88 protein-coding genes and 1 pseudogene are annotated in these 95181 nt (G+C 68.7%); 51 read left to right on the top strand and 38 right to left on the bottom strand.

The genetic code is table 11. The features are described from left to right. Positions 1 to 20 precede the first annotated feature (20 nt). Entirely contained in the window at positions 21 to 581 is a 561-nt protein-coding gene (locus ABD255_RS03615; RefSeq protein ID WP_344209674.1) for a hemerythrin domain-containing protein, read from the bottom strand. A gap of 406 nt (positions 582 to 987) precedes the next feature. Between ABD255_RS03615 and ABD255_RS03610 the strand changes: the two genes are divergently transcribed. The 5 genes from ABD255_RS03610 (at position 988) to ABD255_RS03590 (ending at position 4605) form a co-directional block, all read left to right on the top strand. Continuing rightward, on the top strand, positions 988 to 1686 hold the full coding sequence (locus ABD255_RS03610) for a GAF and ANTAR domain-containing protein (protein ID WP_344209671.1): 699 nt from the start codon (positions 988 to 990) through the stop codon (positions 1684 to 1686). Positions 1687 to 1799: 113 nt separating this feature from the next. Continuing rightward, on the top strand, positions 1800 to 2654 hold the full coding sequence (locus ABD255_RS03605; RefSeq protein ID WP_344209669.1) for a DUF4397 domain-containing protein: 855 nt from the start codon (positions 1800 to 1802) through the stop codon (positions 2652 to 2654). After that, complete coding sequence (locus tag ABD255_RS03600; RefSeq protein WP_344209666.1) at positions 2651 to 3322, top strand: class F sortase; 672 nt, start codon at positions 2651 to 2653, stop codon at positions 3320 to 3322. The genes ABD255_RS03605 and ABD255_RS03600 overlap by 4 nt, the downstream gene beginning before the upstream one ends. 37 nt (positions 3323 to 3359) lie before the next feature. After that, positions 3360 to 3935, top strand: a complete 576-nt coding sequence (locus tag ABD255_RS03595) for a sigma-70 family RNA polymerase sigma factor (protein ID WP_344209664.1) — start codon at positions 3360 to 3362, stop codon at positions 3933 to 3935. Beyond that, positions 3916 to 4605: an anti-sigma factor domain-containing protein gene (locus tag ABD255_RS03590; RefSeq protein ID WP_344209662.1), complete on the top strand. Its 690-nt coding sequence runs from the start codon at positions 3916 to 3918 to the stop codon at positions 4603 to 4605. Before ABD255_RS03595 ends, ABD255_RS03590 begins: the two co-directional genes overlap by 20 nt. On the opposite strand, the gene ABD255_RS03585 is transcribed toward ABD255_RS03590, so the two are convergent. Together ABD255_RS03585 and ABD255_RS03580 are read right to left on the bottom strand one after the other, a co-directional pair. Continuing rightward, positions 4606 to 6135 (bottom strand): LCP family protein, encoded by a 1530-nt coding sequence (locus ABD255_RS03585; protein ID WP_344209659.1) that lies wholly within the window; start codon positions 6133 to 6135, stop codon positions 4606 to 4608. It lies immediately after the preceding gene. A gap of 76 nt (positions 6136 to 6211) precedes the next feature. Beyond that, the gene (locus tag ABD255_RS03580) at positions 6212 to 7087 is read right to left on the bottom strand and encodes a helix-turn-helix domain-containing protein (RefSeq protein ID WP_344209657.1); all 876 of its coding nucleotides are present in this window, start codon (positions 7085 to 7087) and stop codon (positions 6212 to 6214) included. Between the two features lie 155 nt (positions 7088 to 7242). On the opposite strand from ABD255_RS03580, the gene ABD255_RS03575 reads away from it, so the two are divergent. Beyond that, positions 7243 to 8073 carry an SAM-dependent methyltransferase gene (locus ABD255_RS03575; RefSeq protein WP_344209655.1) on the top strand — a complete coding sequence of 277 codons (831 nt, stop codon included), beginning with the start codon at positions 7243 to 7245 and terminating at the stop codon, positions 8071 to 8073. Positions 8074 to 8079: 6 nt separating this feature from the next. Here ABD255_RS03575 and ABD255_RS03570 read toward each other — a convergent pair whose 3' ends face one another. Continuing rightward, complete coding sequence (locus ABD255_RS03570) at positions 8080 to 8634, bottom strand: helix-turn-helix domain-containing protein (protein ID WP_344209653.1); 555 nt, start codon at positions 8632 to 8634, stop codon at positions 8080 to 8082. A gap of 69 nt (positions 8635 to 8703) precedes the next feature. Here ABD255_RS03570 and ABD255_RS03565 point away from each other — a divergent pair, with 69 nt between their 5' ends. Both ABD255_RS03565 and ABD255_RS03560 read left to right on the top strand, forming a co-directional pair. After that, positions 8704 to 9390 (top strand): AzlC family ABC transporter permease, encoded by a 687-nt coding sequence (locus ABD255_RS03565; protein WP_344209651.1) that lies wholly within the window; start codon positions 8704 to 8706, stop codon positions 9388 to 9390. Beyond that, complete coding sequence (locus ABD255_RS03560) at positions 9387 to 9704, top strand: AzlD domain-containing protein (protein WP_344209649.1); 318 nt, start codon at positions 9387 to 9389, stop codon at positions 9702 to 9704. The genes ABD255_RS03565 and ABD255_RS03560 overlap by 4 nt, the downstream gene beginning before the upstream one ends. Positions 9705 to 9776: 72 nt before the next feature. On the opposite strand, the gene ABD255_RS03555 is transcribed toward ABD255_RS03560, so the two are convergent. Then, on the bottom strand, positions 9777 to 11852 hold the full coding sequence (locus ABD255_RS03555) for a spermine/spermidine synthase domain-containing protein (RefSeq protein WP_344209647.1): 2076 nt from the start codon (positions 11850 to 11852) through the stop codon (positions 9777 to 9779). 100 nt (positions 11853 to 11952) lie between these two features. After that, positions 11953 to 12825, bottom strand: coding sequence for a S1 family peptidase (locus tag ABD255_RS03550; protein WP_344209644.1), 873 nt, complete (start codon positions 12823 to 12825; stop codon positions 11953 to 11955). A 406-nt stretch (positions 12826 to 13231) separates the two neighbouring features. Between ABD255_RS03550 and ABD255_RS03545 the strand changes: the two genes are divergently transcribed. Both ABD255_RS03545 and ABD255_RS03540 read left to right on the top strand, forming a co-directional pair. Continuing rightward, on the top strand, positions 13232 to 14710 hold the full coding sequence (locus ABD255_RS03545) for an LCP family protein (protein WP_344209642.1): 1479 nt from the start codon (positions 13232 to 13234) through the stop codon (positions 14708 to 14710). Positions 14711 to 14717: 7 nt separating this feature from the next. Further along, positions 14718 to 15743 carry a glycosyltransferase family 2 protein gene (locus ABD255_RS03540; protein WP_344209640.1) on the top strand — a complete coding sequence of 342 codons (1026 nt, stop codon included), beginning with the start codon at positions 14718 to 14720 and terminating at the stop codon, positions 15741 to 15743. A gap of 10 nt (positions 15744 to 15753) precedes the next feature. Here the strand turns inward: ABD255_RS03540 and ABD255_RS03535 are convergent, their stop codons facing one another. Genes ABD255_RS03535 through ABD255_RS03515 form a run of 5 tightly spaced genes read right to left on the bottom strand, consistent with a single transcriptional unit; the run spans position 15754 to position 20013 of the window. Further along, entirely contained in the window at positions 15754 to 16515 is a 762-nt protein-coding gene (locus ABD255_RS03535) for an ABC transporter ATP-binding protein (RefSeq protein WP_344209638.1), read from the bottom strand. Beyond that, positions 16508 to 17398, bottom strand: a complete 891-nt coding sequence (locus ABD255_RS03530; protein WP_344209636.1) for an ABC transporter permease — start codon at positions 17396 to 17398, stop codon at positions 16508 to 16510. Before ABD255_RS03530 ends, ABD255_RS03535 begins: the two co-directional genes overlap by 8 nt. 58 nt (positions 17399 to 17456) lie before the next feature. Continuing rightward, positions 17457 to 18164 (bottom strand): tyrosine-protein phosphatase, encoded by a 708-nt coding sequence (locus ABD255_RS03525; protein WP_344209634.1) that lies wholly within the window; start codon positions 18162 to 18164, stop codon positions 17457 to 17459. Positions 18165 to 18175: 11 nt separating this feature from the next. Continuing rightward, complete coding sequence (locus ABD255_RS03520; protein WP_344209632.1) at positions 18176 to 19270, bottom strand: iron-containing alcohol dehydrogenase family protein; 1095 nt, start codon at positions 19268 to 19270, stop codon at positions 18176 to 18178. Positions 19271 to 19275: 5 nt separating this feature from the next. Beyond that, a complete protein-coding gene (locus ABD255_RS03515) occupies positions 19276 to 20013 on the bottom strand; it encodes a phosphocholine cytidylyltransferase family protein (RefSeq protein WP_344209630.1) in 738 nt (245 codons plus the stop codon). A 117-nt stretch (positions 20014 to 20130) separates the two neighbouring features. On the opposite strand from ABD255_RS03515, the gene galE reads away from it, so the two are divergent. Next, a complete protein-coding gene (gene galE / locus ABD255_RS03510) occupies positions 20131 to 21084 on the top strand; it encodes a UDP-glucose 4-epimerase GalE (protein WP_344209628.1) in 954 nt (317 codons plus the stop codon). 45 nt (positions 21085 to 21129) lie between these two features. On the opposite strand, the gene ABD255_RS03505 is transcribed toward galE, so the two are convergent. Further along, a complete protein-coding gene (locus ABD255_RS03505) occupies positions 21130 to 23319 on the bottom strand; it encodes an MMPL family transporter (RefSeq protein ID WP_344209626.1) in 2190 nt (729 codons plus the stop codon). Between the two features lie 164 nt (positions 23320 to 23483). Between ABD255_RS03505 and ABD255_RS03500 the strand changes: the two genes are divergently transcribed. Both ABD255_RS03500 and ABD255_RS03495 read left to right on the top strand, forming a co-directional pair. Beyond that, positions 23484 to 24632: a sensor histidine kinase gene (locus ABD255_RS03500; RefSeq protein ID WP_344209624.1), complete on the top strand. Its 1149-nt coding sequence runs from the start codon at positions 23484 to 23486 to the stop codon at positions 24630 to 24632. Further along, positions 24629 to 25285: a response regulator gene (locus ABD255_RS03495; protein ID WP_344209622.1), complete on the top strand. Its 657-nt coding sequence runs from the start codon at positions 24629 to 24631 to the stop codon at positions 25283 to 25285. Before ABD255_RS03500 ends, ABD255_RS03495 begins: the two co-directional genes overlap by 4 nt. Positions 25286 to 25323: 38 nt before the next feature. Here ABD255_RS03495 and ABD255_RS03490 read toward each other — a convergent pair whose 3' ends face one another. From ABD255_RS03490 to ABD255_RS03470, 5 genes are all read right to left on the bottom strand, one after another. Then, positions 25324 to 28491, bottom strand: a complete 3168-nt coding sequence (locus ABD255_RS03490) for a glycosyl hydrolase family 95 catalytic domain-containing protein (protein WP_344209620.1) — start codon at positions 28489 to 28491, stop codon at positions 25324 to 25326. A 99-nt stretch (positions 28492 to 28590) separates the two neighbouring features. Beyond that, positions 28591 to 28998, bottom strand: a complete 408-nt coding sequence (locus ABD255_RS03485; protein WP_344209618.1) for an RpiB/LacA/LacB family sugar-phosphate isomerase — start codon at positions 28996 to 28998, stop codon at positions 28591 to 28593. A 77-nt stretch (positions 28999 to 29075) separates the two neighbouring features. After that, the gene (locus ABD255_RS03480; RefSeq protein WP_344209616.1) at positions 29076 to 29861 is read right to left on the bottom strand and encodes an SDR family NAD(P)-dependent oxidoreductase; all 786 of its coding nucleotides are present in this window, start codon (positions 29859 to 29861) and stop codon (positions 29076 to 29078) included. Next, the gene (locus tag ABD255_RS03475; RefSeq protein ID WP_344209614.1) at positions 29861 to 30568 is read right to left on the bottom strand and encodes a TIGR03089 family protein; all 708 of its coding nucleotides are present in this window, start codon (positions 30566 to 30568) and stop codon (positions 29861 to 29863) included. Before ABD255_RS03475 ends, ABD255_RS03480 begins: the two co-directional genes overlap by 1 nt. Positions 30569 to 30577: 9 nt before the next feature. Beyond that, positions 30578 to 31471, bottom strand: a complete 894-nt coding sequence (locus ABD255_RS03470) for a LysR family transcriptional regulator (RefSeq protein WP_344209613.1) — start codon at positions 31469 to 31471, stop codon at positions 30578 to 30580. 70 nt (positions 31472 to 31541) lie between these two features. Between ABD255_RS03470 and ABD255_RS03465 the strand changes: the two genes are divergently transcribed. From ABD255_RS03465 to ABD255_RS03440, 6 genes and pseudogenes are all read left to right on the top strand, one after another. Further along, positions 31542 to 32381 carry an SDR family NAD(P)-dependent oxidoreductase gene (locus tag ABD255_RS03465; protein ID WP_344209611.1) on the top strand — a complete coding sequence of 280 codons (840 nt, stop codon included), beginning with the start codon at positions 31542 to 31544 and terminating at the stop codon, positions 32379 to 32381. A gap of 21 nt (positions 32382 to 32402) precedes the next feature. Next, the gene (locus ABD255_RS03460) at positions 32403 to 33740 is read left to right on the top strand and encodes a hemolysin family protein (RefSeq protein WP_344209609.1); all 1338 of its coding nucleotides are present in this window, start codon (positions 32403 to 32405) and stop codon (positions 33738 to 33740) included. Beyond that, on the top strand, positions 33737 to 34813 hold the full coding sequence (locus ABD255_RS03455) for a hemolysin family protein (protein WP_344209607.1): 1077 nt from the start codon (positions 33737 to 33739) through the stop codon (positions 34811 to 34813). Before ABD255_RS03460 ends, ABD255_RS03455 begins: the two co-directional genes overlap by 4 nt. A gap of 45 nt (positions 34814 to 34858) precedes the next feature. After that, positions 34859 to 35986: an NAD(+)/NADH kinase gene (locus ABD255_RS03450; RefSeq protein ID WP_344209605.1), complete on the top strand. Its 1128-nt coding sequence runs from the start codon at positions 34859 to 34861 to the stop codon at positions 35984 to 35986. Continuing rightward, positions 35967 to 37289, top strand: coding sequence for an alpha-amylase family protein (locus ABD255_RS03445; RefSeq protein ID WP_425554373.1), 1323 nt, complete (start codon positions 35967 to 35969; stop codon positions 37287 to 37289). Before ABD255_RS03450 ends, ABD255_RS03445 begins: the two co-directional genes overlap by 20 nt. A gap of 23 nt (positions 37290 to 37312) precedes the next feature. After that, a pseudogene (locus tag ABD255_RS03440) lies at positions 37313 to 38371 on the top strand (mannose-1-phosphate guanylyltransferase); the annotation flags it as partial. Here the strand turns inward: ABD255_RS03440 and ABD255_RS03435 are convergent. From ABD255_RS03435 to cofD, 5 genes are all read right to left on the bottom strand, one after another. Next, positions 38306 to 39277 carry a class I SAM-dependent methyltransferase gene (locus tag ABD255_RS03435; RefSeq protein WP_344209603.1) on the bottom strand — a complete coding sequence of 324 codons (972 nt, stop codon included), beginning with the start codon at positions 39275 to 39277 and terminating at the stop codon, positions 38306 to 38308. The pseudogene ABD255_RS03440 and the gene ABD255_RS03435 overlap by 66 nt on opposite strands. After that, a complete protein-coding gene (locus ABD255_RS03430; RefSeq protein ID WP_344209601.1) occupies positions 39274 to 40464 on the bottom strand; it encodes a hypothetical protein in 1191 nt (396 codons plus the stop codon). Before ABD255_RS03430 ends, ABD255_RS03435 begins: the two co-directional genes overlap by 4 nt. 6 nt (positions 40465 to 40470) lie before the next feature. After that, complete coding sequence (locus ABD255_RS03425) at positions 40471 to 41193, bottom strand: thioredoxin-like domain-containing protein (RefSeq protein WP_344209599.1); 723 nt, start codon at positions 41191 to 41193, stop codon at positions 40471 to 40473. A gap of 87 nt (positions 41194 to 41280) precedes the next feature. Beyond that, positions 41281 to 42255 (bottom strand): coenzyme F420-0:L-glutamate ligase, encoded by a 975-nt coding sequence (locus tag ABD255_RS03420; RefSeq protein WP_344209597.1) that lies wholly within the window; start codon positions 42253 to 42255, stop codon positions 41281 to 41283. Beyond that, a complete protein-coding gene (cofD, locus tag ABD255_RS03415; protein ID WP_344209595.1) occupies positions 42252 to 43229 on the bottom strand; it encodes a 2-phospho-L-lactate transferase in 978 nt (325 codons plus the stop codon). Before cofD ends, ABD255_RS03420 begins: the two co-directional genes overlap by 4 nt. A gap of 110 nt (positions 43230 to 43339) precedes the next feature. Between cofD and ABD255_RS03410 the strand changes: the two genes are divergently transcribed. The 4 genes from ABD255_RS03410 (at position 43340) to ABD255_RS03395 (ending at position 49722) form a co-directional block, all read left to right on the top strand. Next, positions 43340 to 44560 carry a hypothetical protein gene (locus ABD255_RS03410; protein ID WP_344209593.1) on the top strand — a complete coding sequence of 407 codons (1221 nt, stop codon included), beginning with the start codon at positions 43340 to 43342 and terminating at the stop codon, positions 44558 to 44560. A 288-nt stretch (positions 44561 to 44848) separates the two neighbouring features. Then, positions 44849 to 45100, top strand: a complete 252-nt coding sequence (locus ABD255_RS03405) for a WhiB family transcriptional regulator (protein ID WP_020389877.1) — start codon at positions 44849 to 44851, stop codon at positions 45098 to 45100. A gap of 234 nt (positions 45101 to 45334) precedes the next feature. Then, complete coding sequence (locus ABD255_RS03400) at positions 45335 to 48247, top strand: glycosyltransferase family 2 protein (RefSeq protein WP_344209591.1); 2913 nt, start codon at positions 45335 to 45337, stop codon at positions 48245 to 48247. Then, complete coding sequence (locus ABD255_RS03395) at positions 48244 to 49722, top strand: DUF5719 family protein (RefSeq protein WP_344209589.1); 1479 nt, start codon at positions 48244 to 48246, stop codon at positions 49720 to 49722. Before ABD255_RS03400 ends, ABD255_RS03395 begins: the two co-directional genes overlap by 4 nt. A 12-nt stretch (positions 49723 to 49734) precedes the next feature. On the opposite strand, the gene ABD255_RS03390 is transcribed toward ABD255_RS03395, so the two are convergent. Further along, positions 49735 to 50181, bottom strand: a complete 447-nt coding sequence (locus ABD255_RS03390; RefSeq protein WP_344209587.1) for a metallopeptidase family protein — start codon at positions 50179 to 50181, stop codon at positions 49735 to 49737. A gap of 31 nt (positions 50182 to 50212) precedes the next feature. Here ABD255_RS03390 and ABD255_RS03385 point away from each other — a divergent pair, with 31 nt between their 5' ends. The 8 genes from ABD255_RS03385 (at position 50213) to ABD255_RS03350 (ending at position 57391) form a co-directional block, all read left to right on the top strand. Next, entirely contained in the window at positions 50213 to 50587 is a 375-nt protein-coding gene (locus ABD255_RS03385) for a DUF3499 domain-containing protein (RefSeq protein WP_344209585.1), read from the top strand. A gap of 91 nt (positions 50588 to 50678) precedes the next feature. Then, positions 50679 to 51755 carry a Gfo/Idh/MocA family protein gene (locus ABD255_RS03380; RefSeq protein WP_344209583.1) on the top strand — a complete coding sequence of 359 codons (1077 nt, stop codon included), beginning with the start codon at positions 50679 to 50681 and terminating at the stop codon, positions 51753 to 51755. Further along, the gene (locus tag ABD255_RS03375; protein WP_344209581.1) at positions 51748 to 52491 is read left to right on the top strand and encodes a ThuA domain-containing protein; all 744 of its coding nucleotides are present in this window, start codon (positions 51748 to 51750) and stop codon (positions 52489 to 52491) included. Before ABD255_RS03380 ends, ABD255_RS03375 begins: the two co-directional genes overlap by 8 nt. Positions 52492 to 52528: 37 nt before the next feature. Then, entirely contained in the window at positions 52529 to 53938 is a 1410-nt protein-coding gene (locus tag ABD255_RS03370; RefSeq protein ID WP_344209579.1) for a phosphomannomutase/phosphoglucomutase, read from the top strand. Beyond that, a complete protein-coding gene (locus tag ABD255_RS03365; protein ID WP_425554372.1) occupies positions 53935 to 54162 on the top strand; it encodes a Trm112 family protein in 228 nt (75 codons plus the stop codon). The genes ABD255_RS03370 and ABD255_RS03365 overlap by 4 nt, the downstream gene beginning before the upstream one ends. Beyond that, positions 54159 to 55238: an SIS domain-containing protein gene (locus ABD255_RS03360; RefSeq protein WP_344209577.1), complete on the top strand. Its 1080-nt coding sequence runs from the start codon at positions 54159 to 54161 to the stop codon at positions 55236 to 55238. Before ABD255_RS03365 ends, ABD255_RS03360 begins: the two co-directional genes overlap by 4 nt. After that, positions 55232 to 56398: a mannose-6-phosphate isomerase, class I gene (gene manA / locus ABD255_RS03355; protein ID WP_344209575.1), complete on the top strand. Its 1167-nt coding sequence runs from the start codon at positions 55232 to 55234 to the stop codon at positions 56396 to 56398. Before ABD255_RS03360 ends, manA begins: the two co-directional genes overlap by 7 nt. Before the next feature lie 33 nt (positions 56399 to 56431). Continuing rightward, positions 56432 to 57391: a cation diffusion facilitator family transporter gene (locus ABD255_RS03350; protein WP_344209573.1), complete on the top strand. Its 960-nt coding sequence runs from the start codon at positions 56432 to 56434 to the stop codon at positions 57389 to 57391. A gap of 51 nt (positions 57392 to 57442) precedes the next feature. On the opposite strand, the gene ABD255_RS03345 is transcribed toward ABD255_RS03350, so the two are convergent. Continuing rightward, positions 57443 to 57811: a MerR family transcriptional regulator gene (locus ABD255_RS03345; RefSeq protein WP_344209571.1), complete on the bottom strand. Its 369-nt coding sequence runs from the start codon at positions 57809 to 57811 to the stop codon at positions 57443 to 57445. Between the two features lie 115 nt (positions 57812 to 57926). Here ABD255_RS03345 and ahcY point away from each other — a divergent pair, with 115 nt between their 5' ends. After that, positions 57927 to 59375, top strand: a complete 1449-nt coding sequence (ahcY, locus tag ABD255_RS03340; protein ID WP_344209569.1) for an adenosylhomocysteinase — start codon at positions 57927 to 57929, stop codon at positions 59373 to 59375. Positions 59376 to 59528: 153 nt separating this feature from the next. On the opposite strand, the gene ABD255_RS03335 is transcribed toward ahcY, so the two are convergent. Next, complete coding sequence (locus tag ABD255_RS03335) at positions 59529 to 60473, bottom strand: RDD family protein (RefSeq protein WP_344209567.1); 945 nt, start codon at positions 60471 to 60473, stop codon at positions 59529 to 59531. Between the two features lie 73 nt (positions 60474 to 60546). Between ABD255_RS03335 and ABD255_RS03330 the strand changes: the two genes are divergently transcribed. The 8 genes from ABD255_RS03330 to ABD255_RS03295 all read left to right on the top strand — a co-directional run bounded on the left by ABD255_RS03330 (position 60547) and on the right by ABD255_RS03295 (position 68590). Continuing rightward, entirely contained in the window at positions 60547 to 61545 is a 999-nt protein-coding gene (locus ABD255_RS03330) for a stage II sporulation protein M (RefSeq protein WP_344209565.1), read from the top strand. 19 nt (positions 61546 to 61564) lie between these two features. Further along, positions 61565 to 62332, top strand: coding sequence for a DUF1206 domain-containing protein (locus ABD255_RS03325; protein ID WP_344209563.1), 768 nt, complete (start codon positions 61565 to 61567; stop codon positions 62330 to 62332). 128 nt (positions 62333 to 62460) lie between these two features. Next, positions 62461 to 64257 carry an ABC transporter substrate-binding protein gene (locus ABD255_RS03320; RefSeq protein WP_344209560.1) on the top strand — a complete coding sequence of 599 codons (1797 nt, stop codon included), beginning with the start codon at positions 62461 to 62463 and terminating at the stop codon, positions 64255 to 64257. Further along, positions 64254 to 65282, top strand: a complete 1029-nt coding sequence (locus ABD255_RS03315) for an ABC transporter permease (RefSeq protein WP_344209559.1) — start codon at positions 64254 to 64256, stop codon at positions 65280 to 65282. The genes ABD255_RS03320 and ABD255_RS03315 overlap by 4 nt, the downstream gene beginning before the upstream one ends. Then, a complete protein-coding gene (locus tag ABD255_RS03310) occupies positions 65279 to 66160 on the top strand; it encodes an ABC transporter permease (RefSeq protein WP_344209556.1) in 882 nt (293 codons plus the stop codon). The genes ABD255_RS03315 and ABD255_RS03310 overlap by 4 nt, the downstream gene beginning before the upstream one ends. Then, positions 66160 to 67119: an ABC transporter ATP-binding protein gene (locus tag ABD255_RS03305; RefSeq protein WP_344209554.1), complete on the top strand. Its 960-nt coding sequence runs from the start codon at positions 66160 to 66162 to the stop codon at positions 67117 to 67119. Before ABD255_RS03310 ends, ABD255_RS03305 begins: the two co-directional genes overlap by 1 nt. Then, positions 67113 to 68057, top strand: a complete 945-nt coding sequence (locus ABD255_RS03300; protein WP_344209552.1) for an ABC transporter ATP-binding protein — start codon at positions 67113 to 67115, stop codon at positions 68055 to 68057. Before ABD255_RS03305 ends, ABD255_RS03300 begins: the two co-directional genes overlap by 7 nt. Continuing rightward, entirely contained in the window at positions 68054 to 68590 is a 537-nt protein-coding gene (locus tag ABD255_RS03295) for an MOSC domain-containing protein (RefSeq protein ID WP_344209550.1), read from the top strand. Before ABD255_RS03300 ends, ABD255_RS03295 begins: the two co-directional genes overlap by 4 nt. Here ABD255_RS03295 and ABD255_RS03290 read toward each other — a convergent pair. From ABD255_RS03290 to ABD255_RS03270, 5 genes are read right to left on the bottom strand one after another with little or no spacing between them, the layout of a single operon-like run. After that, entirely contained in the window at positions 68587 to 69879 is a 1293-nt protein-coding gene (locus tag ABD255_RS03290) for a DUF58 domain-containing protein (RefSeq protein WP_344209549.1), read from the bottom strand. The two genes, ABD255_RS03295 and ABD255_RS03290, sit on opposite strands and share 4 nt — an antisense overlap. Further along, the gene (locus ABD255_RS03285) at positions 69879 to 70853 is read right to left on the bottom strand and encodes an AAA family ATPase (protein ID WP_344209547.1); all 975 of its coding nucleotides are present in this window, start codon (positions 70851 to 70853) and stop codon (positions 69879 to 69881) included. Before ABD255_RS03285 ends, ABD255_RS03290 begins: the two co-directional genes overlap by 1 nt. Then, a complete protein-coding gene (locus tag ABD255_RS03280) occupies positions 70850 to 71998 on the bottom strand; it encodes a DUF4350 domain-containing protein (protein ID WP_344209545.1) in 1149 nt (382 codons plus the stop codon). The genes ABD255_RS03285 and ABD255_RS03280 overlap by 4 nt, the downstream gene beginning before the upstream one ends. Next, a complete protein-coding gene (locus tag ABD255_RS03275) occupies positions 71995 to 72642 on the bottom strand; it encodes a DUF4129 domain-containing protein (protein ID WP_344209543.1) in 648 nt (215 codons plus the stop codon). Before ABD255_RS03275 ends, ABD255_RS03280 begins: the two co-directional genes overlap by 4 nt. Continuing rightward, complete coding sequence (locus ABD255_RS03270; RefSeq protein ID WP_344209541.1) at positions 72636 to 73670, bottom strand: hypothetical protein; 1035 nt, start codon at positions 73668 to 73670, stop codon at positions 72636 to 72638. The genes ABD255_RS03275 and ABD255_RS03270 overlap by 7 nt, the downstream gene beginning before the upstream one ends. A 216-nt stretch (positions 73671 to 73886) precedes the next feature. Here ABD255_RS03270 and mtrA point away from each other — a divergent pair, with 216 nt between their 5' ends. From mtrA to hpf, 5 genes are all read left to right on the top strand, one after another. Further along, a complete protein-coding gene (gene mtrA, locus ABD255_RS03265; protein WP_077013824.1) occupies positions 73887 to 74564 on the top strand; it encodes an MtrAB system response regulator MtrA in 678 nt (225 codons plus the stop codon). A gap of 200 nt (positions 74565 to 74764) precedes the next feature. After that, complete coding sequence (mtrB, locus tag ABD255_RS03260) at positions 74765 to 76291, top strand: MtrAB system histidine kinase MtrB (RefSeq protein ID WP_425554370.1); 1527 nt, start codon at positions 74765 to 74767, stop codon at positions 76289 to 76291. After that, positions 76291 to 78072: an LpqB family beta-propeller domain-containing protein gene (locus tag ABD255_RS03255; protein ID WP_344209539.1), complete on the top strand. Its 1782-nt coding sequence runs from the start codon at positions 76291 to 76293 to the stop codon at positions 78070 to 78072. The genes mtrB and ABD255_RS03255 overlap by 1 nt, the downstream gene beginning before the upstream one ends. Further along, positions 78072 to 78764, top strand: a complete 693-nt coding sequence (locus tag ABD255_RS03250) for a ComF family protein (protein WP_344209537.1) — start codon at positions 78072 to 78074, stop codon at positions 78762 to 78764. Before ABD255_RS03255 ends, ABD255_RS03250 begins: the two co-directional genes overlap by 1 nt. Positions 78765 to 78979: 215 nt before the next feature. Continuing rightward, positions 78980 to 79606 carry a ribosome hibernation-promoting factor, HPF/YfiA family gene (gene hpf / locus ABD255_RS03245; protein ID WP_344209535.1) on the top strand — a complete coding sequence of 209 codons (627 nt, stop codon included), beginning with the start codon at positions 78980 to 78982 and terminating at the stop codon, positions 79604 to 79606. Between the two features lie 72 nt (positions 79607 to 79678). Here the strand turns inward: hpf and ABD255_RS03240 are convergent, their stop codons facing one another. Further along, complete coding sequence (locus ABD255_RS03240; protein WP_344209533.1) at positions 79679 to 80479, bottom strand: S1 family peptidase; 801 nt, start codon at positions 80477 to 80479, stop codon at positions 79679 to 79681. 162 nt (positions 80480 to 80641) lie between these two features. Between ABD255_RS03240 and ABD255_RS03235 the strand changes: the two genes are divergently transcribed. After that, positions 80642 to 81853 (top strand): winged helix-turn-helix domain-containing protein, encoded by a 1212-nt coding sequence (locus ABD255_RS03235; RefSeq protein WP_344209531.1) that lies wholly within the window; start codon positions 80642 to 80644, stop codon positions 81851 to 81853. Between the two features lie 172 nt (positions 81854 to 82025). Continuing rightward, positions 82026 to 84950 carry a preprotein translocase subunit SecA gene (gene secA / locus ABD255_RS03230; protein ID WP_344209529.1) on the top strand — a complete coding sequence of 975 codons (2925 nt, stop codon included), beginning with the start codon at positions 82026 to 82028 and terminating at the stop codon, positions 84948 to 84950. A 53-nt stretch (positions 84951 to 85003) separates the two neighbouring features. On the opposite strand, the gene melA is transcribed toward secA, so the two are convergent. The 7 genes from melA to ABD255_RS03195 all read right to left on the bottom strand — a co-directional run bounded on the left by melA (position 85004) and on the right by ABD255_RS03195 (position 91058). Beyond that, on the bottom strand, positions 85004 to 86302 hold the full coding sequence (gene melA, locus ABD255_RS03225; RefSeq protein ID WP_344209527.1) for an alpha-glucosidase/alpha-galactosidase: 1299 nt from the start codon (positions 86300 to 86302) through the stop codon (positions 85004 to 85006). Then, positions 86299 to 87225: a carbohydrate kinase family protein gene (locus ABD255_RS03220; RefSeq protein WP_344209525.1), complete on the bottom strand. Its 927-nt coding sequence runs from the start codon at positions 87223 to 87225 to the stop codon at positions 86299 to 86301. Before ABD255_RS03220 ends, melA begins: the two co-directional genes overlap by 4 nt. 5 nt (positions 87226 to 87230) lie before the next feature. Next, entirely contained in the window at positions 87231 to 88049 is an 819-nt protein-coding gene (locus tag ABD255_RS03215; RefSeq protein ID WP_344209523.1) for a carbohydrate ABC transporter permease, read from the bottom strand. Beyond that, complete coding sequence (locus tag ABD255_RS03210; RefSeq protein ID WP_344209521.1) at positions 88046 to 88873, bottom strand: carbohydrate ABC transporter permease; 828 nt, start codon at positions 88871 to 88873, stop codon at positions 88046 to 88048. Before ABD255_RS03210 ends, ABD255_RS03215 begins: the two co-directional genes overlap by 4 nt. Before the next feature lie 62 nt (positions 88874 to 88935). Beyond that, complete coding sequence (locus ABD255_RS03205; protein WP_344210525.1) at positions 88936 to 89952, bottom strand: extracellular solute-binding protein; 1017 nt, start codon at positions 89950 to 89952, stop codon at positions 88936 to 88938. Between the two features lie 12 nt (positions 89953 to 89964). Next, the gene (locus tag ABD255_RS03200; protein WP_344209519.1) at positions 89965 to 90216 is read right to left on the bottom strand and encodes a twin-arginine translocation signal domain-containing protein; all 252 of its coding nucleotides are present in this window, start codon (positions 90214 to 90216) and stop codon (positions 89965 to 89967) included. A gap of 35 nt (positions 90217 to 90251) precedes the next feature. After that, positions 90252 to 91058 carry an endo alpha-1,4 polygalactosaminidase gene (locus tag ABD255_RS03195; protein ID WP_344209518.1) on the bottom strand — a complete coding sequence of 269 codons (807 nt, stop codon included), beginning with the start codon at positions 91056 to 91058 and terminating at the stop codon, positions 90252 to 90254. Positions 91059 to 91335: 277 nt separating this feature from the next. Here ABD255_RS03195 and ABD255_RS03190 point away from each other — a divergent pair, with 277 nt between their 5' ends. The 4 genes from ABD255_RS03190 to ABD255_RS03175 all read left to right on the top strand — a co-directional run. Beyond that, positions 91336 to 92376 (top strand): LacI family DNA-binding transcriptional regulator, encoded by a 1041-nt coding sequence (locus ABD255_RS03190; RefSeq protein ID WP_344209516.1) that lies wholly within the window; start codon positions 91336 to 91338, stop codon positions 92374 to 92376. Continuing rightward, positions 92373 to 93665 carry an extracellular solute-binding protein gene (locus ABD255_RS03185; RefSeq protein WP_344209514.1) on the top strand — a complete coding sequence of 431 codons (1293 nt, stop codon included), beginning with the start codon at positions 92373 to 92375 and terminating at the stop codon, positions 93663 to 93665. Before ABD255_RS03190 ends, ABD255_RS03185 begins: the two co-directional genes overlap by 4 nt. Continuing rightward, the gene (locus ABD255_RS03180; RefSeq protein WP_344209512.1) at positions 93662 to 94561 is read left to right on the top strand and encodes a carbohydrate ABC transporter permease; all 900 of its coding nucleotides are present in this window, start codon (positions 93662 to 93664) and stop codon (positions 94559 to 94561) included. The genes ABD255_RS03185 and ABD255_RS03180 overlap by 4 nt, the downstream gene beginning before the upstream one ends. Beyond that, on the top strand, positions 94561 to 95181 hold a 621-nt coding region (locus ABD255_RS03175), incomplete at its 3' end, for a carbohydrate ABC transporter permease (RefSeq protein ID WP_344209510.1). The genes ABD255_RS03180 and ABD255_RS03175, both read left to right, overlap by 1 nt.

Raw genomic sequence — 95181 nt, 5'->3', positions numbered from 1 at the left:
CCCGCTCAGCCGTGGAGGAGTTATTCGCTCTTCGCCTCTTGGCGGAGCTTCTTCTGCAGGGCTTCCTTGCTCATCCCCGACGTACCGCCGATGTCGGCGTTGGCTGCCTGCTGTTGTAGCTGGCCCTTGGTGATGTCCGCGGGCTGCTCGCCCAGGTGCTTCTCCCGGCTGTTGATGAAGGCTTCGCCCAGTTCGAGCCTGCGCTCGTCGCTCAGGCGTTCGCGCATCCCGGGAAGAACCTTGGTTTCTTCTTCCTCGACATGGTGGCTGACCGCGTCGACAAGTTCCTCGAGTACCTTGTCGAACTCCGCCGAGGTGGGATCGGCGGCTGCCAGCTTGGCCAGTAGCTCGTCGGCCTCGACGTGCTCCTCCTGGCTGTGCGCCACCTCTTCGGATTCGCCGGCCTCGTCGGCCGCTGCCGGGTAGACCTCCGCTTCCTCGGCCCGACTGTGGGCGGTGAGCAGAGTCGTCAGTACGGGGACCAGATTCGGCCGCTTCTCCGGCTCGTCCTTCAGTTGGTCGAACAGCTCCTCCACCTGACGGTGGTCGTTCATGATCAGGTCTACGACATCTCCGGACACGACTTTCTCCTTTCGGAACCGCACGATGGGCGCCCAGTACCCCGGTTCACACGCCGGAATCGTCAACCCTCGAAGCCTTTTGGAACCTGCCGCACGCTGAGCAGAGAGATCGCGCCGAGAAGCGAAGTCGCGGAGCTGTTCCCTGGCGCCCGAGGCAGGCGCATGATTGGAAGCGGCCGCGCGCGCTGATAGGGCACAACACGCGCGGCCTGGTGGTCGCTTCGCCCGCGGGCTAGAAGACCACGTTCACCCCCGATACCCCACAGCTCCACTCGTACACGTCAGCGGCGCTCGGCCGGGCCTGCGGGACTGAGGGGCGTTGGGAAGCGCCGCGGTGGGGCATGATTTGCGCAGGGAACACGCCGGCCGGCGGGGTGTTCACACTGATCCTCTTGGGGAGCCGCAGATGCCGACCATTGACCCCTCTGGCGCCGCGGGAGCGTTCGCCCGGTTGGCGGTCGAGTTGCATGACGCGGCCGGTGTCGAGGAGACGGTGGACACCGTTGTCCAGTTCGCCCTGCAGGCCCTGAACTGCACCTACGCCGGGGTGGCTTTCCACACCCGGGGCTCGCGCGCCGAAGTCGCGGCGGTGACCGATCCGGTCGTGGCCGAGGTCTTCGATCTGCAGATCGACAGCCAGGACGGTCCGTTGGTGGAGTCGATGCGCGACCGCACGACCGTGCTCATCCGCGACACCCGCACCGACGACCGGTGGCCGCAGTGGGCCGCCAAGGTGGCCGGGCTCGGGGTGCGCAGTGTGCTGGACGTCCCCCTCGCCGTCGGCTCCGGCCCGTCGCCGTCGGTCGGCGTACTCGGGCTCTACAGTCCGGAGCCGGACGCCTTCGATGCCGATGACGAGGCGATCGCCCACATCCTCGCCCGGCACGCCTCGGTCGCCGTCGCCTCGGCGCGGCACGAGGAGACGATGGCGCGGGCGGTCGACGCCCGCAAGCTGGTCGGGCAGGCGATGGGCATCCTGATGGAGCGCTTCGACGTCGACGACGACCGCGCCTTCGCCATCCTGCGGCGCTACTCCCAAGACACCAACACCAAGCTCCGCGACGTGGCGCAACACCTGATCGACACCCGCAAACTGCCCAGCTGAACCGCTCACGCCCGGAGTGGCCGCTGTCCGCAGAAAAAAAGTTGAGTCCTGGTGCATCCGTGGGTGCGGCTTCGGCGGAAGAGGAGATAAAGCACCCGACCCAGGAGGTAGACATGTCCCACCGCCGTTCCGCAGCCGCAGCCACCGGCCTCATCGCCTTGGCAGCTGCATCCTCCCCCCTGATCGCCGCAGCGCCGGCCGCTGCCACCGCGGAGCGGAGTACGGCCGATGCGACCGTCTCCGTGTTGCACGGCGTCCCTGGCGCGACCGTCGACGTCTACGCGGGCGGCAAGGCACTGCTGACGAACTTCAAACCAGGAACACTGACTGACCCGCTCAAGCTGCCGGCGGGCGAGTACGACCTCAAGGTAGTGGCAGCGGGCGCCGGCGCCAGTGGCAAGGCGGTCATCCAGGCCAACGACGTCACTGTGCCCGGTGGCGCCAACATCACCGTGGTCGCGCACCTGGACGCGAGCGGCAAGCCCAAGCTCACGCCGTTCGTCAACGACGTCTCCAAGCTGGGCGCGGGCAAGGCCCGGCTGACAGTCCGGCACACCGCGGCAGCCCCGGCGGTGGACATCAGGGCCGCCGGTACGCCGGTCTTCAAGGGCCTCACCAACCCCAAGGAAGCCAAGGCCGACCTGCCGGCCGGCACGGTGAAGGCCGACGTCGCACTGGCCGGTACTTCGACCGTCGCGATCGGCCCGGCGGACGTTCCGCTCAAGGAAGGCGCCAACACGATCGTCTACGCGTGGGGCAGCGCCAGCGCCAAGAACCTGAAGCTGGCCGTGCAGACCATCAGCGGCCTGCACAGCAACCCCAGCGGCGTTCCGGGTGGAACGGGTGGTCAGGTCGCCATGCAGGAATCCGTGCCCAGCTGGGCCGCGGGCCTGATGCTGCTGGCCGCGCTCGGACTGGCGGGGTCCGCCGGTCGGCTGGCGGTCAGCAGGGTCCGCGCGGACAAGTGAACCATCGCAAGACCGTAGTGGTTCTGGTCGTCTCGCTGGTCGCCCTCGTGGCCGTACCGATCTTCTGGTACGGCCGCGAGGCCGGCGAGCAACCAGCCTCGGTGCCAGAGCCCGCGCAGACGGTGCCCACGCGCTCCACAGCGACCCCGCCCACAACACCGTCGGCAACCGCGCCATCAGTCAAGACACGCGCAGCTGATCTCCCAACGGTCGCAGCCGAGGCACAGCCGCTGGAGTTGATCGTAGGCAAGGCACAGCTCCGGATGCCGGTAGTACCCACTGGAGTTGCTGCCGACGGCCAGATGGAGCTACCGCCGAACCCCGCGCGCATCGGCTGGTACCGCTTCGGCCCCGGCCCTGCGTCTACTACCGGCTCGGTAGTTCTCGGCGGGCACCTCGACAGCCGCGAGTACGGCGTGGGCCCGCTGGCGCGACTGTCGCGAACCAGACCGGGAGACCCGATCGAGCTTCGCCTGTCGGACGGCAGGACCTTGCAGTACCGGACGGAGGCGGTGCGTGATGTCGACAAGCAGACGCTCGCCCTGGCCGTCGTCTTCGACCGCAGTGGACTCCGCCGTCTTCAGATCGTCACCTGCGGCGGCGAGTACCTCCCCGACCGAGGCGGCTACCAGGAGAACCTGGTCGTCACCGCAGTACCCGTTGAGTAGCGGCAGAACGGCGGTCAGCCCGGATAGAGTGCCCGAGGTGAGGGTCGTCGAGTCCGGAGAACTGTCTGCTGCCGAAGTGGCCGCAGGGTTCGCCGCAGGTCGGGAGGACTCGCTGGCCGAGGCCTACCGCCGTTGGTCGTCGCTGGTGTTCAGCGTCGCCCTGAAGACGCTGGGCGACCGCGCCGACGCGGAGGACGTCACCCAGCAGGTCTTCGTCTCCGCCTGGCGCGGCCGGTCCACTTTCGACCCGGCCGCCGGCTCCTTGTCCGCCTGGCTGGTGGGAATCACCAAGCACCGGATCGCCGACCGCCTGGCCGCCCGAGGCAGGGACCAGCGCACGCTGACGGCCGTCGGTGGCGTCCGGGAAGAGGCCCGGGTAGCTCCGGCCGATGACCGGGTGGTCGACCGGCTGGTGATCGCCGACGAACTCAACAAGCTCGATGACCCCCGGCGAACCATCCTCGGACTGGTCTTCTACGAAGATCAGACGTACGCAGAGATCGCTGAGCGGCTGGATCTGCCGCTCGGTACCGTGAAGAGCCATGTACGCCGGGGACTCCTGCACCTCCGCGATCGGTTGAAGGAGGTGACCCATGGAACACCTGGAGCCTGAAGTGCTGGCCCAGCACGCACTGGACGACGCCCCGCTCAGCGCTGACCAAGAGGGTCATTTGGCCGGCTGCGAGACCTGCCGGACAGAGGTCGAGGAGCTCCGCCAACTGGCCGACCTCGGCCGTCACCTGGAGCCCGGCGACCGGCTGGAGGCCGCGCCGCCGCAGGTGTGGGACCGGGTGGTCGAGGAGCTCGGCCTGCGCGACGCACCGGAGTACGAGCCGAAGTCGGTACGGCGACGGCTGGTGCTGGTCGGCACGCTCGCAGCGGCCGTGGGCCTGATCGCCGGAGTCCTGGGCACCAGGATCATCGGTGGCGAGGACACAGTGCCGCAGCAGCCGCCAGTGGCCACGACCAGGCTGGATCCGCTGGAGGGCAAGAGCGGTGACGGTGTTGCCGACCTGATCCGCAGCGGAGCCGAGACGGAGCTGCGGGTTGGCGTGAACGGTCTGCCGCAGCCGCAGGGCTTCTACGAGCTCTGGCTGATCAACACCGACGGCAAGCGGATGGTGTCGCTGGGCATCCTCGATCCGAGCAACGGCGGCACGTTCGTCGTACCGCCGAATCTGACGTCGCAGGGCTACCGGATCGTCGACGTGTCGCTGGAGCCTGACGACGGGGTGCCGGAGCACTCCCGCAACAGCGTCATCCGCGGGACCCTGCCCACCTGATCAGGGTGTCTCCTGCGGGTGGTACTCACAGGCGTCGGCGAGATCGGCGGTCGGCTTCGCGGTCGGCTTGGGAGTAGTAGTGGCGGTGGTGGTCTTCCGCGGCTTGGTGGGAGTGGTCGCGGGCTTGGCGGCCAGCGCGGTGGCGACTACCGCGCGAAGGCCGTCGTAGTCCGGGTGCGGGTAGGCGAACTTGAGCTTGTGCCCGTCCAGCGGGACCTCCGACACCTTGCCCGTCTTCACCTTCCGGCCCAGCTCCACGAGGGCCGCCAGCAGGTCCTGCGGGATGTCGGTGCGCAGCATGTTCTTGCCGACCATCGCCAGCTCCCGGTAGCTGCTCAGCAGGTTCGCCGGGGTCGCCGTCTCGGCGATCGCGTGGATGGCGCAGCGCTGCCGGGCACTGCGGGCGTCGTCCGGGTTGGCGATGCCGTAGCGGCCGCGGGCGTACCAGAGCGCTTCCTTGCCCATCAGGTGCTTGTTCTGCGCGGGTTTGAGGTAGTAGTTCGGCGGCCGCTTCTCGTCGTCGCTGCCGCCGACTGGGATCGGGTAGTTGATGTTGACCCGGATGCCGCCGAGGGCGTCGACCAGTTGGGTGAAGCCCGCCAGGTTGATCTGGACGTAGTAGTCCAGCTTCAGGCCGGTCGCCTCGCCGACGGTGAGCTTGAGGATGTCGGCCCCCACGTTGTCGGACGGGCCGACGATGTTCGGGTGCTGCTCCGGCACGTTCTTGTAGATGGCGTCGAGCATCCACTCGAGCCGGTCCTCCATCCTGATCCCGTCCTTGCCGAAACCGTCGGGGTACTCCTCGTGCAGCTTGGTGCCGGCCGGGAACGGCATGAACATCAGCTTGCGCGGCAGGGAGATCAGCGAGACGTTGCCGGTCGCCGTGTCGATGCTCGCCACGATCACGGTGTCGGTCCGTGCTCCTTTGCGCCCGTCGGCGTCGTCGGCCCCGAGCAGGAGCAGGTTGAGCCGAGGCTTGCCGGCCCACGGATCCTTCTTGTTCTTGATGATCGGCACGGTCGCGCTCTTGCTCTCCTTGTTGGAGAACACCGTCTGCAGCAGGTCCCGCTGGGTCCGGGCCGTCTGCATGCCCATCGCGGTCGGCACCGCCACGGCGAAGCTCAGCACCCCGACCAGTACTGCGCCGCCGAACCGGCTGCCCCTGCTGGCTGTCCCCGGCCGCAACGCCCGGTGTGACGTGACGATCACGAGGATCCAGAGCACTCCGAGCGCGCAGAGCCCGATGGTGGCGTAGTGGAGCTGCCGCGGATCCACCGCGAGTGCGATCAACTGGTCCCGCTTGGTCAGGACGAGGTACCCGCCGGCCGCGAGCAACCCCACCGAAACCGTCAGCACCAGCGTGCCGAGCTTCTTCCAGCCGGCGAACAGGTACCCCGTCCCCGGAATCAGTGCGCCGAGCAACGTCAGCCCGGCGACCGCCCCGGTACTGCGTTTCGTGGCGGCCCGGCGTCGGGAGGCGACCCGGCGGCCCCGGCCGCGGGCATGCCCCGGTACGTGATCACTCGGCATCTGTGCTCGACAACTCCGTCTCCCCGGCAGGTGGGCACCACCCACGAAGACGCGGCGGAGCCGGCGAAAGTTGCGGTCAGCCGAGGTTCTTGATGATCTCGGTCAGCAGGTGATGGGTCTGGCGGGGTGTGGAGGCGGCGATCGAGAGCGAGTCCATGGTGACCACGTACTCGTCCAGGTCCTCGCGCTTGTCCAGGTAGACCGCGCTGGTGAGGTGCTCGATGTAGACGATGTCGGGCAGGTCGGCGTCGGCGAACCGGAGCAGGCTGAACGCGCCGCCGGTGGCCGCGTAACCACCGGAGGCGAACGGCAGGATCTGCAGGGTCACGCCGGGCTCGCGGGACACGTCGGCCAGGTGCTCAAGCTGCGCGCGCAGTACGGCCTCGCCGCCGATCGGCCGGTGCAGCACGGCTTCGTCGACGACTGCCCACAACTTGGTGGTGTGCGTAGCGCGAAGTGCCTCCTGCCGCGCCATCCGCAGCGCGACCAGCCGCTCGATCTCCTCCGCCGGCAGCAGTCGCTCGCTGCGGCCGAGCTGGATCACCGCCCGGGCGTAGTCGGGGGTCTGCAGCAGGCCGGGGACGAACTGGACCTCGTACGTCCGGATCAGCTCGGCGGCCATCTCCAGACCGAGGTAGGAGTGAAACCAGTTCGGCGTGAGGTCGTCGTAGCGCTGCCACCAGCCGGGGTTGTTCGCCGCCTTGGCCAGGTCGAGCAGCCGGGCCCGTTCCTCGGGATCGTCCAGTTTGTACAGCGACAGGAGGTCCTCGACGTCGCGGACCTTGAAGCCGACCCGGCCCAGTTCGAGCCGGCTGATCTTGGACTCCGAGCCGCGGATCGCGTAGCCGGCGTCGCCGCGGCTGATCCCCGCCTCCTCGCGCATCCGGCGTAGGTGGGCGCCCAGCATGATCCGCAGAGCGGTCGGCCCGCCCGGCGTGCCTGGCTCCGTCACCCCGTCCTCCGTCCCTGTGGCGCGCTCCAGGGAATCATTTCACGACACCGGCCTGGCCGGGCCAGGCCCACGCGCGGACACCACCTGGAATCGTGCCCCTACTGTTAGTAGGGTCGGGGGTCACATCCGGAAAACCCACTTCTGCGAGGTCGCCGATGTCCGACGCCATCAAGGCTCCCAGCTCCGTACCGGTCGGGGTGGACACCACCCGCGCCAGCATCGCCCGGGTGTACGACGCTGCCCTGAACGGCAAGGACAACTTCGAGATCGACCGCGAGGTGCTCCGCCAGGTGGCCACGGTGGCGCCGCAGGTGAACGACCTGGCCTGGTCGAACCGGAACTTCCTGATCCGGGCCTGCCGGTTCCTGGCCGGCCAGGCCGAGATCACGCAGTACCTGGACTGCGGGTCCGGGCTGCCGACCGCGGAGAACACCCACCAGGTGGTCCAGCGGCTGCAGCCGAAGGCCAAGGTGCTCTACGTCGACAACGACCCGGTGGTGCTCGCTCATGGCCGGGCGCTGCTGGAGGAGAACGACCAGACCCTGTTCATCAGCGCGGACATCTTCAAGCCGCAGGAGGTGCTCGGCAAGCCCGAGGTGAAGGAGTTCCTCGACTTCGGCCAGCCGATCGCGCTGATCCACAACGGCACGCTGCACCACTACCTGGGCGAGGACGGCCCGGAGATCGTCAAGACCTACACCGACGCGATGGTCCCGGGGTCGTACACGGTGATCGCGCACTTCCACGACCCGCAGACGCCCGAGCACTCCGCGATCGCCCGGGCGATGGAGGAGAAGTTCACCCACAGCCCGATGGGCAGCGGCGTGTTCCGCACCCACGACCAGATCAAGGCCATGTTCGGCGACCAGGAGTTGATCGAGCCCGGGCTGGTGCTGTGCGACGAGTGGTGGCCGGACGGCCCGCGGGTCAAGCCGCTCAACCAGGTCGAGGAGTGCATCGCCGGCGGGATCGGCCGCAAGGTCTGAGCCCGGCTAACTCGTCTGGGAGATCAGTACTGCGGACGTGTTCGGCTCCAGCGCCTGGAAGATGTGCGGGAGATCTCCGGGGTAGGCGACGTAGTCGCCGGGCCCGAGTTCGACCGGTTCGCCGGTCGGGCCGACGCTGGCCCGGCCGGTGCTGAGCAGCACGTGCTCCACCGTCCCCGGAATGTGCGCCTCGGAGATGTGACCCGGGCCCGGCGTGACGTTGATGCGGTAGACGTCGCGCCGCGCGTTCGGCGGGCAGGACGCGACCAGGGTGGCGCTGTACTCCTTGGTCTCCGAGTAGATCGCCGGGCCCTCGTCCGCGCGGATCACCACCACCTTCGGCCGCGGCGGGTCGATCAGGTCGCCGAACTGGATCTCCAGCGCGATGCACAGCGCCCACAGCGTCTCCACGCTGGGATTGCCGGTCCCGGACTCCAGTTGCGACAGCGTCGACTTGGCCACGCCTGCGCGCCGGGCGACCTCGGTCAGGGAGAGTCCGGCGCGGGCGCGTTCGCGGCGCAGCGACGCGGCGATCACGTCCAGTGGTGCCTTGGATTCCATCGGTGTTCGCTCCATCGGTCTATCTGTTCGGCTTGACGAACGGGCGGCCTGCTGTTCATCATAAAGCCCATGCGTTCGATATGGCGAACACTGGACCGCGGGTTGCTGCGCGACATCGCGCTGGTCTGCCTGGCCGACGGCGTCGTGGGCGTCTCGTACGGCGCGATCAGCGTCGGCGGGGGACTCCCGTTGTGGGTGCCGGTGGTGCTGTCGCTGATCGTGTTCGCCGGGGCGTCGCAGTTCCTGTTCGTCGGGATCGTGGCAGCCGGCGGCAGCCCGATCGCGGCCACCATCGCCGGGCTGCTGGTGAACAGCCGCCACGTGGCGTTCGGTCTGGCGGTCAGCGACGTGATCGGCAACGGCCGGCGCCGGCCGGTCGGCAGCCACCTGATGACGGACGAGAACGTCGCCTTCGCGCTCGGCCAGGAGGATCTGCGGCAGAAGCGGGCGGCGTACTGGGTCTGCGGGATCGGGATCTTCGTCTGCTGGAACCTCGGGGTGCTGATCGGGGTGCTGGCCGGATCGGTGATCACCGACACCGACGCCTTCGGGCTGGACGCGGCCTTCCCCGCGGTGCTCCTGGCGCTGGTGCTGCCGTCCCTGCGGAACAAGTCGACCCGTACTGCGGCGCTGGTCGGCTCGGTCGTAGCTCTGGCCGTCACCCCCTTCCTGCCAGCCGGACTGCCGGTGCTCCTGGCGTTGGTGGGTCTGCTGTTCTATCGCGCGGAGAAGCCCGCACTGGAGGCTGTCGGATGAACACGCCACTGCTGGTCGGAGTACTGGTACTTGCTGTCGGCACCTTCTCGTTGCGGCTCGCGGGTCCGCTCATGCGGACGCGGTTCGAGATGCCCGAGCGGGCGGAGTCGGTGCTGGCCGCGGCCGCAGTGATCCTGCTCGCGGCGCTGGTGGCGACCGCAGCGCTGACTGACGGGCACGACGCGGCGGGAATAGCGCGGCCCGTCGGAGTACTGGTCGGGGGAGTCCTTGCCTGGCGTAAGGCGCCCTTCGTGCTTGTCGTCGTCGCTGCGGCCGCTACTGCTGCCGGCCTGCGGCTTCTGGGGCTCCCGTGACGCGTTGAGCGGTTAGCGTTCGCGTATGACGACCTACCCCGGGTAGCCGCCCGCAGGACCAGTAGCCGGCCGCTAGGCGCGGATGACGCCGGACGTCTTCGGGCGGAGCAGGAAGGCGCCGACGTACAGCAGGGCGGCGATGATGAGCAGGCCGTCGAAGCCGATCAGCAGCGCGGCGTACTCGAGACAGCCTCCGAGCATCGCGCCGAGCAGGTTGGCGCCGAAGCTGGCGGTGCCGTCGGCGGTGTCGGTGAAGCGTTTCGCGAACACCACGTTCGCCGCGAAGATCGGCAGGAACGCGATCATCACCGCGACCAGCGCCCGCAGGCCGACCGGCATCGAGAGCAGCCAACTGTCCGGGAACACCCAACTGAGCAGCAAGCCGGCGAACAGCACGACGTACATCGTCTTCAGGGGCGGTGTCTTGAATCTTCGCGTCACCTCGACCGCCGCCAGGACGGCGAGCAGCACCCCGGCGAACACGATCGCGTTGACCACCCAGGTGGTGCCGAACAACAGCGCGAACCCGGTGATGCTCTTGGTCTCCAGCAGCATGAACCCGGCCCCGAGCAGGAACAGGTCCGCGTACGGCCGCATCCGCCGGTACGACGAACCGCCGCCCGCGATGCCGACGCCGATCACCCCGGCGACCAGGATCAGCCCCAGCGTGACCAGGTACAGCGACGGGATCCGGTCGGTGAACAGGTACAGGAACGGCCGGTTGTCCGTCGCCGGCGGCGGCGTGATCTCCGTCGCGCCGGGCCAGGCCGAAGCGCAGGTCTGGTCGGCCTCGGTCAGTCCGACCGTCACGACCGCCTGCTGGAGGTCGTCGCCGACCTTGTCCACACACGGCTTGTGCCCGAAGGCGGCCTCGGCCGTCGACGCGAGCCGGTCGATCAGCCAGGTCTCGCGATAGTAGTTGTACATCGCGAACGCGCCACCCGGCGCAAGGTGCTCGCGCGCGCTCTCGAACGCCTGCTGGGTGAACAGGTAGCTCTCCAGCCGCAGCGAGCTCGCGCCGTTCACCAGCGTCAGCGAGTCCGGCAGCGCCAGCAGGATCAGGTCGTACTTCTTGTCCGTCCGGGACAGGAACGCCCGCCCGTCGTCGATGTGCGACGTCACCCGCGGATCCTGGTACGGCCGGTCCGGGTGCTTCTCGCGCCCGATGTCGCGGATCCGCGGGTCGATCTCGACCGCGTCCACGTGGGTCGCGCCGTTGCGCAGCGCAACGGCCACGTCGGTGCCGGAGCCGGCGCCGATGATCAGCACGTTCTTCGGCTGCTTCCCGGCCACCGCGCGCTGGTACGGCAGCCCGTACTGCGGCTCCCACTGCAGCCGGTTCTCCGCCGGGATCGCCTGCTGGTGCGGTACGCCGTTGACGGTGATCGTGAGCAGCGGCACGCCCTGCCACTCCTGGCTCGACGTCTGCACCTTGTAGTACGGCGACCAGCTGTTCTCCGGCCGGGTCGACTCGTGGAAGAGCACGCCGATCATCGCCAGCAGCGGCGTCGCCACCAGCACAGCGCTGAGGGCTGTGGCGGTCGCCTTCTCCTGCGGCACCATCAGCACCACGAAGGACAGCAGCACGATCACGCCCCACCAGATCGGCGGAGCGCCCAGGAACGACAGGACGGTGAAGCCGACGATGCCGAGCAGGCTGCCGATCAGGTCGAACCGGTACGCCGTCAGCCGCGGCAGTTCCGCGAAACACCGCCCGACCAGTTCCGCCGGCCCGGCCAGCACCACGGCGGCGGCGACGAAGACGATCGGCAGGATCACCCAGACGGGTGGCCCGGTGGTGTCCAGGCTGGTGAAGTAGATGACGCTGGACGAACTGCCCCGGTCGACCGTGACCGGCTTCCAGGCGATCACCAGGACCAGCAGGCCCAGCATGACCGGTGAGTAGAAGGGCAGCCGCTTCGCCCGGTTGGAGCGCAGGAACCCGATGCCGATGCCCAGGAACGAGCCGAGCAGCACGAAGTTCGAGAAGTAGCTCAGGTGGACGACGTTCGAACCGGTCCAGCGGATCAGCGCGAGCTCGAGGAAGAGCATCAGGGCGCTGGACGCGACCAGCCGCGTCCTCACCCCGAGTGGACTGTGCCACCGGGGAGCGCTGACCTGGCCAGGTGTGGAGGAGTCGACTGCCATGAGCGGCGACCATACCGGATCGGAAGTGGTACAGGTCACCATCTCATCTCGAACCGCCGGGTACTGCGACCGGGGCGGCGGTCGCAGTACCCGGGGCCTTCTACCGGCGGGCGGGCTTCGCCAACTGGCAGCCGCTCTTGTTCAGATCGAGCGTGCGGGAGGCGGTCAGGCAGGTGTAGAACCACCAGGTCTGCTGGCCGTAGGCGGCGCCCTGGTCGACGGTGATGTTGCCGTTGGCGTCCACCTCGCACGGGTTGTTCAGCGTGCAGCGCTCGCCGTCCTCGTTGCCGGTGTTGTTGACGCCGATCACCTCACCGGTGGTGGTGCTCACGACCGGCGAGCCCGAAGTACCGCCGATGGTCTCGCAGCCCGGCTGCTGGTACTTGATCGAGCTCTTCATCACCCAGCCGGCCTCCCGCAGTTCCGGGATGGTGGCCTGCACCGAGCAGGTGTAGATCCGCTTCCAGTAGCCGGAGACGACCGCCATGCCCGCGCCGTCCGCCGGGGCCTGCTTGGCCAGCGTCAGCGGAGTGACGTTCAGCCGCGAGCGGATCGAGGCGTAGGACTCGTTCAACTGGTAAAGGGAGACGTCGGTCTTGGTCATCGTCGCGTAGAGCACCCGGCTGGCGCGGACGGTGCCGGCGTTGCTCGAGTTCGGCCGCAGCAGCGTGAACGAGCGGGAGGAGGCCCGGTTCACGATCACCTGGCCCGGGCTGGGCATGCCGCCCTCGTAGCAGTGGCCGTTGGTGAGGATCAAAGCCCTGTCGGTCGACAGCGACTCGGCGTACCGGACCAGGGAGCCCGAGCAGTTGCTCAGGGCGGCGATGCCGGTGAAGTCGGCGCCTGGAGCGGCGACCCGGGCCTGCTCGGCCGTGGCCTGGGGTGCGGCCTCGACGGCGAGTGCCTGGCTGCCTCCGAGCAGCACGGTGCTGACCGCGACGGTGGTCGCGGCGAGGGAACGGAACAGTCTCATGGGCGGTTTCCTGTCCTCACTGGTGGCTGTGCCTGCGAAGGGGGCGGCGCAAGCAGGGCGTAGTCGTGCCCGGACTCTTCGTATCGGATCAGCGTCGATCCGGCCATCACAACTCGATGAAAAGTCCTTGTCGCGGGCCCACGCAGGGGTAAACCTGCGGCCACCTGCCGATCAGCGGCCGGTGTCCGGGCTGTTACCCTTCGTCTCCGGATCCGCCCGGCTCGAACCATGACACCGCCCGGTACGTCGTACCAGGTGGCGGATGGGGAACAAGAGGCTTGGCGGCGCGCCTGAGAAGGTGGTCGTGAAGCCACGGCCATACTGAACGACGCGATACCGGCACAGGGAGACGCCGTCCCGGGGGAGTACCGGCACCAGCGCGCCGTACGGAGAACGGAAGGACGCCATGCCGCAGGACAAGCCAGACCTGCGCAATCTCAGCGAACCGGTGCGGTTCAAGCGTGCGCTGACGCTGCTGCTGATGACCCTGATCCTGCCCGGGTCCGCGCAGATCGCGGCCGGCAGCAAGCGGGCCGGCCGGTGGGCCTGGCGGGTGATCGCCGGCATCGTCGCGATCGTCGTCTTCCTGGTCGTGCTCTCGCTGATCTGGCGGGCCGGCGCGATCAACCTGATGGTCTCGCCCACCACGCTGCGGATCATCCAGGTCCTGCTCATCGTGCTGGCGCTCGGCTGGGCCGCGCTGTTCGTCGACGCCTACCGGCTGGGCCGGCCGCTGACGCTGGAGCGCAAGCACCGGCTGACCGCGAGCATCCTCGACGGAGTCCTGGTCTTCGTGGTGGTCGGAGCGCTGGTCTGGGCCAGCACGATCGTGTCCACCCAGCGTGACTTCGTCGCCAGCGTGTTCGGCAACGGGGAGAAGTCCGAAGCGGACAAGGGCCGCTACAACGTGCTGCTGCTCGGCGGCGACTCCGGCGCGGACCGGATCGGCACCCGGCCGGACAGCATCACGCTGGCCAGCGTCGACGCGAACACCGGCCGGACCGTGCTGATCGGGCTGCCGCGGAACATGGCCAGGGTGCCGTTCCCGGCCGGAACCCCGCTGAACAAGCAGTTCCCGGACGGCTTCCGGTGGAAGGACTGCGCCGAGAACTGCCTGCTGAACGGCGTCTACCAGTACGCCGCGGAACACAAGCAACTGTTCCCCGGCGACCCCGATCCCGGCGTCACCGCGACCAAGCAGGCGGTCGAGGGGATCACCGGGCTGAAGGTCAACTACCACGTGCTGATCGACCTGGCCGGCTTCCGCGACCTGCTGAACGCGGTCGGTGGGATCACCCTGGACGTCGGCAAGCGGGTCCCGATCGGCGGCATCGGCGCGCCGATCAAGGGCTACATCGAGCCCGGTGCGAACCAGCACCTGGACGGGTACCACGCCCTCTGGTTCGCGCGGTCGCGGGCCGGTGCGACAGACTACGAGCGGATGACCCGGCAGAAGTGCGTGATGACGGCGATGCTGAACCAGTTGTCGCCGCAGAAGGTGCTGACCAAGTTCCAGGGCATCGCGAAGGCCAGCAAGCGGGTGGTCAACACCGACATCCCGTCCGGCGAGCTGGGCACCTTCACCGATCTCGCGCTGGACGCGAAGAAGCTGCCGGTGTCAAGCTTCTCCGCGGTCCCGCCGCTGATCCGTACCGGCAACCCCGACTTCGACCTGATCCGGACCAAGGTCGCCGAGGCGATCGGAAAGTCCGAAGCGCTGGACAAGGGGACCGGTGGCGGAGACGGTAAGGAGACGAACACCCCGAGTAAGCCCACCACGACCACCACCAAGAAGCCGAGCACGCCGGCCAAGCCCGGTAAGAGCAGCACCCCGTCCAAACCCGGTAACGACGTCGAAGACGTCGCTTCGATCTGTAAGGCCTGACCTGAACATGTCCTTGTCTTCTTGGCCCCCCGTCTCCGTCGTGATGCCGGTGCTGAACGAGGAACGCCACCTCGAAGAGGCGGTCGGCCGCGTCCTCGACCAGGAGTACCCCGGTGAGCTGGAGGTGGTGCTGGCGATCGGTCCGAGCAAGGACAAGACGCACGCGATCGCGGCCCGGCTGGCCGAGGCCGACAAGCGCATCACGATCGTGGACAACCCGTCGGGCAAGACGCCGGCCGGCCTGAACACCGGAATCGCCCACGCCCGTCACGACATCGTCGTACGGGTCGACGGGCATGGTGTGCTGACCCAGGGCTACATCACCCGCGCGGTCGAGGTGCTGCATGAGAGCGGCGCCGACAACGTGGGCGGCGTGATGGCGGCCGAGGGTCGTACGCCGACCGAGATGGCCGTTGCCTGCGCCTACCGGTCCAGGCTCGGTCTGGGCGCCTCCACGTTCCACCAGGGCGGCAAGGCAGGTCCCGCGGACACGGTGTATCTCGGCGTGTTCCGCCGGGCGGCGCTGGAGCGCGTGGGCGGCTTCGACGAGTCCATGCACCGGGCCCAGGACTGGGAACTGAACTATCGCATCCGCAAGACCGGCGGGCTGATCTGGTTCAGCCCCGACCTGTCCGTCACCTACCGTCCGCGTTCGTCGCTGAAGGACGTGGCCAAGCAGTTCTTCCACACCGGTCAGTGGCGACGCGAGGTCATCCGGCGCCACCCCGAGACTGCCAACAAGCGCTACCTGGCCCCGCCGGTCGCGGTGATCCTGCTCGCCCTCGGCACGATCCTCGGCATCATCGGCCTCGCCACCGGGGTCAGCTGGCTCGACATCGGCTTCCTGGCTCCCCTCGGCTACGCGCTGCTTCTGCTGGTCGGCTCCGCCATGGAAGGCCGTTACCTCCCGTGGAAGGCGCTTTTCTGGCTCCCGCTGGTGTGCGCCACAATGCACATCTCCTGGGGCTTGGGCTTCCTGATCGGCCTTCAGGAACGCCCCGCCACAGCGTCCGGCACCCCGGCGACGACCTAACCGCCGGGGGTCACCTGCCGGTGGTCTCCCGCGTGTAAGCGGCGACTACCTCGCGGGCTTCACCGTCCATGCGTAGTACGCCCTTGTCCAGCCAGATCGCGCGGTTGCAGGTGTCCAGTACTACGTCGAGGCTGTGGCTGACCAGGAAGACCGTGCCGGCCTCGGCGCGGAGTTCCTTGATCTTCTGTTCGGAGCGGACGCGGAACTCGGCGTCACCCGTCGCGAGGGCCTCGTCGACCAACAGGATGTCGTGGGTCTTGGCCGAGGCGATCGCGAACTTCAGCCGGGCCGACATGCCGGACGAGTACGTCGACATCGGCAGGTCGATGAACTCGCCGATCCCGGAGAACTCGACGATCTCGTCGTAGCGCCGGTCGATCTCGTCGGTCGACATCCCCATCGCCAGGCAGCCGAGGACCACGTTCCGGTCGCCGGTGAGGTCGTTCATCATCGCGGCGTTGACGCCGAGCAGCGACGGCCGGCCGCCGGTGTAGATCGCGCCGGACGCGGGCGGCAGCAACCCGGCGATCGCTCGCAGCAGGGTGGACTTGCCGGAGCCGTTGCGGCCGATGACGCCGATCGCGTCGCCCTTGTACGCGGTGAAGGTGACGTCCTTGACGGCGCGCACCTCGCGGATCGTCGGGCGGTCCTGGCGTTTCAGGATCCGCCGGAACGCGGTCGCCGCCGTACCTTTGCCGCCCTGGCCGGCGATGACCTTGTAGACGATGTCGACGTGATCGGCGATCACCGTCGGGATGGCGGGTTCAGCCACGGCCGTACCTGTCCTCCGCGCGCCAGAAGTAGACGAACCCACCCACCAGTACTGCGACCGCCCACCCCGCCGCGATCGGCCAGGCGTGCGGCAGCGCGTGCTCCTCATGCTGGTCGAGCAGCGAGCGCCGGACGATGTCGATGTACGCCGAGATCGGGTTCAGTGCCAGCAGTTGGATCACCCAGCCGGGTGCGTCCAGGTCGTTCAGCTTGTCCGGGATCGAGAAGAAGATGCCGGAGGCATACAACCAGGTCCGGGTGACGAACGGGAGCAGTTGACTGACGTCGGAGACGAAGGTGCCGATCCTGGCGAAGATCAAGGTCATGCCGAGGTTGAACATCGTCTGCAGCGCCAGCGCAGGCAGGACCAGGAACCACCGCCAGGACAGCCCGTCGGTCACTCCGACCAGGACGAACAGGATGCCGAGCGAGACGAACATCTGGTTCAGTTCGTTCACCACGTACGCGAGCGGCAGGGTGGCGCGGGGGAAGTGCAGGGTGCGGATCAGCGACATGTTCAGCGAGATCGCCCGCGACCCCTCGGTCATCGAGCGTTGCGTGTAGGTGAAGACGAACATGCCGCAGATCAGGAAGGCGGCGTAGTTGTCGATGCCGTTCTTCGTCCCCAGCAGTACGCCGAACGCCAGGTAGTACACGGCCGCGTTCATCAGCGGCGTGAGCACCTGCCACACCGACCCCAGCCGCGCCCCGGCGTACAGGGCGTAGGTGCGGGCCCGCGCGTAACTGACGATGAACTGCCGGCGCCCCCACAACTCCCGCAGATAGCCGCCGAGCGCCGGACGCGCAGAACTCTTCGACAACCCATAGCGCTCGGCAAGCGCCGCCAACTCGGCGGTCCCGGCCGGCCCGGCGACGGTGGACATGCCGCGTAATCTATCCACCCGCCCGCCGCCGCCGAACACCGACCGTGACTTCCCGACTTCACCCAGTCAGGCGGTCCTTCAAGGCGTCCAGTTGGGCGGTGGTGAGGCCGGCGTGGCGTAGGTACGGCTCCGGCCCTCCGTACTGCGTGTCGAGGTGGCGCAGGATCGCGGTCAGGGACTCGGCGCGGGTGTCGCGGAACTCGATCATCTGGGGGTGCAGGGATTCGTCGGCCTCCGCCGCGAGTTGCTCGGCGAGGAGCGGAGCCAGGCGGGCCTGCGTGAGGGCGTAGTCCGCGATGATCTCGTCCTCCGGTACTCCGGCGATCGACAGCGCGAGGGCGACGACCATGCCGGTGCGGTCCTTGCCGCCGTGGCAGTGCACGACGACCGCGCCATCGGGGGCTTCGACGATCGCGAGCACGGCGGCGGCGAAGAGTTCCGGGTGCAGGTCGAGCATGTCGATGCAGGTCTCGACGATGGTGGCCTTGTCCTGCGGCGGATCGGCCGGGTCCTGCAGCGAGACGTGCAGGCCGAGCGGATCGCCGGCGAACGGCGACGGGGTCTCGGCGAGTTCGCCCACCGAGCGCAGGTCGACAATCCGGCTCACACCGGACTCCCGGACGACGTCGATGCCTGCCGGGGACAGGAACGCCATGCTGTCCGCGCGGATCAGGCGGCCGGTCCGGACCACCCGCCCGTCCGCGGTCGGCAGGCCGCCGAGGTCGCGCACGTTGCGGCAGCCGGGCCAGTGCAGATGGCGATCCACCGGTTCAGGGTTCACTGGTCCTCCAAGGCGCGTCCCTCGGGCGTGATCCGGGCCGAGGTGATCCGGGCATAGGCGTGGTCGTTGAACGCGCTCACCTTCGCCGCGATCCGGGCCGGCGTCAACGCGGATTCCTCCAGCACGGTGAACCGGCCGGGCCGGGTCTGCGGCGCGTAGTCGACGATCGCCTCGAACTCCTCGAGGCTGAACCCGAGGTCCATCGGCCGGACCGGCAACCCGTGCCGGTACAGGCAGTCCACGGTCGCGTGGAACGTGTCGAGGTCCCCGCGCAGGAACCACGCGAACGCGGCGCCGAGCCCGACCTGCTCGCCGTGGAACGCGCGCCGGGTGGGGTGCAGCAGATCGATCGCGTGGGAGATCTCGTGGCAGGCGCCGGACGACGGCCTCGACGTACCGGCGACGACCATCGAGACCCCCGACAGGACGAGTCCTTCGGCCAGGGTGGCCAGGAACGCGTCGTCCGCGATCGTGCCCGGGTGGTTCATCACCGCCTGCGCGGCGGTGCGGGCCAGCGACACGGCGAGCCCGTCGATCTCCTCGCCCCGCAGGCTGTGCGCGGTCTGCCAGTCGGCGATGGCGGACAGGTTCGAGACGATCTCACCGATCCCGGACCGGACCGAACGCGGCGGTGCCTGGGCGATCAGGTCGAGGTCGACGAGCACGGCGATCGGCGCCGGTACGCCGTACGAGCCGCGGCCGGCGTCGTTGTCCAGGGTGCTGATCGGCGAGGCGATCCCGTCGTGCGCGAGGTTGGTGGCGACGGCGACCATCGGCAGGCCGAGCCGGGCGGCGGCGAATTTGGTCACGTCCAGCACGGTGCCGCCGCCGATGCCGACGATCGCGTCGTAGCGCCGCGGCCGGATCTGCTCGACCAGACTGATCGCGGTGTTGATCGTGCCGCCGTCCACGGTGAACCAGTCGGCCCCGGCCAGGCCCTCCCGGAAGGTCTCCCGCACCACCGGCCCGTACGTCGCGCCGACGGCGATCGCCACCCGCCCCGAGGTGGAGATCCGCTGGTCGGTCAGGATCGCGCCCAGTTCGGCGAGCGCGCCGCGGCGTACGTCGACGACCAGCGGCGAGGGGATCATCCGGGCTAGGAGGGGCATACGATCTCGCGGGCCCGGGCAAGGTCGTCGTGGTTGTCGATCTCGACCCAGTCGACCTTGCCGATCGGGGCGACGTCGATCCGGCTGCCCTGATCGACGAGGTGCTGGTAGCCGTCCTCGTAGTACAGGTGCGGGTCGCGTTCCCAGGTGGTTCGCAGGGCGTCGGCGAGGGCGGTGGCGGCGGCGGGCTCGATCAGCGTGACGCCGATGTATTCGCCGGTCGCGGTCGCCGAATCCATCAGCTTGGTGATCGTCCGGACTCCCTGCTCGGGAGTCCAGATCACCTTCATCTCCTCCTCGGCCAGCGATTTCTCGGTGTCGAGGGCGAGGATGATCTGCCGGTCGCCGCCACGCGCGTCGAGCAGGGTGCGCTGGACCGACGCAGGGTGCACGGTGTCTCCGTTGGCCAGCATCACCCCAGCGCTCAGCAGGTCGCGCGCACACCACAGCGAGTACGCGTTGTTCCAGGTCTCGGCCTTGTCGTTGTAGACCAGTTCGAGGGTCACGCCGTAGCGGTTCTGGAAGCCCTCGACGCGCGCCTCGACCGCGGCCGCGGCGAACCCGACGACGATGGCGACGTCGGTGATGCCGACCTCGGCATAGTTCGCCAGGGTGAGGTCCAGGACAGTCGTCTCCGGGGCGATCGGTACGAGCGCTTTGGGGAGGTTGTCCGTGTATGGCCGCAGTCGGCGTCCCGCACCCGCTGCCAGCACCAGTCCGATCATCCGCGCATCCTAAGCGCTCTCCACCGGATGAGTATTTATGTGTGAATATGATCGTTTGTGTGGTTGAATGAGGATGCAGAGTAGGTAGGAGCACTTCGCGGATGGGAGCATCTGGGCATGACATGGCTGGTGACTGGCGGGGCCGGATACATCGGGGCGCACGTGGTGCGCGCCTTCCGCGCGGACGGTATCGATGTCGCGGTGATCGACGACCTGTCCAGCGGCAAGGCCGAGTTCCTGGTCGAGTGCGTGCCGTTCACGCAGGCGAACCTGCTGGACACCGACGCCACCCGTCGCGCCCTGGAAGGAGCCACCGGGGTCGTGCACCTGGGCGGCTTCAAGTACGCCGGGGTCTCGGTCGAGCGGCCGCTGCACACCTACACCCAGAACGTGTCCGCGATGGTCTCGCTGCTCGCCGCGATGGAGGAGCAGGGCGTCGGCAACATCGTCTTCTCGTCCAGCGCCGGCGTCTACGGCACGCCGAAGGACGAGGTGGTCACCGAGCAGACCGCCCCCGACCCGCAGAGCCCGTACGGCGAATCGAAGCTGATCGGCGAGTGGCTCCTGGCGGACCAGGCCAAGGCCGCTCCCTTGAACCACACCTCACTGCGCTACTTCAACGTGGTCGGCTCGGGTGATCCGACGGTGTACGACGCGAGTCCGTACAACCTGTTCCCGATCGTCTGCGACCTTCTTACCCAGGGCAAGGTGCCGCAGATCTACGGCACGGACCACCCGACGCCGGACGGCACGTCCGTGAAGGACTACGTGCACGTCGCCGACCTGGCCCGCGCTCACGTAGCGGCCGCTCGCGCGCTGGACTCAGGCAAGACCCTGGAGCCGGTCTACAACCTGGGCAGCGGAACGGGCACGTCGGTCCGCGAGATCATGGACGCCGCGCGCCGGGTGACCGGGATCGACTTCACCCCCACGGAGGGCCCGCGCCGGCCTGGTGACCCGTCCCGCGTGGTCGCCTCCGGCGAACTGGCCGCCCGCGACCTGTCCTGGAAGAACTCCTACACCGTCGACGAAATGTTCGCGACGGCCTGGGAAGCCTGGCCGAAGGCCTAACCCACCCGTCTGGGCAACCTTCTCGTCGATCTCCACCTCTGCACGCTAGACGAGTACTTCCTCGGTCTCGGTGAGGGGCTTGGAGCCAGGCAGGTGAGGCTCCGGAAGGCCTGCGTCGTCGTGGAGGTCGATGACCGGCAGCAGCCGATCGAGCCAGCCGGGGAGCCACCAGTTCGCGTCGCCCATCAGCTTCATCGTCGCCGGCACCAGCACCATCCGGACGATCGTCGCGTCCACGAAGATCGCCACCGCCAGGCCGAGGCCGAACATCTTGGCGGTCGGGTCGTCCCCCAGGACGAAGCCGAGGAAGACCGAGATCATGATCAGCGCGGCCGAGGTGATGACGCGGCCGGTGCCGGCGATGCCGCCGATGACGGAGGCCTCGTTGTCGCCGCTGCGCAGGTACTCCTCCCGGATCCGGGACAGCAGGAACACCTCGTAGTCCATCGACAGGCCGAACAGGATCGCGAACATGAACATCGGGATGAAGGGCAGGATCGGCACGGTCGATTCCAGGCCGATCAGGTCGGCGCCCCAGCCCCACTGGAACACCATCACCATCACGCCGAAGGAGGCGCCGATGCTGAGCAGGTTCATCAGCGCGGCCTTGAGGGGCACGAGAATCGACCGGAAGACCAGCATCAGCAGCAGGAAGGACAGCAGGACCACCGCGCCGATGAACACCGGCAGCCGATCGTTGACCTTGGCACCGATATCGGCGGACAGGGCCGTCTGACCACCGATGTGAGCTTTGGCCGGGCTCTGTCCCAGTACGGCGGGAAAGACCTCGGCGCGGAGCCGTCGCACCGTGTCCTGCGTGGCGTCGTCCTGCGGTCCGGTGGTCGGGATCGCCACCAGGGTCGCGACGCCCGCGTTCAGCTCGGCAGGTGCGACGGAGGCGATCCCGCGATCGGCTTCGACGGCGCTGAGCAGAGGCTGGACGACGCTCGCGTCCGCGGAGACGTCGACGGCGATGACAAGAGGGCCGTTGGCACCAGGACCGAAGCCTTGGGCAACCAGATCGTAGGCCTGACGTTCGGTTCGGTGGCCGGGCAGCGAGCCCTCGTCGGGTGTGCCTACCCGCAGCGCCAGCACGGGCGCGGCCAACGCCAGCAGGACGAGGGCGGCGCTGATGGCGTAGGCGATGGCATGCCTGGACACGTGGGCTCCCCAGCGATGCCAGCCCGAGCTTGTCGCGCTCACAGCCCGAGTGCGATGACGCCGGATGCCGAGACGGTTGATCCAGTGCCCGGCGAGCCCGAGGAACGCGGGCAGCAAGGTGACCGAGGCAACGACCATGGTCGCCACGATGATCGAGACGGCCACCCCGCCCGCGGTCAGGAACGGAACGCCGGCGACCGCCAGGCCGAGGATCGCGATGACCACGGTGCCGCCGGCGATGACGACCGCCCGGCCGGCTGTGGCGACAGCCCGCCCGACCGACTCCTCGACGGTCAGCCCTCGGGCCAGGTACTCGCGGTGCCGGGTGACGACGAACAAGGCGTAGTCGATGCCCACCCCGAGACCGACCATGCTGCCGATCACCGGCGCCCAGCTGGGTACGTCGATCAGGTAGGTGACCAGCGACAACGAGCTGATGCCGAGGGCGATGCCGAACAGGGCCAGCCCGATCGGGAGTCCCATCGCGATCAGCGATCCGAACGCGACCAGCAAGATGATGACGGCCGCGACCAGTCCGAACAGCTCACCGATCCCTGTCTCCGCCTCCGCGAACGCGCTGAACAGGTCGCCACCGAGTTCGACCCGCAGCGGGGAGTCCTGGGCCGCCTCGTCGCCGAACGCCTTGAGATTCTCCAGGTCGGCGGCGGTCAGGTCTTCGATCACCGGATACTGCAGACGGACGATCGCGACCCGGCCATCGGGCGAGATCGATTGGTCACCCACTCCGAGCACCTTGGGCAGCTCGGCGGCGGTAGCGCGAATCCTCGTCAAGGCGGCCTGAGCGTCAGCCGAGCCGGCAAAGGTCGCCTGCTCGTCGAGGGGCGTGACGACCAGTTGTGCGGTCAGCCCCGCTTGGTCGGCACCGGCCGCGGTCAGCAGGTCGGTCGCCTTCTGGGAGTCCAGTCCCGGCGCCCCGAAGGAGTTCTCGAGCTTCTGGCCGAAGGCGCCGGCCGCAGTCACCACGAGTACGGACAGGACGAGCCAGGTCGCTATCACCGTCCAAGGGCGTCGGGCGGCGAACCGGCCCAACCGGTACAGGGCATTCGACGTCATTTCGGGATCTCCTTGTGTGGTCGGGCGAGTCTGGGTCTCAGCGTGGCGAGACGCAGCGACCGGCACCTCGGACGAAGGGCCGGACTTCCCTCGGCTCTCCGGCCGATCAATGCCCCGTACTTTCGGCCGGTACGCGAGGCGCTCCGGCTGTCTACGCTGTGCCCATGTCCACGAACGCGGTCCGCTCGCTCTGGGCCGAGCCGCGGGCGCCGCGCCCTCCCCGGCGGGTCTGGCGTGACTGGGCTCTGGTCGCCCTGCTGCTACCGACGGGGATCATCGAAGGCCTCTACCGCGACGACGTCGTCTGGCGACCTGTCGCGCTCTTCCTCACCGTTTGTAGCGTTCTCGTGCTGCCGTGGCGGCGCACCCACCCGCTCGGGATGCTGGCCCTCGCGTTCGGCGCGGCGATCGTCGGCACGATCGCCGGCCTGATCGGCGGCGTACCGTCGATCGGTCTCTACACGATGGTCGCCGTGGTGCTGCTCCCGTACTCGCTGGTCCGGTGGGGATCGGGCCGCGAGATCGGGATCGGGCTGGCGATCTGCCTGGTCGCCCTGGTGCTGGGCCTGGCCGCCGAGTACACCGGGATCGGAGACGCGGTGGGCGCGGGGATCTTCCTGTTCTCCCCGGCGACGCTCGGCGCCGCGGTCCGCTACTGGGCGACCTCCCGGCTGCGCGAACTGGACAAGATGCGGCTCCGGGAGCGCGCGCAGTTGGCCCGCGAACTGCACGACACCGTCGCTCACCATGTCTCGGCCATCGCCATCCGGGCCCAGGCCGGCCGCGTCGTCGCCGCGTCCCACCCCGAGGCCGCGATGGACGCCCTCGCCGTGATCGAGGCGGAGGCCTCGCGCACACTCGCCGAGATGCGCATCATGGTCGGCAGCCTGCGTGAGGACGAGGCGGCTGCGCTGGCCCCGCAACGAGGAGTGGCCGACCTCGAGCGGCTCGCCCGCAGCGTCGGCGACAGGCCCCGGGTCGAGCTGGAGCTGTCCGGCGACCTGGCGGACCTCGGGCCCGCGGTCGGCGCGGCGATCTATCGGATCGCGCAGGAGTCGATCACCAACGCCGTACGGCACGCGCGGCACGCCACCCGCATCGACGTCCGGGTCGTCGGCGAGGCCGACCGAGTCCGCCTGACCGTCCGCGACGACGGCGAGGCCGCGTCGACCGCGAGGAACCCGGAGGGCTACGGGCTGGTCGGCATGACCGAGCGGGCGACGCTCCTCGGCGGTTCCTTCGACGCGGGTCCCGGCTCGGACCGGGGCTGGACCGTCGAAGCGGTGCTGCCGCGAGCAGGCGTCGCCAGATGACCATCCGCGTGCTCGTCGCCGACGACCAGGAACTGATCCGCACCGGGCTGTCGATGATCCTCGGTGCGCAGCCCGGCATCGAGGTGGTCGGCCAGGCCGTCGACGGGCTCGAAGCGGTGGAGCTGGCCCGCCGGCTGCGCCCCGACGTGTGCCTGTTCGACATCAGGATGCCCGGCCTGGACGGCATCGCGGCGACCCGCGAGCTCGCCGGGCCCCAGGTCGAGGATCCGTTCGCGATCGTGGTGATCACCACCTTCGACCTCGACGAGTACGTCCACGGCGCGCTCAAGGCGGGCGCCCGGGGCTTCCTGCTCAAGGACGCCGGACCCGAGTTGCTGGTTCAGGCGATCCGGGCCGCCGCCGACGGCGACGCGCTGATCGCTCCGAAGATCACCGCCCGGCTGCTCGCGGCGTTCTCCGACACCCGCCTCGGCCGCCCGCCGGTCCAGCCCGTCGAGCCGCTCACCAGCAGGGAGGAGGAGGTCCTGATCACGGTGGCCCGGGGCCGGACCAACTCCGAGATCGCCGAAGACCTGCACATCAGTCTCAGCACCGTGAAGACCCACCTGGCGAGCGTGATGACGAAGCTCGGCGCCCGCAACCGGGTCGAGATCGTCATGTGGGCTTACGAAACGGGCCGGGTCGAGCGCTGATCGGGTGTTGCGGCGGCCCGCACAGGCGGGCCCGCCACTCAGCCGCCGGCCGGGTAGAGCTTCACCTCCGCGAGGGACAGCGGGTTCGACGTGGACTCCAGCTGGATCCGGACGTACCGGCCGGTGACGTTCAGGTCGACGGTCGTCGGGCTCCCGGCGGTGGTGGCCTGGCGGATGGCGGTGACGCCCGGCGCGGTGCGTGCCTCGAGCAAGGAAGCGGCCGTGATCGGGTTCTCCGAGACGATGATCCAGTAGTTGCTCAGCCGGTCGGAACAACAGTCGGTCCGGTTCCACACCGAGAGCTGCGACAGTGCCTCGGGTTTGCCGAGATCGACCTGCCACCAGGCTTCGCTGGACGGTTCGTTCGTGTGGGTGACCGAGTTGTCGCCCCAGCTGCCGCTGGTGTTCCCGTCCACCGCTCGTGAAGCCGGCGCGTTGTGCGCGGTACTGCTCTGGGTCGCGGCCTTGCCGCGGGCGAGGTTGGTCCGCCACAGACCGGTCCCCGCGCGCGCAAACAGTTGCAGGTCCTTCGCGGTCAGCTTGGCCGCGAGCGTGAAGTCGCCCTCACCCGAGGCCATCGTCGGCGTCACCGTGAAGGTCACCGGGTACGGGCGGCCCGGGCGAACCGCCGGCGTCTGCACCGAGGCCGGGCTGACCGTCCACCCTTCCGGTACGTCGAGGGTCAGCTCGCCGGCCGGAAGATTGCCGGCCACCGCGATGACGGACGCCTTGACCTCGACCGGCCGCAGTCCCACCGCCGCCGGTGCTTCCAGGTTGAGCACCGCTTTGGCGCGTACCACGTAGTCCCCGCCCGCCGAGGTGGCGAACGAGACGGTGTCGGCGCCAGTACGGCGTACTTCGACCTTCCGGCCGCGCTCGTCCGTCACCGAGAACGGCCCGGCGAGGATCTGGTTGCGCAGGGCAACGGTGCCGCCCTGGTCCGCGTGCAGCCGGATCTCCGTGGCCGCCGCGTCCTGCCAGGTGGCCCCGACGGTGAATGCCCCGCGCGCCCGCAGCCCGTCGTACGAGCCCTTGTCGGCCCAGGTGTCAGGCAAGGCGGGCAGTACGTCGATCGAGCCGGCGTGGCTCTGCAGCAGCATCTCCGCGACGCCTGCCGTGGCGCCGAAGTTGCCGTCGATCTGGAACGGCGGATGCGTGTCCCACAGGTTCTTCAGCGTGCTCGTCTTGAGCAGTTCCGACAGCATCTTGTGCGAGTGGTTGCCGTCCAGCAGACGCGCCCAGAAGTTGATCTTCCAGGCCTTGCTCCAGCCGGTGCCGCCGTCGCCTCGGCCCTCCAGGGTCTTCACTGCCGCGGCGGCCAGTTCCGGGCTCTTCGCCGGGAGGATCTGCCGGCCGGGGTGCAGGCCGAACAGCTGCGAGGTGTGCCGGTGCTGGTCGGTCGGGTCGTCCCAGTCTTCCTTCCACTCCTGCAACTGGCCCCACGAACCGACCTTGGTGCCGGGGTCGAGGCGCTGCAGGATCGACGCGAGCTGGTCGCGGTAGGCCTTGGTCTCGCCGACGACCGGCGCCGCCTCGGACAGGTTGGTGAACAGGTCCCAGACGATCTGCTGCGGCATCGCGGCGCCGGCCGAGTAGTCACCGTGCTCGGGCGAGAAACTCGGCGTGACGACCAGCTTGCCGTCGCGCGGATCGACCTGCAGCTCGTCGATCCAGAACTCCGCGAGTTCCTTCATCAACGGGTAGGCCCGCTCCTTCAGGAACTTCTTGTCCCGGGTGAACTGATAGTGCTCCCAGTAGTGCTGCGCGAGCCAGCCGCCCGCGTCCGGCATCCAGAAGGCCAGCGGGTACCCGATCACGCCGGTGAAGCCGAACGGGTTCGTCTGGCTGTGCACCACCCAGCCGTCGGCCCCGAACATCTCCTTCGCCGTCACCCGCCCCGGCGGCACCAACGCGTCCACGAAGTCGAACAGCGGTTCCGTGGTCTCGCTGAGGTTGGTGGTCTCGGCGAGCCAGTAGTTCATCTGCAGGTTGATGTTCGTGTGGTAGTCGGATCGCCACGGTGGAGTGGTCGAGTTGTTCCAGACGCCCTGCAGGTTGGCCGGGAGCGGCGAGTTGTCCCGGGACGACGCCACCAGCAGATAACGCCCGTACTGGAAGAACAACGCCTCCAGGGCCTTCCGCGCCTCGGGACCAGCCGTGCCCTCGCGGTACTGCGTGAGCAACTCGTCGGTCGGGATGTTCGGCATCACCTGGCCGAGCCGCAGGTCCACCCGGTCGAAGAACTTGCGGTAGTCCGCGATGTGCCGAGCCTTGAGTACGCCGTACTGGAGCCGGCTGGCCGCGTCGACCCGGCTGGTGACGCCAGCGTGTGGATCAGTACTCCGGTACGTCGGGTAGACGTCGGAGTAGTCCGTCCCTGAGCTGACGATCAGGATTGCCGAGTCAGCGCCGGCCACTGTGACCGTGCCGTCCGGGTTGTCGGTGCGGGTGCCGCCGGTGGTGATGACCTGCGCCTGGGACTCGTACCGCATGCCGTTGTCGAGCAGGGCACCGCTGACAGTGATCCTGCCGTCTTTGGCGGTGACCGTGCGGGTCCGGTTCGACTCGCCGGTGAGGCTGGCGGTGAAGCCGATCTTGCCCTCGTTGCTGGCGCTGAGCCGGGCGACGGTGATGTTGCCGGGCGCGCTGGCGAAGTACTCGCGGGTGTAGCGCGTGCCGCCGGCGTCGTACTGGACTCCGGCCAGCGAGTTCTCGATGTCCAGGTGACGGCGATAGCCGGTGACGTCCTCGGGTGCGGGGTCCATCGCCAGCTTGAGGTCGAGCAGCGGCTGGTAGTCGCCGAAGCCGATCTCGTTCTGCGCGAGAGCACTGGTCGCGACGTCGGGGGAGACCTTCAGGTTCTGGTCGATCTGCTTGCGGATGTCCGCCAGCGTCGTCGGCCGCGGGGTCCGCCAGTTGCCGAAGTCGTAGCCCTGCTTGGAGCCCGGGCCGCCCGTCCAGAGGGTCTTCTCGTTCAACTGGAGGTGCTCGGTCCCGATCCCGCCGAAGATCATCGCGCCGCTGGCGCCGTTGCCGATAGGCAGGGCTTCGGACTCCCAGTCGGTGGCCGGCTCGGTATACCAGAGCGAGAGATCCCCGCCCGGACTACCGGCCGGAGCGGGCGGCGGAGCAGCCGACGACCCCGCTGGGGTGGACAGCCCCGCCACGACGGTCACAGCGGCGAACAGAGCGAAGCCGGTGGTCACGAGACGCATCCTAAGCCCCCAGAGATCCGATGAATTGTCGAAACCCTAGAGGGGGGATTGCGGGCTGTAAACAGTTCGTTGCTAGGTAGATCGGATGTCTCAGGGTTCGATATCGCGGATGGTGGTGAGCTCGTCGGGGTCGGGGGCGTCGATTGAGAGGAAGGCTCGGACGCATTCCACCGCGACGTCGGGCGCTAGGCGCTTGAGGCTCAAGGCGACGATGTTGGCGTCGTTCCATCGGCGGGCGTTCTCCGCGGTCCATGCGTCGGCGACGGTCGCGGCACGGGCGCCCGGGACCTTGTTGGCGGCGATCGCAGTACCGGTGCCGGTCCAGCACATCAGCACACCGAAGTCCGCCGCGCCGTGGACCACCTGCTCGGCCACCGCGCGAGACATGCTCGTCCAGGATGTCGATTCGTCGGTGAGCACGTCATGCTTTTCCCGCAGAGCCGCCAGCACCGCGCGAACGCACTCGTTCTCGTCATCCGCCGCGAACGCGATTTTCATCCCACCACGGTACGCCCGCCAACTTGCTTGCCCGGCGGTGAAAGTGCAGGACGGTCCACCCACCAGCGGGTACGTGATCAGACGTCGTATTCCTTGTAGAACGGCCCCGACGGAGTGAGGTCGAACAAGCCAGGCCCCGTGAGTACGCCCCCTTCGACCGGCAGCGTGAGGCCGGTGATCCAGGACGCATCGGAAGAAGCCAGGAACGCCACAGCAGCGGCGATGTCTTCGGGTTCGCCTACCCGCCCGAGGGGATAGAACGACTTGAACTTCTCCAGCGTGCCGGGCTGGGAGTCCCAGTTCGGGGTACGGATGGTGCCGGGGGCAACGACGTTGAAGCGGACGCCGAGGGTGCCGTAGCGGGCGGCGAAGTTCTGCGTCATCGCGATCTGGCCCGCCTTCGCCGCGGCGTACTCGATGTTGCCGAAGGCCGCCAGACCGTTGACCGAGCTGATGGTGACCACGTTGCCCTGCGTCTTCACCAGGTGCGGCAGAGACGCCTGGATGCAACGTGCGGCACCGACCAGCGTCAGGTCGAGCTGCTGGTGCCACTCCTCGGCGGTGGTGTCCTCCGGCACCGAACTGACGATGCACCCACCCGCGTTGTTGACGAGCACATCCAGCCGCCCGAACCGCTCGACCGCCGCCGCCATGGCCGCGTCGACGTCCTCCCGAGAGGTCACGTCCACCCGCAACGCCAACGCCCGCTCACCGATCGACTCGGCAACACCCCGGACCTTCTCCTCCTGCAGATCCGTGACGACCACCGAGCCGCCTTCGGCCGCGATCCGCCGGGCGACAGCCTCGCCGATACCCTGCGCCCCCGCCGTGACCAGCGCGACCTTCCCATCGAACCGCTCCATCAGTGCCCCTCCAGATAGTGTTGTGAGTCCGGTCTCAACACACGGTCGACCTTCTCGTCTGCGATTCGCCGCTCGAGCTTGCCCTCGTCGAGGTTGCGGCAGAGCACGATCGAACCACCTCCGGAGACCACCCCGATCAACATCCCGATCCCGTCCGGCGCGACCAGGTCGGCGGTGGTGAGAACGCGGTCCGCGATCGGCTCCGCGGTGCGGATCAACTCGGCGTGCGTGCGATCGTCGTACGCCGGGGAGTCGGCCGCGGGCGGATCGAAGGGCACGAACACGTCCGGGTGGTTGTACACCTCCGCGCCGTAGTCGTGTACTCCGGCGGGCAACGGCTCGCGGAATCGGCCGCCGAGCGGGAGCAGCGCGGACGCGATCGTCTCGCGGGTGCCACGGATGCCGAAGTCCGGTCCGGTGATCGCGACCGAGCCCTCACCGGTGGTCACGGAGGAGCCGGCGGACCAGGCGGACAACGCCCAGACGACGCCCAGCCAGTGCGGCGGCAGGCCGATCGCGACGGTCTCGCCGGATTCCAGGTCGTACTCGTCGACCAGCAGGTTCGCGGTCTTCGCGACCCAGTTCGCCGTGGTGAGCGCGCTCAACTCGATCCGCTCGCCGGAGACGTCGTCGTAATAGGTCAGGAAAGGATTGGCGCCATCGCGACGAACCGCGGCGCTGAACAGTTCGGGCAGGGTTCCGGTCACCCCGCAACCCTACGTTCGAGCGGCAGCACGGATGGCGTCGGCCACCAAAGCCGTGGACTCCGGCAGAGGGCCGGGTAGCCGGGCCAGGACCACGCGGCGGATCTCCTGCGGACCTCCCCGCACACTGACAACCCGTACGCCGGGCGGCACGGCTCCATCCAGCGAAGCAGGCACGGTCGTGAGCCCGGCACCGGCCGCCACCAGGTGGAGCCGGGCGAGCCAGTCCCGGGCGATATGGGCGATCTCAGGGCGTTCATCCAGCCCCGGCCAGACGCCCAAGAGGTTGTCCGACCCTCCCGCGATCCAGCGTTGGCCCCGGAGGTCCTCAACAGCGACCGAGTCCGCAGCGGCCAGCGGGTGACCAGCGGGAAGCGCCAGCCGCAAGGGCCGTTCGGCGAGGGTTTCCAGCATCAAGGCCGGCGTTTCCGCGTCCGGCGCCCGGAACGGTGGGACCGAGGCGAGGATCGCCAGGTCTATGGTTCCGGCCCGCAGCGACCGAATCAGAGTAGGAGTACGGCCCTCCCGGCTGATCAGCGTCACAGGAGCCCGCCGCAGCAAGCCGATTGCCCGAGGCAACAGCACGGCACCAGCGGTGGGGAACCAGCCGAGCCGGACCGTGCCACCTTCGGCCGGCAGCCCGGCGAGCTCGCGGGTGGTCGCGTCGATCTGGTCGAGCACGCGCACCGCGTTCCGCAGTACGAGTTGGCCGGCGGGAGTCAGCCGGACGCCCTCGCGGCGGCGTTCGAGCAACTGGGCCTGTGCCGCCCGCTCGATCGACGCGATCTGGCGGGACACCGCCGACTGGGTGTACCCGAGGGCGCTCGCCGCGGCGGTGAACGTCCCGCGCTCGGCGACCTCGCGGAAAACCCGCAGCGCGACCAGGGATACGTCGGAAAAGTCCATGACGTTTACGCATGCTACCTGTGCTCAGGTCTCGTTGGAGTCATGGGCGCGGCATTCCTAGCCTGGCTCCATGAGCTCCCCACACATCGCCCTGGTCACCGGGGCCAACCAAGGCATCGGCTTCGCACTGGTCGCGGGCCTGGCAGGCAGGCTCGAGGCCGGCGACCTGGTCCTCCTCACCGGCCGCGACCCCCAGCGAGTCGCCGAGGCCGCCGAGCAGGTGAAGGGCACGGCGAAGGTGGAGGGCCGCGTCCTCGACGTCACCGACGCCCAGGCCGTCGCGGACCTCGCCGCCGACCTCACAGCGCAGTACGGCGGGGTCGACATCGTCATCTCGAACGCCATCGGCCCGCTGACCCCAGACCTCCCGCAGGCCGAACAAGCCGACACCTTCATCGCCGTCGCCAACGACGGCGCCCACGCCGTACTGCGCGCCTTCGGCCCCGTACTACGCCCCGGCGGCCGGCTGATCGTGGTGGCGAGCGCCCTCGGCACCCTCGACCACCTCGACGCGAAGCACCAGCCTCTCTTCGAGGACGGCCGGACCCTCGACCAGATCGAGTCCGCCGTCGAGGAGTGGCGCAGCGCGATCCATGAGGGCACGGCCGAGGAGCAGGGCTGGCCCCTCTGGATCAACATCCCGTCCAAGGTCGCCCAGGTCGCCGCCGTCCGAGCAGTCGCCGCCGAACGACGAGAAGCCGATCTCGCCACCGGCACGCTGGTCGCCTCGGTCTGCCCCGGCCTGGTGGACACCCGCGCGTCCCGCCCCTGGTTCGACGACTTCAGCCAGGCCCGGACCCCGGAACAGGCCGTCGAACCCATCCTCGACCTCATCCTGGACGACCACGTCGACCCCAGCACATACGGCGAACTGATCCAGGACGGAAAGGTCCTGACTGGGCAGCGGTGAAGGCGGCGGTAAAGTCAGTGCATGTTGATCCTGATCGGCCTCGGGCTGATCCTGGCGTTGACCGTTGCCACCGGCTACTTCGTCGCGCAGGAGTTCTCCTACGTCGCGGTGGACCGGAGCCGGCTGCAGGGCCTGGCGGACGGCGGTGACGCCGCTGCCGGGCGCGCGCTGAAGGTGACGTCGCGGCTGTCCTTCGTCCTGTCGGGCGCGCAAGTCGGCATCACCGTGACCGCGCTGCTGGCCGGGTACGTCGCTCAGCCCTACCTGGGCGAAGGGCTGGAGGCGGTGCTCGGCTCGGCCGGGCTGCCCACCGGTGTGAGCCTGTCCGTCTCGGTGATCCTGGCGTTGCTGCTGGCAACCATCATCCAGATGGTGCTGGGCGAGCTGGCTCCGAAGAACCTGGCGATCGCCCGGGCGGAGGCGATCGCGCTGCGGCTGTCCCGGTCCACGCTGGTCTACCTGATGGTCGCCGGGCCGCTGATCCACGTGTTCGACGCCACCTCCAACCGGATCCTGCGCAGGGTCGGCATCGAGCCGGTCGAGGAACTCCCGCAGGGCGCGACCGCGCAGGACCTGGACCGGATCATCGCGTCGTCGTACGAGCAGGGGCTGCTGGACCAGGACACCACCCGGCTGCTGGACCGCGGGCTCGACTTCCGCCGCCGGATCGCGGGGGAGGTGATGACGCCGCGGGTGGACGTGGTCACCGTGCACGAGGACGACCCGCTGACCCGGGTGGTGGAACTGCTCGACACCGGGCACAGCCGGTTCCCGGTGATCGCCGCCTCGGTCGACGAGGTGGTCGGAGTGATCGCGATCGGCGACGTCGTCGAGGTCGATCCGGCCGATCGGGCCCACGTCACCACCGGCTCGCTGGCCTCGGCGCCGGTGGTCGTGCCGTTCACCCTGCAACTGCCCGCGGTCCTGCAGCAACTCCGTACGGCGCACCGCCAGTTGGCCGTCGTCGTGGACGAGTTCGGCGGGTTCGACGGGATCGTCTCGCTGGAGGACATCGCCGAGGAGCTCGTCGGGGAGATCCGGGACGAGGACGATCTGCCCCAGACGGAGCTGGAGCAGAACCCGGACGGCACCTGGACCTTGCCCGCCCGGCTGCGGATCGACCAGGTGGAGGAGGCGACCGGGATCAAGCTGCCGGAGCACGACGACTACGACACCGTCTCCGGCCTGGTGATGTCCGGGCTCGGCCGGCTCCCCGTGATCGGCGACGAGTTGATCATCGAGCTGCCGCAGCGCTTCGACCATGACGGCAGACCCGTGCCGCTCGAGCGAGCCCAGCTGACAGTGCAGACCGTACTGCGGCACGTGCCCGGCCTCGTCGTCCTGGAGCAGCTGTCATGAGCACCACCGTCGCGCTGCTCATCTCCTTGCTGCTGCTGATCCTCAACGGGTTCTTCGTCTCGGCCGAGTTCGCGCTGGTCGCGTCGAAGCGGCACCGGCTCGAACAGGCGGCCGCGGCCGGCAGCCGTTCGGCCCGGGCGGCGATCGCCGGTGTCAGCGAGCTGTCGCTGATGCTCGCGGGCGCTCAGCTTGGAATCACCTTGTGCACGCTCGGTCTCGGGTCGTTGTCGGAGCCCGCCGTGGCCCACCTGCTGCATCCACTGTTCGAGCTGCTCGGTCTGCCGGAGGGCGTCGGGCACGTGGTCTCCCTCATCATCGCGGTCGGCGGGATCGGCCTGCTGCACGTCCTGCTGGGAGAGATGGCGCCGAAGTCCTGGGCCATCAGTGATCCGGAGCGGTCCGCTTTGCTGCTGGCGTTGCCGTTCCGCGGCTTCACCTACGTCTTCCGGCCACTGCTGCTGGTGCTGAACAGCCTGGCGAACGCGTGTGTCCGGCTGGTCGGCGTGACCCCGCAGAACGAGTTGGCGAACGCGCACGGCCCGGACGAACTGCGGCTGCTGATCGAGTCCTCCCGCGAGCACGGCACCCTCGACGAACCCGAGCACGAACTGCTCACCGCGATGCTGGCGCTGCAGAACACGACCGTCGCCCAGGTGATGACGCCGACCTCGCAGCTGTCCACGGTGCCCGCCTCGGCGCCGGCCCGCGAGGTCGAGCTCACCAGCCGCCGGGAAGGCCGCTCCCGCCTGGCCGTCGTGAGCACCGGTACCGCGATCTGCGGCATCGTGCACGTCAGCGACGCGGCCCGCGCCACCACGCGAGGCGGTACCACGCTGCGCGCCACCGACCTGATGACCGAACCCCTCCGGCTGCAGGCGGGCACGCCGGTCGCCGTCGCGATCCGGGTGATGCGCGAGAACCACTCACAGCTCGCCGTGGTCCAGGAGGGTGAGGAGCCGGTCGGCGTGGTCGCCCTCGAGGATCTGCTCGAGGAGGTGATCGGCGAGTTCGACGACGAGACCGATGCGATCATCACGGCCGCCGCCCGTCACGCCACCGCCGGAGACGCCTGACCCCATGTCATACGGTGGTCGCAGACCATCCGAAGGAGATCGACTGTGCCTGTCCGCCGTCTCGGCCTCGTCGTTCATCAAGGCCGCCCGCTGGCCGTCCAGGCGGCCGAAGTGGTCCGTGAGTGGTGCGGCAGGAACGGCATCGGCTGCACCGACATCGATGTGTGGAAGCAGCACGAGCACCGGCGCGGCGGGATGGCGGAACTCCAGCACGCCGGCAGCCCCGACCTCGTCGTCACGCTCGGCGGTGACGGGACGTTCCTGCGCGGCGCCCGGATCGCGGCCAAGAACGACGCCGCCGTACTGGGCGTTGACCTCGGCAAGGTCGGCTTCCTGACCGAGGTGGCCTGCAGCGACGTCGAAGCGGCCCTCGAGGCCGTCCACAACGGCCAGGCGACGATCGAGGAGCGGATGACGCTCACGATGCGCGCCTCCCGGCCGCTGGAGATCCCAACCGGGATGGACGCTCTGCTCCGCTTCGGGCACGGTCCGTCGCTGCCGCCACCCGGCCTCCGACCGGAGACGACCGAGGGCGACGGATGGGGCGTGGCCCTCGACGTGACCGCCCTGAACGACGTGGTGCTGGAGAAGCTGGCCCGGGACCACCAGGTGAGCCTCGGGGTCTACATGGCCGGCCGCCTGCTCGCTTCGTACTCGGCCGACGCGGTGATCGTGGCGACGCCCACCGGCAGTACGGCGTACAGCTTCGCGGCGGGTGGCCCGATCCTGTCGCCGAACATGGAAGCGGTCGTGTTCACCCCGGTGGCGCCGCACATGACCTTCAACCGGACCGTGGTGGCGGCTCCTGACGAACCAGTCGGGCTGCGGGTGCTGCCGCACTCTGGGCAGGCGGCGGTCAGCATCGACGGGCAACTGCGCGGAATCCTTGACCCGGGGGACTGGATCGGCGTCTTCGGCTCGGTCCGGCGGCTCCGCCTGGTCCGGCTCCGTCCGACCGACTTCTACGGCCGGCTCCGCGATCGGTTCCGGCTGACCGACGCTCCCGCGACCGGCATCGACGGTGAGTCGGACTCGGTCTTCCGCCCGGATACCCCGGTGCCGGCGGACATGGCCCATCTCCGGCTGCCACCACCGCGGACGGCGGTCGACCAGATCGTCCCGGACCCGGTGCCCTGCGAACTCCCGGCCGAAGATGCAGCCGAGCAGAGCTGACCACGCGATCTGGTGGCACGCCTACCCGTTGGGGTTCGTGGGCGCCGAGGCTACTGCCCAGGAGCCGGTCCGGCATCGGCTCGGACAGTTGGAGAACTGGCTCGACTACGTCGTCGAACTGGGGTGCTCGGGCCTGCTGCTCGGCCCGGTCTTCGCCGCGGAGACGCACGGGTACGACACGGTCGACTACTTCCGGATCGACCCGCGCCTGGGTGACGACGAGGACTTCGACCGGCTGATCGAAGCCGCGCACGGCCGAGGTCTGCGGGTCCTGCTGGACGGCGTCTTCAACCACGTCGGGCGGAGCTTCCAGGCGCCGCCGGAGTTCTTCCAGACCAAGGTCTTCGAGGGCCATGAGCACCTGGTCGTGCTGAACCACGACGAGCCCGCCGTCGCGCAGTACGTGGTGGACGTGATGTGCCACTGGCTCGCGCGCGGCGTCGACGGCTGGCGGCTGGACGCGGCGTACGCAGTACCGGCTGGGTTCTGGCGGGGCGTGCTCGAGCAGGTGCGGGCGCAGTACCCGGAGGCGTGGTTCTTCGGCGAGGTGATCCATGGGGACTACGCGGGCTATGCCGAGGAGAGCGGGCTCGACTCGATCACGCAGTACGAGCTGTGGAAGGCGATCTGGAGCTCGCTGAACGACGGCAACTTCTTCGAACTCGAGTACGCGCTGAAGCGGCACGACGACCTGCTCGACACGTTCGTGCCACAGACCTTCGTCGGCAACCACGACGTCACCCGGATCGCCACCCAACTGGAGGACGAACGGCACCTCGGCCACGCGTTCGCGATCCTCTTCGCCGTGGCGGGCATCCCGAGCATCTACTACGGCGACGAACAGGCCTTCCGCGGCCTCAAGGAGGATCGCGAGGGCGGCGACGACGCGATCCGCCCCGCCTTCCCGGCGACCCCCGCGGACCTCGCACCCGACGGCTGGCCGACGTACCGCCTGCACCAACGCCTCATCTCCGTACGCCGCCGCAACGCGTGGCTGGTGCGAGCACGAACCACCGTCGACCACCTCACCAACCAAGCCATCGCCCTGCACTCCCACGACGGCGAAAACCACCTGCTGGTCCTCCTCAACCTCGCCGACGAGCCCCACCACTTCCCCCTCGACCTCACCGGCTACACCCTCGAGGCCCACCCCGAGAACACCCCACCCCCAACGGACCCCACCGTCGTACCACCGCACAACTGGTACGTCCTGACCTCCCACCCTGCCCCGCCCGGTAGTGGGGATTCAGCTGCAACCCTGGACTCGACCGCGGGTGAGCGACGGCGGGTAGCGGACTCCTGATATCCGCCAGCTAGAGTCTTCCAATGACCGACGCGAAGACATCGCCAAGAGCCGGTTTCTACCCGATCATTCCGGCCGGCGGAAGCGGGAAGCGCCTCTGGCCGTTGTCCCGGGCCAACTACCCGAAGTTCATGCGGGCGCTCGGAGCCCCGGGTAGCAGCCTTCTCCGGGCAACGTTGACCAGGCTCCGTCCGTTGGCGCCTGAGGAGAACACCTATGTGGTGACAAGTGGGGTGCTCGCCCCGCTGATCAGCCGCGAGCTGCCCGAGCTCCCGGCCGGCAACATCTTGGTCGAACCCGCGCCCCGCGAATCCGGACCAGCGATCGCACTGGCAGCCGCGGTGATCGCGACGATCGATCCCGAGGCGGTGATGGGCTCGTTCGCGGCTGACCACGTCGTCAGGCACCCCGAGCGGTTCTGCGCCGCGGTGGAGACAGCGATCAAGGGGGCGGAGGACGGAAACTTGATGACCGTCGGGATCACACCCACGAGACCGGAGACCGGATATGGCTATATCCGCCGTGGCTCCGCGATCGGTGATACGGGGATGTTCCGGGTCGAAGAGTTCGTCGAGAAGCCGAAATACGAACTGGCGAAGGAGTATGTGGATTCCGGCGAGTATCTCTGGAATGCCAGCTTCTTCGTCTGGCGTGTGCAGGTCTTCCTGGAGGAGCTTCAGAAGCGTGAGCCTGAGTTCCACGACAATCTCCAGATCATCGCGGCGGCATGGTGGTCCGACGAGCGGGAGGAAGTGCTGGCCCGCGTCTGGCCGAACCTGCCCAAAATCGCGATCGAGTACTTGCTGATGGAGCCCGCGGCCAGGGACGGAATGGTCGCCACTGTCCCCGGCGACTTCGGATGGAGCGATGTCGGCGACTATCACGCCCTGGGAGAGATTCAGGGGGGAGATGAGAACGGCAACGTGATCATCGAGGTGGATGCCGCCCGGGAGGCTGACCGGTACAGGTCGGCATCAGACGTTCGGATGAGTGACAGCAAGAATCTGGTCGTCGTCTCAGACGGAAGCAGGCTCGTGACGGCGATCGGCGTCGAAGACCTCGTCATCGTCGACACGTCGGATGTCCTGCTGGTTTGTGATCGTAGTCGCGCTCAGGACGTCAAGAAGATGGTTGACGAACTGGAGAAGGCCGGCGCCGCGGAGTACATCTAGCTCGCGGGTCACGACTGCGATGATGCTGTCGCGGTCCGCTGTGTACTTGTGCTGGACATCCGCGGGAACGGCGACATGCCAGTCCATCAAAGTGCTGAGCACGTCCTGTGTCGCCACATCGCTACCCGTTGCCTTTCGGAGCACAGCGGACAACGTCTGCTCGGTGAAGTAATACATGTGATCCGAGTTGAAGTGGACGTATTCGGTGCCCTGCCTCTGGAGCAGGGCACCGCCGTATCGCGGCGTCAGAACCACGAGACTGCCGCCTTCGCGCAGGAACGAGAAGGCTCCGCGGATTGCTGACACCGGGTCGGGTAGATGCTCGATGACGTCCATCATCGTGACGATGTCGAAGGGAGCCACGTCCGCCATCACCGACATCGTGCCTTCGACGAGCCTTCCGGCAGTTCCCTCGACGCCATGAGCGACAGCGAAGGCTGAGGTGTCGACGCCGCGTGCGTCCAGGCCGCGATCGGCCAACGCCCGCACGAGATAGCCGCCGCCACAACCGATGTCCAGCGTCTTCCGGGCCGCAGGGAATCGTGTGGTCAACCCGACGGCCAGGCTTCGCGCGAATGAATCTCGGGACGTCGCCTCCGATCCGAAGTAATCGGTGTAGCCGACCGAGGCGTTGCCGGCCGCAGCGTGGTAGTAACCAGCGTCGTACGAGCACGTGACCAATTCGCTCGTCTCCGAATCCACCAGGGAGACCAGACCACATCGCTCACACGCGACGATCGTGCCGATGGGTAGCTCGTACTCGATGGAACGCTTCCGGGTATCACACAGTGCGCACGACTCGTACGACTGGCTCATGCGGGCGCGGGCAGTTGCCCGCGTAACTGCTGCCGGCAACGCATGATCGTGTAAACGCTGCCCGGTGAGAACTCGCCGGCCGTCAGGGCGTCAGTCAGTTCCTGGCCGAACAGATCCCACACCTGGATGTCATTGATCTCCCAGTTCATGGCCATCTCACTCAACTCGATCCGAGAGAAGCGGCTCTCCTTGAACAAGGCTAGAGCCAGCACGTCCATCTCGCCATTCAGCGCGTCGAAACCGAAGCCCAGCAAGCGGAAGTCGAGTTGCCCGGTGGAACGCGCCTTGATCAGGCGTTCGATCGGAGCCTCACGGTAGAACCAGGCCGGATCCACCCTGGCGGTCTTCTGCTCGACCTCGGCTCCGCCGTACAGCTCCTCGTAGACCTCTCGAAGGAAGTTGTGGAACAAGGACACGCGGGTATTGGCGGTGAGGTCGGTGGTCTGGCATCCGAACACCGGAACGACGGCCAAGGCGCCACCATAGATGGAGACGGAGTACGAACGTCGCTGGATCAGGATCCGAAGTCGCTGACCGTCGTCGAAGACGACCGCCACCTGCATGCCGAACGCGTGCGCACCGAGATCACAGCGGGCGGCTTCGGCAGCCGAGCTCAGGACACGATCCCGGATGGGCGTCTTGGCTCTCGCCGTACGCACCGCGCGATAGGTCTCGTCCTCGAGTGGCCCGCATGCCGAAAGGTACTGAAAGTACTCGGCGACCTGGAGTTGAATACGAGGACCGGCCTCGGTCTCGGACACACCTTTGGCGCAGGCGATCAGATCGTTCCATGGCTCGCCGTGCCGGTCGGTCAGGGACAGGTATCGCCCACGGCGTTTCAACAGCTTCCGGTCGATCGGCACAGTCGCTTGCCGCTGCGGCATCGCCTGGTCGATGAGTTCGTCCTCGGAGACGTTGTCCAGGTGCCAGGTCGGCCTGACCAGGAATGGCACCTGGACTACACCGTCACCGAACTCCGCCGCATAGAGATCGTCGACGTGGCCGTTCTCGCGGTAGTAGTTGACCAGCCATGGAGCAGTGAAGGTCGGATGGCGCTGCTCCATGATGCGCTTGCGGTTCCGCTGCAGAGCCTTTCCCCGCAGGCGGTGGTAGGCGGAGCGCGCGAAGAGACCAGTCAGAAACGCGATGAAAGTGGCGACGAGGTTGATGGCCAGGTCGGATGGCACTGGCGGTCAGCCGCCGTTGGGTTCCTGGGCGTCGGTGGAGGGGAACTTCTCCATGAACTGCTGGAGGGCCTCGCCGCTGACGGAGCCGCAGAACTGGCGGTGGCCGAGGGCTGTGGTCTGGCCCGGGGTGTTGCCGCTCCAGTGGGAGAAGGCGACGTTCTTGCCGGCCGGCCAGGCGGGGCCGCCGTCGGTGGCGCGGTACGGGGCGGCGATGAACTTGCCGTTCGCGCTGTCCGGCAGCTTGGCCTTGGCGATCTTCTCGATCAGATCGACCTGTTCCTTGTTCTTGGCGGTCGAGTCGTTGTACCAGAGGATCGTGTAGCCGTGTTCGAGGTTGTGCACCAGGTTCGGCACCGGCGGGCGGTCACCCTCGCTGTAGAAGGTCTTGCCGAACGGCGCCCAGACCGCGTAGTGCGGGCCGGAGGACGGCGGGGACACCGGGTAGTTGATCACCTCGCCGTCCGGCTTGTGGTCCTGGGTGCCGGACGCCTTGTCGTCGATGACCGCGTCGCAGGAGGCAGCCGTGGCGGCGGCACCCAGCGAGGCGATGGCGGTGTCCCTGGTCCTGGAGTCCTGGATCAGCTTGACCGCCGGGACGGCGATGATCCCGAGCCCGACGATGATGGAACCGGCCACGATGAGGAGGGTCCGGCGCTTGTCGGACCGGGCCTGGTCGCGCGTCATCTTCTCGATGAGCTCGCGGCGTGACTGCTTCTGAGACTTACCCACAGTGATGGTCTTCCCGGATCAGGGGCGGTCTCGGAGCCGCCGTGCGGATGAAGTGTACGCAAGCCGCCTGAGAAGTTGCCTAGAAAGCTACCGAGACCGTGAGCCGAACGTGACCGTCGCCTCACTCCCCGGTCCGGTCCGGACGGTCACCCCGTAGCCCTCCGCGTGCAGCAGCACCGCCAGCCGCTCGGCGATCATCCCGACCGCCACCGGATCGTCCCCGAAAACCCCGAGGGCGCCGTCCAGCAACTCGATGTGCACGTCCTCGTCGTCGACGAGCAGGCCGTCCCACAGGGCCGGATCGACCTCTCGCGGCCCGCTCGGCGCCTGACGAGCCAGTACTGCGGCCCGCGCCGCCTCGCGGGTGCCCAGGCTGAACAGGTCCAGCTCGGAGTCCCGCACCAGCGCCCGAGCGCCCGGCCCGTGCTCCCCGACCGGCAGGACCACGTCCGCCAGCCCCCGCAGTACTGCGACCGGTACGCCGTCGGCCTTGCCCTTCACCAGTTCACTGGAGGAGGCGATCTCGTCAGCCAGGGCGGGCTCGGTGACGGCCAGTACGTTGCCGTGGCTGTCGGTCGTGCCGCGCAGGTCCTCGATCACCTGGACTCCGGCGGCTCCGATGGCCAGGTCGACCTGACCGTTCCGCCAGGGCCGCCCGAGGGTGTCGGTGACCACCACGCCCACGTTGACGTCGTACCGATCCTTCAGGGCCTCGCGAAGGGTGCGGGCGGACAGGTCCGGGTCGACTGGGAGCAGCAGGACCGTGCCAGGCCGGGTGTTGGAGGTGTCTGTGCCCGCTGCGGCCATCACCAGGCCGTGGCGGGTCTGCACAATCCGGGTGTCGCCCCGCTGCGCGACCACCCGGACAAGTTCGGCGTCGATCGCCTCGTCCCGGGTGCCGGTGGTCAGCCGGCCCTCGGCCTTGCTGACGATCTTGGACGTCACGGAGATCACATCACCGTCGCGCAGATCGGCCGCGTCGCCGATGAGCGCGGCCAGATCATCCCCGGAGGCCACCTCGGGCAGCCCGGTGACCGGGAAGATTTCGAGGTGCTTCCTCACCGGCGAACCGCCTCGGCCAGCGTCAGGGCGGCGGAGGCGATGGCCGCGGTGGTGGTCTCGTCGGTCATCCACAGCGGCACGGCCTGCGCGTGGATCCCGGCCGTCGCGATCGACTCGAGCTGAGCCGAGTCAGACGTGTCGATCAGCCAGCCGTCCAGTACGCCGCCGGCGGCGCGCGAGCCGTAGTGGGTCGCCACGGCCGAGGCCGTCGACTCCACCCCGATGGCCGCGAGCACCTTGTCCGCCATGCCGCGGACCGGACCGGTCCCGATGATGGGGGAGACGCCGATGACCGGCGCGGCCGTCTCCCGGACCGCGTCGCGGATCCCCGGGACGCCGAGGATCGTGCCGATCGAGACCACCGGGTTGGACGGTGGCAGCAGCAGCGCGTCGCACTCGGCGATCGCATCCAGTACGCCGGGCGCCGGCTTGGCCTTGTCCTGCCCGATCGCCAGGATCTGGTGGGCCGTCACCTCGGCGTGCAGCCGGACCCAGTACTCCTGGAAGTGGATCGCCTTGCGGGTGCCCGGCTTCTCCGGATCGTCCACCACCACGTGGGTCTCGACCCGGTCGTCGCTCATCGGCAGCAGCCGGACCGGCAGGTTCCAGCGCGCGGACAGCGCCTCGGTCACCGCGGCCAGGCCGTACCCGGCGTCGAGCATCTGGGTCCGGACCAGGTGGGTCGCGATGTCCCGGTCGCCGAGGCCGAACCAGGTCGGCTCCACGCCGTACGCCGCGAGTTCCTCCTTGATCACCCAGGTCTCGTCCTCCCGGCCCCAGCCGCGCTCGGCCGAGATGCCGCCGCCCAGCGTGTACATCACCGTGTCGAGGTCGGGGCAGACCCGCAGCCCGAACAGGGTGATGTCGTCCGCGGTGTTCCCCACCACGGTGATCTCGGCGTCCGGGCGGGCCTTCAGCAGGCCGCGCAGGAAGGTGGAACCGCCGATGCCACCGGCAAGCACTGTCAATCGCATGGGAACAGTCTCCACGAGTCGTCAAAGCAACGGACCACCGCACGACTATGCTGCCCAGGTCCAATATGTATCTGTCAGTTGTACGGCCCCCAACATCCCGAGGAGCCCTCGTGGTCACCGACGCAACCAAGAAGCTCAGAGAGCCGGTCGCGTATGCCTTACTTGCCTTCGCCGGTCTCTTCGCGCTGGCCTCGCTGATCCGGCTGTTCGTCGGCGGCGCGGGCTTCACCGCGGCCGCCGGCGGAGTGCAGGGCACGCTAACCCCGCCCGGCCTGACGGCGCTGGTGGTGCTGCTCTCGCTCGTCGCCGCCGTCTGGCTGGTGTCCGAAGCCGGTGAGCACACCCCGAACGCCCGGACCGTCGCCCTGGCCGCGCTGGCGATCGCCGGCCTGATCATTGTGCTGGGGCTGATCACCGCGTTCGCCGGCTTCGCCGAGACCGGTGACGCCGGTCTGAAGATCGTCGGCTTCCTCTACGCCCTCGGCGGTCTCGCGCTCTACGGCGCGGCCGGTCTCTACATCATGAAGACCTTCCAGGCTCTCCCGGCTCCGGCGCGTGCGCCGAAGGCCGGCCCGCACGGCCAGTTCGCCGGTCAGGGCGGCCAGGGGCAGTACGGCCAGCAGGGCGGCCAGTACGGTCAGCAGAGCGGTCAGTACGGCCAGCAGGGCGCCCAGGGCCAGTACGGCCAGTACGGCGCTCAGCAGGGCCAGTATGGCCAGGCCGAGCAGGGCCAGTACGGCGCGTACGGCGCGGGTGCGGCTGGAGCCGCCGCAGGTGCTGCCGGTGGTTACGCCGCGGCACAGGGTGGCGAGCAGCAGTGGCCGCAGGAGCAGAGCTGGAACCAGGGCGAGCAGCAGACGTGGTCTGCCAGCGAAGCAGAGGCTCAGCCGCAGGCGGAGCAGCAGCCGGCCGAGCAGGCTTGGTCCGCTGAGGCCCAGACCGTCGAGCCGACCCAGCAGTGGAGCCAGGAAGGCCAGCAGCAGTGGGGCGGCCAGGACCAGGCGCAGCAGTGGCCGCAGGAGCAGCAGCAGCAGTGGGGCGGCGCCGAAGCCGGTCAGCAGCAGTGGGCCGGCCAGGAAGGCTACGGCCAGCCGGCTCAGCAGGAATGGCCTGCGCAGGAAGCAGTTCAGCCGGAGCAGACCTGGCAGCAGGAAGGCCAGACCTGGCCGGCTGAAGAGGTCCCCGCGGCCGAGCAGCCTGCCGAGGCGGCGGCCGAGGGTGCCGACGAAACCCGCGTGGAACCGCGTGTTTCCGAGACTCCGAAGGAAGACGACCCCCAGCAGCAGCCGGGCCAGGGTGGCCAGCAGGGCTGGTGGTCCCAGCCTTCCTGACCGGGAAGTCAAAATCGCCGCGAAGCGGTGCTGAAGTGACCGAGAGGCCTGTGCAGACAGGCCTCTCGTTCTTTTGCAGCCGTGTTGCGGATGATGCCAATAGCAGACCACGGCTTGACTTTCGTGGATTGCAGGAATGTAATTTCAACCGTGTCGTTCGTTGGACACTCGGTATCGGGGACCGTTTTCAGCACACAGAACGGTCGAGGTCAGGCATGTGGAACCGCAAACCCACATGTACAGGGGAACGAACAGGGTCGAGGAGGTCGTACCGTGACAGAGACGCTGATGGCGATTGTCGACGGTGAGGCGATCGAGGAGGAGCCGAACTGGCAGGAACGGGCGCTGTGCGCCCAGACCGATCCAGAGGCTTTCTTCCCGGAGAAGGGCGGTTCCACCCGCGAGGCGAAGAAGGTCTGCCTCGGTTGTGACGTGCGGGGCGAGTGCCTCGAGTACGCACTGCAGAACGACGAGCGCTTCGGAATCTGGGGCGGGCTGTCGGAGCGGGAACGGCGCAAGCTGAAGAAGAAGGCAGTCTGACGCAGGCCTGATCGACCGGTGGTGGTGCCCTGCCACCCCGCCGTCGTCGGCGTGCCGAAGACAGCACCGCGAACTCAACACGAACTTCTGCGTGAGGCCCCGGCCGGACTTTGTCCACCGGGGCCCGCTGCTGTGTACGGACGGTCCTCGGTGTCGCGTAAGGTGAGTCCTCGCCAAGCCCCCTGCCGGGGGTGAGGCAGGCCGTTCCTTCCCCCTGAGGTGTCACTGCTCCGCATGGAATCAGAAGCTCCGGCCGGCTGGGAGTTCTTCGACTCAGTCGACTTCCCGACCGACCGCACCGACGATCCGCTGGGTCGCGCACGGATCCGGCATGTCGTCACCGCGGTCGTGGTCGGGCACGAGGGCGCCGCCTGGCTGCCCCGCCTGACCGAGGCGCTGTGGGCGCTGGACCGGCGTCCCGAGCGACTGATCGCGGTGGACACCGGTTCCACCGACGAGACGGCCGAACTGCTCGCCGAGATGCCTGCCGTCGAGCCAGTGGTCAGCTTGTCCGCCCGCTCCGGCTTCGGTACTGCGGTCGCCCGCGGCCTGGAGGCGGTCGGCTTCGCGCCCATCCCCTCAGCCGTCGGTCCGTACGGCGACGACGGCGGACTGACCGTGGTCGAGTGGCTGTGGTTGCTGCACGACGACTGCGCCCCCGCTCCGAAGGCGCTGGAGCACCTGCTCTTCCAGGCCACGTTGGCGCCCGACACCGGCGTCTGGGGTCCCAAGCTGCGGTTGTGGCCGCGGGACCGCGAACTGCTCGAGGTCGGCGTCACCACGTCGCTCGGCGGCCGCCGCGACACCGGGATCGAGAACGGCGAGCTCGACCAGGGCCAGCACGACCAGCCGCGGCAGGTGCTCGCGGTCAGTTCGGCCGGCATGCTGGTCCGTCGCGACGTCTGGGAATCGCTGCACGGGTTCGACCCGCGGCTGCCGATGTTCCGCGACGACATCGACTTCGGCTGGCGGGCCAGCCGGGCCGGCTTCAAGGTCGGCGTCGCTCCGGACGCGGTCGTCTACCACGCGCAGGCCGCGGCGACCGGTGAGCGCGCGCTGGCCGGCACCAGGCGGCACGCGTACCAACTCGACCGTGCCCACGCGTACTACACCGTTCTGGCGAACGCGCCTGGCAAGCTGCTTCCCCTGCTGGTGTTGAGGTTTCTGCTCGGCACCCTGGTCCGATCGATCTGGTTCCTCATCGGCAAGACGCCCTCGGGTGCCGTCGACGAGTGGACCGCGCTGCTGGGCACGTTGCTGGCCGGCGGCTGGACCCAGGCCCGCAAGGATCGCCGCCGGCTCGATCGTGTCCCGTACGACGACATCAAGTACCTGTTCTCGCGGTCGGTGCACGCACTGCGGCACAACCTCGAGGAGACCGGAAGCACGATCTCCGAGCGGTTGCGTGAGGCCTGGGCCGACGAGCCTGAGGAGCAGGTCGTCACGACGGCCCGCCGGGCGAAGAGCACGGCGCGGGTCGCGCAGGACCAGCCACGCTGGCGTCGGCAGTTGATCCGGCGGCCTTTCCTGGTGGCCTGGGTTTTCCTGTTCCTCGGTGCGCTCGTGGCCGCACGCAGCCTGATCGGCGGCGGCGTACTGCGTTCGAACCTGCTGCTGCCTCCGCATGAAAGCCTCGCCTCGCTCTGGCACGCGGCCGCCGCCGCTCCGGCCGGGGTGACTCCGCCTGCCTGGCTCGGTCAGTTCTGGGCGCTGTCGGCGATCACCTTCGGTCCGTCCGGCGCGACCAACGTCATCCTGCTCGGTGCGATTCCGCTTGCCGCCTTGGCCGCTTGGGTTCTGCTGCGGGCCTTCGTGGTCGATCGGGTCGCCCGCGCGTGGGGAGCTTCGGCGTACGGGTTGGCTGTGTTCGCCAACGGTGCTGTGTCGCAAGGGCGGATCGGGACGTGTGTGGCGGCGATCGTGCTGCCCCTGCTCGGTGCAGCCGTTCACACGGTTGCGCGGCGCAGACGTGTGGTCATCCAGGGCAGTTGGCGGGCCGCCTGGTTCGCCGGCATCTGCCAGGCGATTCTCTTCGCTTTCACCCCGGCTCTCGGACTTCTGGTCAGCGTCACCTTGATAGCGGGTGCCGTGCTCGGCCTCGGTTGGCGTCGGCAGGCGCGGCAGTTGGTGTTCTCGGTCGTCCTCGGTTTGCTGCTGGTGCTGCCCTGGACGATCCAGTTGGTGCTGCACCCCTCTCGGCTCGGCCAGGAGGCAGGCGGTCCACCTACTGCGGCCGTCGGACCTGGTGACAGCCTCGCGCACCTCCTGACCGGTACTCCGCAAGGCGCCCCCGTGCCCTGGTGGTTCGTGGTACCGCTGATTCTGGTGGCTCTGCTCGCCCTGACGCGGCAGTCCCGTCAGCGGTACGAGTTGCTCGGCTGGTTCGCGGCTCTGGCCGGACTGGCCGGGACGCTCGTGGCCAGCCGTCTCGGTGGCGGTAGTGGTCCGCTGATGTTCCTGATGACCGCTGGCTGGATCATCGCGATCACCGTCGCCTGGGACTCCATCGGCAAGTCTCGCGAGCTCATCCTCCAAGGCGTACTCGGTCTGGTCCTGGTGGCCACCGTCGTCACGGCCGGGTTCTGGCTGGTTCGTGGTGACGACGGGCCGCTGCGGCGTGGACCCGAGCAGGACCTCCCGGCGTACCTGATGTCGGCGCAGGGTCCGCCGCAGAACGCGTCGATCCTGGTGGTCCGCAAGGATCCGGAGAGCGCGATGCGGTTCTCGCTGGTGCGGGACGGCGGGCCCCGGATGGGATCGCTGGAGGCGGCGCCGACGGCGGAGCAGACCAAGCCGGTCACCGACGTGCTGTCGGCGCTGGGTGGTGGCGGCACCGGTGAGGAAGGCCGTGAGTTCGCGTCGCTGGCGATCGACTACGTGTACCTGCCGGCGCCGGTCGACCCGACGCTGATGGCGACGCTCGACTCGCTGCCCGGCCTGACCCGGGCCAGCGCGGACGCGGACGACGCCTCCTGGCTGGTGGACCGGTCGAAGGTCGAGGGCAAGGCACCTCTGCAGGACGACGTGCGCGATCTGTGGCGGGTGCTCGGCATCATCGCCTGGATCATCGCGCTGATCTCGTGCCTGCCGACTGCGCGCCGCACGGTCGCAGTACCGCACGGGACCCACGCAAGGAGGGTTTCGTGACCAGACTGCTGTCGGACTTCCGGATCCGGCTCGGTGCCTGTGTGCTCGCCATGGCGGCCGCCGGCGGCCTGGGCGTGGTGACGAACGCGAAGACGCCGGTGACGCAACCGGAGGGCGCCGGGGAGCCGACCCGCACGATCGTGAACCGGACAGCGCTGTCCTGCCCGACACCGGGTGCGGGTAACAAGACGCAGAGCTTCGTCAACGCCGTCTCGCCGTACCTGCCCAAGGACACCCCGACCGCCGAGGGCACCGAGGAGCCGCTGTCGATCGCGCCGCTGCCGACCTCGGCCGACCCGGTCGGCTCGGTCCTGGTCCGCGGCAAGATCGCGGCGACGGTCGCTACGGCGAAGCCGCAGCCGCTGTCGATCCAAGGCACCGGCCCGCTCGCCGCCGGTACCACCGGAACCAGTACGTCGACCGCCACCGAAGGGGTCAACCGCGGGATGGCGAGCGTGCAATGCCAGCTTCCCGGTTCGGACTTCTGGTTCGTCGGGGCCAGCGGCGCGACCGGCCGCCGTGACGTCCTGGTGCTGACCAACCTGGACACCATCAACGCCGAGGTGAACGTCAAGGTCTACTCGACCGGCGGCGTCCTGGACCTCCCGTCGGCGCGCGGCATCGTCGTACCGGCTCGCGGGACCACGGAGCTCTACCTCAGCCTGGTGGCGCCGAAGATGCGCGATCTGGCGCTGCACGTCGAGTCCACCGGCGGCCGGGTGGCCCCGTCGCTGCGGAACAACGCGACGAACGGTTCGACCCCGGCCGGGGTGGACTGGCTGAACACGTCGGCTCCGCCCGCCAAGACGGTGATGGTGCCCGGGCTGGCGCCGGGCGCCGGAGTACGGATCCTGACGATCGCCAACCCCGGCGACCTGCAGGCGACCGCGACCCTGACCGTGAACGGGCCGAACGGGCCGTTCAAGCCGGCGGAGCTCTCGTCGGTCCAGATCCCGGCCGGCTCGGTCAAGGCGGTCCGCCTCGACACCGTACTGCGGGGCGACCCGTCGGCGATCACCATCAGCTCCGACCAGCCGGTCACCGCCTCGGTCCGCAACCTCGACAAGAGCGGTACCGACTTCTCCTCGGTCGGGTCGGTGGATCCGCTGAGCGGTCCCGCCTACCTGGTGGTGCCGGCGCACGCGCAGCCGGTCCAGTTGCAGGTGACCGCGCCGGGCAAGACGGCCAGCGTCCGGTACGAGTTGCGCGACGCCGCGGGCAAGGGGATCGAGACCCGCTCGCTCGACGTGCTCAACGGCGCGACGAGTGTCGTCACCTTCAAGGCGCAGACCAGGCCGACGTACCTGATGGTCGAGCAGACCCGCGGTTCGGTGATCGCGGCGGCGACGTTGATGCCGCCGGCGAAGCCGGATGAGGACGACGTGCCGTTCGTGGCCGCCTGGCCGCTGACGACCTCACTGGTCTTCCGGGCCCAGCTCGGAGCCCAGCCCGACCTCAGCGCGGCGCTGAAGTAGCCAGTACCAGGGTCAGTCGTCGTCGCTGTCGAACTCGGGGTCGATCTGCTCCGGCGACAACGCCAGCACGTCGGCGAGCTCGAGCACCAGCGCGGACCGGACCAGCCAGGCCAGGCTGGTGCCGGAGCGCTCGGCCCGCAGCTCGATCGGGCGGCGGAAGACCACGATCCGGTAGGGCTCGTGCGAGGTGCCGCCGGTGGAGTGGGTGAGTGGGATCTCGCCCGCGTGCAGATCGAGGTTCGGCACGTCCTCGATGGCGAACTCGACCCGCGCGACGACCTGCGGCAACCGCTTCTCCAGCCGGGTCACCTCGATCGCCACGACCTCGTCGAACTGGGCCGCTGCCGAACGCTGCAGGGGCAGTCCACGCGGCGCGAAGCTGCTCGGCCGGCTGATCGGGCCGAGCATGCCACGCCCGTGGCGGTCGATGTGCCGTCGATGACGGCGAGCCTCGGTCACGCGATCAGCCTAGTGGGGGTAGCGTCTGGACGTGAGCATCGCCAGGATCTGTTCGCGCGCCGCCTGCCATCGGCCGGCCGTGTCGACGCTCACCTACGTCTATGCCGATTCCACCTGCGTTCTGGGTCCGCTGGCGACGTACGCCGAACCGCACTGCTACGACCTCTGCGCCGACCACGCCGACCGCTTGACCGCCCCGAACGGGTGGGAAGTGATCCGGCTGGCTCCGGACCCGGCCGCCTCCGGGCCGTCGAACGACGACCTCGAGGCGCTGGCGAACGCGGTCCGGGAGGCCGCTCGGCCGTTGCCGACCCAGCCCGCCCCGGTCGAGGTGGCCCGCCGCGGTCACCTGCGGATGTTGCGTGATCCTGACGACACTCCGTCGGGCAACACCGAGCACGCCTGAGCGCTCCGGCCGGCTCCTCGGCGTTGGAACGTGTTTCATAGCGTGGGATGAGGTTGACCACGTTGTCAGGTACTGACAAGACTCCTGACTTGTGAACGATCAAAAACTACGGGTCGGAGTGGTCGGCCTCGGCTTTGCCGGCCGGACCGCGCTGGAGGCGTTCTCCGAGTTGCCCGACGTCGAAGTGGTGGCGCTGGCGGGGCTGGAGACGGACACGCTGAAGAGTCTCGGTGCCAAGCACCAGGTGCCGCAGCTCTTCGAGAAATGGGAGGACCTGATCGCCGTCGACGGCCTGGACGCCGTCAGCATCGGCACCCCGACGCAGCTGCACGCGCCGATCGCGCTCGCGGCCCTGGACCGGGGCCTGCACGTGCTCTGCGAAAAGCCGCTGGCCAGGACGGTCGCCGAGGGCACCGCGATGGTCGAGGCCGCCAACAAGGCCGGCAAGGTGCTCAAGGTGGTGTTCAACCACCGCGAGCGCGGCGACGTCGCCGTCCTCAAGCACCAGATCGACGAGGGCCTGCTGGGCCGGATCTACTACGCCAAGGCGCACTGGATGCGCCGCAACGGCATCCCCGGGATGGGCGGCTGGTTCACCAACCGCGAGCTGTCCGGCGGCGGCCCGCTGATCGATCTGGGCGTGCACATCCTGGATCTCGCGCTGCACCTGCTCAGCGAGCCGAAGGTGACCACGGTCAGCGCGAACACCTTCGCCGAGCTCGGCCCCCGCGGCCGGGGCAGCTCGGTGGCGAACGCGAACACGCTCGGCTCCGCGTTCGAGGTGGAGGACCTGGCCACGGCGTACCTGCGGCTGGAGGGCGGCGGCGCGCTGCAGCTGGAGACCAGCTGGGCGACCTACCGGGCACCGGGCGACAACTTCGGCATCGAGCTGTTCGGGACCGAGGGCGGCGCCAAGATCGAGGTCCAGAACTACACGAACGACGACACCCTGAGGATCTTCACCGACGTCGGCGGCGTACCCGCCGAGGTGCGGCCGGCGACCGGTGCCGGGCTCGGCCACCGCGCGGTGGTCAGCGAGTTCGTCGCGATCGTGCACAGCGGCGACTGGTCCGCCCACAACGGCTCGGAGGCGCTGCTGCGCACCCAGGTCATCGACGCCGCCTACGCCTCGGCGCAGGCCGGACGAGAGGTAGTGCTGCATGACTGACCCGATCCGCGTCACCGTCTGGGGCGAGAACGTCCACGAGCAGGACGACGCCCAGGTGCAGAAGGTCTATCCCGACACGATGCACGAGACGATCGCCGCCGGCCTGCGCGCCAAGCTCGGCCAGGACGTCGTGGTCCGTACCGCGTGGCTGCAGCAGCCCGAGCACGGGCTCACCGAGGAGGTCCTGGCCGACACTGACGTGCTCACTTGGTGGGGGCACCGCTCGCACGGCGACGTGGACGACGCGGTCGTCGACCGGGTCCAGCAGGCCGTGCTGTCCGGGATGGGCCTGATCGCGCTGCACTCCGCGCACTTCTCGAAGATCTTCATCCGGCTGATGGGCACCACCTGCTCGCTCGACTGGCGCAGTGAGGACGACCGGGAGCTGCTTTGGACGGTGGCCGCCGGGCACCCGATCGCGCAGGGCGTGCCGCATCCCCTGGTGATCGAGCAGGAGGAGATGTACGGCGAGCTGTTCGACATCCCGCAGCCGGACGAACTGGTCTTCGTCAGCTCGTTCAGCGGCGGCGAGGTGTTCCGCTCCGGCTGCTGCTACCGCCGCGGCCAGGGCCGGGTGTTCTACTTCCGGCCGGGTGACCAGGACTTCCCGACCTACCACCAGCCGGAGATCCAGCAGATCCTCGGCAACGCGGTCCGCTGGGCGGCTCCGAGCAGCCCGCGGCAGCTTCCGCAGGTGCACCACCGGAAGAACCCGGGCTGGTTCCAGGCGTCCTGACCGCAGGTTTCCCGCCCGGGCCAGATAGGGTCCACGCATGGCTGACGTTGCTGCGATCTTCAAGGCGTACGACGTGCGCGGAGTCGTCCCGGACGAGCTCGACGAGGCGGTGGCCCGGGCGACCGGTGCCGCCTTCGTCGAGGTCCTGGACGTGCTCTCCGGACCCGGAGCGGTGGTGATCGGCTACGACATGCGCCCGTCGAGCCCGGGGCTGGCGGCCGCCTTCGCCGAGGGAGTCACCAGCACCGGTGCCGACGTGGTCGACATCGGGCTGGCCTCCACCGACCAGCTGTACTTCGCCTCCGGGCGGCTCCAGTTGCCCGGCGCGATGTTCACGGCCAGCCACAACCCGGCGCAGTACAACGGGATCAAGATGTGCCGGGCGGGAGCCTCCCCGGTCGGCTCGGACTCCGGCCTGCGGGACATCGCCGACCTGGTCGAGAAGACCCTGATCGACGGGCTGTCACCCGTGCCGGTGCCGGGCAAGGTGACCCGGAAGAACCTGCTCACGGCGTACGCGGACCATCTGAACGACCTGGTCGACCTGAGCGGCATCCGGCCGCTGAAGGTGGTCGTCGACGCCGGCAACGGGATGGGCGGCCACACCGTGCCGGCCGTGTTCGCCACCGGCCCGGTCGAGATCGTGCCGATGTACTTCGAGCTGGACGGCAACTTCCCCAACCACGAGGCGAACCCGCTCGACCCGAAGAACCTGGTCGACCTGCAGGCCAAGGTGCGCGAGGTCGGCGCCGACCTGGGGCTGGCCTTCGACGGCGACGCGGACCGCTGCTTCGTGGTGGACGAGAAGGGCGACCCGATCTCGCCGAGCGCGATCACCGGCGCCGTCGCCGTCCGGGAGCTCGCCAAGCACCCGGGCTCCGCCGTGATCCACAACCTGATCACCTCCAAGGCGGTCCCCGAACTGATCACCGAACACGGCGGTACGCCGGTCCGGGCGCGGGTCGGGCACTCCTACATCAAGGCGAAGATGGCCGAGACCGACGCCGTCTTCGGCGGCGAGCACTCGGCGCACTACTACTTCCGGGACTTCTGGCGGGCCGACACCGGCATGCTCGCGGCGCTGCACGTGCTGGCGGCGCTCGGTGAGCAGGACAAGCCGGCCAGTGATCTTTTCTCGGTCTACGAGCGCTACGTGGCCTCCGGCGAGGTCAACAGCCGGGTGGACGACGCGGCGGCCACGGTCGCGGCGATTGAAGACACCTACGAAGGCCGCGAGGGCATTACCGTTGACCACCTGGACGGTCTGACCGTCACTAGCGTGACAGCAGATGGAGGACAGTGGTGGTTCAACGTGCGCGCGTCGAACACCGAGCCGCTGCTGCGGCTGAACGTCGAGGCCGCGGACGCCGCCACCATGGAGCGGGTCCGCGACGAAGTACTGGCCCTGATCACTGGTGCACCGGAAGTGAGCAAAGGAACTCGATGACTCCCCCTAACGTGAACCTGGACCCGGACCTGCTGAGCATTCTGGTCTGCCCGAAGTGCCGCTCGGAGTTCCGCGTGGACGACGAGGCGAGCGAACTCGTCTGCACCAACGCCACCTGCGCGCTGGCCTACCCGGTCCGCGACGACATCCCGGTGCTGCTGATCGACGAGGCCCGCCAAACCACGAACGACGCTCCCCAGAACGAGGCTCCCGAGAACGCATGAGCTCCTTCGACGACTCGCGGCTGGACGACCCCGCCGCGCTGCAGGCCACCGACCACTTGCTGCGCCGCCTGGCCGGGGCGGGAGCCCGGGTCCGGGCCGAGATCGACGCGTCGGAGGAGGTGCTGTCCAAGCTCGGCTCGGACGGTTTCCGCCCGCGCGCGATCGTCGCCGCCGGCCGGGACGCCCGGCTGGTCCGGGCCGTGCTCGAGCCGGTCTGCCCGGTGCCGTTCGTGGCCTGGCCGGGTCCGGGCCTGCCCGGCTGGGCGGGACCGCTCGACCTGGTGATCGTGCTCGACGGCAAGGCCGGTGACCCGGGGGCGATCTCGGCGGCCGCCGAGGCGGTCCGGCGTGGCTGTGGCCTGATGGTGGCCTCGCCCAAGGACTCGCCGGTGGACCAGGCGTCGGCCGGCTCGCGGCATGCGATCCGCCTGCCGTCCCAGTCCGACGACCAGTTGGCGGCCGCGGTCGCAGTACTGCAGGGGTTGCACCAGCTCGACCTGGGCCCGGCTGTCGACGCCAAGGCGGTCGCGGCCATGCTCGACGACGTCGCGATCGAGTGCTCGCCCAACAACGACGTCGCGTCGAACCCGGGCAAGGACCTCGCGTTGATGCTCGCGGACGCGTTGCCGATGGTGTGGGGTGGATCCGTCCTGGCCGCGCGCGCGGCGCGTCGCGTGGTGGAGGCGATCCGGCTCGCCAGCGGTCGCCCGGCCCTCGCCGCCGACGCGGGCCACCTGCTGCCGGTGCTGGCGAACCAGCCGCCGCGGGACGTGTTCGCCGACCCCTTCGACCAGCCTGAGGACCTTCGTCCCGGCCTGGTCATCCTGGACGACGGCATCGCCGATCCCAGCGTGATGGAGACTCGCCGCACGCTGGAGGAGAAGGCCGAGCGGCACGACGTACGGGTGCATGTGGTCACCCAGGCGAACGGCACGGACGTCGCGCGGTACGCGGCCCTGATGCAGCAAGGCCGGTACGCCGCCGCCTACCTCGGCCTCGGCCTGGGCCGCTACGGTACGGCGGTCGAAAACTCGCCCGCCGGTTCGGGCAATCCCGCGGAGGATCCAGCGTGGTAGCTCCGCTCGTCAACACCGTCCGGGACTATGCCTGGGGCTCGCGGACCGCGATCCCCGAGCTGACCGGCGTGGATCCGGACGGCAAACCGCAGGCCGAGTTGTGGATGGGCGCGCACGAGTCGGCGCCCTCCGTGCTGCCGTCCGGCGAGACGCTGTACGACCGGGTCTCCTCGCGGCCGGCCGAGGTGCTCGGGGAGGAGACGGCCGAGAAGTTCGAGGGCCGGTTCCCCTTCCTGGCCAAGATCCTGGCCGCGGAGCAGCCGTTGTCGATCCAGGCCCACCCGTCCCGCAAGCAGGCGATCGACGGGTACGGCCGGGACGAGGCCGCCGGGATCCCGCGCGACGCGGCCGACCGGAACTACAAGGACGCCTGGCCGAAGCCGGAGATCCTGATCGCGCTCGGCCCGTTCGACGCGCTCGTCGGCTTCCGGCCGCTGGCGGCGTCGGTGGCGCTGCTGGAGGAGCTCGGCGTACTCGACGAGCTGACCGACCTGCTGCGCAACGGAAAGCTGCAGGAAGCCTTCACGGAGTTCATGGGCACCGACCGGGACGCGATCCGTCCCCTGGTCGCCGCTCTCGGGGAAGCGTGCCGCCAGTACGAAGGGGACACCTTCGCGCTGGAGACCGAGACCCTCGCGAGGTTGTGCGAGGACTTCCCGGACGACCCGGGGGTGCTCGCCGCGCTGCTGTTGAACCGGGTCCGGCTGGAGCGGTTCCAGGCGGTCTATCTTCCCGCCGGGAACGTGCACGCCTACCTGCGCGGCACCGGGTTCGAGGTGATGGCCAACTCGGACAACGTGCTCCGGGGCGGACTGACCCGCAAGCACGTCGACGTCCCCGAACTGGTGTCGGTGGTCGACTTCGAACCGCTCGGCTCGCCGGTGCTCGAAGGAACCACCGTCGCGCCGGGCGTCACGCAGTACGAGACGGGTTGTGAGTACTTCGCCGTCCGGCGGATCGAGCTGACCGACGAGCCACTGGTGGTGCCGGCGACGGGGCCGCGGATCGTCGCCTGCGTGGACGGCGTTTCGGTGGTCGGTGCCGAGGGCACCGATGACACCGTGCAACTGGCCGCGGGCCGATCGGCGTTCCTCGAAGGACCCGAAGGACCCTGTACTCTGCGTGGTTCCGGCACGGCGTTCGTCGTGTCCGCTCGCTGAAAACCCCCTGAAAAGCACGGAGGAACGGGCACTATGGCTGGTGGCGGTAACAAGGCCGTCGTCGCGGCACTGCTGGCGAACACCGGTATCGCGATCACGAAGTTCGGCGCCTGGGCGCTGACCCAGTCGGCGTCGATGCTGGCCGAGTCGATCCACTCAGTGGCCGACGCGGGGAACCAGGTCCTGCTGCTGATCGGGGCGAAGCGGGCCAAGCGGGAGGCCGACGAACTGCACCAGTTCGGCTTCGGCCGGGAGCGCTACGTCTACTCGTTCATCGTCGCGATCGTGCTGTTCAGCGTCGGTGGTCTGTTCGCGCTGTACGAGGGCTGGCACAAGATCCACGACCCGCACGGGATCGACGACTGGAAGTGGGTCCCGGTCGCGGTGCTGGTGGCCGCGATCATCATGGAGTCGTTCTCGTTCCGGACCGCGATCATCGAGGCGAACAAGGTCCGCGGCCACGTCGGCTGGGGCCGGTTCATCCGCAACGCCCGGTCGCCTGAGTTGCCGGTGATCCTGCTCGAGGACTTCGCCGCGCTCACCGGCCTGGTGCTGGCGCTGATCGGCGTCGTGCTGACCCTGGCCACCGGCAACGGAGTCTTCGACGGCCTCGGCTCGATGGCGATCGGCGCCCTGCTGGTCTGTGTCGCGGTCTTCCTGGCGATCGAGATGAAGTCGCTGCTCCTCGGCGAGTCCGCCACCCGCGAGGCCCAGCAGAAGATCGTCGACGCGATCCAGTCGGTGCCGGGCGTCGAGCGCCTCATCCACATCAAGACCCTGCACCTGGGCCCCGAAGAGGTCCTCGTCGCCGCCAAGGTAGCCGTAGCCGAAGACGCCGGCGCCACCTCGATCGCCGAAACCATCAACGCGGTAGAGGCAGCCGTCCGCCAGGCCGAGCCGATGTCGGTCCACATCTACATCGAGCCCGACATCTACGTAGAAGGCCACGTCCCCGCCGCCCGCCCGGCAGTCCCGGAAGCCCCCAGCCACTAGCAACCCGCACCCTCGCTGCCGCCCCACCGCCGTCTCTTGACGGGTTCAGTGCTAGCGCGGTCTGTTGTGTGGGGGTGGGAGGACGCCGGAGCGGCCTAGCCAGCGGAGGGCTCTTTCGCGGTCTATCTCGGCAGGGCTGGGTGGGCTGGTCAGGCGGCCGGTGCGGTAGCCGAGGTTGCGGATGTCGGCGGCTACTGAAGGTTCAGCGAGGGCCTTCAAGGCAAAGGCGAGAGCAGCCGGGGTGACGTCGTAGCGGTGTTCTAGTTCTAGGGCTAGCTTCACCGCGGCCAGGTCGCGGGTGTCGTACTGGCGTTGGGAGTTGCGGGCGGCTCGGGAACGCGGGAGCAGGCCTAAGGCCTCTCGATAGCGGAGCATCCGCGGGGTGGTGCCCAACTGTTTGGCCGCTTCGGTGATCCGCATGAGACCAATCCTGACATTTCAGTGTCAAAAATGCGCCCCAACCGTCAACCTGCCCGCTCCACCCCTCTAGGCTCGTTCCGGCAACCCAACCTCACTCCAGGGAGCGGCAACGAGCATGACCTTCGACTACAAGGTGGCAGACCTCGGACTCGCCGAGTTCGGGCGCAAGGAGATCCGGCTCGCCGAACACGAGATGCCGGGGCTGATGGCGATGCGCGCGCAGTACGGCGAGAGCAAGCCGCTGGCCGGTGCCAAGATCATGGGCTCGCTGCACATGACCATCCAGACCGCCGTGCTGATCGAGACACTGACCGCGCTCGGTGCCGAGGTCCGCTGGGTTTCCTGCAACATCTTCTCCACCCAGGACCACGCGGCCGCCGCGGTCGTCGTCGGCCCGAACGGTACGGCGGACGCGCCGCAGGGTGTCCCGGTCTTCGCCTGGAAGGGCGAGACGCTGGAGGAGTACTGGTGGTGCACCGAGCAGGCCCTGGTGTGGCCCGGCGACGGTGCTGGTGTCACGGGCCCCAACATGATCCTCGACGACGGCGGCGACGCCACCATGCTGGTCCACAAGGGCACCGAGTTCGAGAAGGCCGGCGCCGTGCCGGACCCGTCGACCGCGGAGTCCGAGGAGTACGGCGTCGTCCTGTCCGTGCTGACCCGGACCCTGCAGGAGGACCCGCAGCGCTGGACCACCATCGGCCAGGGCATCAAGGGTGTCACCGAGGAGACCACCACCGGCGTGCACCGGCTGTACGAGATGCACAAGGCCGGCGCGCTGCTGTTCCCGGCGATCAACGTCAACGACTCGGTCACCAAGTCGAAGTTCGACAACAAGTACGGCTGTCGGCACTCGCTGATCGACGGCATCAACCGCGCCACCGACGTCCTGATCGGCGGCAAGGTGGCGGTCGTGGCCGGGTACGGCGACGTCGGCAAGGGCTGCGCCGAGTCGCTGCGTGGCCAGGGCGCCCGGGTGATCGTCACCGAGATCGACCCGATCTGCGCGCTGCAGGCCGCGATGGACGGCTACCAGGTCACCACCCTCGACGACGTCGTCTCGATCGCCGACATCTTCGTCACCACCACCGGCAACAAGGACGTCATCACCGCGGACCACATGTCCCGGATGAAGCACCAGGCGATCGTCGGCAACATCGGCCACTTCGACAACGAGATCGACATGGCCGGCCTGTACAAGACCCCGGGCATCGAGCGGGTCACGATCAAGCCGCAGGTCGACGAGTTCCGGTTCGCCGACGGCCACACCGTGATCATCCTGTCCGAGGGCCGGTTGCTGAACCTGGGCAACGCCACCGGGCACCCGTCGTTCGTGATGTCGAACTCGTTCACCAACCAGGTGCTGGCGCAGATCGAACTGTTCGCGAAGACCACCGAGTACCCGACCGACGTCTACGTGCTGCCCAAGCACCTGGACGAGATGGTCGCCCGGCTGCACCTCGAGGCGCTCGGCGTGAAGCTGACCGAACTGTCGAAGGAGCAGGCGGAGTACCTCGGCGTACCGGTCGAGGGTCCGTACAAGTCGGACGCCTACCGCTACTGAGATCCCCCAGTACTGCGTAACGCAAGGTTGGCGCCCCGCTCGGTCGAGCGGGGCGCCTTCGCGTTGTCCGGGGCTCGAACTAGCAGAGCCGCTGTGGCTTCGTCGGCGGGGAGGAAGGCTTGCGCGAGCTGCAGTTGGCTAAGCCGTGCTCGATCAGGACCACCGGTTGGGCTCGTTGCTGCCGGGCGCTGCCCAGCCACCGGGATTGACGGTAGGCGGGGGCGCCGCAACGGGGAACTGCGGCACCGGGAACGGTCCGGTGGCCGGCAGCGCCGGCAGCGCCGGCTGGACGGCGTACGGGTTGGGTGGACCGAAAGGACCAGTGTTCGCGTACGTCGGGCGAATGGTGGCGAGCCGATTCAGTTCCCGCCGCCGCCGCTCAGCCAGTACTGCGGACAGAAACGCCGGCGAGGAGATCGGCACCGGCGGAGCAGGCGCCGTCACTCCACCCACCCGGAACGCAAGAGCATCCCCCAGCGCCACCCGCGCGGCCGGCTCCAACTCCGTGTAGCGAGCCAGATACTCGCGCGACGTGTTCGCCAGTTCGTCGGACAGCCGCGCCAGTTCCAGCGACTGCGCCCACTGCACCAGGTGACCGGGCACGAACAGCGGCGGCGATGCCATCGGCTGGTGCCGTTCGCGGATCACCACCGTGCCGGCCACCATGTCGCCGATTCGCTTGCCCTGCTTGTTCATCAGGCTTGCCACGATGCCCGGGCTGGCGGCGAAGAACGGCGAGAAGTCGACGAACAACCACATCAGGCTGCGCACCAGTGCGTGCCGGAACCGGATCGAGCTGCCGTCGTCGCGGACCACCTTGAGACCGAGCGCCATTTTGCCGAGGGTGCGGCCGCGGGTCAGCGTCTCCATCACCACTCGATAGCCGATCAGGACCAGCACCACCACCAGGATCACCAGCGCCGTCCCGAGCGCCGGGCTGGCCGAACCGCTGATCAGGAAGCCGAACATCAGCGCCAGCAGGATGCCGAGCGCGATGCTCTGCAGGGTGAAGTCGATCGCACAGGCCAGCGCCCGCGTCGGCATCCGCGCGATCCGCACCTGGAGGACAACCGCTTCCCCCGTGACCAACTGAGACACAGCACCCCCTTCACGACACCCCGGACAAGCTAGTCTGCCAGCGCAAAGAGCCAGATGACGGGGAGGAGGGGCGATGGACGTCGAGGCGTTCGTTTCGGTTCATCAGCCTCAGTGGGATCGGCTGGCCTACCTGACCCAGCGGCAGCGGCGGTTGAGTGGTGCCGAGGCCGATGAGTTGGTGTCGCTCTACCAGCGGGTGGGGACGCATCTGACCGCGCTCAGGGCCAGTGGTGCCGACCCGGTGACCATCGGGCGGCTCTCGGGGCTCATAGCCGACGCCAGAGGCGCGGTGACGGGCGCGCAGGCTCCTGTCTGGCGTGACATCTCCCGCTACTTCCTGGTGAGCTTCCCGGCCGCTCTGTACGCCTCACGCCGCTGGTGGCTCACGATCGGCCTGCTCTTCTACCTGGTAGCGGCCTGGATGGCGTGGCGGATCATCGCGAACCCGGAGATCATCGAGTCCATCAGTACTCCGTCCGCGGTCCAGGAACTCGTCGACAAGGACTTCGCGAACTACTACTCGGAGAATCCCGCGCAGGACTTCGCGCTCCAGGTCTGGCTCAACAACTCGCTGATCAGCGCGGCGGTGCTGGCGCTCGGAGTACTGCTGATCCCGACCTTCTTCATCCTCTGGAGCAACGCCGAGAACCTCGGCGTGGTGGCAGGCCTGATGATCGGCCATGACCGCGCGGACGTGTTCTTCGGCCTGATCACTCCACACGGCTTGCTGGAGTTGACGGCGGTCTTCGTCGCCTCCGCGGCCGGCCTGCGCCTCGGCTGGTCGTGGATCGCGCCCGGCCCACGGACCAGGATGCAGGCGCTCGCGCAGACCGGCCGGGCGACCGTGGGGATGGCGATCGGCCTGACGGTGATCTTGTTGATCAGTGGCTTGATCGAGGCGATGATCACCCCCTCGCCGCTGCCGACCGCGGTACGGGTCGGGATCGGCGTGATCGCCGAGATCGCCTTCTTCGTCTACGTGTGGACGCTCGGTCGCCGCGCGGTGATGGCCGGTGAGTACGGCGATGTCGAGGCCGCCGACCGAGAGGCGAGCGCGCCCGTCTCCGCATAGTGCTGGGTACAAGTCCGCCATGAGGACCGCCCAGAAAGCCCAACAGAGCCGCCTGTACGACGTATCGATCACCGTCGGCCTGATCGCGTACGGCGTCGTGCACCTGCTCGTCGCGTGGATCGCCTTGCAACTCGCCTGGGGTGGCACCTCGGACGAGGCGTCGCACAGCGGAGCACTGCAAGACCTTGCCGGCAAGCCGTTCGGCGGCTTCCTGCTCTGGGTCGTCGCCATCGGCCTGTTCGCGCTGGTGCTCTGGAAGGTTCTCGAACTCGTCTACGGTCACCTGAAGACCGAGAAGAAGGTGTCGTCGGCCGGTCGTGCCGTCGTCTACCTGTACCTCGGGATCAGCGCCGCCAAGATCGCCTCCGGCTCGGGTGGTTCCAGCAAGGGCAAGTCGAGCGGCATCACCGCGAAGTTGATGGAGAACGGCGCCGGCCGGGCGCTCGTCGTGATCGTCGGCCTGGTGATCATCGGCATCGGCGTCTACCAGATCTACAAGGCGGTCAAGAAGAAGTTCCTCGAGGACCTGACCGGCGGGGTGTCGGAGTCGACGGTCCTGCTCGGCCGGCTCGGCTATGCGGCCAAGGGAATCGCGTTCGTCATCGTCGGTGCTCTCTTCGCCTGGGCCGCGCTCAGCTACGAGCCCGAGAAGGCCGGCGGTCTCGACACCGCGTTGCACACCGTGCGCGAAGGGCCGGCCGGCTCGGTTCTGCTGACCCTGATGGCGCTCGGCATCGCCGCCTTCGGCGTCTACTGTTTCGTCTGGTCCCGCAACGCCAAGCACTGACCGCCGCCCGATCCGGTGGGTGTCCGCTCGCAACGGAACTGTGACGAATATCGGTAAATCATTGACGCGGACCGTCTCAATGGTGTGGCTTTCTCTCTAAACCACCCGGGGCGGAAGGTGTGTGTTCGATGCGCAAGTTGCTAGCGAGTCTGGCTGCGGCAGGACTCCTGATCCTGGCCGGAGCGCCGGCCCAAGCCGCCGAGGCGCCGGCCTCGAAGGTGATCCGGGTCGGTGCCACCCAGGCGATGGACTCGATGAACCCGTTCCTGGCGGTGCGGCTGGTGTCCTCGTCGATCCACCGCTGGATGTACGGATTCCTGACCGTGCCGGACCCCAAGACGCTGCAGCCCAGCGCCGACCTGGCCGAGTCGTGGACGACCTCGCCGGACGGGCTGACCTGGACGTTCAAGATCCGGCAGGCGAAGTGGTCCGACGGGCAGCCGATCACCGCCGAGGACGCCGCCTGGACGTTCAACAAGATGATCACCGACGACGGCGCGAAGACCGCGAACGGCCCGGCGGTGGAGAACTTCGCCAGCGTCACGGCCAGCGGCCAGGACCTGACCATCAAGCTGAAGGCGCCGCAGGCCTCGATGCTGGACAACCCGGTCCCGATCATGCCCAAGCACGTCTGGGAGAAGGTCGGCGACATCGCGAAGTACGAGGCGGAGGCCTACCCGGCCGTGACGAGCGGGCCGTACATCGCGGTGGAGCACAAGAAGGACCAGTACGTGAAGCTCAAGGCCAACCCGGACTACTGGCGCGGCAGGCCGAAGATCGACGAACTCCAGGTGATCTTCTACGACAACCCGGCCGCCGCGATCGTCGGGCTGAAGAAGGGTGACATCGACCTGATCGGCCGGCTCGCGCCGCCGGACTTCGACGCGCTGAAGGGCGACGACAACATCGTCCAGTGGAACCAGCAGGGCCGCCGGGCGACGTACCTGCAGATCAACCACGGCGCCACCACCAGCGACAACAAGCCGATCGGCGACGGGCACCCGGCGCTGAAGGACCCGAGGGTCCGGCAGGCGCTGCACTACGCGATCGACAAGCAGAAGCTGGTCGACGAGGTGCAGAACGGGCTGGCGAAGCCGGCCGACGGGTCGATCGTGCCGCCGATGTACAAGGACTTCTTCTGGGAGGCCTCCGGCGACCAGAAGGTCGGCTTCGATGTTGCCCGGGCCAACAAGATCCTCGACGACGCCGGCTACAAGTTGGGTGCCGACGGCATCCGGACGATGCCCGACGGCTCGAAGAAGCTCACGTTCCGGTTCAGCATCCACACCGACGCCCCGATCGAGGAGAAGCTGGCCGAGTACCTGACCGGCTGGTTCAAGGAACTCGGGATCACGCTGACCACCAAGCGGCTGGACTCCAGCAAGTTCACCGAGGAGACCGGCACCACCGCGCTGTTCGACATCGCGATCAGCGGCTGGTCGGTGAACCCGGACCCGGAGGAGGTGCTCGCGACGCACCTGTGCAGCCGACGTCCGACCGCCTCCGGTGAGGGCGGCGGTACGGAGTCCTTCTACTGCGACCCGCAGTACGAGGCGCTCTACCAGCAGCAGCTGAAGGAGCTCGACCGGCCCAAGCGCGCCGACCTGATCAAGAAGATGACGGAGCGGCTCTACACCGACGCTCCCGTCATCGCGCTGTACTACCCGAACGACCTCGAGGGCTACCGCAAGGACCGGATCGCCAGCATCAAGCCGATCCCCGAGGAGAACGGCATCCTGTACGGCGGTAGCGGCTACTGGCCGTTCTACACGCTGGAGGCGGTGTCGGAAGACGGCACCGCGGCGGCTGACAGTGGTTCGAACACCGGCGTGATCGTCGGGGTGGCAGGCGGCGTCGTGGTACTGCTGGCCGCCGGGCTGTTCCTGGCCCGCCGGCGCAAGGGTGTCGTGGACGACCGCGAATGACGGCTCCCGCCGCCACCGAACTGATCGAGGAGCGCCCGGCCCGCCACGGCATGCTGCGATACGCGGCGGCCAAGGTGGGCGGGGCGCTGCTCAGCATCGCGATGGTGATCGTCGCGACGTTCTTCGCCTTCCGGCTGCTGCCGGGCGACCCGGTCCGGGCGCTCGCGCAGGGCCGGAACATGACCCCGGAGCAGCTCGACCTGGAGCGCAGCCGGCTCGGGCTGGACAAGTCGCTGCCCGAGCAGTTCCTCCAGTTCGTCAACCAGACCCTGCATTTCGACCTCGGCGTCTCCTACGAGTACAAGCGCCCGGTGCTCGACCTGATCGGCGAACGGCTCGGCGCCACCCTGCTGCTCACCGGTACTGCGCTGGTGATGGCCGTCAGCCTGGGCATCTGGCAGGGCGCCCGGGCCGGGTGGAAGCCGGGGAGCAGGTTCGACAAGTTCTCCACTGGGGTGTCGCTGGTGCTCTGGTCGGTGCCGACGTTCTGGCTCGGACTCCTGCTGCTGATGGTGTTCGCGGCCGGCGTCGGGCCGATCCCGGGGATCTTCCCGACCCGCGGGATCGAGAGCGTGGACGCCCCCGACGGGTTCGGGTACATCCTCGACGTCGCCAAGCACATGGTGCTGCCGTGCCTGACGATGGTGGCGGTCGTCTACGCGCAGTACCTGCTGGTGATGCGGTCCTCGGTGCTCGACGAGGTCGGGCAGGACTACGTGACCACCGCCCGCGCCAAGGGCCTGCGGGACGACGAGATCCGGCGGCGGCACGCAGTACCGAACGCGCTGCTGCCGACGGTGACGCTGGTGTTCATGCGGATCGGGTTCGTCGTCGGCGGTGCGGTCACGGTGGAGGCGATCTTCAGCTGGCCGGGGCTCGGGCAGTTGTTCTACGAGGCGATCCGGGTGCCTGACTTCACCTTGATGCAGGGCACGTTCCTGCTGATCACGGTGTCGGTGATCCTGATGAACACGCTCGCCGACGTGGTCTACCACCTGCTGGACCCGAGAGTGAGGTCGGCATGAGCAGCATCACCTGGACGCGGCGCCGGATGGCGCTGGGCCGGTTCTGGTCCTCCTTCCGCACCCATCGTGCGGGCGTGATCGGGCTCGCGATCCTCGTCGTCGCGGTGGTGCTGGCGCTGATCGCGCCGCTGTTCATCGACGCCGGCGTGACGAACGTCGTCAGCGGGACCGGCGAGAAGCTCGCGCCGCCGAGTTGGGACGACCCGCTGGGGACCGACGAGTCCGGCCGGTCCGTGCTGCTGATGGTCTGGTGGGGTTCGCGGACGTCGCTGCTGATCGGCTTCCTGGCCGCGTTGCTCAGCATGGTGATCGGCACCGTGCTCGGGATCGCCGCCGGCCACTTCCGCGGCTGGATCGGCGCCGTGATCATGCGGATCACCGACTGGTTCCTGGTGCTTCCCTCGCTGGTGACCGCGCTGGTGCTGGCGGCCATCCTGGGCGGCAGCACGGTGACCATCATCGCCGCGATCGGCGTGACGTCCTGGCCGTCGACGGCCCGCTTGATCCGGGCCCAGACCCTGGCGGTCGAGGCCCGGCCGTACATCGAACGCTCGACGGCGCTGGGCGGCGGGCACTGGCACATCACCACCCGGCACGTACTGCCGAACGTCGCCCCGTTGCTCCTGGCAAGTACCACGCTTGAGGTGGCGAGCGCGATCGTCACCGAGTCGACGCTGGCCTTCCTCGGCGTAAGCGCGAACAAGACCTCGTGGGGCACGATGCTGCGCGGCTCCTACGACTGGGGCGCGGCCACGTCCGGAGCCTGGTGGTACATCCTGGTGCCGGGCCTGTGCATCGTCATCGTGGTGATGGCGTTCACGCTCTGCGGCCGCGCGCTCGAATCCGTGCTCAATCCCCGGCTCCGCAGGGCGGTCTGATGAGTCTGCTCGAACTGGACGACCTGTCCATCACCTACCGGATCGCCTCGGGCGAGGTGCCCGCGGTCCGCGGCGTCTCGTTGTCGGTGGAGGCCGGCGAAGCACTCGGCATCGTGGGCGAGTCCGGCTCCGGGAAGTCGACGCTGGCGATGTCGTTGCTGCGGCTGCTGCCCAAGGACACGCGGATCGACGGGCGGATCCTGCTCGACGGCGAGGACGTGGCGGCGATGAAGTGGGGCCGGCTGCGGGCGGTCCGCTGGGCCGAGGCGTCGATCATCTTCCAGGGCGCCCAGCACGGCCTGAACCCGGTCCAGCGGATCGGCGAGCAGATCGCCGAACCGCTGCTGGTGCACCGGATCGCGCCGCCCGAGAAGGCCCGCGCCCGGGTCGCCGCGCTGCTGGAGCAGGTCGGGCTGCCGGCCTGGCGGGCCCGGAGCTATCCGCACGAGCTGTCCGGTGGCCAGCGGCAACGAGTGATGATCGCGATGGCGCTGGCCTGCGAGCCGCGGCTGATCGTCGCCGACGAGCCGACCACCGCGCTCGACCTGATGGTGCAGGCCCAGGTGCTGACGCTGATCAAGGAACTGATCGCCTCGCACGGGATCTCGCTGCTGATGATCTCGCACGACCTGTCGGTGCTCGCCGACACCTGCGACCGGCTGGCCGTCATGTACGCCGGCCGAGTGGTCGAGACCGGTCCGTCCAACGGTTCGTTCCAGCACCCCTACAGCAAGGCGCTGGCCGCGGCCTTCCCGACCGTCGGGGACCCTTCCTCCCGGCTGGCGCCCAAGGGACTCGGGGGAGATCAGCCGGATCCCCAGCAGCTCCCGACCGGGTGTGTGTTCCACCCGCGCTGTCCGGTGGCGCTGGACACCTGCTCCACTGTCGATATCGAGCTGAGGCCGGCGGGCGACCGGCGTACGGCTGCCTGTGTGCTGGTGTTGGAGGAGCGTTGCTAGAGGCAAAGGACCTGGCCGTCGAGTTCAGCTCGCGGGGCCGGCGGGCGCGGGCCGTCGACGGCGTGAACCTGTCCGTCGGGCCGGGCGAGATCGTGGCGCTGGTCGGCGAGTCCGGCTGCGGCAAGACCACCTTGGCTCGCACTCTGCTGGGACTGGTCCGCCCGACCTCCGGCACAGTCTCGTATGACGGGTCGCCGCTGACGTATCGCTCCAAAGCGCTGAAGGCGTACCGCCGGCAGGTGCAACTGGTGCTGCAGGACCCGATGGGCTCGCTCAACCCCCGGCAGACCGTGTACGAGGCGGTCGCCGAAGGCCCTCGGATCCACGGGCTCGCCGACGAGGAGCAGGTGGTCGCGTCGGCCCTGGCGCGCGCCGGTCTCCGGCCGCCGGAGCGGTTCTTCCTGCGCTACCCGCACGAGTTGTCGGGTGGTCAGCGGCAGCGGGTCGTCATCGCCGGTGCGCTCGCCCTAGACCCCAAGGTCCTGATCGCCGACGAGCCCGTCGCCTCGCTCGACGCTTCCGTCCGCGGCGAGATTCTGGCCCTGCTGCTCCGTCTCCGCGACGAACTCGGCCTGTCCGCCCTCGTCGTCACCCACGACCTCGGCCTGGCCTGGAACATCGCCGACCGCGTCGCCGTCATGTACCTGGGCCGCATCGTGGAGTCCGGCCCCACCGAGGAAGTCCTCAAGGCCCCGCAACATCCCTACACCCAGGCCTTGCTGTCCGTCCTCCCGGAATCTCCGGCCCGCATCGTCCTGTCCGGCGAACCCCCGGACCCCACCCGCATCCCCACCGGCTGCCGCTTCCACCCCCGCTGCCAGGTGGTCGCCGCAGGCAATCCCATCGCCTCCAAGTGCCGCTCCGACCTCCTCCCCGTCCTCCCCGCCACCGCCGACCCCCAGTCCGCCTGCCACCTGACACCTAAGCTGTTGGGGTGAGAATCGACTCCGTCAACCGCGATGTTCAGCATCGCTTCAGCAAGGCTCCCGTCGAGGAGATCCGGCTGGTCGAGGGTGTGGGAGTCGAAGGCGACGCCCATGCGGGTGCGACGGTGCAGCACCTTCACCTCATCCGGAAGGATCGCACCGCGCCCAATCTCCGGCAGGTGCATCTGATCCAGCGGGAGCTCTTCGACGAGCTCGCCACCAAAGGCCACGACGTGAGCCCGGGTGACCTCGGCGAGAACATCACCACCGCAGGGGTCGACCTGTTCGAGCTGCCCACCGGGACGAAGCTCCACCTCGGCGACACCGCGATCGTCACGGTCACCGGCCTACGGGACCCCTGCAGCCAGATCAACGGCTTGCAGAAGGGCCTGCTCAAGCAGGTGCTGGGGAAGGCGGAGGACGGGACGGTGATCCGGAGGGTCGGGATCATGGGCGTCGTCACCGTCGGCGGCCTCGTGCGCCCCGGCGACCCGCTGACCGTAGTACTGCCTGCCGAGCCGCACGAACCGCTCGAACTGGTCTAGAGCCGGCCGGCCTTCTTCAAGGCCAGGTAGGTGTCGGCCAGAGCCGGGGCGATCTGGTCGGGGTTTTCATCGACTACGGTCACGCCCGCGCGGGTGAGGATCGCGGTCACCTTCTCGCGGTCCAGCCGGGTGCGAGCGGCTGAGGCGGCGCCGTAGACCTCGATGAGGTCGACGATCGAGGTCTCCATCTCGGCGAGCCTCGGGTCAGCCACAGACGCCAGTACTACGACATGCCGCCGCAGCAGCGGCCCGATCACTGGCAGCAGGGACTCCTCGATCACTGCCGGGTCCAGCCCAGTCAGCAGTACTACGAGCGACCGCTGCCCCAGGCGCTCCAGCACCTGCGAGACCACCACCCGGAAGTCCGTCTGGACGAGCTCGGCATCCACGTTGGCCAGGGCGTTCACGAACGACGGCAGCACGTCCTCCGGAGCCGGTCGCCGCACATCCGCGCGGACCTCGGCATCGCAAGCCAGCAAGGAGACCCGGTCACCCGCCCGAGTCGCCAGAGCGGCCAGCAGCAGGGCGGCGTCCATCGCGTGGTCGAGCCGCGGCGCGTCCCCGACCCGGCCCGCGGACATCCGGCCCGAGTCGATCACGATGGCGACCTGCCGGTCCCGCTCCGGCCGCCACGTACGCAGTACGACGCTGCTGCGGCGGGCGGTGGCGCGCCAGTCGATGCTGCGGACGTCGTCACCCGGTACGTAGTCGCGCAGCGAGTCGAACTCGGTGCCCTGACCTCTGACCAGCAAGGCAGTCCGCCCATCGAGCTCGCGCAGTCGCGCCAACCGGGAGGGGAGGTGCTTGCGGCTGTTGAAGGGTGGCAGAGCCCGCACAGTCCACGGCACGTGGTGCGACCCCTGACGTCCCGCGAAGCCGAGAGGTCCGATCGACCGCACAGTCACGCGGTACGCCTGCCGATCACCCCGCCTGGTGGGCAACAGATGCGTGACCAGTCGACGCCTCTCGCCATTGGGCAGGTCGATCTTGTGCGGGGGATCCTGCACTCCGGCAGAAGGCGGCCAGGCGTCCCGCAACAACCCCTTGACCCTCCGGCCGGGGTTGGCCACCAGCAGCGTCACCGTCGCCGGCTGACCAAGCCGTACTGCGGTATCGCCCTCGCGGCTGAGCTGTAGCCGTCGAGGCGACCCTGCGAGCAGCAGGTCGACCAAGCACACCAAGATCACGGCAGCGACCACCAGGCCGATACCACTCCAGCTAGGCATCAGTACTGCGACGAACAGGACCCCCAAGCTGGCTAGCAGGCCTGCTCGGCCGGTGAGGACCATCAGCGTGGCACTGGCACCGTGGCCAGCACGCTTTCCAGTACTGCGTCCGCCGTGACACCTTCCAGCTCGGCCTCCGGGCGGATCTGCACCCGGTGCCTCAGGCAAGGACGAGCCATCGCCTTGACGTCATCGGGGATCACGTAGTCCCGCCCGGACAACCAGGCCCAAGCCCGAGCCACCGCGAGCAACGCAGTAGCGCCACGAGGTGACACCCCGAGCTGCAACGACGGCGACTGCCGAGTCGCCCGGCACAGGTCGACCACATACGCCAGCACGTCCTCCCGTACGGCGACCCGCCGCACCGCCGCCTGTCCCGCCAGCAGGTCCTCAGGCCCGGCCACCGGACGCAGACCGGCCGCCACCAGGTCGCGCGGGTCGAACCCCTGCGCATGCCGAGCCAGTACGGCGATCTCCGCGTCGCGCGGCGGGATGTCCAGGGTCACCTTGAGCAGGAACCGGTCCAACTGGGCCTCGGGCAACGGATAGGTGCCCTCGTACTCGATCGGGTTCTGCGTCGCCGCGACCACGAACGGCACGGGCAGCAGCCGGGGTTCGCCGTCGACGGTGACCTGGCGCTCCTCCATCGCCTCCAGCAGCGCGGCCTGCGTCTTCGGCGGGGTCCGGTTGATCTCGTCCGCGAGCAGGATGTTGGTGAAAACCGGTCCCCGCCGGAACTCGAACTCGCTGGTCTTCGCGTCGTACACGAGCGACCCGGTGACATCGCCCGGCATCAGGTCGGGGGTGAACTGGACCCGCTTGGTCTCCAGCCGCATCGCCATCGACAGCGCCCGCACCATCAGCGTCTTCGCCGTCCCCGGAACGCCTTCGAGCAGCACGTGGCCGCGGCAGAGCAGGGCCAGCACCAGCGCGGTCACCGCGGTCTCCTGGCCGACCACCGCCTTGCCGATCTCGGTCCGCAGCTCGACCAGAGCCTGCCGGGCGCGCTCGGGGGTGACCTCGATAGCGGTCGTCACGGGTGTCGAACCTCCAGCGTCAGTACGTCTAGCTCATGGGACAGGAACATCAGGGCAGAGTCATCGGCCGGTGGTTGACCATAGAGCAGTTCATAGAGCATCGCGGGGTCCCGGCCGGTCCTGGCGGCGACGGTCGTCACCACAGCGGCCGGCTCTGCTCGTCGGGGGATCCCATGGGCCTTGTGGAGCTTGCCGAGCGCTGACTCGCGCAGGGCGGCGGCAGCCCGGTCCCGGGCTCGGGAGCGTCGATAGAGCCTGGCCCTGCCCTCAGTGGTCTCGGCCGCGTGCACGATGACCGGCAGCGGCTCCGGAACCACCGGGCCCAGCCGCCGCCCGCGCCAGAGCGCGATGACGAAGGCCGCGAACGCCAACGCCCAGGCGATGTACCGCACGTCCGGCGGAACCAGCGGAGGACCGTCACCCTCCTCCTCGTCGAAACCCCCGCTCTCGAACTGCGGGAGGTACCAGACGAGCTCCGGGTGGGTGCCGAGCAGGTTCAGCGCCAGCGCGGCGTTGCCGTCCTGGGCGAGCTCGGCGTTGGTGAAGGACCGGACCGTCCCGACCACGTCGACGATCCGGCCCTCGGACTCCAGCCGGACAACGGTGTGGTTGATGCCGTCGCCGTAACAGGTGTCGGCCGACTCCGGTGCGGAGTACGAGGTGCCGCCGACGGTCGCAGTACCGGCTTTGGTGGCCGCGGCCAGGTCGCAGCCGCCTGGGCGACTGTCCTCGGGCAGGGTCTGGCTGGCGTTCCGTACGCCGGGCGCGAGGACCTCCAGTGCCCGGGTCGTCGGGCGGACGAGCACGAGGTGGCTCCAGCCCGCATGGTCGATGTTCTCCAGGTCGCGGCGGCTCAACGAGCCCGACGGGGCGATCAGGAGGGTCTTGCCGGCGCCAGGCTGGAGTGCGTCGAAAAGCTCCTCCGTGCCGGTCACGTCGACGTTGTGATCCTCCAGGAGTTCCGCGAGGGCTCTGGCTCCCGTGGGCTTGGTGGAGTCCGGGCTGAAGGGGCCGGAGGTTCTTGCGGTTCCGGCGATCAGGATGACGATCACCACGAGCACGATGGCGCCCGTGACGAGCAGGGGAGTCCGTAGCACTCGCCAGCTCTCGGCTCCGCTGCGGCCTAGCGCAGTACTGGTGCTCACTCCCGCACCAGCGCCCTGGTCGACACGTGCCGGGCCGCGTCATCCGCGGCGACCACCGTCGCGTAGCGCTCCGGCGTACCCGGACGGTTGCCGTAGACAACCTCGGTGAAGACGAGAGCGGCCGGCTGCAGCGGATCCCGCAGAGCCGGTACTACGCGCCCTGCGTCCGCCACCGCCTCGTACGCCGTACGCCCGGCTCGCTCGTCCAGCACAGTGCGCTCGGTCAACTCAGAGACACACGCGCGGAACCGACTCCGTACTGCGCTCGCGTAGTCGCCCTCAGTGGCCTCTGCCTCCGCCTGGGCCCGGTACTCGGCCGCAGTACGGGGTCGTTCGGTCCCGAAGACCGTCGGAGTCTTCGTGCCACGGGTGGTCCGCAGTGCGCCTGCTCGCCAGAGGACCACGACGACGACCAGAGCGATCAGGCCGACCAGCAACCCGACGCCGAGGCGGCCGTCGGGGGATTGGCCGGTCAGGCTGTTGAGGAACTCGAAGATCCAGTCCAGCACCTTGCCGATGGCCCGGGAGACGATCGACTCGCCGGCCTGGCCGTAGGCGGGCTTGGACAGCTCCTCGGCTGCTTCCCTGGCCGCGTCCTCCCGGCCGACGTCTACCGGCGGCTCCTGCAGGAACAGGCTCACCATGTCTGGCCAGCCGGCCGCTCGGTCGGGCGCAGTACCGGACGCAGCCACAGGTCCAGCCCTTCCCGGCGGACGCGCAGGTCGAGGTAGAGCAGCGCCTGGACCGCGGACATGAAGGCCAAGCTCGCGATCAGGGTGAGGATCGTGGCGGCCGCGGCGGACACCCCGACGGCGATCGCTGTCACCGTCGCCGCGTCGCTGTCGCCCGATCCGGCCCAGGCGCCGACCGTCCCCACCAGCGCGCCGATCCCGAACTGCAGCGCGTAGCTGACGATGTTCACCACGATGCCGGCGAACAGCAGGATGCCGAGCACCCGCCAGAACTTGCCCCGCACCAACCGCCAGGACCGGACCAGCGAGCCCCAGATCCCCACCCTGGCAGGGATGTACAGCCCGATGTCCGGCGCGTGCTTGCCTTCCATCAGGACGACGGTGCCGGCCAGCACCAGCCGGATCCCGAAGATCAGCACCAGGACGCCACCGGCCAGCATCATCAGCAGCGCGGCCACGCCGGCCGCGTCCGAGGAGATGGCGGCATCCGCGCCGGCGCCGATCCCGAACACGGCCAGGCCCCAGCCGCCGATCAGCACGATGAAGGACAGCGACTGGGCCAGTCCCACCGCCGCCAGCGCGGGCAACGACCGGCGAACCAGCCGCAGCAGCTCGCGTGGGCCCACCCGGTGGGCGAGCTGGCTGCGCACGGCCGCGAGCGCGATGATCCCGGCCAGCATGCTCGACACCACCGCGAACAGGACCAGCTGGACGCCGTACATCAACAGCATCGCGGCCCCGGCCTGGGCGAACGGGTCCTCGGCCCCGAAGAAGCCGCTGATCCCGCCGGGAACGGTCAGCTCGGTCAATCCGGCCTGGACCGCGGCCAGCGCGAGCCCGGCCAGCACCGGCAGGCCGAGCATGATCGTCTTGTTCTCGGAGATGGTCCGGGCGGCGTTGTCCAGCAGATCCGCCGGCAGCCACGGCCGCAGCGGCTCGGAGAACTCAGCGCTCTCCCGGACGCCGACGTCGTCCCGCATGCCCCTGCCCTCCCCTCAGCTTGTCCCCGACCCACGCAGTGCACCATGATCACAGCCCGGGCGGTCCATACTGCCCCGAAGTGTCCTGGTGGGTCCGCTACCCGGGGAATGGGACACTATCCGTAGTGCGTACGGTCAGCAGCCGTCGGCGCAGATGACTGTGTGCTTTCACTCGGGACCCGGCAAGGAGCAGGCGTGGCAGAAGGTAACCGGACGATGCGGGGCCGAGTCCTCATCGTCGACGACGACACGGCGCTCTCGGAGATGCTCAGCATCGTGCTGCGCAACGAGGGCTACGACACCTACCTGTGCGCGACCGGCGACAAGGCGGTGCCGGCCTTCCGCGAGTTCAAACCCGATCTGCTGCTGCTCGACCTGATGCTGCCCGGGATGGACGGGATCGACGTCTGCCGGGCGATCCGGGCCGAGTCCGGCGTGCCGATCGTGATGCTGACCGCCAAGAGCGACACGGTGGACGTCGTGCTGGGCCTGGAGTCCGGCGCCGACGACTACGTGGTGAAGCCGTTCAAGCCCAAGGAACTGGTGGCCCGGATCAGGGCCCGGCTGCGTCGGATGGACGAGCCCGGCCCGGAGTCGCTCACCATCGGCGACCTGACCATCGACGTGGCCGGCCACTCGGTCAAGCGCAGCGGCGAGACCATCCAGCTCACCCCGCTGGAGTTCGACCTGCTGGTCTGCCTGGCCTCCAAGCCCTGGCAGGTGTTCACCCGCGAGGTGCTGCTGGAGCAGGTCTGGGGCTACCGGCACGCGGCCGACACCCGGCTGGTCAACGTGCACGTGCAGCGGCTGCGCTCCAAGATCGAGAAGGACCCGGAGCACCCTGAGATCGTCGTGACGGTCCGGGGTGTGGGCTACAAGGCTGGTGCGGACTGATCGAGTACGGACGCGACGGCCAGTCGCAGGCGGAGAAACCGGAGGCCGAACCGGAAACCCGCGGAACCGAGATCGAGCTCACCGCCGCCGGGATCGACTGGCACGCCCAGCCGCAGCCCGTCTGGCGGACGCACCCGCGGCACTGGCCCGATGTCTGGCGACGCTCGATCCAGGCCCGGATCGTCACCGGCACCCTGCTGATGTCCACCGTCGTGCTGATCCTGGTCGGCTGGGTGATGTTGAGCCAGGTCACCGACGGCGTGCTGGAGTCCCGCCGCAGCAGTGCCCAGCAGGAGGCGCTGGCCCAGCTGACCTCGCTGTCCAGGTCGATCAACGCGGCCGACCCGGGCCTGATCAACAACAAGCTGTCGCAGCTGGTCCAGGGCTCCAACCGGCCCGGCCTGTACGAGGTCGTGCTGGTCCCGACCGACACCGCCGACTCGAACGCGATCCGCTACACCGGGCAGGTCGAGAGCGACTCGATCCCGCACGAATTGCAGTCGTCGGTCGCCAACGACGACTCCAAGCTGTTCGACACCTACACGACGATCAACTACCGCGGCGGCCGCAGTGAGCCCGGCCTGGCGATCGGCTCGCAACTGGTGCTCGACTCCAGCCCGCAGCGCTACGAGGTCTACTTCCTGTTCCCGCTGACGGCGCAGAAGGACACCCTCGACGTCGTCCAGCGGGCCCTGGTGACCGCGGGCCTGCTGCTGGTCGTGTTGCTCGGGGCGGTCGCCTGGCTGGTCACCCGGCAAGTGGTCACGCCGGTGCGGATGGCCCGCCGGATCGCGGAGCGGCTGGCGGCAGGGCGGTTGGAGGAGCGGATGCAGGTCCGCGGTACCGACGACCTGGCCCGGCTGGCGGTCTCCTTCAACAAGATGGCCAGCAACCTGCAGCAGCAGATCCGCCGGCTGGAGGAGCTGTCCCGGCTGCAACGCCGGTTCGTCTCCGACGTCTCCCACGAGCTGCGGACGCCGCTCACCACGGTCCGGATGGCCGCCGACCTGCTGCACGAGTCGCGCGACCGGTTCGACCCGATCACCCGCCGCTCGGTGGAACTGCTGCAGAACGAGCTCAACCGGTTCGAGGAACTGCTCGCCGACCTGCTGGAGATCAGCCGGTTCGACGCCGGCGCGGCCGCGCTCGACCTGGAGGACGTGGACCTGCGCGACATCGTCGCCCGGGTGCTGGAGAACCACGAGACCCTGCTGCACCACAAGGGCTGCGAGGTCACGCTGGACATGCCCGAGCCGTGCCGTGCGCAGGTCGACTCGCGCCGGATCGAGCGGATCCTCCGCAACCTGATCGGCAACGCGATCGAGCACAGCGAGGGCCGCCCGATCCGGATCAGCACCGCGTACGACGAGGACGCCGCCGCGGTGGCCGTCCGCGACCACGGCGTCGGATTCCGGGCCGAGGAGGCCGAGATGGTGTTCAGCCGGTTCTGGCGGGCCGACCCGGCCCGGGCCAGGACCACCGGTGGCACCGGGCTCGGCCTGTCCATCGCGCTGGAGGACGCCCGCCTGCACGGCGGCCGCCTGGACGCCTGGGGATCGCCGGGCGACGGCGCGTACTTCCGGCTGACCCTGCCGCGCCGCCCGGACGTGACCCTGACCGGCTCGCCGTTGCCGGCCCGCCCCACCGACGCCGCCCGCGTGGTGACCGAGATGTCCCTGGTCGACGTCGGCGCGCCGTACCAGAAGCTCACCGGTGGTGACGAGTGATGAGGACCAAGCTGCTCGCGTCCGTGCTGGCCACCGCCCTGCTGGCGGCGGGATGCGCCACGGTGCCGACCCAGGGACCGATCAGGAACAGCGGCCAGGACGGCCCGGCTCCGGCTCAGGACGGGATCGGGGTCGAGGCCCGGCCCCCGCGCCAGGGCGCCAAGCCTCTGCAGTTGGTGAACGGCTTCCTGGAGGCGATGTCGGACTCGGCCGCGTACGACGTGGCCCGGGAGTACCTGACGCCCGAGGCGGCCGCGAAGTGGGACGCCGAGTCCCAGATCTCGGTCTACGACCAGAACTCGCCCTCCACCGTCATCTCGCGAGGGCGCGACAAGGTCCAGCTGTCGGCTCCGCTGATCGGCACCATCGACCGGCGGGGGTCGTGGACCCCGGCGAAGAGGGACGCGAAGGTCGACTGGGTCTTCAGCCTGGTCCAGGTGGAAGAGCAGTGGCGGGTGACGAACCCGCCGCAGGGCGTCTACCTGGGCAGCAACCAACTGGAGCCGCGGCTGGCTCCGAAGGCGCTGTACTTCTTCAATCCCGGCAAGCAACTGCTCGTACCCGACCCGCTGTTCCTGCCGATCAACCTGACCCCCGGCCAGGCCGCGACCCAGCTCATCCAGGAGCTGCTCAAGGGCCCGACCAGCCGGCTGGGCAACGGCGTCGTCTCGGCGGCTCCGCCCGGCACCACGGTCAATGTGTCGGTCCCGGTCGACGACGGCGTGGCCACCGTGGCGCTGAGCGACACCGCCGGCTCCCTGGTGGAGAGCGACCGGCAGAAGCTCGCGGCCCAGATCGCCTGGACCCTGCGCTTCATCACCAACCGGGTCCGGATCACCGTCGGCGGCGCACCGCTGCTGCCGGACGAGCCCGACGAGCTGTCGCTGAGCGACTTCGGCCAGTACGACCCCTCCGTGCAGGACGGCCGGCTGAAGGACCTCTACGGCCTGCAGAAGGGCAAGATCCAGCGGATCCTCGGCCAGGACGGCGCCCAGGACATCGCCGTGAAGCCGATCAAGGAGAGCGCGCTGTACTCCGGGTACAACGCGTCGGCGTTCGCGGTGAACCTGCGCGGCGAGCAGGGCGCCGTGGTCACCACCACCCGCAACGGCTCCACGATCGTCGCCTCCGGTCTGCTGGACTCGGCCAACGGCGCCAACGACGAGGTGAAGACCATCCCCACCGCCGGCAAGGTGCTGCGGCCGACCTACGACCACGAGGACAACCTCTGGGTCCTGGACCGGGCCGACAGCGCCTCTCCCCGGCTGCGGGTCCGGGTCGCGGACGGCACGCTCGTCAGCGTCCGGGCGGCGTTCGGGAACAGGAGCCCGATCGCGTTCCGGATCGCGCCGGACGGCGTCCGGGCACTGCTGGTGCTGCGGGACAAGCGCAGCGGCGAGACCTCCGTCGAGACCGCCACGATCCAGACGAACGACGCCACGCAACTCCTGCTCACCCAGTTCCGGCCGCTCAACCTGGCGCTGGACGACATCACCGACGCGTCCTGGAACAGCCTGGGCATCCTGGTGGCCGGCAAGTCGGCGCCGGGCGAGAAGCCCCGTCCGTGGCAGGTGAACGTGGACGGTTCCCAACTCCGGCTGCTCCCCGGCGCGAGCAGTGAGTTCGAGACGGTCAAGATCGTCTCCAACACGAACCTCGACACGCTGCCCGTGGTCCAGGACGCCGACAAGAAGTTGCACTGGCAGAAGAAGGACCTGACCTGGGTCGACATGAGCGACGGCGCCCCGGCGCCCGCGATCGACGCGGTCTACCCGGGCTGATGCGCGCGTTCCGGGACGCGTTCGAGGATCTCGTGCTCGGGGGCAGGTGCGCGGGCTGCGAACGTCCCGGCGTGGCCGTCTGCGCCGGGTGCCGGACGCTCCTGAGCACCGCCACGCCGTTCCACGCGTGGCCCGACCCTGTCCCGGCCGGACTACCCAGACCTGCGGCAGCAGCGCAGTACGGCGGGGCGGTGCGGGGGCTGATCCTGGCCCACAAGGAGCACGCGCGGTACTCGCTGGCCGGCCCGCTCGGGGAGGCTCTGGCCGCGGCCGTCCGGCTCTCTCTCGAGCCAGGCCGGGCCGGGTGGCTCTGCCCGGTCCCGTCGCCGCGAGCCACCGTCCGGCAGCGCGGTCATGATCCACTCCGGCGGCTCACTGTGGCGGCCGCCCGGCGGTTGCGCCGGCAGGGATACGACGTCCGCCTGGCCGACGCGCTGGCCGTCGTACGGCGGCCAGCGGACCAGTCCGGGCTATCCGCTCAGGAGCGCGCGGCCAACCTGGCAGGCGCTTTCGAGGCTCGTTCGCGCTGGGCTGAAAGGCTGACGGATCAACCGGTCGTCCTCGTCGACGACGTGCTGACGACCGGTTCCACGCTCGCCGAGGCGGGCCGGGCACTGTCCGGCCGGGGTATTCCGGTGCTGGGCTGTGCGGTCGTCGCCGCGACGGCGAGACGCGCGGCGCCCGGTTCATGAGAACTTCCCTACCGGTTTTCGCCGAAGCCGACTAGCGTTGGCCTATGACACCCGCTTGGGCTTGTCGGACAGGGATGTGGACGAGAACCGGATCAGCCGGAATTCTCGCCACGGAGTCCGACGGGTCGCACGGCGGGTGTTGTCGTTTCGGGCAACCGTTCGAAGGTAACGGGGGTTCGAAGACGTAACAGAGTCGCCGATCGATGGAGGTTTCCGTGGACGTCGTTGTCAAGGGTCATCACTGCGAGGTCAGTGACCGCTTCCGGCAGTACGTCGAGGAAAAACTCGAGCGGATCGAGAAGGTCGATCACCGGGTACTGCGATGCGAGGTAGAAGTCAGCCAGGAGAAGAACCCGCGACAGCACGATCGGGCGATGCGCGTCGAGCTCACCATGTACACCAAGGGACCGGTGGTCCGGGCCGAGGCGTGCGGTGAGACCAAGCAAGCGGCTTTCGACGTGAGTCTCGACCGGCTGCGGGCCCAGGTCCGCAAGGCTGCCGACCGGCGCCGGGTCCACCGTGGCGAACACGCACCGGAAGGACTGCGGCACGTCGCCGCCAAGCAGTCGACCAACGGCAACGCACCTGTAGTGGAGGAATCGGACACCGAGGACGCGGTGCCCACCCAGAAGTTCGGCTCGCTGACGGTGACCGGTGACGGCCCGCTGGTGATGCGCGAGAAGACCCACACCGCCAAGCCGATGTCGCTCGACCAGGCGCTCTACGAGCTCGAACTGGTCGGCCACGACTTCTACCTGTTCGTCGACGCGGAAGAGAACCAGCCCAGCGTGGTGTACCGCCGCCGCGGCTACGACTATGGCGTCATCCGGCTGGCCGTCTGATCTCCGGGAGGAGCCAGTGAGAAGGGCCGGACACCCTCACGGTGTCCGCCCCTCTCCTTCCCCTCTGAAGGTCTAGCTGTCGATCTGGGCCTGCAGGTCGGAGGCGTAGGTGGCTACCTCGGCGTACACGCCGGGATTGCCGGCCTCAGCACAGCCGATGCCCCAGGAGACGACACCGAACAGGCGGCCGTTCAGGACGAGCGGGCCGCCGGAGTCACCCTGGCAGGAGTCCTTGCCGCCCTCCTCGTAGCCGGCGCAGATCTCACCCGCGCCGGTGTAGTTCTGGCTGGCGTACGCCTTCTCGCAGTACGCGTCGCCCAGGACGGGCACGGCCACCTTCTGGAAGGTGTCGGCGGGACCGGTGTTCTTGGTGGAGCCCCAGCCGTAGACGACCGAGGCGGCACCGGCCGCGTCGGCCGCAGTACTGGTCTCGAGCGCCAGCGCCGGCACGCCTTCGAACGGGGTGGCCAGGGTCATCACCGCGACGTCGTGCCCGGGCTCCGACCCGTACTTCGGGTCCGCCCAGATGCTGGTGATCGCAGACGTCTTGCCGCCGGTGTCGGACAGCTTGTCGCGGCCCTGGACCGCGGTGTACGTACTGGCGGCCTCCGTCGCGCAGTGAGCCGCGGTGACGATCTTGTTCGCCGCGACGAGGGTGGCGCCGCAGTACTGGCCGCTGGGGACGGGGGAACCGCTGTTGTTGAGTGCGATCGCCCACGGCGCGTCCGCGGTGTGCGCGATCTCGCCGCCGACGATCCGGTTGAGCGGGCCTCCCGGCGCCGGGGCGGCACTGGCTGACACGGCACCTATGGACGCTGCGACCAGTACGCCGGCCGCAAGGGTGGCGCGGACCAGCTGAAGTCTTCCTGACATGCCTCACACTCCAGGGTGATAGGGGCCGCGCGGGCGTCGCGGCCTACCCCGCAGGCTCTCCCGATTACCCCGGGTAGCGCACCTCTCACTTGCGGTAACTCAGGAGTTATGACTCCCGGAGGATCGCCGGGACTGTCGGTGGCGGCAGGCAGACTTCGTCACGTGATCACGGAGGTGTTGTCGACGGCTCAGGCCAGGCGGATCGCGCTGGCCGCTCAGGGATTCACCGATCCGCGGCCGAAGGGGGTGCCCGACGCGCGGGCGCTGAGCCGGGTGCTCGGGCGGATCGGGCTGATCCAGATCGACTCGGTGAACGTGCTCAGCCGAGCGCAGTACTTGCCCTTGTACTCCCGGCTCGGGCCGTATCCGCGCGATCTGCTCGACCGGGCGTCGGGCAAGTCGCCCCGGCGCCTGGTGGAGTACTGGGCGCACGAGGCGTCGCTGATCCCGGTCGAGACGCACCCGCTGATGCGCTGGCGGATGGCCCGGGCGACCACCGAGGCGTGGGGCGGGCCGCGCGCGATCGCGGTGCAGCGGCCGGATCTGGTCAAGCAGGTGCTGGCCGACGTCCGCGACCACGGGCCGCTGACCGCGCGGGAGATCGACGACGACGTGGAGCGCGACCGGGACAACTGGGGCTGGAACTGGTCCGACGTGAAACGCGCGCTGGAGTTCCTGTTCTTCGCCGGCGAGATCACCGTCGCCCGGCGGAACCAGCAGTTCGAGCGGCTGTACGACGTACCGGAGCGGGTGCTGCCCAGCGCAGTACTGGCGACTCCCACGCCGACCCCGGAGGAGGCGCACCGCGGGCTCGTCTCGATCGCCGCGAGGGCGCACGGAGTGTCGACAGCCCAGTGCCTCAAGGACTACTTCCGTACTGCGCCCGCTCCGACCGCGCAGGCGATCCGCGAACTGGTCGAGGACGGGGAGCTCCTGCCGGTCACCATCCAGGGCTGGAAGCGCCAGGCGTACCTGCACCGCGACGCCAAGCTGCCGCGCCGGGTGAACACCCGGGCCCTGGTCAGCCCGTTCGACTCGCTTGTCTTCGAGCGGACCCGGACCGAGGTGCTGTTCGACTTCCGCTACCGGATCGAGATCTACGTTCCGGCCGAGAAGCGTGTCCACGGGTACTACGTGCTCCCGTTCCTGCTCGGGGACCGCCTGGTCGGCCGCGTCGACCTGAAGGCGGACCGGACGTCCGGAGTGCTGCTGGTCCAGTCGGCGCACGCCGAGCCCAAGGCGCCGCTGGAGACCCCCGAGGAGTTGGCCGCGGAGTTGGTCCAGCTCGCGGGCTGGCTGGGCCTCGACCAGGTTCGGGTCGTCGGTGGCGGTGACCTCGCGCCTGCGCTGAGTGACGCCCTGCGCGGCTTCTGAGGAACTTTCCGGGTCGCCCAGTCGTGATCCGGGCGGTGGATTGACGCGCCCCGCCCAGTACCATGGGTGGCGCCCGCCAGGCGGGCAGGCCGTGCTGTGTCCGTCCCCGGGTACGCACGGTCAGGCACCCGCCGCACTGAAGGCTGCACAGTCAAGGAGTGGACCCCCCACGATGAAGGCGTTCGACAAGTTACTGCGGATCGGCGAGGGCAAGATCGTCCGCCGGCTCGAGGGCATCGCGAAGTTGGTCAACTCGATCGAGGACGACTTCGTGGACATGACCGACGAGGAGCTGCGCGGCCAGACGGCCGAGTTCAAGCAGCGGGTCGAGAACGGGGAGTCCCTGGACGCGCTGCTGCCGGAGGCCTTCGCGGTGGTCCGGGAGGCGGCCAAGCGAACGCTGCACCAGCGCCACTACGACGTCCAGATCATGGGTGGCGCGGCGCTGCACCTGGGCAACATCGCCGAGATGAAGACCGGTGAGGGCAAGACCCTGGTCGGCACCCTCCCGACGTACCTGAACGCGCTGTCCGGCCAGGGCGTGCACGTGGTCACGGTGAACGACTACCTGGCCAGGTTCCAGGCGGAGTGGATGGGCCGGGTGTACCACTTCCTCGGCCTTGACTACGGCGTGATCCTGCCGGAGATGTCGCCGGCCGAGCGCCGGGTGGCCTACTCCAAGGACATCACCTACGGCACCAACAACGAGTTCGGCTTCGACTACCTGCGCGACAACATGGCGAACGACATCGCCGACCTGGTGCAGCGCGAGCACAACTTCGCGATCGTGGACGAGGTCGACTCGATCCTGATCGACGAGGCCCGGACCCCGCTGATCATCTCCGGCCCGGCCGAGGACTCGCAGCGCTGGTACGTCGAGATGGCGAACCTGGCCGGCCAGCTGAAGCCGCGGTTCGCCGACGACAAGATCGCCGAGGACCAGCGCCCGGTCGCCGACTACGAGGTGGACGAGAAGAAGCGCACCGTCGCGATCCTCGAGCGCGGGATCGAGAAGGTGGAGGACCGGCTCGGCATCGACAACCTGTACGAGTCGGCCAACACGCCGCTGATCAGCTACCTGAACAACGCGCTGAAGGCCAAGGACCTGTTCCGCAAGGACAAGGACTACGTGGTCGTCGACGGCGAGGTGCTGATCGTCGACGAGCACACCGGCCGGACGCTGCACGGCCGCCGCTACAACGAGGGTCTGCACCAGGCGATCGAGGCCAAGGAGAAGGTCGAGATCAAGGAGGAGTACCAGACCCTCGCGACCATCACCCTGCAGAACTACTTCCGGCTCTACAACAAGCTGGCCGGCATGACCGGTACGGCGATGACGGAGGCGGCCGAGTTCTCCAAGATCTACGGCCTGGGCGTCGTCCCGATCCCGACCAACAAGCCGATGGTTCGCGCCGACCAGCGCGACCTGATCTACCGCACCGAGGAAGCCAAGTTCGACGCGGTCGTCGAGGACATCGCCAAGCGGCACGAGAGCGGCCAGCCGATCCTGGTCGGCACCACCAGCGTCGAGAAGTCCGAGCGGCTCTCGGCCCAGCTGCGCAAGCGCAACATCGCGCACGAGGTGCTGAACGCGAAGCAGCACGCGCGGGAGGCCGCGATCGTCGCCGAGGCCGGCCGCAAGCACGCGGTCACGGTGGCCACCAACATGGCCGGCCGTGGTACCGACATCATCCTGGGCGGCAACCCCGAGCACCTGGCCGACAAGGACCTGCGTGCCCGCGGGATCGACCCGGTGGAGGCCGCCGAGCAGTACGAGGCGGAGTACCCGAAGGTGCTGGAGCAGTTCGAGCAGCAGGTGAAGGACGAGCAGGTCGAGGTCCGCGACGCCGGCGGTCTGTACGTGCTCGGCACCGAGCGGCACGAGTCCCGCCGGATCGACAACCAGCTGCGCGGCCGGTCGGGGCGTCAGGGCGACCCGGGCGAGTCCCGGTTCTACCTGTCGCTCGAGGACGACCTGATGCGGCTGTTCAAGCGCGAGATGGTCGACTGGGCGATGTCGCGCAACGAGGACGACACGGTGCCGCTGGAGAACAAGGTCGTCACCAAGGCGATCGCGTCGGCGCAGTCCCAGGTCGAGGCGCAGAACTTCGAGACCCGGAAGAACATCCTCAAGTACGACGACGTGATGAACCGGCAGCGGCACGTCGTGTACGACGAGCGCCGCCGGGTGCTCGAGGGCGCGGACCTGCGCGAACAGGTGCAGGACATGCTCGACGAGACCATCACCGGCTATGTGCAGGGAGCGACCGCCGAAGGGTTCGCCGAGGACTGGGACCTGGACCAGCTGTTCACCGCGCTGCGGACGCTGTACCAGACCGAGCTGACCGAGGAGGCGCTGGTCGAGGAGGCCGGCGGCGACCGCTCCGGGCTCACCCAGGACTTCCTGATCGAGCGCCTGATCACCGACGCCCGCGAGGCGTACGCGCGCCGCGAGGAGATGCTCAGCACCGAGGCGATGCGGGAGCTGGAGCGCCGGGTTGTGCTCAGCGTGCTGGACCGCAAGTGGCGCGAGCACCTGTACGAGATGGACTACCTGCGGGAGGGCATCGGCCTGCGCGCGATGGCACAGCGCGACCCGCTGGTCGAGTACCAGCGCGAGGGCTACGACATGTTCGCCGCCATGATGGAGTCCATCAAGGAGGAGTCGGTCGCCTTCATCTTCAACGTCGAGGTCGACGTCGAGGCGATGCGGGCCGACCTGGCCGCACAGGCGGACCTGGCCGAGCTCGAGGAGACCGAGGCCGAGGACATCCTGGTGCCGGGTCAGCCGGTGGCGGAGTTCCCGGGCCGCTCGGCCGACTCCGACGACGAGGACCGGCCGCAGGACACGCCGCGTCCACAGGACCGGCCGAAGCTGCGGGCCAAGGGCCTGGACAAGGAGAACCGCCCGCAGAAGTTGTCGTACTCCGCGCCGACCATCGACGGCGACGACGAGGTCTCGGTCCACACCGACGCGGTCGAGGGCGGCGCCCTCGAGTACGCCGGTACGCCGCGCAACGCGGTCTGCCCGTGCGGCTCCGGCAAGAAGTACAAGCGCTGCCACGGCGACCCGCAGTCGGACGTCTACAAGAACTGAGCACTACGCGAGAGGGCCGCTCCGGGATCACCCCGGGGCGGCCCTCCGCCTTTCTAGGACAGTGCCACCCGGAGCGGAGGCGCCAGGTAGTTGCTGTGCGCAAGCACTAGCTCGTTGCACAGGTCCCAGATCTGCTCGACCGGAAGCGCCGCGGCGGTGGCCGGGTCGACCATCAGCGCCTGGCGGATGGAGCGAGGATCCTCGGCCAACATTGCCTGGAGGACCAGCGAGTTGACGTTGGTGTAGGAGCTGTTCAAGGCCGCACACTGGGCCGGCAGGGCACCGACGGCGGTCGGCTGAACGCCCAGATCGTCAACCAGGCAAGGAACTTCCACGACCGCACCCACGGGCAGATTGGTGATCAGCCCGTGGTTCGCCACATTGCCGTAGACGGTCCGCGGTGTGCCGGTGACGATGCTGTGGATGATCTGCGGCGCATACTCCATCGTCCCCTCGACCGGCAGCGGGTCACCGGCCTTCAAGGCGTCGCGGGTCTGCTCATAGAGACCGACGTTCTCCGCCACGATCCGCAGGTAGTCGCCCACCGGCAACCGCAGTCGCTCGACCTCCGACGCGTGGTGGAGATACCACGGCACGTACTCCGACGAGTGCTCGCTCGTCTCCGTCGGGTAGTACCCGAGCCGCCGGTACATGTCGACCCGCACGCGCCGCCGCAGTTCCGGATCACCCGAGATCACCTCCTCCAGCACCGGGTAGAGGTCCCGCCCGCGGTGTTCGAATCGCAGTACCCAGGCCTGGTGGTTCACCCCGGCGGCCAGATACGACACCTCGCCGTACGGTACGCCGACCAGGTCGGCCAGGTCGTTCATCGTCCAGTAGACCGAGTGGCACAGTCCCACCACGTTCCGGACCCCCAGCGCGGACAGGTATCCCACGTTCATCGCCATCGGATTCGTGTAGTTCAGAAGCCATGCGTCCGGGCAGACCTCGGCGATGTCCGCGGCCAACCCCTGCAGCACCGGGAAGGTCCGCAGCGCCCGGAACACGCCGCCGACGCCGAGCGTGTCGCCGATGGTCTGCCGGATCCCGTACCGGGCCGGGATCTCGAAGTCGATCCTGGTCGCGTCGCCCATCCCGACCTGGATCATGTTGATCACGAAGTCGCACCCATCGAGCGCGGCCCGGCGGTCGAGATGCGCGGTGATCCGCGGCGACGCTCCGCGTTCCGAGGCGATCGCGGCCGCCGCGCCGGTCGCAGTACCGAGTCGCTCCGGATCGATGTCGTGCAAGGCGATGTGCAGCGTGCCGAGGTCGCTGAAGCCGAACAGATCGGCGAGCAGCCCTTGGGTGAAGACCACGCTGCCCGCGCCGATGAAGGCGATCTTGGTCATCCGGCACTCTCCAGAGCCAGACCCCAGGACGCCTGTGCCGCGGTACCGCCGGCGGCCAGCGTGGACAGCGATCCACAGACAGCAGCGATCGCCAACGCCCGCTCACGCCCATAGCCATTCAGTACTGCGGCCACATACCCCGCGTCGAAGCTGTCTCCAGCCCCCACGGTGTCGACAGGCTCGACCACCAGTGCGGCCGCATTCACCGCCGTCGACCCGTCATGCGCCAAGGCCCCGGCAGCGCCGTCCTTCACCACCACCAGCGGCCCACGCCGGGCCAGAATCCCAGCAGCGTCCGCCAGTACGGGATGACCCGTCAGCGCATGCGCCTCAGCCGCATTGGGCAGCAGGATGTCCGTCACCCGAAGCACGGGATCCAGCACCACCCGATCCCACCTACCCGAAGGGTCGTCGTTCGTATCGAGCGACGTAGTCGCCTTGTTGATCTTGGCCTCCTTGAAGAGCGCGGCAAGCCCTGCAGCCAGCTCAGGCATCAAATAGAAGGAGGCGGCATGCACATGCCGCACAGACCTCAGCAGCTCAGCCGGTACGTCGTGCGCGGTGGTGGCCGGCAGACAGCCGGGTGCCGTCAGGATCGCTCGATCACTGCCAGAGGTCAGCACAGTCGTCAGGGGAGTAGGCAGCTCCTGATCCGTCACCAGCCCGCGTACGTCGACGCCACGCTCCACCAGAGCCGCCCGAACGAACTCCCCGGCATGGTCGTCGCCAACGCGCCCAGCGAACGCCACGCTCAGTCCGAGCCGAGCAGCTCCGCAGGCCATGATCGCGGCCGATCCACCCAGCACGAGCGAGCCCGACTCGACCAGCCGCTCGTGCTGCCCGAACGGCAACGGTTGTGGAACAGGCCCGATCACTACATCGGGATTGGCGTCTCCGATGACGAGCAGGTCGAAAGTAGTCATATGTGTCAGCCCTTGAGTCCAGTAGAAGCCAGCGAGCGGATGAAGGCCTTCTGAGCGAGCAGGAACCCCAGGAGCACCGGCAGCACGGTGATGACGTTGCCCGCCATCACCGCGGACCACTGGGTGTGATGCTGGCCCTGGAAGGTCGTCAGGCCGAGCTGGAGCGTGTAGTTGGTGTCATGGTTGATCGCGATCAGCGGCCAGGTCAGGTCGTTCCAGGTACTCAGGAACGTCAGTACTGCGACCGTGCTGAGCGCAGGCTTCGCCAGCGGCAGTACGACGGACACGAGGATCCGCAGCCGCCCGCATCCGTCCAGCCAGGCTGCTTCCTCGAGTTCGCGCGGCAGGGACACGAAGAACTGGCGAAACAGGAACACGGAGAACGGTGTCACCAGCGACGGGATGATCAGCGCCCCGAGCGTGTCGATCAACCCGAGCTGCTTCATCACCAGGAAGGTCGGGATCATCGTCAGCTGGAACGGGATCACCATCGTCGCCAGCATCAGACCGAGCAGCAGCCTCGACCCGGCGAACCGCATCCGCGCGAAGGCGTAGCCGCCGAGCGACCCGAGCGCCAGGTTGGCCGTCACCGCGACCGCCGAGACGATCAGCGAGTTGAGGAACCAGCGCGGGAACAGGGCGTTCCCGAGCACGAACCGGTAGCCGTCGAGCTTGATGCCGTCCGGGATCAGCGCCGGCGGGAACCGGTTGATCTCGGCGTTGCTCATCACCGAACTGACCAGCAACCAGATCAGCGGCAGCGCGAACAGCGCCGTGAGCGGTGCCAGCACCAGATGCCACGGGCTGAAGGGGAGTCGTCTCATGCGGCCGCCTTTCCGGTCCGGCAACGCTGGTACAGCTGCAGCGTCACCCCGATCACCAGCAACGCGGCCGCCAACGCATAGGCGGCGGCAGCGCTGTACCCCGCGGTGAACGACTTGAACGCCTTCTCCCAGATGAAGTAAACGATCACCGTCGTCGACCCGAGCGGTCCTCCCTTGGTAGTGACGAAGACCAGGTCGAACACCTGCAGTGCGTTGATCGTCTGGAAGAGCACCAGGAAGATCGTCACCGGTGTCAGCGTCGGGAGCACGACGTGCCGCAGTACCGAGGTCCGCCCGGCGCCGTCGATCCGCGCGGCCTCGACCAGTTCGGCCGGGACGCCTTGCAGAGCGGCCAGATAGACGATCACGCAGAAACCGGTCCCACTCCACAACGAGATCGCCACCAGGAGATAGAGGGCCTGCGAAGGATCGCCGAAGAAACCCTGGGCGGGCAGCCCGAGCTGGTGCAGTACCGAGTTCGCCGCGCCGAACTCCGGGTCGAGCACGAAGGAGAACAGCACCCCCTGCGCGGCCGCCGACACCACGAACGGCACGAACACCAGCGTCCGGTAGACGCTGATGAACCGGATCGGCCGGTCCAGCATCAGCGCGAACGCCAGCCCTCCCGCGACGCTGAGAGGCACATACAGCGCGGCGTAGATCAGCGTGTGCTCGACGGCCGAACCGAAGGCCGGATCAGCGGACAGCGCGCGATAGTTGTCCAGCCCCACCCACGTGCTCGGGGAGACCAGGTCGTTGGCCTGGAAGGACAACAGCAACGACCACAGGACCGGCACGACACTCAGGCCGAGGATGATCAGCACCGAGGGACTGACGAAAGCCCACGCAGTAAGCCCTTCACCCCGAGTACGCCGCCGCGACGCCATCAGCTGGGCACAGCCAGGATGGCGTTGGACTGCTCGACGCACTGCCTGAGCGCGTCACCGGGGGACTTCTTGCCGAGCAGTACGGCGACGATCGCCTCCCCGAGCTGCTGGGAGATCTTCGGGTACGCCGTGATCGTCGGCCGGACCCGGGCGGTTTCCAACGCATCCACGAAGACCTGCAGGCCCGCAGTGCCGGTGGCGTGCTTCTTCCATTCAGGCAGTGCCGCTGTGGTCGTACTGAGCGGCAGGCTGCCGCCTTCGATGTCCCAGCGGACGTCCTGCTGAGGCTGCGAGAGCCAGCTGACGAACTCGGTGGCGGCCTTCACCCGCGCCTTGCCGTTCTCGAAGACGGTCCACGTGTCGGGGCCGGAGATCGTTCCGCCCTTGCCCGAGTAGGACGGGAGCGGGACGACGCCGTAGTCGAGCCCTTTGTCGATGACGTCCGGAAGCTGCCAGGGGCCGGTGGCAACCATCCCCATCCGGCCGCCGAGGAAGACCTGGTAGAGCTGCTCGCCGCCTGGCTTCGGGTCGACGTAGAGGGACTTGTCGGTGCGGAGCCGGTCGAGGGTCTCGAGAGCCTGCTCGCCGACCTTGTCGAAGGCCACCGTCTTGCCGTCCTCGCTGACCACGTCGCCGCCGAGGTCCCAGATCATCGGCCAGAGCCGCCAGACCGTGTCCTCGTCACCGACTCCGGGCCAGCCGGTGCCGAAGACACCCTTGGCCGGGTTGGTCAGCTTCTGGGCCGTGGTGACGTATTCGTCCCACGTCCAACCCGCCTTCGGCTCGGGCAGACCGGCCGCGGCGAACAGTTTCTTGTTGTAGACAACGCAGAGCGAGTCCAGCAGGGCAGGCGCGGCTCGGACCTTCCCGTTGACGGTCACCGCGTCGCGGGCGGCCGGCCAGTAGTCCTTCAGGTCCATGGACGAGGACAGGTCGGCCACCTGCGGGCTGCGGGTCATGCTGGCGAGGTCCGACCCGAAGATGTACGCGACATCCGGGAAGGACCCCGCAGCCAGGCCCGCGGTGACCTACTGCAGCATGCTGTCCGCCGTCACTCCACCACCGCCACCGACGACCTTGATCAGCGGATGGGTGTCGTTGAACTGCTTGATCAAGGCATCGATCGCCGCCTTGCCGGTATCCGTCTGCCCGTGCCAGAGGTCGACGGTGACGACGCCACCGGCTTCCTCGTCGCCGGACTTTCCACAGCCGCCGAGGGTGCCGGCGGCGGCCAGGACTGCTGCTGCGCGAAGGAGGTCGCGACGGGATGGTGAAGACATGGCATACCCCTAAAGCCGAGGGTGAGAAGGGTGGATCAGCAGGTCTTGCGTACGTAGCCGCTGCTGCCCGGAGTGGAGACGTCCACATCCCGGCGGACGATGCTGAGCCGATCGCCGTAACCAGCACAGGCGGTGCTCAGCCCCTCGTCGGTGTACTCGATCACGAGCACGTTGTCGCCGAAGGCGTCGACGTACTGACCGCATTCGTCGTACTCGCCGCACTGTTCGGCGACGGCGAAGTCGAGACCGATCGCCTCGCGGTCACCGGCCAGTTCGACGGTGTTCTTCTGCCCGATCGCGAGTCCCCGCTGATGGGCGTGCTCCGCGAGCAGCGTGAGGAACGCCTTGGCGTCGGCGGTGGTCAGCAGATCCTTGGAACGGCTGAAGCTGTCGTAGTTGTCCGGCTCGATCGCCTGGTAGCCGGAGTCCGCGCAGCCGTCGATCCAGCCGTTCACCGTGGCGGCGACGCGTTCGGCCTTGCCCGGACGGATGTCGAGCAGGGGTTCGCCCCAGTCCTCGTCGATCACCAGGTTGCCTTGGGCGTCGCGGAGCAGGAGATCCGGATCCCACTCGTCCTGCTCACCAGGCTGCACCTGGAAGGCGTTGACGTAGCAGATGTTGTAGAGCCCAGCCGCGGGCGGCGCCGTACGGTCCCGGCTGACGACCTGTACGCCGTCCGGCGGGGTGTAGGGGCCGTCGAGCTGGTAGTCGAAGCCGGCGTGGACCGGCGGCAGCGTGACGGCTGCCTCGGCGGGGTTGTGGTTGACCACCGCGAGCACAGCGGCGGCGGTTGCCGCGACAGCGGCGACCAGGAGGGGGCGGGTGGAGAAGACTTTGGACACGATTGGCTCCATCGGTCCCGGGGACGCCTACCCCGCCTCGGGCTGTCGCCCTGGCGCCTGAAGACCGGACTCGGAACGAGGTCACTACCGGCTGGGTGCGTCGCTGCCCCAGTGAAGCGCCGCCGTCCACCTCCCGTCAAGCAAATCTGCAAACGAGTGCGCGGAATCGCCTCATCGGCGCGTTACTGCGCAGGGAGAGCTGAGGTCTTGACGGCGAGGGTTTGGACCGGTTTAGTAGCTGGCTAAACCGGTTTAAACCCTCAGATCAAGGACCTCGATGAGCAAAGAACGGCCGACGATCGCGGATGTGGCGACCCGGGCAGGCGTGTCCAAGGGTGCTGTCTCGTTCGCGTTGAACGGGCGTCCCGGACTGGCCCAGACGACCGTCGACCGGATCCTGGCGGCTGCCGACGACCTCGGCTGGCGGCCGAGCAACCGGGCCCGCTCGCTGTCGGTCTCCAAGGCCTTCGCGCTCGGGCTCGTCATCACCAGGGACCCCGAGGTGCTGTCCTCGGACCCGTTCTTCCCGGCTTTCATCGCCGGCGTCGAGAGCGTGCTCGCACACCGCGGCCAGGCGCTGGTCCTGCAGGTGGTCACCGCCGGCAAGGACGAGGCGGCCGGCTATCGCCGGCTGGCCCAGGACGGCCGCGTGGACGGCGTCTTCCTGTCCGACCTGCGGCACGAGGACCCCCGGATCGAGCTGCTCACCTCGCTGGGCCTGCCCGCGGTGACCCTCAACCGGCCGGAGGGATCGTCGCCGTTCCCCGCGGTCTGTCTCGACGACCGGCCGGGCACGATCGCCGTCGTCGAGCACCTGCTCGAGCTCGGCCACCGCCGGATCGCGCACGTGGCTGGTCCGCCGGCCTTCGTCCACGCGACGGCCCGTTCCGCCGCCTTCGTCTCCGCCCTCGCGGCCGCCGGCCTGGAGCCGGTCGCGGTCGAGTCCAGCGACTTCACCGCGGCGGGCGGGATCGAGGCGACCCGGCGGCTGCTGGCGCTGCCCGAGCGCCCGACCGCGATCGTCTACGCCAACGACCGGATGGCCATCGCCGGTCTCGGTGCCGCCCAGCAGGCCGGCCTCACCGTGCCCGACGACCTCAGCATCGCCGGCTTCGACGACAGCGAGCTCGCCGAGTTCGTCCATCCCGGCCTGACCACCGTGCGGGCCGATCCCTACCGCTTCGGCGAGGCCGCCGCGGAAACCCTGAACCAACTCATCGACGGCGACGGTGACGTCGACGTCCCCGATGTCGAGTTGCCGCCCGCTCGTCTGATCATCCGGCGGTCCACCGCCACCCCTTTGTTGGAGGAGACATGAAACGCAAGGTAATGGCCACCCTGTTGGCCTTCGGCCTGGCCGGTACTGCGACCGCCTGCGGCGACAGCGGTGACGGCGGCAGCTCGGACGCCGCCGCCCAGGCCAAGGGCGAGATCACCATCTGGATGTCGAACAACAAGGAGGAAGTGGCCTGGGGCAAGCAGATGGTCGCGGCCTGGAACGCGGCGCATGCGGATCAGAAGGTGACCGCGCAGGAGATCCCGACCGGTAAGAGCTCCGAAGAGGTGATCGGCGCGGCGATCACCGCGGGTAATGCGCCGTGTCTGATCTTCAACACCTCGCCGGCGTCGGTGTCGCAGTTTCAGAAGCAGGGTGGCCTGGTGGCGCTCGACGGTTTCGGGGACGGTAAGTCGTACGTCGAGGAGCGCAGCGGGAAGGTCGCGGAGCAGTACAGGTCGACCGACGGTAAGTATTACCAGATGCCGTGGAAGGCCAATCCGGTGATGATCTTCTACAACAAGACGGCCTTCGCCAAGGCGGGGATCGACGCGGCGAAGCCGCCGTTGGCGACGTATGAGGAGTTCTTGGCGGCGTCGCGCAAGCTGGTCGCGTCCAAGGCCGCGAAGTTCGCGATCTACCCGGCGCCGAGCAACGAGTTCTACCAGTCGTGGTTCGATTTCTATCCGTTGTTCGCGGCCGAGACCGGTGGTAAGCAGTTGGTCGAGGACGGCAAGTCCCAGTTCACCTCCGAGGAGGGCAAGAAGGTCGCCGGGTTCTGGCGCACGATGTACGCCGAGAAGCTGGCGTCGCAGGAGAAGTACACGGGTGACTCGTTCGTCGACGGCACCGCCGCGATGGCGATCGTCGGCCCCTGGGCGATCGCGACGTACAAGGGCAAGGTCGAGTGGGGCGCCGTACCGGTGCCGACCTCGGCCGGTAAGCCCGCGGCGGAGACCTACACCTTCAGTGACGCGAAGAACGTCGCGATGTACTCGGCGTGCAAGAACCGCGGAACCGCGTGGGACGTGCTCAAGTTCGCGACCAGCAAGGAGCAGGACGGCAAGTTGCTGGAGGCCACCGGTCAGATGCCGCTGCGGAACGACGTGGCCGGCAGCTACCCGGAGTACTTCGCCAAGAACACCGACTACCAGCAGTTCGCCGACCAGGCCGCACGCACCGTCGAGGTGCCGAACGTGCCGAACTCGATCACCATCTGGCAGACCTTCCGTGACGCGTACTCCAAGTCCGTGATCTTCGGCCAGGAAGACCCGGGCGCAGCCCTCGACGGAGCCGCCCAGAAGGTCGATCAGCTCGCTGCGCAGTCATGAGCCAGCGCCGAGGGGTGCTGGGCGCGGTACTGGGTAAACAGCCGATCGGTACCGCGTTCGTCACCCCGTACGTGGTGTTCCTGGCGGCGATCTTCGCCTACCCGTTGGGGTTCGCGGTCTACATGTCGTTCCACGACTATTTCTTCACCGCGCCCGGTGCGGTGGTGGAGCGGCCGTTCGTCGGCTTGGAGAACTATGCCGCGGTCCTGTCCGATCCGGCGGTGCGCCGGTCGTTCGTGAACGTGGGCATCTTCTTGCTGATCAATGTGCCATTGACGGTGGTGTTGTCGCTGCTGCTGGCGTACGCGTTGAACAGCGCGATCAGGTGGCGGACGTTCTTCCGGGTCAGCTACTACGTGCCGTATGTCGCGGCGAGCGTCGCTGTGGTCGGGGTCTGGTTGTTCTTGTTCAACTCGAACGGGCTGGTCAACACCGTGCTCGGCCCGCTCGCCCCGGATCCGTCCTGGCTGGTCAATTCGAATCTCGCGATGCCGACGGTGGCGATCTATGTGACCTGGAAACAGTTGGGCTTCTTCATCCTGCTCTACCTGGCGGCGTTGCAGAACGTGTCGAAGGATCTCTACGAGGCGGCCGCGATGGATGGCGCCGGGCGGGTGAAGTCGTTCTGGAACGTCACCGTGCCCGGCGTCCGCCCGGCCACCACGCTGGTGGTGCTGCTGGCGACGGTGACGGGGGCGAACCTGTTCACCGAGCCGTATCTGCTCACCGGTGGCGGCGGCCCTGACGGGGCCTCTGCGTCGCCGGTGCTGATCATGTACCAGCGCGGCATCGAGCAGGGCAACCCGGACATCGGCTCGGCGATCGGTGTCCTGCTGGTGATCGGTGTGCTGCTGCTCGCACTCATCGAACGCCGGTTCGTGGGGAGGGAGGACTAATGAGGATTCCGTGGCGGTTCCTGGCTCTGCTCGTCGGCGCGTTCCTCTTCCTGTTCCCCTTCTATTACATGCTGATCGGTTCGCTGCAGGCCGAGCCGGACCCGACGGTCAAGGGCGCCTTTCCGTCACCGGGCAACCTGACACTGGAGAACTACTCGGAGATCGACGAGGCCATCAGCCTGGGCAAGTCCTTGCTGAACTCGGGGATCTTCACGGGCGGGGTCATCCTCGGCACGATGGTCTTCGGTGTCCTGACCGGCTACGCCTTGGCCCGGTTGCAGTTCCGGGGCCGGGGTTCGGTGTTCAACCTGATGCTGCTGGTCCAGGTGGTCCCGTTCCAGTTGCTGACCATCCCGCTGTACGTGATGGTCGTGCGCAGCTACGGGCTGGCCGACTCCTACCTCGGCATGATCGCGCCGTTCGCGATCAACTCGACAGCGGTCTTCATCTTCCGCCAGTACTTCCTGCAACTACCCCAGGAATTGTTCGACGCCGCCCGGATCGACGGCGCGGACGAGTTGAACACGCTGTGGCGGATCGCGATCCCGCTGGTGCGGCCGGCCTTGCTGACCGGGGTCCTGGTGACCTTCATCGGGCCGTGGAACGAGTTCCTCTGGCCG

Source organism: Kribbella sancticallisti (assembly GCF_039530625.1).
Classification (GTDB): domain Bacteria; phylum Actinomycetota; class Actinomycetes; order Propionibacteriales; family Kribbellaceae; genus Kribbella; species Kribbella sancticallisti.
This window is presented reverse-complemented; position numbering and strand designations above follow the sequence as displayed.

Excerpts from the sequence above, each read along its gene's own strand:
- ABD255_RS03200 (WP_344209519.1), bottom strand. The coding sequence starts at position 90,216 with ATGTCTTCACCATCCCGTCGCGACCTCCTTCGCGCAGCAGCAGTCCTG.
- ABD255_RS03545 (WP_344209642.1), top strand. The coding sequence starts at position 13,232 with ATGCCGCAGGACAAGCCAGACCTGCGCAATCTCAGCGAACCGGTGCGG.
- ABD255_RS03480 (WP_344209616.1), bottom strand. The coding sequence starts at position 29,861 with ATGGAGCGGTTCGATGGGAAGGTCGCGCTGGTCACGGCGGGGGCGCAG.
- ABD255_RS03180 (WP_344209512.1), top strand. The coding sequence starts at position 93,662 with ATGAGCCAGCGCCGAGGGGTGCTGGGCGCGGTACTGGGTAAACAGCCG.
- ABD255_RS03315 (WP_344209559.1), top strand. The coding sequence starts at position 64,254 with ATGACGGCTCCCGCCGCCACCGAACTGATCGAGGAGCGCCCGGCCCGC.
- cofD (WP_344209595.1), bottom strand. The coding sequence starts at position 43,229 with ATGCGATTGACAGTGCTTGCCGGTGGCATCGGCGGTTCCACCTTCCTG.
- ABD255_RS03610 (WP_344209671.1), top strand. The coding sequence starts at position 988 with ATGCCGACCATTGACCCCTCTGGCGCCGCGGGAGCGTTCGCCCGGTTG.
- ABD255_RS03400 (WP_344209591.1), top strand. The coding sequence starts at position 45,335 with ATGGAATCAGAAGCTCCGGCCGGCTGGGAGTTCTTCGACTCAGTCGAC.
- ABD255_RS03330 (WP_344209565.1), top strand. The coding sequence starts at position 60,547 with ATGGACGTCGAGGCGTTCGTTTCGGTTCATCAGCCTCAGTGGGATCGG.
- ABD255_RS03405 (WP_020389877.1), top strand. The coding sequence starts at position 44,849 with ATGGCGATTGTCGACGGTGAGGCGATCGAGGAGGAGCCGAACTGGCAG.
- ABD255_RS03470 (WP_344209613.1), bottom strand. The coding sequence starts at position 31,471 with ATGGACTTTTCCGACGTATCCCTGGTCGCGCTGCGGGTTTTCCGCGAG.
- ABD255_RS03575 (WP_344209655.1), top strand. The coding sequence starts at position 7,243 with ATGTCCGACGCCATCAAGGCTCCCAGCTCCGTACCGGTCGGGGTGGAC.
- ABD255_RS03540 (WP_344209640.1), top strand. The coding sequence starts at position 14,718 with ATGTCCTTGTCTTCTTGGCCCCCCGTCTCCGTCGTGATGCCGGTGCTG.
- ABD255_RS03485 (WP_344209618.1), bottom strand. The coding sequence starts at position 28,998 with ATGAAAATCGCGTTCGCGGCGGATGACGAGAACGAGTGCGTTCGCGCG.
- ABD255_RS03515 (WP_344209630.1), bottom strand. The coding sequence starts at position 20,013 with ATGATCGGACTGGTGCTGGCAGCGGGTGCGGGACGCCGACTGCGGCCA.
- ABD255_RS03275 (WP_344209543.1), bottom strand. The coding sequence starts at position 72,642 with ATGGTGAGCCTGTTCCTGCAGGAGCCGCCGGTAGACGTCGGCCGGGAG.
- ABD255_RS03495 (WP_344209622.1), top strand. The coding sequence starts at position 24,629 with ATGACCATCCGCGTGCTCGTCGCCGACGACCAGGAACTGATCCGCACC.
- ABD255_RS03270 (WP_344209541.1), bottom strand. The coding sequence starts at position 73,670 with ATGCGGGACGACGTCGGCGTCCGGGAGAGCGCTGAGTTCTCCGAGCCG.
- ABD255_RS03365 (WP_425554372.1), top strand. The coding sequence starts at position 53,935 with ATGACTCCCCCTAACGTGAACCTGGACCCGGACCTGCTGAGCATTCTG.
- melA (WP_344209527.1), bottom strand. The coding sequence starts at position 86,302 with ATGACCAAGATCGCCTTCATCGGCGCGGGCAGCGTGGTCTTCACCCAA.
- ABD255_RS03360 (WP_344209577.1), top strand. The coding sequence starts at position 54,159 with ATGAGCTCCTTCGACGACTCGCGGCTGGACGACCCCGCCGCGCTGCAG.
- ABD255_RS03505 (WP_344209626.1), bottom strand. The coding sequence starts at position 23,319 with ATGACGTCGAATGCCCTGTACCGGTTGGGCCGGTTCGCCGCCCGACGC.
- mtrB (WP_425554370.1), top strand. The coding sequence starts at position 74,765 with ATGTCCACCGTCGTGCTGATCCTGGTCGGCTGGGTGATGTTGAGCCAG.
- ABD255_RS03350 (WP_344209573.1), top strand. The coding sequence starts at position 56,432 with ATGGCTGGTGGCGGTAACAAGGCCGTCGTCGCGGCACTGCTGGCGAAC.
- ABD255_RS03290 (WP_344209549.1), bottom strand. The coding sequence starts at position 69,879 with ATGGTCCTCACCGGCCGAGCAGGCCTGCTAGCCAGCTTGGGGGTCCTG.
- galE (WP_344209628.1), top strand. The coding sequence starts at position 20,131 with ATGACATGGCTGGTGACTGGCGGGGCCGGATACATCGGGGCGCACGTG.
- ABD255_RS03325 (WP_344209563.1), top strand. The coding sequence starts at position 61,565 with ATGAGGACCGCCCAGAAAGCCCAACAGAGCCGCCTGTACGACGTATCG.
- ABD255_RS03435 (WP_344209603.1), bottom strand. The coding sequence starts at position 39,277 with ATGAGCCAGTCGTACGAGTCGTGCGCACTGTGTGATACCCGGAAGCGT.
- ABD255_RS03460 (WP_344209609.1), top strand. The coding sequence starts at position 32,403 with ATGTTGATCCTGATCGGCCTCGGGCTGATCCTGGCGTTGACCGTTGCC.
- ABD255_RS03185 (WP_344209514.1), top strand. The coding sequence starts at position 92,373 with ATGAAACGCAAGGTAATGGCCACCCTGTTGGCCTTCGGCCTGGCCGGT.
- ABD255_RS03310 (WP_344209556.1), top strand. The coding sequence starts at position 65,279 with ATGAGCAGCATCACCTGGACGCGGCGCCGGATGGCGCTGGGCCGGTTC.
- mtrA (WP_077013824.1), top strand. The coding sequence starts at position 73,887 with ATGCGGGGCCGAGTCCTCATCGTCGACGACGACACGGCGCTCTCGGAG.
- ABD255_RS03585 (WP_344209659.1), bottom strand. The coding sequence starts at position 6,135 with ATGCCGAGTGATCACGTACCGGGGCATGCCCGCGGCCGGGGCCGCCGG.
- ABD255_RS03590 (WP_344209662.1), top strand. The coding sequence starts at position 3,916 with ATGGAACACCTGGAGCCTGAAGTGCTGGCCCAGCACGCACTGGACGAC.
- ABD255_RS03555 (WP_344209647.1), bottom strand. The coding sequence starts at position 11,852 with ATGGCAGTCGACTCCTCCACACCTGGCCAGGTCAGCGCTCCCCGGTGG.
- ahcY (WP_344209569.1), top strand. The coding sequence starts at position 57,927 with ATGACCTTCGACTACAAGGTGGCAGACCTCGGACTCGCCGAGTTCGGG.
- ABD255_RS03605 (WP_344209669.1), top strand. The coding sequence starts at position 1,800 with ATGTCCCACCGCCGTTCCGCAGCCGCAGCCACCGGCCTCATCGCCTTG.
- ABD255_RS03220 (WP_344209525.1), bottom strand. The coding sequence starts at position 87,225 with ATGACTACTTTCGACCTGCTCGTCATCGGAGACGCCAATCCCGATGTA.
- secA (WP_344209529.1), top strand. The coding sequence starts at position 82,026 with ATGAAGGCGTTCGACAAGTTACTGCGGATCGGCGAGGGCAAGATCGTC.
- ABD255_RS03565 (WP_344209651.1), top strand. The coding sequence starts at position 8,704 with ATGCGTTCGATATGGCGAACACTGGACCGCGGGTTGCTGCGCGACATC.
- ABD255_RS03375 (WP_344209581.1), top strand. The coding sequence starts at position 51,748 with ATGACTGACCCGATCCGCGTCACCGTCTGGGGCGAGAACGTCCACGAG.
- ABD255_RS03250 (WP_344209537.1), top strand. The coding sequence starts at position 78,072 with ATGCGCGCGTTCCGGGACGCGTTCGAGGATCTCGTGCTCGGGGGCAGG.
- ABD255_RS03530 (WP_344209636.1), bottom strand. The coding sequence starts at position 17,398 with ATGTCCACCGTCGCCGGGCCGGCCGGGACCGCCGAGTTGGCGGCGCTT.
- ABD255_RS03560 (WP_344209649.1), top strand. The coding sequence starts at position 9,387 with ATGAACACGCCACTGCTGGTCGGAGTACTGGTACTTGCTGTCGGCACC.
- ABD255_RS03570 (WP_344209653.1), bottom strand. The coding sequence starts at position 8,634 with ATGGAATCCAAGGCACCACTGGACGTGATCGCCGCGTCGCTGCGCCGC.
- ABD255_RS03345 (WP_344209571.1), bottom strand. The coding sequence starts at position 57,811 with ATGCGGATCACCGAAGCGGCCAAACAGTTGGGCACCACCCCGCGGATG.
- ABD255_RS03370 (WP_344209579.1), top strand. The coding sequence starts at position 52,529 with ATGGCTGACGTTGCTGCGATCTTCAAGGCGTACGACGTGCGCGGAGTC.
- ABD255_RS03445 (WP_425554373.1), top strand. The coding sequence starts at position 35,967 with ATGCAGCCGAGCAGAGCTGACCACGCGATCTGGTGGCACGCCTACCCG.
- ABD255_RS03455 (WP_344209607.1), top strand. The coding sequence starts at position 33,737 with ATGAGCACCACCGTCGCGCTGCTCATCTCCTTGCTGCTGCTGATCCTC.
- ABD255_RS03500 (WP_344209624.1), top strand. The coding sequence starts at position 23,484 with ATGTCCACGAACGCGGTCCGCTCGCTCTGGGCCGAGCCGCGGGCGCCG.
- ABD255_RS03305 (WP_344209554.1), top strand. The coding sequence starts at position 66,160 with ATGAGTCTGCTCGAACTGGACGACCTGTCCATCACCTACCGGATCGCC.
- ABD255_RS03550 (WP_344209644.1), bottom strand. The coding sequence starts at position 12,825 with ATGAGACTGTTCCGTTCCCTCGCCGCGACCACCGTCGCGGTCAGCACC.
- ABD255_RS03240 (WP_344209533.1), bottom strand. The coding sequence starts at position 80,479 with ATGTCAGGAAGACTTCAGCTGGTCCGCGCCACCCTTGCGGCCGGCGTA.
- ABD255_RS03465 (WP_344209611.1), top strand. The coding sequence starts at position 31,542 with ATGAGCTCCCCACACATCGCCCTGGTCACCGGGGCCAACCAAGGCATC.
- ABD255_RS03320 (WP_344209560.1), top strand. The coding sequence starts at position 62,461 with ATGCGCAAGTTGCTAGCGAGTCTGGCTGCGGCAGGACTCCTGATCCTG.
- ABD255_RS03520 (WP_344209632.1), bottom strand. The coding sequence starts at position 19,270 with ATGATCCCCTCGCCGCTGGTCGTCGACGTACGCCGCGGCGCGCTCGCC.
- ABD255_RS03255 (WP_344209539.1), top strand. The coding sequence starts at position 76,291 with ATGAGGACCAAGCTGCTCGCGTCCGTGCTGGCCACCGCCCTGCTGGCG.
- ABD255_RS03215 (WP_344209523.1), bottom strand. The coding sequence starts at position 88,049 with ATGAGACGACTCCCCTTCAGCCCGTGGCATCTGGTGCTGGCACCGCTC.
- ABD255_RS03190 (WP_344209516.1), top strand. The coding sequence starts at position 91,336 with ATGAGCAAAGAACGGCCGACGATCGCGGATGTGGCGACCCGGGCAGGC.